This window comes from Enterobacter ludwigii, assembly GCF_001750725.1.
GTDB classification, from domain to species: domain Bacteria; phylum Pseudomonadota; class Gammaproteobacteria; order Enterobacterales; family Enterobacteriaceae; genus Enterobacter; species Enterobacter ludwigii.
This window is the reverse complement of record NZ_CP017279.1, coordinates 3,321,294-3,436,636: the sequence shown is the minus strand read 5'-3', so window position 1 is coordinate 3,436,636 and position 115,343 is coordinate 3,321,294. Positions and strand designations below refer to the sequence as shown.

Sequence of the window (115,343 nt, the reverse complement as noted above, 5' to 3'; positions counted from 1 at the left end):
GCTGGCTCATCCCACCGGAGAGCTGGTGCGGGTAAACGTCCAGACGCGATGCCGGGTCAGGGATACCGACCTGATTTAGCAGATCGATCGCACGCTGACGCCGGGTCTTCTTATTCCCGCCCTGGTGCACCTTGATGGCTTCCATAATCTGGAATCCCACGGTGTAACAAGGGTTCAGACTGGTCATTGGGTCCTGGAAGATCATCGCCACTTCCGCACCGACCAGCTGGCGGCGCTGCTTTTCGGAGATACGCTGCAGGTCCTGACCGTTAAACTCCAGACTTTCGGCCATGACGCGGCCGGGATAATCAATCAGCCCCATGATGGCCAGTGAACTGACCGACTTACCGGAACCCGACTCACCCACAATGCCGACCACTTCGCCCTGATTTACGCTGTAGCTGATGCGGTCCACGGCGCGAAACGGAGTGCCTTCGTCACCGAAGTGCACCGATAATTTATCTACATTTAATAACGCCATCTCGTGCCTCTTACTGCTTCAGTTTGGGATCAAGTGCATCACGCAGGCCATCACCCATCAGGTTAAATGCCAGCACCGTCAGCAGGATTGCCAGACCCGGGAAGGTCACAACCCACCAGGCGCTTTGGGCGAACTGCAACACATCGGAGAGCATGGTGCCCCACTCCGGTGTTGGCGGCTGCGCACCCATGCCCAGGAAGCCAAGAGCGGCCATATCAAGAATGGCGTTAGAGAAACCGAGTGACGCCTGAACAATCAGCGGCGCCAGGCAGTTCGGGAAGATGTTGACGAACATTTGACGCATCGCGCCAGCACCCGCCACGCGGGAGGCCGTTACGTAGTCGCGGTTTACTTCCACCAGCACCGCCGCACGCGTGAGTCGCACATAGTGGGGAAGCGCCACGAAGGTTAATGCCAGCGCGGCGTTACTGATCGACGGACCAAAAATCGCCACCAGTACCAGCGCCAACAGCAAGCTGGGCAGCGCCAGCATGATATCGACGATACGCATGATGATGTTATCGATAATGCCGCCGAAGTAGCCAGCAACCAGACCGAGTACGATCCCCATAACCAGCGACAACACGACCACCAGGCAGCCGACCAGCAGCGACAGACGCGCACCGTACATCAGACGCGACAGCACATCGCGGCCCACGTCATCGGTACCCAGCAGGTGCGACAGGCTACCGCCGTCCTGCCATGCTGGCGGTGCCAGCAACGCATCACGGAACTGATCCGCCGGGTTATACGGTGCAAGCACGTTGGCAAACACCGCAATCAGGATCATGACAGAGACATAAACCAGCCCCACCACCGCGCCTTTGTTGCGCTTGAAGTAGTGCCAGAATTCCTGCAGCGGCGTCATGGGAACCGGTGCAGTAACCACTTTATTTTCAGAAATGTGTGACATGATGGCCCCTTACTTCTTATGACGAATACGCGGGTTCACCACGCCGTAGAGCAAATCGACCAGCAGGTTGACGAGAATAATCATCGTCGCGACCAGCAATACCCCGCCCTGCACTACCGGATAATCACGGCGTTGCAGTGCGTCAATCAGCCAGCGTCCGAGGCCCGGCCATGAGAAGATGGTTTCGGTCAGGATCGCCCCCGCCAGCAACGTCCCCACCTGCAGACCAATAACAGTCACCACCGGCAGCATGGCGTTACGCAGGGCGTGAACGATAATGACGCGCATACGCGTCAGACCTTTGGCGCGTGCGGTGCGAATGTAATCCTCACCCAACACTTCCAGCATTGAAGAACGGGTCATACGCACGATAACCGCCAGAGGAATGGTGCCGAGCACCATCGCAGGCAGGATCATATGTGCCACCGCATCAATGAAGTTACCCTCTTCGCCCCAGATAGCCGTATCGATCAGCATGAAACCGGTCAGAGGATTCGTATCATCCAGGAAGACCATATCGCTGACGCGTCCGGAGACCGGCGTCAGGTTTAGCTGCACCGAGACCAGCATGATCAGCATCATGCCCCACCAGAAGATAGGCATGGAGTAACCCGTCAGCGCCAGGCCAACAGCCGTATGGTCGAAAATAGAGCCACGTTTCACGGCAGCCAGGACCCCAACAGGGATACCCACCGCAGTGGCGAAAATCATGGCGCAGACACCAAGCTCCAGTGTCGCTTTAAAACGCGGCACGAACTCGTCCCACACCGGAAGACGGCTTTTCAGCGAAATCCCTAAATCACCGTGCAACACGCCCCAGATATAGTTGAGGTATTGCTGCCACAGTGGTTTGTTCAGGCCAAGCTCAGCCAGCAGCTGTGCATGGCGTTCAGGTGAAATACCACGCTCGCCCGCCATAATCATTACCGGGTCGCCGGGGATCATATGGACGAAGGCAAAAGTGAGAAGGGTGATACCGATAAACGTGGGGATAACAAGTCCCAGACGTCGGAGGATGAACTGCAACATAACCCGGATTCTCTCTGATGACGTACAACCAGTTGGCGTGACGTCTGTATTGCTCACAAATGTAAATTCCCTCTCTCTTCAGGAGAGGATTAGGGTGAGGGAATGCATGCACGCCCTCACCCCTGCCCTCTCCGTGAAGGAGAGGGAGAACACCCTACTTATTATTCAACAGAGACGTTTTCGAAGTGGTGTTTGCCCAGTGGATCAACCACGTAGCCCTTCACTTCTTTACGCACTGGTTCGTACACGGTGGAGTGAGCCACAATCAGAGCCGGAGCCTGATCGTGCATCACAACCTGAGCCTGTTTGTACAACTCGATACGTTTGTTGTGATCGTCGGTCGCACGCGCCGGCTGGATCAGGTCTTCAAACGGCTTGTAGCACCAGCGAGAGTAGTTAGAACCGTCTTTCGCAGCTGCACAGCTGAACAGGGTAGCGAAGAAGTTGTCCGGATCCCCATTGTCACCGGTCCAGCCCATCATCACCGCCTGATGCTCACCCGCTTTGGCACGCTTCAGATACTCGCCCCACTCGTAGGTCACAATCTTGGCCTGAACGCCCACTTTAGCCCAGTCAGCCTGAACCATTTCAGCCATACGGCGTGCGTTCGGGTTATACGGACGCTGTACTGGCATCGCCCACAGCTCAACGGTAAAGCCTTTCTCCTGGCCTGCTTCTTTCAGCAGCGCTTTCGCTTTCTCAGGATCGTAGGTGTAGTCTTTAACGTCGTCGTTATAGCCCCACATGGTTGGTGGGATCAGGTTCTTGGCGGCAACACCCGCGCCCTGATAGACCGCTTTAATGATCGCTTCTTTATTCACTGCGTAGGTCAGCGCCTGACGGACTTTCACGTCATCAAACGGTTTCTTCTCGGTGTTGAAGGAGAGGTAACCCACGTTCAGACCAGCCTGCTCCAGCAGGTTGATGTTTTTATCCTGCTTCATGCGCGCGATGTCAGCCGGGTTCGGGTATGGCATGACCTGGCATTCGTTTTTCTGCAGTTTTGCGTAACGCACAGAAGCATCAGGCGTGATGGAGAAGACCAGACGGTCGATCTGCGGCTTGGTGCCCCAGAAGCCCGGGAAGGCTTTATACAGAATACGGGAATCTTTCTGGTACTGCAGAAGCTGGAACGGACCGGTACCGATTGGGTTCAGGTCCACTTTCTCCGGGGTGCCGGCTTTCAGCATGTTGTCCGCGTACTCTTTAGACAGAATAGAGGCGAAGTCCATGGCCAGGTCAGCCAGGAATGGTGCTTCCGGACGCGTCAGCACGAACTGAACGGTTTTATCGTCCACTTTTTTCACTTCAGCGATCAGGTCCTGCAGGCCCATCCCTTCGAAGTATTCATAGCTGCCGCCAGACACTTTGTGATACGGGTTCTGAGCATTTTTCTGACGGTCGAAGGAGAACACAACGTCATCGGCATTAAAATCGCGCGTTGGTTTGAATTCTTTATTGTCCTGCCACTTCACGCCCTGGCGCAGGTGGAAGGTATAGGTCTTACCGTCTTCGCTGACGTCCCACTTCTCCGCCAGACCTGGGATCACTTCCGTGGTACCGGTTTTGAATTCAACCAGACGGTTATAGATAGGCACAGAGCTTGCGTCGTAAGTCGTACCAGAGGTAAAGAGCTGTGGGTTAAAGCCTTCCGGCGAGCCTTCAGAACAGTAAACCAGGGTTTTTGCCTGTACGCTTGCTGCCACGGTCATAGCCACCAGGCTCAGACCAAGCTTCAGCATCCCTGACTTCTTCAAGGAAATACTCATTATTCTGCTCCAATGTGATGTTTTGCTTTGTTGTGTTACGCCGCCAGACCTTTATTTATTTTTTACCCGGTCCGGTCGGTGATGCCCGAAGGCGTTTAAGGGATGGAGAATCCTTTCAGAAGAGCGTTTGAGTTGCAGCGCAGATCGTCCCTGAAATGCCCCTCATGCCCTACAATCTGTCAACAGAATGTGAAAACGTCAATACAGGTGACGGGGATTTACGCTGAGTGTGAGAAACCGCAAACAAAGATTAAAAAAACTATGCATGCCAGTTTTCAGCAGGGAAATTTATGCTACTCGCTATGTTGCAGCACAATTATCTTCATATTTCGCAACAATCAGTGATTAACTTTTATTCAGATCGGGTAAATTTTCTTGCAGAACGGTGATTATCTGAGCACTAAATACCGCGAACGTTAAAACGCACAGCGAAAAATGCTGAGGTTATCCATAAGCAACGCGAAAAAAGATCAATCTATATATAAAAAAATACAATGGATTATGTCACAAAATCGTTAACAGACAGGAAGAAGGCGGGATAAGGGGCGTTTTGGTGAATCAGGATGAGTAAGCTGCTAATGCAAAAAGGGCTAACCTTGCGGTTAGCCCTTTTTTAAATGTGGTCGGCGAGAGAGGATTCGAACCTCCGACCCACTGGTCCCAAACCAGTTGCGCTACCAAGCTGCGCTACTCGCCGAATGCGGAGCGCATCTTACTGCTGAGGTGCGCCCCCGTCAATCCCTTAAATTAAAAAAGCCCTTCAACTGGCGATATTCTCGCCAGACGCGTTACTGCGCGGCTTTCGCCTTGCTATCAGGGAGTTTGCACCAGTTGTTATTTTCGTTGATACCGCCGTCAGGAGAGGTATAACCCAGGCAACCCAAAATGGTGTCGTACAGCTCAACATGACGACGCGGCACCTTCATGTCTGCCTCTTTTTTCAGGTGGGCAAACATCTTCGCTTTCTCCGGGTCTTCCAGGTACTTGTCCGACATCCACATGATCATCGGTACACGGAATTGCTCAGGCGGTGCCAGCTTGCGCGGCGTACCGTGCAAATGCTCTTTCTCGTTGATTGACTCTCCGTGGTCAGCAGCATAAATAACAATCGCTTTCTTATCACGAAGCTGGTCAATCACCCGGCTCAGGAACGTATCCACATACAGAACCGAGTTATCATAGGCATTGATCAGTTCCTGCTTGCTGCAGTCTTTATTGATACCTACACACTCCGGCTGCCACTTCGCAAAATCACGCGTGTAACGCTGGTAATAGCTGTAATGGGAGCCTTTAGTATGCAGGATAACCAGATGTTTACCCTGCGGATGGCTCTTCAGGGACTGTGACATCTCCTCAAGGAGCAACATGTCATCCACGTTCTTGCCGCGGTTACGTGGTTCGGCGCCAATCTGCTCGCGATACGAGATGTTGTCCGCCAGCGTGTTGGTGTAGAACCACATCTCACTTTGCATCGCGAATAAATCGGAGCTGAAACCGAGCTGCTTCAGTACCGCAAATACGTTCTGCTCTTTCAGGGTACGCTGTGGGTTATCACTGGCACCGCCTTCACGAACAAACATACAACGCAGCGAGAGCTTGGTTGCGGTATCGCAAGAATACCCCCGGTAAGCCACCAGGTTCTTTTCCTGCGCCAGTTTTGGCGTGGTATCCCGGTCATAACCGAGGATGCCCATATGATCCCAGCGCGTCGTTTCACCAATAACAAAGACAACATAGGTATCATCGAGTTGGTTACCCGGCGCTTCGTAACTGAATTTTTTCATTGGGTTGATGAGCGATTTCACATCACTTGATTCATCCGCCTGCGCCCAGGCATAAAGACCCAGCGCTGAAATCCAGTTGGAGGGCAGGTAGGAGTTTGCTACCACGCCGCCATAGCTTGGCATATCCACGCCCGTCGCTTTTTCGATTCGTTTTTGCTGTTTTTCCATCAAGCGGATGGGTGCCCATACCAGCAAGGCCGCCAGCACAACGACGGCGATATTCCTGATTCGCTGCCCACGGGTGCGGAGCTGGCGCAGCAACGTATAGCGGCAGGTATTACTCCAGATAAAGAAGAGCGGGATCAGGCAGGTTAATACCGTCCAGACGATAAACCCTTTTCCGACCACCTCTTTCGAGAGGTCGATATCCGTTGTCATTACCGACGCGACGATGCCGTAGCCAATAACGACATTCATAAAGGTCATGTAATAACTGGCAGCGGCGGAAATAATTACCACCAGTGAGGCCAAAATTTGCCAGGTGCGTCGGCCGAAGAGTGAGAGCAGGCGTAACAGGAAGAATGTGGCGAGAACGGAACCGAACACTTCAATTGCGGCAAAAATTCCATTTCTTACGGTGAGATGTTCTAAATAACCTTCCACTCTTCTGAACAACACCGCGCCATTCAGAAATAAACCGATATAGACAGCCAGCATCAGACACAATCTTTGCTGGGTAAGAGACCTAATGTATTTCATGCAAACAACCCTGGGGAAAGGGGTATAGAGACCCGCTTAATCTCGATGAGAAAGCAGACAGAGTAAGTAAGTGCGTAAGAAACCGTTATCAGAAACGTCTACAAGCGCGTTAAGTAGACCACAGCGGGAGAGAAAAGTGGCAGCAGAGAATGTGATCGGTGCATTTTTTTACAAAATAACACGAACAGGCATACTTTGGACGACCATAAAAAAGAGGCCGTAAAGGCCTCTTAGCGATAATCAGGCATGTGCTTCGTTAAAGACTTCACGCTGCGGCTGGCGAATGGTGGTCGACAAGGCCAGCGAGATTATCAGCAAAGCAAATATCACGCAGAAGGTCACATAGAACCCACCGAACAGCGAGGCGATTAACGAGCCGCAAATACTGCCGATGCCAAAGCCCAGATAGATAACACCGTAGTTTTTCGCCAGATTGTTCAGGCCAAAGAACTCACTGACCAGCGACGGGAAGACTGTAATCGTGCCGCCGAAATTAAAGGCCACACAGGCAATTGCGGCGAAGAACGTGGCTTCGTTCAGTGGGGCAAACAACAGCGCCGCCATCCCCACCAGCGAGACAACCTGCCCGATGGTAATCACGCGGATACGGGCAATTTTGTCAGACAGAATCCCGAGCACCAGTCGGCCAGAGAGGTTGGCAATGGAGATGACGGTGACCGCATTCGCCGCTGTTGCCGCATCCAGTTTCACCATTCCCTGAGCAATATCTTTCGCCACCCCAATCACATACAGACCGCTCATGCAGGCTGTCAGGAACATGACCGCCAGCATCCAGTACTGTGGTTGACGCATAGACTGCGCGAGGGTGAAATCATTCTCCACCACACCGTTAACGGTTTTCACTTCCTGCTGCGGCGCATCTTTCATCAGCGTGGCGCCGAACAGGATCATGACCAGAACAATAGCGCCCCAGATCATGAACGTTTTTTCAAGTCCCACGGAAGCAAGCAGGTGGGAATCAATAAATTTAAAACCGAGACTCCCCAGGCCATAGGACCCGATGGCAAACGCAGAAATTAAACCTTTACGTTCCGGGAACCACTTGACACAGTTTGACAGGGTCAGCAGATAACCTGCACCGTCGGCAAGTCCCACCAGCACCCCGGCGCTCAGCCACAGCATCATCAGGCTGCTGGAATGCGCCGTCAGGAAAAAGCCCACGCCCAGCAGGATACCGGATGCCATCGTCACCCGCTTCACGCCGAATCGCTCCTGCAATTTTCCCGCGACGGAAGATGAAAGCGCCAGCCCGAGGCTCAGCAAGCCGAAAGAGAACGCCACCTGGCTGACCGGTGCACCAAGCTTATCGGAAAGCGCACTGTTAAACAGGCTCCAGGTATAGACCGACCCCAGCGCAAACTGGGTCACGATGGTGCCAAAAAGCGTTAGCCAGCGCGTACGGTTGTAAGTTGATGTGTTCATGGCAGTTGTCCTGCAAGAGAAAGTAAGGGAATTCGCTGAGGACAACGATAAACAAAACCTTAATATGCCTGGGGTAAAACGGCATGAAATGCAGGAGGAATGGAATGAAATGCCATAAATCGGGAATGAATGACCTTGCCGGGGAATGAAGCGACAGCGTGTTAGTGACTGCTATCGCTACAACCCCCACGGATATTGTATTCAGGATGTTATCGGCACGTTTAAAAAAGTAACAACCTTAAAAATTAGCGCTCACGCCCAGGGTGTACATAAACTCCTCACCGGTAGTGGTGTATTCCCCTTGTGCTAACGACGCATAGGCCGCCATATGCGTGTTAAACGGAATATCCGTTCCGACGGTTACATCCATCCAGTTGCCGCTTTGTGTCGGTGCCGGCGTCTGTGGCATCCCAAACTGGGATTTCCACTGGTTTTCACCAAACTGCTGGTTATAGCTTATCTGCGCCCACGGGCGAAGCTCGCCATACTGTGTATCCACGCGCCAGCCGAGCGTGCTGACGCTGGCATGCCAGAGTGGGTCGGTAAGCCCCTGCGTCGTCGCGCTGTCACCAAATTCGTTGATCATCATCGGTGCCGTGCCGTCATAACGCCACGCCATCACCGGACCGGTCGTGATACGCCCTGACACCGGAATGTTCCAGCCCACGCTCATGGCCCCTGCCGGCGTGGAACCCGACGGTAAACTCAGCGCAAGTCCGGGGGCATTTTGTGAGGACTGAATCCGCTCGGCGAGAATATCCTCATAACGCGGTTGGTGATCCGCATCCCATGTATAGCGTTCCGCCGTATTACTTTGGGCGTCTGAAACGATATATTCCTGTTGCCAGGCAAATGCTGTATTACAAAAAAACAGACAGGCTGAAATCCCCGCCAGGCCAGAAACAGCATGGCGACCACTGATTTTTTTTATCATCATCAAAGCGACTCCAGAGAGAGCCGAATTCGGCGATATTTGTCATTGTTTAGGAAGAGTTTTGCGAGCATATGGCCCTGTATTAACTATTGTCTTTATAGTAGACACGTCAAGCCTGACAGAATGAAAATTTTGCGATAACCGTTTCATTAAGGGAGATAACCGATGCAGCGTTGCGGTTGGGTAAGCCAGGATCAGCTTTATATCGACTATCACGATCGGGAATGGGGCGTACCGGAGACAGAAGGGAAAAAGCTTTTTGAGATGATCTGCCTGGAAGGTCAACAGGCGGGCTTGTCATGGATTACGGTGCTTAAGAAACGGGAAAACTATCGTAATGCTTTCCATCAGTTCGATCCGGTCGCCGTCGCTGCCATGACCGAGGACGATGTGGAACGGCTGGTCCAGGATGCAGGCATCATCCGCCATCGCGGTAAGATCCAGGCCATCATTGGTAACGCGCGCGCTTATCTGGCGATGGAGCAAAACGGAGAACCGTTCTCAGAATTTGTCTGGACGTTTGTGAACAATACGCCGCAAATTACCCAGGCCGCCACGCTCGCGGAAATCCCGGCCTCCACCCCGGCGTCGGATGCGCTCTCTAAGGCACTGAAAAAACGCGGCTTTAAATTTGTCGGCTCCACCATCTGTTACGCCTTTATGCAGGCCTGTGGCCTGGTCAACGACCACGTTACCGGCTGCGTCTGTCATCCAGGGAGGCACCATGATCCGCAAATGGGAAAGTGATAATGCCGGGCCACTCCTGAGTCTGTGGCTTGAAAGCACCACGGAGGCGCACCCGTTTATCAGCGCAAGCTACTGGAAAGAGAACGAAGGTATGGTGCGGGATGTTTACCTGCCCGCCGCCGAAACCTGGGTATGGGAAGAGGATGGAATGCTGCGCGGCTTTATCAGCGTCATGCAGTCCCAGTTTGTAGGCGCGCTGTTTGTCTCAACTGATTTTATTGGTCGGGGGATTGGGCGTGCGCTGCTGAACCATGTTCAACAGCGCTTCCCGTATTTAAGCCTGGAGGTCTACCAGAAAAATGTCCGGGCGGTGAATTTCTATCATGCACAGGGTTTTCGCATTGAAGACAGCGCCTGGCAGGATGACACTCAGCACCCAACGTGGATCATGAGCTGGCAGGCGGATCAAACGCCGTGAGCGTAAGCTCGGGTCCCTGATATTTCTCGACCCAGGCCAGCGCCGTGTTCCCCGCGCAGCCATTCCCCAGCTTCGAGCTGGGGAGATCTTTGGTCAGAACGTTTACTGCACCGTTTTTACAAATACCGCCTTCGCTCGGCTCCAGGTCTGGCCATGCCCCCTGGTGAATGCAGATAACGCCAGGTTTAATCCCGTCGCTCACTACCGCCCCTGCCAGCACCTGGCCACGCTGATTCCAGACGCGAACCACGTCACCGTCAACGATCCCACGCGCGCGCGCATCTGCGCTGTTCAGGGTCACGGGCTCTCGCCCGGCAACCGCATACCGCTCGCGCAGTGATGAATAGTTAAGCTGGCTGTGCAGGCGATGGGCAGGATGGGCCGATAACACCTGCAGCTGTTCCGGCTGGGCATTACCGTGCCACTCGTCCGGCTCAAGCCACGTTGGATGCGCCGGACAGTCGGCATACTTAAATTGGGCGATACGCTCGCTGTAGATCACAATCTTCCCGCTCTCGGTTTTCAGCGGATGGTTCTCCGGGTCGCGGCGGAAATCGGCGAAGCGAACAAACTGCGCATTCTGTTCGCTCTCCGGCATCTCAATAATCTGGTTCGCTTCCCAGAACTGTGCAAATGGCGGCAGCGTCACGCCCTGCGGGGCCCCGCGCTGGCCTGCAATCTGGTAGAACGTCTCCAGCCACTGCAAATCCGTTTTGCCCTCGGTAAAACGCTCGCGCCCCCCCGTTTCCCACAACTCGCTCAGCTCAGCAAACACCTCAAAATCATCACGCGCCTCATCACGCGGCGCTACGACGCGCTTCATCGGTACCATATGCTGATTGCTGTAGTCACCGGTCATGGTGAGGTCGTTACGCTCAAACGAGGTGGTCGCCGGCAGCACAATATCGGCATGTTTGGCTGAGGCGGTCCAGAAGCATTCTGAGATAACCACCAGTTCTGGCTTCTGCCAGGCGCGGATCAGGCGATTCGTGTCCTGGTGATGAGTAAAGTTCGCGCCGCCGGCCCACCAGACAAACCGGATATCCGGGAAGTGGCGATCCAGACCGTTATGCTGATAAAACCCGCCCGGGTTTTCCAGGGCTTCAACAATGCGCGCCACCGGGATTTTATCCACGGCATCCACACCGCCCTGAACCGAGCCCTGCAGAGAAGCCAGCACTGCCGCTTTGCGGGTCGGGTTGCCGCCATTGGCGAAATGATAAGAGAGACCAAACCCACCGCCCGGCGTACCAATTTGCCCGAGCATGGCGGCCAGCGTCACGAGCATCCAGTGTTTCTGCTCACCGAACTGCTGGCGCTGCATCCCCCATCCGGACATTAACATCGTGGTGTTTTGGTGGAATAACGCTGCCAGTTCACGCAGTTTGGTCGCAGGAACCCCACAAATCTCTGCCGCCCACTCTGCCGTTTTGGCAATACCGTCTGTATTGCCCGTCAGATAGTCGGCGAAGTTGTCAAAACCGGTGGTACAGCGTGCGAGGAACCCGGTATCGTGCCAGCCGTTCTCCACCAGCGTATGGGCAATGCCCAGCATCATCGCCACGTCGGTGCCCATATGCGGGGCAATCCACTCGGCGCTGTCGCCGAAGAAGTCCATGGTTTCCGAGCGCATCGGGTCAATGCAGATGATGCGCTTGCCGCTTTTACGCAGCGCATCGAAATACGGGATCCCCTGCTCGTCACTGGCATTCCACGCGATTTTCAGGGTGTTGAGCGGGTTGGCGCTCCACAGCACCACCACATCGGTGTGCTCCAGCACCAGCGGCCAGCTGGTCTGCTGCTGATACACTTCGTTACCGCCCACCACGTAGGGCATGATCGCCTGCGCTGCGCCGGTGGAGTAATCCCCAAGATGGCCGGTATACCCCCCGGCCAGACTCATATAGCGCTGCAGTAACGTCGAAGCCTTATGCAGCACGCCGTTTGAACGCCAGCCGTAAGATCCGGCAAAAATGGACGACGGGCCATACGTGTCGCGAATACGTTTGTGCTGCGCATGGATCAGCGCCAGCGCGTCATCCCAGCTCACCCGGACAAACTCATCCTGACCACGAATCCCCTGCGGCTTGTCTGGCGACGTCAGAAATCCTTTACGCACCATCGGCCAGCGCACGCGCGTTTTGCTGTGCACCTGATCGCGAACGACGGTCTGTAAAGAGTTGGGATGTTGCGTTGGCAATGCCCCGCGAGACGACAGAACATTTTCGCCATCGGTTTCGACCAGCATCGGCCCCCAGTGGGCGGCGGTCAGAATCGTTTTTGTTGAGGTGCTCAAGCGTGCGCTCCTGGTTGCGTGCAGGTTTTACGGCCTTCTTAGTGAGGCAGTTTATGGTTTGTCACAAATTTCAGAGTTATACCCGGAATTTTCTCCGTATCTGGACGTCATAATCAACTGCCACGCGCGTCGTGGCAAAGAATAAAAAGGATTAAGGAAATAAGATGAAAAAACGCGTATTCATTATTGCCGCTCTGGTGAGCGGTGCACTGGCTGTTTCTGGCTGCACAACAAACCCTTACACCGGTGAAAGCGAAGCAGGTAAATCCGGCATCGGCGCGGGTCTCGGCTCGCTGGTAGGGGCCGGTGTGGGCGCACTCTCCTCCTCCAAGAAAGACCGCGGCAAAGGCGCGTTAATTGGCGCAGCGGCAGGTGCAGCCCTGGGCGGCGGCGTGGGTTATTACATGGATGTGCAGGAAGCAAAACTGCGCGACAAAATGAAAGGCACCGGCGTGAGCGTCACGCGCAGCGGCGATAACATCATCCTGAATATGCCAAACAACGTCACCTTCGACAGCAGCAGCGCAACGCTGAAACCTGCTGGGGCGAACACCCTGACCGGCGTGGCAATGGTGCTGAAAGAGTACAACAAGACTGCGGTGAATGTGATCGGTTATACCGACAGCACCGGCAGCCAGGATCTGAATATGCGCCTGTCTCAGCAGCGTGCCGATTCTGTGGCCAGCTCGCTGATCACGCAGGGCGTTGCAGCAAACCGCATCCGTACCAGCGGCATGGGCCCTGCAAACCCTATCGCCAGCAACAGCACGGCGGAAGGCAAAGCGCAGAACCGTCGCGTTGAGATTACCTTAAGCCCAATTCAGTAAGGGCTGCCCCCCTCTTCCAGGGGGAGAGGGGGATAAGGGTGTCATGCCGCCACATCGGCATGAACCGCTTGCCATCGCTAATTTTCCCGCTAAGGTGTTCTCACTCACTTCAGGGAATTCAGCGATGAGCAAACCAACACGGGCCACAATCAGCGACGTGGCGAAAGCCGCAAACACCGGTAAAACCAGCATTTCACGCTACCTCAACGGCGAGAAACACCTGCTGTCCGATGCGCTGCTCGCTCGTATTGAACAAGCCATTGCCGATCTCGACTACCGCCCTAGCCTTATGGCGCGCGGGCTCAAACGGGGTCGTACCCGTCTTATCGGGCTTATCATCGCCGATATCACCAATCCCTACTCCGTTAACGTATTGAGCGGAATTGAAGCCGCCTGTCGCGAAAAGGGCTTTACGCCGCTGGTCTGTAACACCAACAACGAAGTCGATCAGGAGCTGCATTACCTGGATCTGCTGCGCAGCTATCAGGTCGAAGGAATTGTGGTGAATGCCGTGGGCATGCGTGAAGAGGGCTTAAACCGTCTGCAGCAATCCTCCCTGCCGATGGTTCTTATCGACCGCAAAATCCCGGAATTCGCCTGCGATGTCGTCGGGCTGGATAACACTCAGGCGGCGACAACCGCCACTGAGCATCTGATTGAACAGGGCTTTGAAGCCATCCTGTTTCTGAGCGAACCTCTGGGCATGGTCAACACCCGTCGTGAGCGACTGAGCGCGTTTCGTGCCACGCTGGAGCGTTACCCCGGCGTGATTGCCGAGAATGCCGAAACGCCACTTCATGAAGCCGATCAGCTCGACAATACCCTGCGGCAGTTCCACACCCGCCATCGCGGAATGCGTAAAGCCGTTATTTCTGCCAACGGGGCGCTGACCCTGCAGGTCGCACGCTCGCTTAAGCGCATCGGCCTGCACTGGGGAAGCGATATCGGTCTGCTGGGGTTCGATGAACTCGAGTGGGCAGAACTGGCTGGCGTCGGGATCACCACCCTCAAACAACCCACCTGGCAGATTGGCTATGCCGCTGTTGAACAAGTGGTTCGTCGTATTGAAGGCACCAGCGATGCCGTTCGCGAACAGGTATTTTCCGGCGAGTTGATTGTTCGCGGCTCCACCGCCCGTTAATTTTCCCTTGTGATACCGATCATAAATTCAACATCCTGACCTTTTCTTTGGAACCGGTTCCATCTAGCGTAATAGTATTGATGTATTGCGATGGAGTCCGACGATGGGCAGAAAAATCATGGTGGTCACCGCCGCGTATGGCGCGGAACAGGTGCGACAGGCAGGTGGTCAACGGGCAATGCTGCCCGTCATTGCGGGCGCGGGTGCCGACGGCGTCGAGATCCGCCGCGAGCTGTTCAACAGCGAAGAGCTGCTGGCGCTGCCCGCGCTGGGTGAATCCATTGAGCTGCTGGGCCTGCTGGCATGCTACTCCGCCCCTGCGGCCCTGTTTATGCCCGATGGCACCCTCAACCCTGACCTGCCCCGTTATCTCAGCGAAGCCAATACCCTGAATGCGCTGTGGCTCAAGGTCTCGCTGGGTCATTTCAGCGACACCCAGCCGCTTCACGCCCTGCGTGCCCTGCTCGATGAAAGCGGTATGGCCCTGGTGGTGGAAAACGACCAGACCGACTGCGGCCAGCTTGCGCCGATGCAGCGCTTCAAAGCCGCCTGCCGGGACATGGCGCTGCCCGTCACGCTGACGTTCGACATGGGCAACTGGCTGTGGGTGGGCGACTCCCCGGAAGAAGCCGCGCACCATCTGGCCTCCGCAGTGAGCTATATCCACGTTAAAGCCGCCGTGCCGCATAAAGAAAATTTCCGCGCCGTGGCGCCGGATCGGGCCGATGCGCGCTGGCTGGATCTGCTTTGTCAGCTGCCCGCCGATGCCCCGCGTGGTATCGAGTTCCCGCTGGAAGGGGCGGATTTAACCGCCGTCACCCGTCATTACGTAAACCTGCTGCGTGAGGAGTAAACCATGCACAAGACGCTGGATGTGATCACTATCGGCGAAGCCATGGCGATGTTTGTCGCCACCGAAACGGGCGACCTGAGTACGGTGGAGCACTTTATCAAACGCGTGGCGGGGGCTGAGCTGAACGTCGCGACCGGCCTGGCGCGCCTGGGTCTGAACGTCGGCTGGGTCAGCCGCGTGGGTGATGACAGCTTTGGCCATTTCGTTCTCGATTCGCTGAAAAAAGAGGGCATTGATGCTTCCGGCGTCACCCTTGATGGACGCTTCCCGACCGGTTTCCAACTTAAATCGAAAGTCGAAAATGGAACCGATCCCATTGTGGAGTATTTCCGTAAAGGGTCTGCGGCGAGCCACCTCTCAGTCGAGGATTACCACGCCCACTATTTCGCCTCCGCACGCCATCTGCATCTGAGCGGCGTGGCGGCTGCGCTTTCAGCCAGCTCGTATGCATTACTGGATCATGCCGCAACCACCATGAAGGCTCAGGGGAAAACGATCTCATTCGATCCTAACCTGCGCCCGGTACTGTGGAAAAGCGAAGCGGAAATGGTCGAGAAGCTGAACCGTCTGGCGTTTCAGGCTGACTGGGTTCTGCCGGGCGTGAAAGAAGGCATGATCCTGACCGGTAAAAACACCCCTGAAGGGATTGCCGATTTTTACCTCAACAAAGGGGTAAAAGCGGTGGTGCTGAAAACCGGTGCCGATGGCGCCTGGTTTAAAACGGCTAACGGCGAGCAAGGCGCAGTCGCGGCCGTGAAGGTCGATAACGTGGTTGATACCGTCGGCGCTGGCGATGGTTTTGCCGTGGGGGTCATTAGTGCCCTGCTGGAAGGCAAACCGCTGCAGCAGGCCGTCGCCCGCGGCAATAAAATTGGCTCGCTGGCAATCCAGGTGCAGGGCGACAGTGAAGGATTACCAACCCGCGCACAGCTGAACGAATAAATTCCGTTTCCCTCCCCCTCTCCTCAGGTAGGTCAGGGGGAAACAAAACAAACCACCGTGTACCCTACATACAACGGCGGTACAAACCTCAACAACAGAGGCAAGCCTATGAACAGTTCGACCAATGCAGTAAAACGCTGGTGGTACATCATGCCAATCGTGTTTATCACGTACAGCCTGGCGTACCTTGATCGTGCCAACTTCAGTTTCGCGTCCGCGGCAGGGATCACCGAAGACCTGGGGATCACCAAAGGTATCTCTTCGTTGCTGGGTGCCCTTTTCTTCCTGGGCTACTTCTTCTTCCAGATCCCCGGCGCTATCTATGCGGAGCGTCGCAGCGTCCGCAAATTGATTTTCGTTTGCCTGATCCTGTGGGGTGCCTGCGCCTCACTGACCGGCGTGGTGAATAATATTCCAGCGCTGGCAGCCATTCGCTTTATTCTTGGGGTCGTTGAGGCAGCGGTAATGCCCGCGATGCTGATTTATATCAGCAACTGGTTTACCAAATCCGAGCGCTCACGAGCCAATACTTTCCTGATCCTCGGTAATCCGGTCACCGTGCTGTGGATGTCGGTGGTTTCTGGCTACCTGATCCAGTCCTTCGGCTGGCGCGAAATGTTCATTATCGAAGGGGTGCCGGCGGTTATCTGGGCATTCTGCTGGTGGATGCTGGTAAAAGATAAACCTGCGCAGGCGAAATGGCTCTCCGAAGATGAAAAAGCCGCTCTGCAGGCGCAGCTGGATAAAGAACAGCAAGGCCTGAAAGCGGTGCGTAACTACGGCGAAGCATTCCGCTCGCGTAATGTGATTCTGCTCTGCGCCCAGTATTTCACCTGGAGCATTGGCGTGTACGGTTTCGTACTGTGGCTGCCATCGATTCTCCGCAATGCCGGTGAAAACCTTGGCATGGTGGAAGTGGGCTGGCTGTCGTCCGTGCCTTACCTCGCAGCCACAATCGCCATGATCATTGCGTCATGGGCATCGGACAAAATGCAGAACCGTAAGCTGTTTGTCTGGCCGCTGCTGCTGATCGCTGCCTTTGCCTTCATTGGTTCCTGGGCCGTCGGCGCGAACCATTTCTGGGTCTCTTACACCCTGCTGGTGATTGCGGGCGCGGCAATGTACGCCCCTTATGGACCGTTCTTTGCGATCATCCCGGAGATGCTGCCGCGTAACGTGGCAGGCGGCGCGATGGCACTGATTAACAGTATGGGGGCGCTGGGCTCGTTCTGCGGCTCCTGGTTTGTGGGTTACCTGAACGGAGCAACCGGCAGCCCATCCGCATCGTACATATTTATGGGGGTAGCGCTTTTCGCCTCCGTGTGGCTTACTCTGATTGTTAAGCCTGCTAATAATCAACAATTACCTGTCGGCGCACGCCACGCCTGAATCCTTAAAAATCAACGGAGATTAGCATGAAGCCGTCCGTCATTTTGTATAAAGCACTGCCGGAAGATCTGCAGAAACGCCTTGAGGAACACTTCACCGTTACCCAGGTGAAGAACCTCAGCCCGGAAACCGTGGCACAGCACGCCGATGCGTTCGCCAGCGCCGAAGGTTTGCTGGGTTCAAGCGAAAAAGTGGATGTCGCCCTGCTGGAGAAAATGCCGAAGCTTCGTGCTACCTCTACCGTTTCCGTGGGCTATGACAACTTCGACGTGGATGCCCTTAATGCCCGCAAGATCCTGTTGATGCATACGCCACATGCGCTGACGGAGACCGTGGCCGACACGCTGATGGCGCTGGTCCTCAGCACGGCGCGCCGTGTGGTCGAAGTGGCCGATCGCGTCAAAGCTGGCGAATGGACAAAAAGCATTGGTCCGGACTGGTTTGGGGTGGATGTTCATGGCAAAACGCTGGGCATCGTTGGCATGGGCCGTATTGGCCTGGCCCTGGCACAGCGCGCACATTTTGGTTTTAACATGCCGATTCTGTATAACGCGCGTCGTCATCACAGTGAAGCCGAAGAACGTTTTAACGCCCGCTACTGCGAGCTGGATACGCTGCTGCAGGAAGCCGATTTTGTCTGTCTGATCCTGCCGCTGACGGACGAAACCCGTCATCTTATCGGTAAAGAGGCGTTTGAAAAAATGAAGAAAACGGCCATTTTCATCAACGCGGGTCGTGGCCCGGTGGTGGATGAGAAGGCGTTAATTGAGGCTCTGCAACAGGGTGAGATCCACGCTGCCGGTCTTGACGTGTTTGAACAGGAACCGCTGCCGGTGGACTCCCCGTTGCTTTCATTGCCCAACGTGGTGGCCCTGCCCCACATCGGCTCAGCAACCCATGAAACACGCTACAACATGGCCGCGACCGCGGTAGACAACCTGATCGCTGCCCTTAGCGGAAAGGTAGAAATCAACTGCGTTAACCCGCAGGTTCAGCGATAGAAATGAAAAAACCCGCCAGAAGGCGGGTTTTTAAAATTTGTGCTACTGGGTTGGAAGCTTACAGGCTTACAACGTTACCAGCTGCTGGGCCTTTAGCGCCGCTTTCGATGGTGAAGGAAACTTTCTGACCTTCATCCAGAGATTTGTAGCCTTCGTTCTGGATAGCAGAGAAGTGTACGAACACGTCTTTAGAGCCATCGTCAGGAGTGATGAAGCCGAAACCTTTATCAGCGTTGAACCATTTTACCAGACCAGTCATTTTAGCAGACATAGAATTACCTTAATTAACAAATATATTGTGCCTTCCGGCTTGATGGATTGTGTTACAGATTTTTAAGCGATGAAGGAAGGGTCACTACGAAGGGTATCTATGGATAACAATCTGGACTGCTTTACTAAACTGCTTTAGGTCTGTGTAACAAACCGACCTGTATAGTTATACCGATGTGGTAGAAGAATAACAAGCGTTATTTTCGCCCGGAATAAAAAACCCCGCCTGAGGCGGGGTTTTCCGATTTATTCTGTGGCAGCGACCGCTGCACTCCACGCCTGACTAAAGGCCTGGTGCTGGGAGGCCAGTGGCCCAATCAGCGCATTATACTGGCTTGCCTGCTGCGAGGTCGGGAACTGAATACCGTTGGCCACAAAGCTCACCTGAGTGCCCTGCTGGGAGATGAAGTCCCCCACCTGAACCAGCTGCTGCGTGAAAATTTGCGCGGCTGGGATCAGCGGTTGCATCGCTTCAGAAGGTTTCGACACCACTTTCTCATACACTTTGTCGAAGACCGGTTTGAGATCGTCGCCCTGCTTCAGCGCGGAACGTGACGCGTCCGCCTGCATTTTCGCATTCTGCAGCTGTTGGCTCAGCACGCCGAGCGCACCGTTGGACTGGCGCAGCGGTTCACGTTGCGTCATGTAATCCTGCGGGACGCGAATAGCGTTCACGCTATCCACAACCGGACGGATACCGGAATCCATCGCCTGGCTCACCTGCTGTGAATAACCATAAAGAATGGCGTAATCAGACACGAAGGGGCCAAACTGTTTTTTCTGATCCGCAGTCAGCGTCGGCAACCGTTCACCGCTGCGCATCACCGTATTCTGTAGAAAATCGATAAACGCTTTGCGCTGATCGCCTTCTTTATCAAAACACCCACTCAGGCTAACAACCATCAACAACGCCGCAATAGGCGCAAACCAGCGAGAGCAGGACTTTCCTGTCGCCATTTCATTACTCCTTTCACCCAAAAAAGCGCACACCGGCACATGCGTGCCCGACGCTGACAAGGATAGTCCAGGTCAGCCCTGCAAGATACTCTTTTCATGCAAAACGGCTATTGCCGTTTTATTTCTTACTATTTACAAAAAAATACCTGGCGAAGCCGACATAAGCGTAATCAGGTAATTAGTCTCACCGTGGCAACGGCTGAAACGCATAAAGCGATCGTTACCGCACGATTAATCACATCCGTGACGATCCGTCGTTTGTATTAGGGACTATTCTTAACAGGCTCTCTGATGTTCTTGATCCCGGTATGTGATTTAAGAGGAGTCCTCAATGGAATATAAAGATCCTGAGCTTGAGCTGCTGAGCAGCCTGGAACAGATTATTTTTAAAGATGTACCGCAGACGTTAGCCCTGCAACAAAGATCCAATCCCTTTAAAGAATATGAGCAATTGCGCAAGGGGACTGGATTAAAAACTGAAGAATTCGCCAGAGCGATGGGTGTCAGCGTGGCTATGGTGCAGGAGTGGGAGTCAAAACGCGAAAAACCCACCCCAACCGAGCTAAAGCTGATGCGCCTGATTCAGGCCAACCCTGCACTCAGCAAGCATATAGCATGATGCAGTAAAGTAAGTTACCGCCCCCGCCTTTGCGGGGGCTTGTGTTTTAAAGGGGGGCACACCGCCAACCCGCCTCTTCCCAGACCAGTTCATGCGTCAATGCTAACCCCCGCAAAAAAGCCTCATCGTGAGAAACCACCAGCAATGCCCCGGGGAAACCGGCCAGTGCGGCTTCAATCGCCTCGACCGAGGCCAGATCCAGATGGTTGGTCGGTTCATCCAGCAGTAAAAGCTGCGTAGCGTCTTCACGCCACAAGACACAGGCCAGAGCAGCCTTGAGACGTTCCCCGCCGCTCAGCTCAGCCAGCGGAAGCGCCACTTTGTCAGCGCCCAACTGAAGCTGCGCTAAACGGGTTCGCAGCACACCCTCTTCCAGAGGTGTGTGACTCAGATTGAGATGCGCCATCACCGACTGCGAAAGATCGAGCTGCGACAGATGTTGATCGAGATAAGCGCAGTTTACCGATACCTTACACGTTCCTGAGAGCGGAGCCACTTCGCCGAGAATGGCTTTTAAAAGCGTCGATTTACCGCAGCCGTTTGGCCCTTTTAGCGCCACGCGCATCGGTCCGTCCATCCGCCAGTTGGTCGGCGGGAGAGTGACGTGCGGCAGCACCAGCCCCTCCATCACCAGCACCTGTTTCCCCTCAGCAATCTGGCTTCCAGGCAACGTGAACATCACCGGATTCTCCTCTTCAACTCGCTCCCGGGCCTTGTTCACCGCAGCATTCAGCGCTTCATGTTGATCGCCATGCTGTTTTTTCCAGGTGCCAATGCGCTCTTTGGCGGCCATTTTGTATCTGACCCGCTCGAACGAGGCGATATTAAGGTTATCGACCGTACGTAACGTCTTCGCCGAACGCCGCTGGCTTTCGTCATGCTCTTTTTGCATTCGCGCGCGGGTGCGTTTGCGTTCTGTTGCCGCATGTTCCAGTGCCGCACGGGCTGCCTGCTGTTCGGCGTCCCGCTGATGCGTATAGTCGTCATAACTGCCACCGTAGTGGCGAAGACCCGAGGCGCTCAGTTCAAGAATACGCGGTACCTTCGCCAGCAGTTCACGGTCGTGGGAGGCCACCAGCACGCCCCCCTGATAACGGGCGAGCTGGTCGTAGAACCACTCACGTCCCTGCCGGTCAAGATGGTTGGTGGGTTCGTCCAGCAGCAGATAATCCGCATCAGACGTAAACGCGCCACAGAGCAACGCGCGAATGCGCTCGCCGCCACTGAGTTCCATGGCTGATTTATCCGGGTCAAATGGTGGAAGTTTTGCGTGGAAAAACGCCTCGCTCAGACGTTCTGCTACATCCCAGTGTCCGTCGAGTAACGCCAAATCATCGGGCTGGTAGTCACCGCTGTCGATGCGCTTACGCGCCGCAAAAATCGCCTCATACCCCAGCAGCTCAGCAAGCGTGGTTCGCGGGGAGATATCGGGCTGTTGTGCCACATAAGCGTGCGTTGCAAAACGTTCGATATGACCGCTGGCAGGTTCATCACACCCTGCCAGCAAACGTAGCAGACGTGTTTTACCGCTGCCGTTGCGGCCAACCAGCGCGCACAGTGACGGCGCCAGAGAAAGATTCAGCGGACCAAAAAGGGTATCGCCCGTCGCAAACTGACAGGTCACCTGATGCAAAATAAAAGAAGGGGATTGCGCAAAATGAGCCATAAGCACTCCTGAATGAAATCAAAACATCCCCTGCCGACGCGGTCGCGTTTAGCAAGGATCGAAATTCATCAGTCGTGTTTGTTCATTTTCGGGATGCGCTCCTGAGGGAGAAATATAACGAGAAACAGGATAACGGTAATTTGCTGACCATTTCAAGGTGAATTTTTAGGCGATTGCACTGCGCTTATCCGGCCCACGAAAAAAACGAGACATAAAAAAACCCGCCGAAGCGGGTTTTTCTCATCTGCTGGCCCGTCACCGGGCACATGCACGTTACTGCAGCAGCGAAATATCCGCCACGCGCAGGAACAGCTCACGCAGTTTTTCGAGCATAGAGAGACGGTTGATACGCAGCTCTTTATCTTCCACGTTCACCATCACTTTCTCGAAGAAGGCATCGATGACATCACGCAGTTCCGCCAGCTCCACCAGGGCTTCCTGGTAGCGGCCTTCGGCGAAATACGGCTCCAGCTTGTCACGCAGTACCACAACCTGCATCGCCAGGGCGATCTCTTCTGGCTCTTTCAGCGTCGCAGCGTTCACACGCTCGTTCAGCGTTTCGTCGGATTTCGCCAGAATGTTAGAGACACGCTTGTTAGCCGCGGCCAGTGCAGATGCCGCTTCCAGCGTACGGAAGTGGGAAACCGCCTTCATACGCGCATCGAAATCTGCCGGACGGGTTGGACGACGTGCCAGTACCGCCTGAATGGTATCGACGGTGTAACCTTCGTCCTGATACCACGCACGGAAGCGACCAAGCATAAAGTCGATCACATCGTCGACCACGTTGGCGTTGGTCAGCTTATCACCGTACAGACGTACCGCTTCTTCAGTCAGGGTCTGCAGATCCAGGTTCAGGTTCTTTTCAACGATGATACGCAGCACGCCCAGGGCAGCACGACGCAGCGCAAACGGGTCTTTGTCGCCTTTTGGATGCTGGCCGATGCCAAAGATACCTGCAAGGGTGTCCATCTTATCGGCAATCGCGACCGCACAGGCCACCGGATTAGACGGCAGCGCGTCACCCGCGAAGCGCGGCTGATACTGCTCGTTCAGGGCCACGGCCACATCTTCCGCTTCACCGTCGTGACGCGCGTAGTGCATCCCCATCACACCCTGGGTGTCGGTAAATTCGAACACCATATTGGTCATCAGGTCGCACTTGGACAGTAAACCCGCGCGCGTTGCGTGGTTCACATCCGCACCGATTTCACGTGCGATCCAGCCAGACAGCTCCGCAATACGGTCAGTCTTGTCGCGCAGCGTACCCAGCTGTTGCTGGAACAGCACGGTCTGCAGACGTGGCAGGTGATCTTCAAGACGCTTTTTACGGTCGGTGTTGAAGAAGAACTCGGCATCCGCCAAACGTGGACGCACCACTTTCTCGTTACCGGAGATAATCTGGATCGGATCTTTTGATTCAATGTTCGCCACGAAGATGAAGTTTGGCAGCAGCTTGCCGTCGTTGGCGTAAACCGGGAAGTACTTCTGGTCACCCTTCATGGTGTACACCAGCGCTTCAGCCGGCACGGCCAGGAATTTCTCTTCGAACTTCGCGGTCAGTACCACTGGCCATTCAACCAGAGAGGTTACTTCTTCCAGCAGGCTGTCGCTCAGATCCGCTTTACCGCCAATCTTACGCGCCGCGTCTTCCGCATCCGCCTTGATTTTGGCTTTACGCTGTTCGTAGTCAGCAATAACTTTACCGCGCTCCAGCAGGATCTGCGGATACTGGTCAGCATTGTCGATGGTGAACTCAGGCTCGCCCATGAAGCGGTGCCCACGGATCACGCGATCGGACGCCACACCCAGGATGGTGGCCGGAATAACGGTATCGCCCAGCAGCAGCGTCACGGTGTGCACAGGACGCACGAAGTGCACGTCGCTTGCGCCCCAGCGCATCAGTTTTGGAATCGGCAGCCTGGCCAGCGACGTGGCGATCATGTCAGGCAGCAGCGCTTGCGCACTTTCACCTTTCACATGTGCACGGTACAGCAGCCACTCGCCTTTATCGGTGGTCAGACGCTCAGCCTGATCGACGGTGATACCACAACCACGCGCCCAGCCTTCAGCTGCTTTGCTTGGCTTGCCTTCAGCATCAAACGCCTGAGCAATCGCCGGGCCACGTTTTTCAACTTCACGATCCGGCTGAGACGCCGCCAGGTTCGCCACTTTCAGCGCCAGACGACGCGGAGCAGCAAACCATTCAATTTTACCGTGTGCCAGGCCAGCGTTATCCAGCTCAGCAGTCACGTTCGCAGCAAAAGATTCAGCCAGGCTGCGCAGGGCTTTTGGTGGCAGCTCTTCGGTGCCAATTTCCACCAGGAAAGTTTTCTCAGACATGGCCGCCTCTTATTTGTTTCGGTTGCACATCGGGAAGCCAAGGGCTTCACGGGACGCATAGTACGCTTCTGCAACGGCTTTGGTCAGGGTACGAATACGCAGAATGTAGCGCTGACGTTCAGTCACGGAGATGGCTTTGCGGGCGTCCAGCAGGTTGAAGCTGTGGGCGGCCTTCAGAATACGCTCGTAAGCAGGCAGCGGCAGCGGAGACTCCAGCGCCAACAACTGCTGCGCTTCTTTCTCGTACTGCTCGAAGCAGGTGAACAGGAAGTCCACATCCGCGTATTCGAAGTTATAAGTGGATTGCTCCACTTCGTTCTGATGGAACACGTCGCCGTAGGTGGTTTTACCCAGCGGGCCGTCGCTCCAGACCAAGTCGTAAACGCTGTCTACGCCCTGAATATACATGGCCAGACGTTCCAGACCGTAGGTGATTTCGCCGGTAATCGGTTTACATTCCAGACCGCCAACCTGCTGGAAGTAAGTGAACTGCGTCACTTCCATACCGTTCAGCCACACTTCCCAACCCAGACCCCAGGCACCCAGCGTTGGGTTCTCCCAGTTATCTTCCACGAAACGGATATCGTGAATGGTTGGATCCATACCCAGCTCTTTCAGTGACCCGAGGTACAGTTCCTGAATGTTGTCTGGCGATGGCTTAATCACCACCTGGAACTGATAGTAATGCTGCAGACGGTTCGGGTTTTCGCCGTAACGGCCATCGGTCGGACGACGTGAAGGTTGCACATAAGCAGTCGCCATTGGCTCCGGCCCCAACGCGCGTAAGCTGGTCATTGGGTGTGAAGTGCCTGCGCCTACTTCCATGTCCAAAGGTTGAACAATGGTACAGCCCTGACGAGCCCAGTAATCCTGTAAGGTCAGGATCAGGCCCTGGAAGGTCTTGGTATCAAACTTTTGCATAGTATGTCGTGCTGGATACGTGTGGTTTTAAATGGAAGGGACCAGTATACCCGCTGCCTGCAAGATATACAGTACGAAACGGGTTTGTTTAGGGAAAATTGGGGAAATAAGCCACCACGCCAGGCAGTCGCTGGCGTCTGGCTGTTGATTATGCGAGCGGCTTAGCGCATGGAGAGATGTAAAAACTGACCGTCTGCGTCAAACGAACAGACAAAGCCCTCTTTACGGGACGTATGGCCTTTCAGCTCATAACTCCCCTGGAATCGCTCAAATCCGGTGACATCAATGTTCTGCGCATCCGAGTTATAGCGGCGCGCAGCCTGATCCTTACAGAACTGCTCCATATTCAGGGAGCGTTCCGGGCTGATTTTTCCCTGCTGTGCTTTTTGCACGGGTGCAGAGGGTGGCGTACTGCATCCTGCCAGGATAAACAGCAGAAAGAGTGACGCCGCACGCTTCATCATCATTTTTATTACCGCCCTGTTCAGTGGCTGTTATTTTTAGTAGCAAAGCTTTTATAGATTATGCCCTGGCATTCTGCGAACCTCGCGGCTTTCAAACAAGGCTGCTCAATAAAACTCAGAATTTTCCAGAGAGAGGCTTCAATACAATCGCAGTCACACTGAATTTACAAGGGATGATGAGGAACTGATGTCGTCAAAAATTAGCTGGATTGATAATCTGCGAGGAATAGCGTGTCTGATGGTGGTCATGATCCACACGACGACCTGGTATGTCACCAATGCGCACAGTATCAGCCCTGTTAACTGGGATATAGCCAATATTCTTAACTCCGCGTCGCGGGTCAGTGTGCCGTTGTTCTTTATGATTTCCGGCTTTCTCTTTTTTGGCGAGCGTAGCGCGCAACCGCGTCATTTTATCCGCATCGCCGCCTGCCTGGGCTTCTACAGCGCCGTGGCCTTGCTCTATATCACCCTGTTCACCTCGATTAACGCCGGGCTATCTCTCAAACACCTTCTGCAAAAACCCGTCTTCTACCATCTGTGGTTTTTCTTCGCCATTATCGTTATCTATCTGGTTTCCCCACTGATTCAGGTGAAAACCGTGAGCGGGAAAATGCTGCTGGCGCTGATGGTGGTCATTGGCATCATAGCCAACCCGAATACGGTCTCGCAGAAAATTGATGGTTTTGAATGGTTACCGGTCAATCTCTACATCAACGGCGATACCTTTTACTACGTGCTCTACGGCATGCTGGGGCGAGCTATCGGGATGATGGACACCCAAAAACGCGGCATGAACGGGCTATGTGCAGCGCTGTTTATCATCGGCGTGATCGTGATTTCGCGTGGAACGCTGCATGAACTGCAATGGCGCGGCAATTTTGCCGATACCTGGTACCTGTATTGCGGCCCGATGGTCTTCATCTGTGCCGTATCCCTGCTTACGCTCGCCAAAAACACCCTGAACGCACGCCCTCTTCCGGTGTTGAGCGTTATCTCCCGGCACTCGCTCGGTATATACGGTTTTCACGCGCTGGTGATCCACGCCCTGAGAACGAGAGGGGTCGAGTTCAAAAGCTGGCCGGTACTGGATATTCTCTGGATTTTCACCGTCACGCTGATGACGAGCCTGCTGCTGTCAATGCTGCTGCAGAAGTTCGACACCCGCCGCTTCGTCAGTTAACGCTGCGCTGTCGGGCACGATGATACTGGCGCGGGGAGGAAAACCCCGCGGCCAGTGAGGCCTGTTCCACGCCACGCCCTTGCAACAGCCACTGTTCAGCCACCGCCAGACGCAACTGCTCCAGATAGTCGCGAACGCTTATCCCTAAATGCGTCTGAAAAAGCCGCGTTAAATGGCGCGGGCTGACATGCGCCAGAGCGGCAATCTCGGGTAAAGCCCAGGCTTTGTGCGGCTCGGTGGTAAGCGCATCCTGCGCGCGATGAATGGCCGGGTGAAGATGATTGCGGTAGCGTAACCATGGCGACAGCTGGGGATCGTCCCCGGAGCGACGAAACCAGACCACCATTTCGCGCGCCACGGCCAGCGCTTTTTCTGCGCCACACAGACGGTTAATCATATGCAGCGCCAGGTCGATGCCCGAGGTGATGCCGGCGCTGGTCCAGATATTCTCATCCTGCACGAAGATCCGGTTTTCTTTGATGATTGCCGTCGGAGCCGCCGTACGCAAACGGCTTATAACGTCATGATGCGTTGTGCACTGCCGGTGATTCAGCAAGCCCGATTTTGCCGCCAGCAACGCCCCTGAACAGACGCACATGACGGTGATATCCTGACGATGAATGTGCGGCTGCAGGCGCATTAACCAGTGCTGAATCAACTGCGCCTGCGGCGTTGAAAACTGAAAGCGGGAGTCGCTTACCCCCGGCAGCACCAGCAAACTGCCCTCAGGCAGGCTTTCCGGCAGCGGCTGAATACCGCCCATCATCAGACCAATCGACGTCGGAACCTCTGCCTGCGGACCAATGTAATGCAGGCGAAACGCGTCCCCTGCCAGCACAAAGGTCTCTGCCGGGCCCGTCATGTCTAATGACAGCACCCCGGGCAACATCACAAACCAGACGTCGATGCTCATTACAGTGACTCCAGCGTCTCCGCAACCGTTTTAATGTCGGCAAACCGCCCGGCCAGTACCGTCTCGGTACGATGACGCAGTTCCTCTGCGCTCAGGGTTATCCCCTTGTGCGTCATTGGAAACGTGAGCGTTGCCTCGCTAACAAAGGTCACAGCATAGCCCAGATCGGATGCCACCCGCGCAGTGGTTTCACAGCATTGTTCCGTGCGAATGCCGCACACGATGAGCTGATTAATGTCTCGCTCACGCAGCCAGCGGTCAAGCCCGGTATCCGTGAACGCATTATGGACGTGTTTCTGGAAGACCACGTCCGGCTGATGACGTAAAAAGGCCATCGGTTTGACATAGCCGCTTTGCAGTGTGAACGGACCGTCTTCATCTACATGGAAAATATCAACGACAGGAATGCCACGCGCCTGGCAGCCCTCAATCAGCCCCAGCATCGCCTGCTGAAAGGCAGGAATCTCGTCCTCCTGCCAGTAATGACGATGATGAAAAGACTGCTGAGTATCGATGTTGATTAATGCAGTACGTGACATGTTGAATCTCCTCGCCAGTGGGTATGACACCATACTGGCAAGGAAATAAAGGCCCGCACAGACCAAAAAAGGACAACCTCGTGCCTCTGACAGACAACCGTATTTACGACATCAGCGGCAGCAGCTGTTGGTAGATTTTGCGAAAGACCTCGCGTCTTTGCGCATAACGCGCATGACGTGCCGCATCAGGCAGATGCGCCTGTTCCAGTTGAAGCTGCGGTAACAGCTGAGAAAGCGGCGTTTCCGGGTTCATGGCAATCTGTGCCAGTCGCGCTGCACCGAGCGCAGGCCCCACATCACCACCGGTACGAAAATCGAGCTGCAGTCCGCTGATATCAGACAGCATCTGGCGCCAGTAGCTGCTACGCGCACCGCCGCCAATCAGGGTGATACTCGCCGGCGTCACACCGCAGTCATGCACCACGTCCATTCCGTCCGCCAGGGCATATCCCACGCCTTCCAGAACGGCACGAGCCAGTTCCGCCGGGCCATGCTGATGGGTTAACCCAAAGAACACCCCTTTCGCTTCCGGATTGTTATGCGGCGTGCGCTCGCCGGAAAGATAAGGTAAAAACCAGACGGTACCCGCACTTTCATCCGCCAGCTGTGCAGCAGCAATCAGTGCCGGAACATCAGCCATCCCGGTCAGTTTCGCGGCCCAGTCAAGGCAAGAGGCGGCGCTCAACATAACCGACATCAGATGCCATTTTCCCGGCAGCGCATGGCAGAAACTGTGAACGGCACTTTCAGGATTACTGCGATAACCATCGCTGACCGCAAAATAGACGCCAGACGTTCCCAGCGAAAGCATCGCCTGCCCGGCTTCCACCATCCCGACCCCCACGGCACCCGCCGCGTTGTCACCGCCACCGGCCACCACCGGGACAGCGGGCATATTCCAGCGTTCTGCGACGGCAGGCTGTAAGGTACCCGTTATCTCACTGCCCTCATAGAGCGCTGGCATATGTTCGCGAGTCAGGTGGCAGGCATCGAGCATGGCCTCGCTCCAGTCACGTTTGGCCACGTCGAGCCACATCGTGCCGGCAGCGTCGGACATGTCGCTGGCGAAATCACCCGTCATGCGAAAACGCAGATAATCTTTTGGCAGTAAAACTTTCGCCACCTGACGGAAAATTTCCGGTTCATGGCGGTGTACCCACAGTAACTTTGGTGCGGTAAAACCGGGCATCATCAGGTTGCCGGTGATACTGCGGGAGGTGGGTACTCGCTCTTCAAGGAGTGCGCACTCTTCTGCACAGCGACCATCGTTCCAGAGAATGGCCGGTCGCAGAACGTGATGCTGACTGTCCAGTAACGTCGCGCCGTGCATTTGCCCGGCAATGCCGAGGGCTTTGACGTCACGCAGACTGTGCTGTTCACCTAGCGCTTTGATTGCACGATCCGTTGCCAGCCACCACTGCTCCGGATCCTGTTCCGACCATAGCGGATGCGGACGTGAGACCTGCAGCTTTTCTGTCTGCGTTGCTAACACGTCGCCCTGCTCGCTTAACAGGATGGCTTTCACACCCGATGTGCCAAGATCAATCCCGATATACATTCGGTGACTCCTTTAACAGAAATGCCCGGTGGCGCGACGCTTACCGGGCTTACGTTATTATCTACTCGCTGTTATTTATCGAACAGGTAGTGATTAACCAGGTTTTCCAGCAGCTCCTGATGCCCGCTCTGATGCTGCGGTGCCAGTTGATGTTGTTCAGCGTACTTCGCGACGTCCGCAAGCGATAACTGGCCTTTCAAAATTTGCTGACCCAGCTCACTGTTCCAGCCGCTATAACGCTTCGCGACACGTTTATCCAGTTCACCGTCTTCAATCATGCGGGCGGCGACTTTCAGCGCCAACGCCATGGTATCCATTGCGCCAATATGGCCATAGAACAGGTCGTATTTGTCGGTGCTCTGACGGCGCACTTTGGCATCGAAGTTCAGCCCGCCGGTGGTGAACCCCCCCGCTTTGATAATTTCATACATCACCAGCGCATTCTCTTCCACGCTGTTCGGGAACTGGTCGGTATCCCAACCCAGTTGCGCATCGCCGCGGTTAGCATCAACAGAACCGAAGATACCCAGCGCGATAGCAGACGCGATCTCGTGATGGAAAGAGTGGCCGGCCAGCGTGGCATGGTTGGCTTCAATGTTAACTTTGATCTCTTTTTCCAGGCCGAACTGTTTCAGGAAGCCGTACACGGTAGCAACGTCGTAGTCGTACTGGTGCTTAGTAGGTTCCTGAGGCTTCGGTTCGATCAGCAGCGTACCGCGGAAACCGATTTTGTGTTTATGGTCGACCACCATCTGCATAAAGCGGCCAATCTGCTCGCGCTCCTGACGCAGGTCGGTGTTGAGCAGGGTTTCATAGCCTTCACGACCGCCCCACAGCACATAGTTTTCGCCGCCCAGCTGATGCGTGGCGTTCATTGCGGTAACCACCTGCGTTGCCGCCCAGCTAAACACTTCCGGATCAGGATTGGTTGCCGCACCCGCGCCATAGCGTGGGTTGGTAAAGCAGTTGGCCGTGCCCCACAGCAGCTTCACGCCGCTTTGCTGCTGTTTAGCCGCCAGCACATCCACCATCTGCGCGAAATTGTTCAGATACTCTTTCAGTGAGGCGCCTTCCGGCGACACATCCACGTCATGGAAGCAGTAGTACGGCACGTTCAGTTTGTGGAAGAATTCAAAGGCGACATCGGCTTTACGCTTCGCCAGCTCGATGGCCTCACCCGGCTGCTGCCATGGACGGTCAAAGGAACCCACGCCGAACATATCGGCTCCGTTCCAGCAGAAGGTATGCCAGTAACAGGCGGCAAAGCGCAAATGATCTTCCATGCGCTTACCCAGCACCAGCTCATCCGGGTTGTAGTGACGAAATGCTAAAGGATTGGTTGTTTTCGGGCCTTCGTAACGAACACGATCGAGTTGGTCGAAATAAGCTTGCATATTGAGCTCCATAATCAGGGTATGCGGCGAGTCGTTGATACAGGAGTAATAGTGAATAGACATTTTGGCTTGCTCAATTACGTTATTTCACACTGCTATTGAGAGAATGCACAACTGTGCGCTGGCTCGCAAAATAATGCGCAGGCAAACTATTTTTCGGTCCCGCTTCCATAATCAAATGTAATTAAGACGTTACGTATTTTAAAATTCGATCGCGGTCATAAATTCAGAAATAAACCAAATATCATAATGCGAAGATAAAAATCTGTAATTGCCAGCCCGCCTTTCCCCGTTAAAAATTTGCTGCGTCCCAGCAGTGAATGTTTCTTTTATCTCAGCAACACATACCCCTACAAAAAGGCCCTATAATTATGAAGATAAAGAACCTGTCCCTTACTCTCTGCACTACGCTCCTCCTTGCAAGCTTTGCCGGACATGCCAAGGAAGTCAAAATTGGCATGGCGATTGACGATCTGCGCCTTGAACGCTGGCAGAAAGATCGCGATATTTTTGTGAAAAAAGCGGAATCACTTGGCGCGAATGTGTTTGTGCAATCCGCGAACGGCAACGAAGAAACGCAAATGTCGCAAATTGAGAATATGATCAACCGCGGCGTCGATGTGCTGGTCATTATCCCTTATAACGGCCAGGTATTAAGTAACGTCGTTAAAGAAGCCAAACAAGAAGGCATAAAAGTCTTAGCCTATGACCGTATGATTAATAATGCGGATATCGATTATTATATTTCGTTCGACAATGAAAAAGTGGGTGAATTACAGGCTAAAAGCCTGATCGACAAAGTACCTCAGGGCAATTATTTCCTGATGGGCGGCTCGCCGGTTGATAACAACGCCAAGCTGTTCCGCGAAGGGCAAATGAAAGTCCTGAAGCCGTATATCGACAGCGGTAAGATTAAAGTGGTCGGCGATCAGTGGGCGGATGGCTGGCTGCCAGAAAACGCGCTGAAAATCATGGAAAACGCCTTAACCGCCAACAACAACAAAATCGATGCTGTCGTCGCATCCAACGATGCCACCGCAGGGGGCGCAATCCAGGCACTCAGCGCCCAGGGCCTGGCAGGAAAAGTGGCTATTTCGGGTCAGGATGCCGACCTCGCGGGCGTCAAACGCATCATGGCAGGCACACAAACCATGACCGTCTACAAACCGATTACCCAGCTTGCGAATACAGCGGCGGAAATTGCCGTGGAGCTGGGAAATGGTAAGCAACCTAAGGCAGACGCGACGCTGAATAACGGGCTTAAAGATGTTCCGGCTCGTCTGCTCACCCCCATTGAAGTCAATAAAGAGAACATTGACGCCACCGTCATTAAAGACGGTTTCCACAAGAAGAGTGAACTGTAATCCAGCGCGCCCCTGCTCTGCGGGGGCGCATCGAGTTGTACTGTTCTTCCCTCGGGTCATGTGGAGCAGTTATGCCTTATTTACTTGAAATGAAAAGCATCACCAAGCGCTTTGGCGCGGTGAAAGCGGTCGACAACGTCAGTCTGCGGCTCAATCCCGGCGAAGTGGTCTCGCTGTGTGGCGAAAACGGATCGGGCAAATCGACGTTGATGAAAGTGTTGTGTGGGATCTACCCGCACGGCAGTTACGAAGGCGAAATTGTCTTTGCCGGTGAAGTGATTCAGGCGACACACATTCGCGATACCGAACGCAAAGGCATCGCTATCATCCACCAGGAGCTGGCGCTGGTGAAGCACCTCACCGTGCTGGAGAACATTTTTCTGGGGGCCGAAATTTCACGTCATGGCGTACTGGATTACGACACCATGACGCTACGCTGTGAAAAACTGCTGGCCCAGGTAAGTCTCGCGATTTCCCCGGATACGCGCGTCGGTGATCTTGGCCTCGGGCAACAACAGCTGGTTGAAATCGCCAAGGCGCTGAACAAACAGGTAAGGCTGCTGATCCTCGATGAGCCAACGGCCTCCCTCACCGAGCAGGAAACGGCCGTCCTGCTCAATATCATTCGCGATCTGCAAAACCACGGCATTGCGTGCATCTACATTTCGCACAAGCTCAATGAGGTAAAAGCCATTTCGGACACCATCTGTGTGATCCGCGACGGTCAGCACATCGGCACACGTGAAGCTGCCGGCATGAGTGAAGATGACATCATCACCATGATGGTGGGGCGCGAGCTCACGGCGCTCTATCCAAACGAACCGCACACCACGGGTGACGAAGTGTTACGCGTGGAAAACCTCACCGCGTGGCATCCCGTTAACCGCCACATCAAGCGCGTGAATAACGTCTCATTTTCCCTTCACAGCGGCGAAATCCTCGGTATTGCGGGGTTAGTCGGGGCCGGGCGCACTGAAGCCGTCCAGTGCCTGTTTGGCGTATGGCCGGGTCGCTGGGAAGGCCGTATTTTTATCGACAGACAGCCGGTAAAAATCGAGAACTGCCAGCAGGCGATTGCCCACGGTATCGCCATGGTGCCGGAAGATCGCAAGAAAGATGGCATCGTCCCGGTCATGGCGGTGGGTAAAAACATCACGCTTGCCGCGCTCGATAGGTTCTCCGGTACGCTGAGCAGCCTCGATGATGCTGCTGAGCAGCAGTGCATTCTCCAGTCGCTCGCCAGACTCAAGGTCAAAACATCCTCCCCGGAACTGGCCATTGGACGCCTGAGCGGGGGCAACCAGCAGAAGGCAATCCTGGCGCGCTGCCTGCTCCTCAACCCACGCATATTGATCCTGGACGAGCCGACGCGTGGGATCGATATCGGCGCCAAGTACGAAATCTACAAACTGATTAATCAGCTTGTACAGCAAGGGATTGCCGTCATTGTCATCTCGTCTGAGTTACCCGAAGTGCTCGGCCTGAGCGATCGCGTGCTGGTCATGCACGAGGGAAAACTGAAAGCCAATCTGATTAACCAGAACCTGACGCAGGAGCAGGTGATGGAAGCCGCTTTAAGGAGCGAACGTCATGTCGAAAAGCAATCCGTCTGATATTAAAGTCGCTGTTCCGACGCCCGGCGCGTTTGCCGGGCTAAAAGCGTTGAACCTGCAGGTTTTCGTGATGATCGCGGCGATTATTGCCATCATGTTGTTCTTTACCTGGATGACCGATGGCTCGTACTTAAGCGCGCGTAACGTCTCTAACCTGCTGCGTCAGACTGCCATTACCGGCATCCTCGCGGTGGGCATGGTATTCGTGATTATCTCGGCGGAAATCGACCTGTCGGTGGGGTCGATGATGGGTCTGCTTGGTGGCGTGGCGGCCATTTTTGACGTCTGGCTTGGCTGGCCACTGCCGCTGACCATTGCGGTTACGCTGGTGCTGGGCCTGCTGCTGGGCGCCTGGAACGGCTGGTGGGTTGCCTACCGTAAAGTCCCGTCGTTCATTGTCACGCTGGCGGGGATGCTGGCCTTCCGCGGGATCTTAATTGGCATTACCAACGGCACCACCGTCTCCCCTACCAGCGCAGCCATGTCACAAATTGGTCAGAGCTACCTCGCCGATAGCGTCGGCTTTACGTTCGGTGTGATTGGGTTGCTGGCGTTTGTGGCCTGGCAGTGGCGTGGACGAATGCGCCGTCAGGCGTTGGGTCTGGCATCGCCAGCGTCAACGTCCACAGTCGGTCGTCAGGCACTCACTGCGGTCATTGTACTGGGCGCAATCTGGCTTCTGAACGACTATCGCGGTGTCCCGACGCCGGTATTGCTGCTGGCACTGTTGCTGCTGGCCGGGATGTTTATGGCCACGCGTACCGCGTTTGGTCGCCGTATTTATGCCATCGGCGGCAACCTTGAGGCTGCTCGCCTTTCAGGGATCAACGTCGAGCGCACCAAACTCGCCGTCTTCGCCATTAACGGCCTGATGGTTGCTATCGCCGGGTTGATCCTCAGCTCGCGTCTGGGGGCGGGTTCTCCCTCGGCCGGGAACATCGCCGAGCTGGATGCTATCGCCGCCTGTGTCATTGGCGGCACCAGCCTCGCAGGCGGTGTCGGCAGCGTGGCAGGCGCGGTGATGGGGGCATTTATCATGGCTTCGTTGGATAACGGGATGAGTATGATGGACGTCCCGACGTTTTGGCAGTATATCGTCAAGGGGGCCATTCTTTTGCTGGCAGTCTGGATGGACTCTGCAACCAAGCGACGAGCCTGATAACAATATTGTGACTTATTTGGGAAGTTAGCCATGTTTGAAAAGCGTCACCGCATCACGTTGTTATTCAATGCCAACAAAGCCTACGACCGTCAGGTGGTGGAGGGCGTTGGTGAATATTTGCAGGCGTCGCAATCCGAGTGGGATATTTTTATCGAAGAAGATTTCCGAACCCGTCTCGAAAACATCAAAGAGTGGCTGGGCGATGGGGTCATCGCTGACTACGACGACCCCGTCATTGAGCAATTGCTGACTGACGTCGACGTTCCGATTGTCGGCGTCGGCGGCTCTTACCATGCGCCCGAGCACTATCCGCCGGTCCACTATATCGCCACCGATAACCATGCGCTGGTTGAGACCGCCTTCCTGCATTTGAAAGAGAAAGGCGTCCATCGCTTCGCGTTTTATGGTTTACCGTCAACCAGCGGCAAGCGCTGGGCAGTTGAGCGTGAACATGCTTTCTGCCAGCTTGTCGCGCAGGAGAAGTACCGCGGCGTGGTTTATCAGGGGCTGGAGACCGCGCCGGAAAACTGGCAGCACGCGCAAAACCGACTGGCGGACTGGCTGCAAACTCTGCCGCCGCAAACCGGCATCATTGCCGTTACGGATGCTCGTGCCCGCCACGTCTTGCAGGTCTGCGAACATTTACACATTCCGGTGCCGGAAAAACTGTGCGTCATTGGCATCGATAACGAGGAGCTGACGCGTTACCTCTCTCGCGTGGCGCTCTCGTCCGTGGCACAGGGTACGCGGCAGATGGGCTATCAGGCGGCGAAGTTACTGCATCGTCTGCTGGATAAAGAAGCGTTGCCGCTTCAGCGCTTACTGGTTCCCCCAGTTCGCGTAGTCGAACGCCGTTCAACGGATTACCGCTCCTTAAGCGACCCGGCAGTTATTCAGGCCATGCACTACATTCGCAACAACGCCTGCAAAGGGATTAAGGTCGATCAGGTGCTGGACTCGGTGGGTATTTCCCGTTCGAATCTGGAGAAGCGGTTTAAAGAGGAAGTGGGCGAAACCATTCATGCGGTCATCCACGCCGAGAAACTGGAGAAAGCACGCAGCCTGCTGATCTCCACCTCATTGTCGATCAACGAAATCTCACAGATGTGCGGTTACCCGTCGCTGCAATATTTTTATTCCGTGTTCCGAAAGGAGTATGAAAGTACGCCAAAAGAGTACCGGGAGCGTCACAGCGAAGTGATGATGTAGAAAAAAGAGAAAAGAAAACGCCTTCCGATGGAAGGCGTTTTTTTGAATTACATATGTGCGGCGATTAAGCGCTGGTTATCCTGGTACATCGCGAACAGATAGTTGTTATAGCTCTGTCCCTTGGTCGAATAACCTTTCAGCTTGTGGATCATCGTGCTGGCCGTCACTTCCTGATCCGCTTTACGCAGCTGAGCGCGCGATTTACGGAACGATGAGTAGGCCGGATGCGTGTTCAGATTCACCACGTAGGCATTCACAGAATCTTTCACTGATTCAAACTGAGAATAACCTTTCACCTTACCTGGTGCATTGTTACAACGACCCTTGATACATTTCATACCAAACAGGTTGTTGTTATTACGCGCCAGTTTCGAGGTACCCCAGCCACTTTCGGCTGCAGCCATGGTCGCAACCATGCTCCCCGGGATAATGTCGACACGCTCTAAGAGAGAGTTCCACGGCACACGGCGCGTGTTACCGTTCCAGCTCACCTTGTAGCGTTTGGTGATATCTTTCAGGCGCGCGCGTTCTGATGGCGACCAACGGCTGTCGTACTGTTTGGCAATCAACCAGTTACGATCCGCAGTAATCGCGGCGTTTTGACTTGTGATGTAAGGCATTACCGTCCGGAGAAACGCTTTTTTCCTTGGTGTTCCGGAAGGGTATTTTCGCAAATCAGGAAGTGAACTACTCTTTGCACTATTGCGAGAATACTCTTGTTTACTGCTAACCTTACTACTTGTCGTCTTTATTACGTGGGCTTTCTTACTCGTTGTATCCGTGTGCGTCTTCGCAAGCACCTCACCCGAAAATGCCATGGTGAGTAACATGAGTATCGCGGCCCCATATCGTCGAATGGGAGTCGATATCATTAGGTCTCCTGGTCGGATATAAACATTCCAACACCTTATTTTTTTCACAAATTTGAGAGCGGAATCTCAAATCATAACAAAAATAGACTGCAAGAGCACGTATAGAAATAGTCCAATTCCGAAACTATGTCACCTGAAACCTGCTCACATAAGCATCAATTCTGAAAAATTGTGCGCGAACTCGCAGATAACTTCCTAATTTTGCGCGGGATCACTCATCCTCACGCGTCATCCTTGCAGAAAGCCCCGGGGGATGAGTTTTTACCCCACACCTGATGGCACACTGGTCAAAAATGCCGCGACAGGAAAATGGAATGAAACGCACCGCATTAGCTTTTCTGATGTTACCCGCACTGGCTCATGCTGACTGGTCATCACCGGGTTTCAACACCTTTAGCGCCGAAGGTACCGGGATATTCACCAGCCAGGCAAAGCTTGCGAAGGGTACTCGCCCTCTTACGCTGAGTTTTGACAACACGTGCTGGCAGCCAACGGATGCAATAAAACTCAATGAGATGCTGTCGCTTAAAAAATGTGACGGCACGCCGCCGCAGTGGCGACTGTTCCGCGACGGCGAGTATCAGATGCGTGTCGATACCCGCTCCGGTACGCCTACACTGATGCTGACTATTCAGAGCACAGCGGAACCGTCGGTTGCAAACGTTACCCGCCAGTGTCCGAAGTGGGACGGTAAGCCCCTGACGCTTGAAGTTGGCAACGATTTCCCGGAAGGATCGGTGGTCCGTGATTTCTACAGCAAAAAGACTGCAACAGTGCAGAATGGAAAAATCACCCTGCAACCCGCCGCCAACAGCAACGGTCTGCTGCTGCTTGAACGCGCTGAGACCGACAAACCCGCGCCCTTTAGCTGGCAAAACGCCACCGTCTATTTCGTGCTGACTGACCGCTTTGTCAACGGCGATCCCTCTAACGATAACAGCTATGGACGCCACAAAGATGGCATGCAGGAGATCGGCACCTTCCACGGTGGCGATCTCAAGGGGCTTACAACCCGGCTCGATTATTTACAGCAGCTGGGCGTGAATGCGCTCTGGATAAGCTCCCCGCTGGAGCAGATCCACGGCTGGGTTGGCGGTGGCACCAAAGGTGACTTCCCCCACTACGCCTATCATGGCTACTACACCCAGGACTGGACCACGCTTGATGCCAACATGGGCACCGAAGATGATTTACGCCACCTTGTCGATGAAGCGCATAAACGCGGGATCCGCATCTTGTTTGATATCGTCATGAACCACACGGGTTACGCGACGCTCGCAGACATGCAGGCGTTCCAGTTCGGGGCCCTTTATCTGCAGGGTGAAGAACTGAAAAAAACGCTGGGCGAGCACTGGACGGACTGGAAGCCGGGAGCAGGCCAAAGCTGGCACAGCTTCAACGATTACATCAACTTCAGCGACAAAGCCGCCTGGGAAAAATGGTGGGGTAAAAAGTGGATCCGCACCGACATTGGTGATTATGACAATCCCGGCTTCGACGATTTAACCCTGTCGCTGGCATTCCTGCCGGACCTGAAAACGGAGTCGACGACCCCTTCCGGTTTACCCAACTTCTACCAACATAAACCTGATACCCACGCGAAGGCCATTTCGGGCTACACCCCGCGTGATTACCTGACCCACTGGCTCAGCCAGTGGGTACGTGACTATGGCATTGACGGTTTCCGGGTGGATACGGCAAAACACGTGGAACTCGAGGCCTGGCAGCAGTTGAAAGATCAGGCCAGCCAGGCGCTGGCAGCCTGGAAAGGCGCGAACCCCGACAAAAAACTCGACAATACCCCGTTCTGGATGACCGGCGAGTCATGGGGCCACGGCGTGATGCAAAGCGATTATTACCGCCACGGGTTTGACGCGATGATCAACTTTGATTATCAGGAGCAGGCAGCAAAAGCGGTCGGTTGTCTGGCGGACATCGACCTGACCTGGCAGCAGATGGCGGAAAAACTGCAAAGCTTCAATGTCCTGAGCTATCTCTCGTCGCATGACACACGCCTTTTCCGTGAAGGCGGCCAGCGTGCCGCAGAGCTGCTCCTGCTCGCACCGGGCAGCGTACAAATTTACTACGGCGATGAATCCGAGCGGCCATTCGGACCGACAGGGTCTGATCCATTACAGGGCACCCGCTCGGATATGAACTGGCAGGACGTGACGGGCAAGCAGGCCTTAACCGTCGCCCACTGGCAGGTTCTGGGCCAGTTCCGCGCCCGTCATCCCGCAATAGGTGAAGGCAAACAAACCACGCTGTCGCTGAAAGAAGGCTACGGCTTCGTTCGCGAGCACAATGGCGATAAGGTCATGGTGGTGTGGGCGGGTAATCAATAACGACGCCAACCGGTTCCCTCTCCCCCTCCGGGAGAGGGATATTTCACCAGAACAATCCACTACCTAAATACCTTCCCGCCACATAAAACAACAATCCCGACCGCATCTCTCGATTTGCACCAGCACGGTGCTAGCGTTATGGTTACCCACTTTCAAAATAAGCTCGACAGATCACCTGCTATGACGTTTTCACTTTTCGGCGACAAATTCACCCGCCATTCAGGCATTACTCGCCTGATGGAGGACCTCAACGACGGGCTGCGCACACCAGGCGCCATCATGCTCGGCGGCGGAAACCCGGCTCAAATCCCGGAGATGAACACCTATTTTCAGACGCTGCTGGCTCAGATGCTGGAAAGCGGGAAAGCAACCGATGCGCTTTGCAACTACGACGGCCCGCAGGGTAAAACCGAACTGCTGACGCTGCTCGCTGAAATGCTGCGCAAAGAGCTGGGTTGGGATATCGAACCACAGAATATTGCACTGACAAACGGCAGTCAGAGCGCATTTTTCTACTTGTTTAATCTTTTCGCAGGCCGTCGCGCCGACGGCACCACCAAAAAAGTGCTGTTCCCGCTGGCGCCAGAGTACATCGGCTATGCCGATTCCGGCCTCGAAGAGGATCTGTTCGTCTCGGCGCGCCCGAATATTGAGCTGCTGCCAGAAGGCCAGTTCAAATATCATGTCGACTTTGAACATCTGCATATTGGTGAAGAGACGGGCATGATCTGCGTATCACGTCCAACCAACCCAACGGGCAACGTCATCACCGACGACGAACTGATGAAGCTGGATGCGCTGGCGAATCAGCACGACATCCCGCTGGTGATTGATAATGCTTATGGCGTGCCGTTCCCGGGGATCATCTTCAGCGAAGCACGTCCGCTGTGGAACCCGAACATCGTCCTGTGTATGAGCCTTTCCAAGCTGGGTCTGCCGGGCAGCCGTTGCGGGATCATCATCGCCAATGAAAAAATCATCACCGCCATTACCAACATGAACGGCATTATCAGCCTTTCCCCGGGGGGAATCGGCCCGGCGATGATGTGTGAAATGATCAAACGTAATGACCTGCTGCGCCTGTCGAACGAGGTTATCAAGCCGTTCTATTACCAGCGGGTACAGGAAACGATCGCCATTCTTCGCCGCTACTTACCGGAAGAACGCTGCCTGATCCACAAACCTGAAGGGGCAATTTTCCTGTGGCTGTGGTTTAAGGATCTGCCGATCACCACCGAGCTTCTCTACCAGCGCCTGAAAAAGCGCGGCGTGTTGATGGTACCGGGTGATTACTTCTTCCCGGGTCTGGATAAGCCGTGGCCGCATACGCATCAGTGCATGCGCATGAACTACGTGCCCGATCCGGAGAAAATCGAAGCGGGCGTGAAAATTCTCGCCGAAGAGATTGAGTACGCCTGGCGCGAAGATAGCCAGTAACGCGTTACGCCAGATTATGCAGCCGTTCGGTGCGTAATCTGGCGGGGTCAACGCAGCGCAGCGCGTGGGTTGGGCACGCCTCCACACAGGCGGGTCCAGCCTCGCGATCTGCGCACATATCACATTTCACCGCCTGAACGCGGTTCCCCACTCGCTGAACCTGCATCGCCCCAAACGGGCACGCTACCACACAACTTTTACAGCCAATACAGCGCGCCGGCTCCACCCGCCAGGCACCCGCGGTGTGGCGAATAGCCTGTGTCGGACAAACAGTGGCACAAGGGGCATCTTCACACTGATGGCAGCCCACAGCCGTAGTGAATGCGCCGCCTTTGACCACCCGAATGCGGGGCGCAAACGCGCCTGCAGAAAGCATTCCCTGATGCGACACCACGCAGGCCACTTCGCAGGTACGGCAGCCAATGCATTTTTCCGTATCAGCCAGGATAAATCGGTTCATCTGTCACGCTCCGCGCACGTTAAAACCCAACTCTTTTGAGATAGCCTCTGCCGTTTCCCGCAGCGGTTTCAGCAGGTTTTTTTCACCAATTTGCTTCATGCGGGACGTCGAGAGCGAAATGGAGATCGCGTACGGCACGCGGCCATGAATATCAAACACCGGTACGGCAAGACAGGAGACGCCCAGCTCGTTCTCTTCTTTATCCATCGCCATGCTGTGCTCGCGGATTTCCGCCAGCTCGTCATACATCGCGCTCAGTTCGGTAATCGTGTTGCGGGTGAGCGGCTGGATCTGCTCCTGATGGCTCTGCCAGTAGCTCGCCACATAGTCCTGATGACCAAACGCCATGTAGATTTTGCCCATCGCCGAACAATAGAGCGGCATATGCTGACCGATGTAAGCACGCGTGCGCAGCATACCGGTTGTGGGCTCCAGCTTATAAATCAGAATGGCGTGATCGTCCTCGCGGCTTGAGAAGTTCACCGTCTCACCGGTGGCGATATTCAGCGTCTCAAGGTGCGGGGCCGCCACGTGAATGATATTCAGCGACGACAGCGCCTTTTGCCCGACGGCGATAAATTTGGTGGTCAGGCGGTAGCTGCCCGCCGCAGGCGCCGGGGTAACGTACCCGCACGACTGTAATCCCTGCAGTAAGCGGTGCACGGTGCTTTTATTCAGCCCTGCCAGTTCCGATAAATGGGCCAACGGACACCCGTTCGGGTAGTTGCTGAGGATCTCAATCAGCATCAGGCCGCGAAACAAGCTCTGGCTACCTGCTGGCCTCTCTTTTTCTTGCGTCATTTCGCTCTCTTTCGTGCTCATCCAATGGCTCCTTTTTATCGCGTCCTGATGGTAGCGCAAAGTGTGGTTCAGTTCACGATCTCAACAGAAAAAACACAACCAGTTGATTTTAATCGATTTTGAAAATCATGAATGTCGTTGATCTGGCAAAATTTGATCGCTATATTTGAAATCATATTTCGCATAGTGAAATTTAGCGATAAAAAAGCACTCGCACTTGCCCCGACAAAAACAGGAGAACAGGGATGAAAGTGACCTTTGAAGAGTTAAAAGCGGCGTTCAGGCGGGTCCTGGTCGATCGCGGCGTAAAAGCGGACACCGCCGACGCCTGCGCGGAGATGTTTGCCCGCACCACGGAATCGGGCGTCTATTCACACGGGGTTAACCGCTTCCCTCGTTTCATTCAGCAGCTTGATGCCGGCGACATCATTCCTGATGCCCAGCCAACACGGGTGACCTCGCTGGGTGCCATCGAACAGTGGGATGCCCGACGTTCCATTGGCAACCTGACGGCGAAAAAGATGATGGATCGCGCCACCGAACTGGCCGCCGACCACGGTATCGGCCTGGTGGCACTGCGAAACGCCAACCACTGGATGCGCGGCGGCAGCTACGGCTGGCAGGCCGCAGAGAAGGGGTACATCGGGATCTGCTGGACTAACTCCATTGCCGTCATGCCAGCCTGGGGCTCAAAAGCGTGCTGCATCGGCACTAACCCTCTGATCGTGGCGATTCCGTCTACGCCGATCACAATGGTCGATATGTCGATGTCAATGTTCTCCTACGGCATGCTGGAAGTGAATCGCCTGGCCGGACGCACGTTGCCGGTGGATGGGGGCTTTGATGATGAAGGGCACCTCACCAGAGAACCTGGTGTGATCGAGAAAAACCGCCGCATTCTGCCGATGGGCTACTGGAAAGGATCGGGCTTATCCATCGTCCTCGACATGATCGCAACCCTGCTCTCCAACGGATCCTCCGTTGCGGAAGTGACCCAGGACAACAGCGACGAATATGGCGTGTCACAAATCTTTATCGCCATCGAGGTCGATCGTTTGATCGACGGACCCACCCGCGATGCCAAACTGCAGCGCATCATGGACTTTATCATCAACGCCGAGCGGGCTGATGAAAACGTCGCGGTTCGACTGCCGGGTCATGAATTCACACGTCTGCTCGAAGAGAACCGCCGCAACGGCATCACCATTGACGACAGCGTGTGGGCGAAAATCCAGTCTCTGTAAGGAGTGGGTCATGATTTTAGGACATATTTCGCAGCCAAATCCGTGTCGCCTGCCGCGGGCGATAGAGAAAGCACTCGATTTTCTGCGCACCACGGATTTCACGGCGCTGGCACCTGGCGTGGTGGACATTGACGGACGTAACATTTTTGCTCAGGTGCTCGACCTCACCACCCGGACGTGGGATGAGAACCGTCCCGAAGTGCACCGTCGCTATCTGGACATACAGTTTCTGGCATGGGGTGAAGAGAAAATCGGTGTCGCCATTGATACCGGCAATAACGAAATAAGCGAATCACTGCTGGAACAGCGGGATATTATTTTTTATCACGGCAGCGAAAATGAATCATTTATAGAAATGACGCCCGGCACGTACGCCATATTTTTTCCGCAGGATGTTCACCGTCCTGCCTGTATTAAAAATAAGGTATCGGCAATTCGTAAAATTGTGGTGAAAGTAGCAATCAGCGAAATAGATTAATTTTCTGAACTCTATTGGGAATGCGAAATGACTAACACCGGTTTTATAATTGGTGCGTATCCCTGCGCACCCTCGTTTCATCAGCAAGGGGAACAAGAAGAGCAGGACTTCTGGCGAGCGCTTTCCGACACGCCAGACATTCGCGGGCTGGAGCAACCGTGTCTTGAGGATCTCCATCCGTTGGGTGACGAATGGCTGTTCCGCCATACGCCGGGGGACTGGCAAATGGTGGTTACCGCGGTGATGGAAACCATGCGCCGCCGCGGCACAAATGGCGCGTTTGGCCTGGCCTCTGCCGATGAAGAACAGCGCAAAGCCTGCGTTGACTATTACCGCCATCTGCTGCGAAAGATTGATGCCATCAATACTCGCTTTCCAGGCAAAATTATCGCTCTGGAGATGCAAGCCGCGCCGCAGGCGGGAAACCCGTCTGTTGAACAAGCTACCGCTGCGTTTTCCCGTTCTGTACGCGAAATCACCTCATGGGACTGGTCATGCGACCTGGTGCTTGAACACTGCGATGCAATGACCGGCCCCGCGCCACGCAAGGGGTTTTTGCCCTTAGCGCAGGTGCTTGAGGTGGTGAAAGAAACGGATATCAGCGTATGCATCAACTGGGCGCGGTCGGCTATCGAAGGACGCAATACCGCGCTGCCGCCTGAACATGTTAAAGCCGCACTTGAGGCCGGGAAGCTGGGCGCACTGATGTTCTCCGGGACCTCCGCTCGCGGAGCGTACGGCGAATGGCAGGATCTGCATGCGCCATTTTCCCCGTTCTGTACCGACAGTTTAATGACCACCGAACAGGTAAAAGCACTTTTTACTGCGGCGAGCGCCGCAACATTGAAATTCTCCGGTATTAAATTACTGGAAATAAATGCTAATGCTAACGTCAGCCATCGTATCGCTATTTTGCGCGACGGCATTAGTGAAATGAAAAAAGCAACGCAATAACAATAAAAATCTTATTCCGGTTACATTCACTGAGATATTAAATATGAATATTTCTACTCATGCTCTACAAGCGGATATTCCGCGCCAGCGCTGGTTAAGAATCATTCCGCCTATTCTTATCGCCTGTATTATTTCATATATGGACCGCGTGAATATTGCATTTGCGATGCCAGGCGGTATGGATGAAGAGTTAGGTATCTCTGCCACCATGGCAGGCCTGGCGGGTGGGATCTTCTTTATCGGTTATCTGTTCCTGCAGGTGCCCGGCGGCAAGATCGCCGTGCATGGCAGCGGTAAGAAGTTTATTGGCTGGTCACTGGTTGCCTGGGCGGTGATTTCGGTCCTGACCGGCGTTGTGACCAATCAGTATCAACTGCTGGCACTGCGCTTCTTACTCGGTGTGGCAGAAGGCGGGATGCTGCCTGTGGTGCTCACGATGATCAGTAACTGGTTCCCGGACGCCGAACGCGGCCGCGCCAATGCGATTGTCATCATGTTTGTTCCCATTGCGGGGATCATCACCGCGCCCCTGTCGGGCTGGATTATCACCGCACTCGACTGGCGCTGGCTGTTCATCATTGAAGGGCTGATGTCCATTGTGGTGCTGGTGCTCTGGGTGTTCACCGTCTACGACCGCCCGCAGGAGGCTCGCTGGATCTCCGAGGCCGAGAAAAATTATCTGATACAAACGCTGGCCGCAGAACAGCAGGCTATTGCCGGAAAAGCGGTGAAAAATGCCTCGCTGAGTGCTGTTCTGTCCGACAAAACCATGTGGCAGCTGATTGCCCTGAACTTCTTCTACCAGACCGGGATTTACGGTTACACCCTCTGGCTACCGACCATTCTCAAAGAGCTGACGCATACCAGCATCGGCCAGGTGGGAATGCTCGCCATCCTGCCTTATGTCGGCGCCATTGCGGGCATGTTCCTGTTCTCCTCACTGTCTGACCGTACCGGCAAGCGCAAGCTGTTCGTCTCCCTGCCGCTGATTGGCTTCGCGCTCTGCATGTTCCTCTCCGTGGCGTTGAAAGAGAACATCTGGCTGGCCTATGCCGCGCTGGTGGGCTGTGGCTTCTTCCTGCAGTCCGCTGCGGGTGTGTTCTGGACGATCCCGGCGCGCCTGTTCAGCGCAGAGATGGCCGGTGGCGCTCGCGGCGTGATTAACGCCCTGGGTAACCTCGGTGGGTTCTGCGGCCCTTACGCGGTGGGCGTGCTGATCACCCTCTACAGCAAAGATGCCGGGGTGTACTGCCTCGCGGTTTCGCTGGCGCTGGCCTCGCTGCTCGCCCTGATGCTACCGGCGAAATGCGATGCCGGAGCGGAACCCAACCCCGGCGTGAATCCGCATAAGCACGCAGCCTGATCCCCCCCGCCCTCTCCTGAAGAGAGGGCGTAAGACAAGAGAGTCAACGATGAGTGAAAAAGAGCCCTTCTGGCTGGGTATCGATTGTGGCGGAACGTATCTAAAAGCCGGTCTGTACACCCGCCAGGGCCAGGAAGTCTGTATTGAGCGCCGCTCGGTTGCCACACTCAGCCCACACGCAGGCCACGCTGAGCGGGATATGCACCAACTCTGGCAGCAGTGCCACGCCACCGTCGCCCTGCTGCTTAAAAATGCCGACATTGGCGGCGCACAAATCAAAGGCGTCGGGATATCGGCTCAGGGTAAAGGACTGTTTTTACTGGACAAGTATGACCAGCCGCTCGGCAACGCCATGCTCTCCTCTGACCGCCGGGCGCTGGAGATTGTACAGCGCTGGCAGCAGGACGGTATTCCTGAAAAGCTTTATCCGCATACGCGCCAGACGCTATGGACGGGGCATCCCGCCTCCCTCCTGCGCTGGGTGAAAGAGAATGAACCGCACCGTTATCAGCAGATTGGCTGTGTGATGATGGCGCACGACTACCTGCGCTGGTGCCTCACCGGCGTTAAAGGGTGTGAAGAGAGCAACATCTCTGAATCCAATCTCTACAACATGAACACCGGGCAGTACGATCCGCAGCTCACACGCTGGCTCGGCATCGATGAAATTGACGGCGCACTGCCGCCGATCGTCGGTTCAGCAGAAATTTGCGGGGAAATCACCGCTCAGGCCGCCGCCCTGACCGGTCTCGCAGCGGGTACACCCGTTGTGGGGGGGCTGTTTGATGTGGTTTCCACCGCGATCTGCGCCGGGTTACATGACGACAGCACGCTCAACGCCGTGATGGGCACCTGGGCTGTCACCAGCGGGATCGCCAACGGTATAGGCCATAACGAGCCGTATCCCTATGTGTATGGGCGCTACGTTCATCCGCAGCACTACATCGTTCACGAAGCCAGCCCCACCTCGTCCGGTAACCTCGAATGGCTGACCACACAGTGGGGCAACATGTCATTCGATGCGATCAACCAGGCCGTGGCCAGCCTGCCGAAAGCCGGAAGCGATCTGCTCTTCCTGCCGTTCCTCTATGGCAGCAACGCCGGGCTGGAGATGACCTGCGGGTTTTACGGCATGCAGGCCCTGCACACCCGCGCGCATCTGTTGCAGGCGGTCTATGAAGGTGTGGTCTTCAGCCACATGACCCATCTTAACCGCATGCTAGCGCGCTTCACGCACGTGCAGGCATTGCGCGTAACCGGCGGCCCTGCCCATTCGGATGTGTGGATGCAAATGCTCGCGGACGTCAGCGGTCTGGCAATAGAACTGCCGCAGGTCGAAGAGACCGGCTGTTCCGGCGCGGCGCTGGCCGCGCTGGTGGGTACCGGCGTTTATCCCGATTTCCGCACCGCGCAGCAGGCTGTCAGACATCACATTCGCGTCATCACACCCGACAAGCATGCCCATGCGGCCTACCAGCGCAAGTATCAGCGCTACCAGCTACTGATTTCAGCACTACAGGGCTATCACGCCCATGTTAAGGAGCACGACCTATGAGCCGACCATTACTGCAGCTGGCGCTCGACCATACCTCACTTCAGGCCGCACAGCGCGACGTCGAGCGGCTTGCGGATCACGTCGATATTATCGAAGCAGGCACCATTTTGTGTCTCACCGAAGGGCTTAATGCCGTGCGCGCACTGCGCCAGCAGTGTCCGAAAAAAACGATCGTGGCTGACTGGAAAGTGGCCGATGCCGGAGAAACGCTGGCTGAACAGGCGTTTGGCGCAGGCGCGAACTGGATGACCATCATCTGCGCCGCGCCGCTGGCAACCGTCGAGAAGGGTCACGAGGTGGCTCTGCGCTGCGGCGGGGAAATTCAGATGGAGCTGTTTGGTCACTGGACGCTGGATGATGCGCGTGAATGGCACCGTATCGGGGTCACACAGGCCATTTATCACCGTGGGCGCGACGCACAGGCCAGCGGCCAGCAGTGGGGCGAGGCGGATCTCGCCAGCATGAAAGCCCTCTCGGATATCGGCCTGCAGCTCTCGATCACCGGCGGCATTACCCCCGCCGACCTGCCGCTGTTTAAGCAGATCAATGTGAAAGCGTTTATTGCCGGACGGGCACTGACAGGCACTGCTAACCCACCGCAGGTGGCCCATGCATTCCATTCACACATCCGCGACATCTGGGGGGAGTCACCATGCGTCAGCATCCGTTAGGTATCTACGAAAAAGCGCTGCCGAAAACGCTCACCTGGCCAGAGCGCCTGGTGCTGGCAAAAAGCTGCGGATTTGATTTTGTCGAGATGTCGATCGATGAAACTGATGAGCGTTTGTCCCGCCTTGAATGGAACACCGCGCAGCGCGCCTCTCTGGTTGAGGCGATGCTGGAAACCGGGGTCGCGATCCCGTCGATGTGTCTGTCTGCCCACCGCCGCTTCCCGTTTGGTAGCCGGGACGAGACCGTCCGCGAGCGCGCACGCGCCATCATGACCAAAGCCATCCGTCTGGCGCGCGATCTCGGTATTCGCACCATCCAGCTTGCCGGGTATGACGTCTATTACGAAGAACATGACGAAGGTACCCGGCAACGCTTTGCCGAAGGGCTGGCATGGGCCGTGGAGCAGGCCGCCGCCGCGCAGGTCATGCTGGCAGTGGAGATCATGGATACCGCGTTTATGAACTCCATCAGCAAATGGAAAAAGTGGGACGAAATGCTCGCTTCACCATGGTTCAGCGTTTATCCGGACGTCGGCAACCTGAGCGCGTGGGGTAACGATGTGGCCGCCGAGCTGACGCTGGGCATCGATCGCATCGCCGCCATCCACCTGAAAGATACCCAGCCCGTGACTGAACAAAGCCCCGGACAGTTTCGTGACGTACCGTTCGGTGAGGGGTGCGTCGATTTCGTGGGCATATTTAACACGCTGAATCAGCTCAATTATCGCGGCGCATTTCTGATTGAAATGTGGACTGAAAAAGCCAAAGAGCCGGTACTGGAAATCATCCAGGCACGCCGCTGGATTGAAGCCCGGATGCAGGAAGGAGGGATGACATGTTAGAACAACTCAAAGCCGAGGTCCTGGCGGCAAACCTGGCGCTGCCCGCCCACCAGCTGGTGACTTTCACCTGGGGCAACGTCAGTGCGGTGGATCGTGAACGCGGCCTGATGGTGATTAAACCCTCCGGCGTGGAGTATGACGTAATGTCCGCAGAGGATATGGTGGTGGTGGACATTGCCACGGGCCAGGTGGTCGAGGGGGTTAAAAAACCCTCTTCCGACACGCCAACCCACCTGGCGCTGTATCGCCGTTACCCTGAAATTGGCGGCATTGTGCATACCCATTCCCGCCACGCCACTGTCTGGGCGCAGGCAGGGCAGGATTTACCGGCATGGGGTACCACGCACGCTGACTATTTTTATGGTGCGATCCCCTGCACGCGGTTGATGACCCCGGCTGAAATTGCGGGTGAATACGAATACCAGACCGGTGAAGTGATCATCAAAACCTTTGAGGAGCGCGACGTAAACCCGATGCAGATCCCGGCGGTGCTGGTCCATTCTCACGGCCCGTTCACCTGGGGAAAAAATGCGGCCGATGCGGTACATAACGCTGTGGTGCTGGAAGAGTGCGCCTTTATGGGGCTGTTTTCACGCCAGCTTGCGCCACAGCTACCGACGATGCAGCAGGAATTGCTCGATAAACATTACCTGCGCAAGCATGGAGCAAATGCCTACTACGGGCAGTGATCACCCGGAATTAATATGCTCCTTACAGTACCGCCGTTTCCAGACGGCGGGCGTTAAGCCGGTATGCTTTGAAAATATCTGCCGGAAATACCCGACATCATTAAAACCGCAGCGGGTTGCCACTTCGGTCAGGGACGCGGAGTCGTTCAGCAACAGCTTTTCTGCCGCCCTGACGCGCTGGCGATGGATCGCTTCCGTCAGGGTTAAGTGAAAGGTCCGGCGAAATACGCGTCCCAGATAATCGGCATTGCAGTGCAAGGCTTTTGCCAGTTGCGATGTGGAAAGCGGCAGATGAAACTGCGTGCGAATAAGCTGTTTTGCCTTCCATGCCATGGCCGCGCCGGCTTCATCGGCTCTGTCTTCATAACCTGAGGAGATCGACACTTGCTGTAAAATCAGCAGCAAAATCATTTCCAGCGCCACGCTTCGCTGTAATTTTTCCTGCTCACTCAGGAATTGCCGGAATAGCGCAATCACATATTGAGCATCGCGCACGCAGCAATGTTGTTCAATGGCCACCGGAAAAGCATGTGGCAAAGGCGACGATTGTGCTTCGACCTCAAAATGCAGCCAGTAGAACCGCAGGTCCGCCGGGAAATCTTCTGTCCCCACGTGTCGACGCGCCGGCCAGAGCAGTAAGCTCTCTCCCGCTTTCACCTCAAAGAGCGTGTTTTCTTCCTGGATCGTTAATGTCCCTTTTTCAACGAAGATAATCTCCCACGAGGTTAATTTGCGCGCCGGATGCCGGCCCACGCCCCGGGAAATAAAGAGCCCACCATTTTGCACTTTAATCGGAAGCGCTATGGATAATTCAAGCATGGATATTCACCATTCCGCTCTGATTGCCATTAATATTCATCTTATGCTTTGATTATTAATGAATATCTTCCTGCCTTCCCGATCGAAATCACAAATTTATCATCAGGTCGGAATCGTCACCTTTTTATACTTTTCCCTTCCCTTGTTGGCCTGAGCGTTCGGTGCAGAATGAATAGGGTACCTTGCATAAATACGATAAAAATCGATTACCGAGGAGTTACCTCATGACTTCCACACCGATTACAGAATCACAGGTCGTACAAGGGGCAATGGATGACCGCCTGTCAGTCCGCGAAAAAATTGGCTACGGCCTGGGTGACGCGGGTGGCACGGTCATTACCTGCCTGATCATGAATTTTCTTACCTTCTTCTACACCGACGTTTTTGGTCTGACGCCTGCGCTCGTTGGCACGCTGTTTATTGCCCTGCGCGTGTTTGACGCCATTTCCGATCCGGTGATGGGGGTGATTGCCGACCGAACACAAAGCCGTTGGGGGCGTTTTCGCCCGTGGCAGCTGTGGGTGGCGCTTCCTGTCGGGGTTATCGGTGTACTGACCTTCACCGTGCCTGACGCCAGCATGGGGGTGAAAATCGCCTGGGCGTTTGGTACCTATCTGCTGTTGTCAGTGGGCTATACCGCCATCAACGTGCCCTACTGCGCGCTGATCAACACCATGACCACCCGCCACAGCGAGGTCATCTCCTGTCAGTCATGGCGCTTTGTGCTGTGCGGTGTGGCGGGCTTTTTGGTCTCTGTTGGCCTGCCGTGGCTGGTCGCAGCGCTGGGCGAGGGCAACGCCGCGCGAGGCTATCAGCTCGGCGTTGGGGTGTTGTGCGCCATCGCCGTGGTGATGTTCCTCTGCTGCTTCTTCTGGGTGCGTGAGCGCGTCCCGCTGGCGCTGATGGGCAAATTCACCTTACGCGAGCATCTGGCCGGCCTGCGCAACAACGATCAGCTCCTGCTGATGCTGGTGATGTCATTCCTGCTGATCAACGTCTTCAACATCCGTGGCGGCGGCTACATGTACTTCATCACCTACGTGCTCCAGGGCAGTACCGCTTATACCTCGCTGTTCTTCACGATGGTGACCTTTGCCGCCATTCTCGGCGCGGTGATCGTGAATCCCCTTTCTCGCCGGATTGATACCGTCAAACTCTATTACTACACCAACCTCGTGCTGGCCGCGCTCGCGGCGGGAATGTGGTTTCTGCCAGGCGGTCCGGCTCATCAGATGCTCTGGCTGATCGTTATTCTGAGTAACGGTGTCATTCTCGGTTTTACCCTGCCCCTGCACTTCTCGCTGATGGCATTTGCAGATGACTATGGTGAGTGGAAAAACGGGGTACGTTCATCTGGCATGAACTTCGCTTTCAATCTGTTTTTCATCAAGCTCGCCTGGGCGTCCAGCGCCGGGATCATCAGCCTGGTGTTTATCGCCGTCGCCTACCAGCCGGGCGCGGGCAACCAGACGCCAGCCTCGTTACAGGGAATTACTGCGATGGAGACACTGCTCCCCGCCCTTTTCCACCTGCTGCTGGCGGTCTCAATCCGCTGGTGCAGACTCAACAATCCCATGATGTCGCGCATTGCCACCGATCTGCGCCAGCGTCACGTATCGTCCTGAGGAGAATGACATGTCCATAATGGAAGCCGACCTGCACACACTGAACATCAACGACCCGTTTCTCGGCCAGTATCAGCGGCTGGTGCGTGATGTGGTGATCCCCTACCAGTGGGATGCGCTAAACGATCGCGTTACCGAAGCCGAACCGAGTCACGCCATCACCAACTTCCGCATTGCGGCTGGGCTGGAACAGGGGGAGTTCTATGGAATGGTGTTTCAGGACAGCGACGTGGCGAAATGGCTGGAAGCCGTCGCGTGGTCGTTGTGCCAGAAGCCCGACTCGAAACGTGAAAAAACCGCCGATGAGGTGATTGAGCTGATTGCGGCGGCGCAGTGTGACGATGGCTATCTCAACACCTACTTCACGGTGAAAGCACCCGGTGAGCGCTGGACGAATCTCGCCGAATGCCACGAATTGTATTGCGCCGGACATATGATTGAAGCTGGCGTGGCCTATTTTCAGGGGACCGGAAAACGCCGTCTGCTGGAGGTGGTATGCAAACTGGCGGACCATATCGACCGGGTCTTTGGCCCCGGCGAGGAGCAGCTTCACGGTTATCCGGGCCATCCGGAAATTGAGCTCGCGCTTATGCGGCTTTACGACGTCACTCAGGAACCGCGTTACCTGGCCCTTGTGAAATATTTTATCGACACGCGCGGCACACAGCCTCATTTCTACGATATCGAATATGAGAAACGGGGCCGGACATCGTACTGGAACACGTACGGCCCGGCGTGGATGGTCAAGGACAAAGCCTATAGCCAGGCGCATCAACCGCTTGCCGAACAACACACCGCCATCGGCCACGCGGTTCGATTTGTCTATCTGATGGCGGGCATGGCGCATCTTGCTCGCCTGAGTCATGACGAGGATAGACGCCAGGACTGCCTGCGGCTGTGGAATAACATGGCCCAGCGACAGCTCTATATTACCGGCGGGATCGGCTCGCAAAGCAGTGGCGAAGCCTTCAGCAGCGATTACGATTTGCCTAACGATACGGTATATGCCGAAAGCTGCGCCTCCATTGGCCTGATGATGTTTGCCCGCCGGATGCTGGAGATGGAAGCGGACAGCCAGTACGCCGACGTGATGGAGCGTGCCTTATACAACACGGTACTGGGCGGCATGGCGCTGGACGGTAAACATTTCTTCTATGTGAACCCGCTGGAGGTACACCCTAAAACACTGGCATTTAATCATGTCTACGACCACGTTAAGCCGGTTCGCCAGCGCTGGTTCGGCTGCGCCTGTTGCCCGCCCAATATCGCCCGCGTGCTCACTTCGCTGGGCCACTATCTCTATACCGTTCGTCAGGACGCGCTCTTTATCAACCTCTATGTGGGGAACGACGTCGCCATACCGGTAGATGAGGGCACCTTACAGCTACGGATTAGCGGTAATTATCCGTGGCAGGAAGAGGTCAACATCGAGATCACCTCACCTGTCCCGGTGACACACACGCTGGCACTACGTTTACCAGACTGGTGCACAAGCCCGGCCGTGTCACTGAACGGCGAAAGGATCACGGGTGATGTCTCCCGGGGGTATCTGTACCTCACCCGCCGCTGGCAGGAGGGAGATACCCTTACGCTGACCTTACCCATGCCGGTCCGCCGCGTGTACGGTAACCCGCTGGTACGCCAGCAGGCCGGCAAAGTCGCGCTGCAGCGTGGCCCGCTGGTCTACTGCCTGGAAGAGGCCGACAATGGCGCGAACCTGCATAACCTCTCCCTGCCTGAGCAGAGCGAATTTCGGGTCTTTGAAGGAAAAGGGATCTTTGCGCACAAGATACTGATTCAGGCGGAGGGCATCGCGCGTCACGCTGATGAGAAAGGCACGCAGGCACTGTGGCAGTACGATCGCGCCCCGGTGCAGCGCCAGCCCCGGACGTTGACCTTTATTCCGTGGTTCAGCTGGGCAAACCGGGGAGAAGGGGAAATGCGGATTTGGGTGGATGAGGCCTGAAGGCATCTGTCCTGTCAGCCTCACCCCAACCCACTCCCACAGGCGCGGGAGATAAAAACCGAGGCCGGGTAAGGCAATCGCCACCCGGCTTTAGATCAGAAACGCCAGGACATGCCGGTCATCAGCGCGAAACTGTCTTCGCGGTCGATCATCGGACTGTTCTTCACGTCGTCAGGTAACACGGTATAGACCGCGCTGGCGTTGATAAACAGATTCTGGGTTAACTGATATTTAGCCGCGAGACCCACATACGGCGTCCAGCTATCACCTGCGGTGTATTCATTGAGGCCTGAGCGGCGAGACTCATTGCCGGATACACCGTAGTAGTAATCGTTATAGCTTTCGTCGCTGTAGAAAATACCTACCGATGGCGTCAGCGTCAGACGTTCCATCCGAACCGGACGGAAGTATGAGATTTCACCGATCACGCCGCCGCTCTCATCCATCGCATCACCCGAGACCGCCACTTTCAGCGAGCCCCAGTGTTCATGGCGGTAGTACGCCCCGCCGAGAAACGCTGATGCTTTACGCTCATCGAGGTGTTTCATCTGAGCGTCGTCGTTATCTTCAGGATCAAATCGCAGTGGCATCCACGATGCGGTCATGCTGAATTCATTTTTTTCGTCTTTCCACAGGATCCATCCGCCGGTGGTCTGGCGAATATAAAACCGGTCGCCTTCATAGCTAATTAACGGTACCGCCGTGGTATTTTCGTTATATCCTTTATAAGGCGACTCATTAAATACAGCCCCCGCCCCAAGTGAAAAGTCACCAGCCATTGCAGATGATGTTGTAAATAACGTGGCTGCGATGAGTAAATTGTATTTAATAGTCATTACATGTAATCCATTTAGACGCCAAACAAGCGAGGCGAATAATAATGGTTACAAATTTGCCAATGCAACGCTGCAGTTTATATAATATTATATATAAAAACATATAGATGGGTGCGCATGATGAATAAGTTCCAGCTAAAACCACGCGAGTTAAAAATTATTTCCGTCATCGCAGCCACCCACAGTATTGGCGATGCCGCAGCCCTGCTGGGCATGGCACAGGCTAACGTCAGTAAATACCTTTCTGACTTTGAAACGCGTGTCGGTCTTAAGGTATTTGAGCGCACGACCCGTCAGCTGGCGCTAACCCAGTTTGGCGAAGCGTTACTCCCCTACATTGACGCCACGCTGGATAAAAATAGCCAGCTCATTAATTTCATTGCTGATTATAAGCATGAGAAGCGCGGAAAAGTGACCATTTACGCCCCAACGGGTATCGTGATGTATCTGGCGCGACACGTGATCCATCAGATTGAGGACATCGGTGATATCCGCATCTCGTTAAAAACGTACAACCTGGATCGTAATGAATATTCCGAAGGGGTCTCGTTCCCCGATGATTGCGATATTCTCATTACCTATGCTCAACCGAAAGATGAAAGTCTGGTCGCCAGTGTGTTAACGAAATATTCCGTCACGGCATTTGCCACAGAAGAATATTTGAAAAACCACCCCTTAACCGGACCTGAAGATTTAATGAATCACTCCTGTATTTTAATAGACTCGATGCTGGTGGATGAGGCGAACATCTGGCGTTTTCGCGTCCACGGCAGCGAGACCGTATATGATTACAGAGTGACCGGAAATTATATTTGCGACAATACGCAGACGGCACTGGAACTGGCACGAAATAATCTCGGTATTGTTTTTGCGCCGAAAGAAAGCCTGAAAAAAGAGCTTAAGAGTGGTTCTCTGGTTCCCTGCTTCCCCCATCAGGAAGAGTGGTGGCTCGACCTGACGGCGATATTCCGCAAACGTGAATACCAGCCCTGGCGCGTGCAGTACATTCTGGACGGCGTACTGAACTGCCTGCGTCAGCAAATTGCTCAGGCTGCCCAGGGGCAGCCTGAGCTGGAGGGTTAGAACAGCCCCAGTGGTTTATCGGAATAACTCACCAGCAGGCATTTCGTCTGCTGATAATGCTCCAGCATCATCTTGTGGGTTTCACGCCCGATGCCCGATTGCTTATAGCCCCCAAAGGCCGCGTGCGCCGGATAAGCGTGGTAGCAGTTGGTCCACACACGCCCGGCCTGAATGCCCCGCCCCATTTTGTAAGCCAGATTACCGTTGCGGCTCCAGACGCCAGCCCCGAGGCCATACGGCGTATCGTTAGCAATCTCCAGCGCCTCTTCCATCGTTTTGAAGGTGGTGACGGCCAGCACCGGTCCGAAAATTTCCTCCTGGAAGACGCGCATGTTGTTTTTGCCGAACAGGATCGTCGGCTCCAGGTAATACCCGTCCTGCAGATCGCCGCCCAGCATTTTACGCCGACCGCCGGTCAGGACATCCGCCCCTTCTTTCTTGCCGATATCAATGTAGTTGAGGATAGTGTCCATCTGCCCGTGCGAGACCTGCGCGCCCATCTGGGTCACGTTATCAAGCGGGTTACCGCTGCGGATAGACTCGACGCGGCGAATGGCTCGCTCCATAAAGCGCTCATAGATAGACTCCTGCACCAGCGCGCGGCTTGGGCAGGTACAGACTTCACCCTGGTTAAAAGCAAACAGCGCAAAGCCTTCCAGGGCTTTATCGAAGAAGGCATCCTCTTCCTCCATGACGTCGGCGAAGAAAATGTTCGGCGATTTACCGCCCAGCTCCAGGGTCACTGGAATGATGTTCTGGGTCGCGTACTGCATGATCTGCTGACCCACTTCCGTCGACCCGGTAAACGCGACTTTGGCGATCCGTTTTGAGGTCGCCAGATATTCCCCTATCTCACCCCCCGCCCCGTTCACCACGTTAATCACGCCTGGCGGGAGAAGGTCGCCAATGACTTCCATCAGCAGCAGAACTGACAGCGGGGTCAGGCGGGCCGGTTTGAGCACAATGCAGTTACCCGCCGCCAGCGCGGGCGCCATTTTCCAGCTCGCCATCAGCAACGGGAAGTTCCACGGAATGATCTGCCCCACCACCCCCAGCGGTTCGTGGAAGTGGTACGCCACGGTGTCGCTGTCTACCTCGCTAATTCCGCCCTCCTGAGCGCGAATACAGGAGGCAAAATAGCGGAAGTGGTCAATGGCCAGCGGCACGTCTGCCGCCATCGTTTCACGGATTGGCTTGCCGTTATCCCAGGTTTCCGCCGTTGCCAGTAGCTCCAGATTCTGTTCCATCCGGTCAGCGATTTTGAACAATATTGCCGCTCTGTCCTGAACAGAGGTATGCCCCCATTTGTCTTTGGCTTTTTGCGCGGCGTCCAGCGCCAGGTCGATATCCCCCTTGCCGGAGCTGGCTATCTCACACAGCGGCTGGCCGGTAACGGGCGTCAGATTGGAATAGTATTCGCCGTCGACGGGTGCAACCCAGTCGCCGCCGATAAAGTTTTCATAACGGGGCTTCAGCTTGAGGGGAAAACCATACTCGCCAGGCTGGATACGCGATGAGGGAGGATTGTTTGTCATGACCGTCTCCTTGCTGTTGGTGTACAACAAGGGTAGTTCCGGCTGGCGATTTTCTCGCCAGCCGGTAACGGTGTTTACGACGGGGGTCACGGAGTTTCAGGAAATAATAACGAATCCCGCAATAAATGATCGTTGCCACGACGACGGGTAAAACCGATGCGGTTGAAATATTCCAGGATCTGAATCGCCAGCTTGCGCCCGACGTTCAGCCGATCACGGAAATCTGCTGCGCAGGTCGTGCCTCGCGCCTGATCCAGCTCGCGGATCAGGTTAGCAAACGCCACAATGCGATCGTTACGGTAATAACGATCTTTCACGATCGCGACGATTAATCCCTGCTGCGCCGCATGGCGCAACACCTGGCGCATCACCTGTTCGTCGGTATTCGTTTCACGTGAGAGATCGCGAACCCACCACGGCTCGTCGCCAAACAGCGGGGCCACTTTCTGCCATATCGCCTCTTGCCCGGCGTTGAACCCGGCTTTGTGATCCGGCAGATGCAGCCAGCCGTGGTGGCTTTTTATCAGCCCACTTTCGCGCATGTTTTCAATCAGCAGCAGCACCAGCGCATCGTATTCCATCGGCAACGCCATGCGTCGCAGGCGTTCACGTCCCGGGCCGGGTTCATCCTGATGCTGTTCATGGTAAGTGGCGAGCGTGGTCAGTACCTTGCGCTGCCAGCATGCTGCGACCGGGGCATTCAGTAAATTGTTACCCGCCTGAATAAAACCGGGCTCCTGGGTCAGCAGGCGTAATCCTTCCGCGCTGAGCTGACGAGCCCATGCGAAATCGCTCAGATTGACGGCACCGCGCTCAAGATGAACAAGCAACGCGGCTTTATCATCCGCGGCCTGCGCCAGCGCTCCCAGCCATTGCAGATACTCCGGCTTGCGCTTGCCGCGACGCGGCGGGTTGAGCGCTACTACCCGCGCCCCGGCCAGCGTCTCCCGGGCCGAAATGTCACGCAGTACCAGACGGTCATTATCCGCGAGCCACAGTGGCGAATCGAAAACCAGTTCGGCAAGGTCGTTTTCCAGCAGTGACACGCGCCCGGTGATATGGCTGGCCGCTTGGTGGATATGCAGCGGCTGCCATTGGGTCAGCGGCACATGCGTCTGCAGGGCGACGATCGCCCGCTCAGAAGGCTCTGGCGGTACACCGGCCAGCAGCCAGTCGCCACGGTTAAGCTTCTCTTTTTCCGCATCGCCCGCAATATTGAGCGCGATCCGCTGCCCGGCATGGGCATGCTCTACGGGCTGGTTCTGCGCATGCAAACCGCGCACACGCATCGGGGCGTTGGCTCCCGTGAGCCATAAGGTATCGCCCACGTTCACTTCACCGCTCAGCGCGGTACCGGTGACCACCAGCCCCGCGCCTTTAACGGTAAAGGCCCGGTCGATCGCCAGACGGAAACGATGATGGCTGGCATGCTCGCGTGAAGTAAGCCGCTGCAAATGGTGGCGAAGTTCGTCAATACCGCGCCCTTCTGTCGCCACGGTGACGAACAATGGCGCATCGGCAAATCCATACTCCCGCAAGGTCGCCTGCACGGTTTCACGCACCGCGTTGAGTCGCGCCTCATCGACGCGGTCAGCTTTGGTCAGCGCAACGGTCAGCTGCGGGTTGCCCGTCAGCTGTAAAATTGCCAGATGTTCACGCGTTTGCGCCATCACGCCGTCATCACAGGCCACCACCAGCAGAGCATGATCGATGCCACCGACGCCCGCCAGCATGTTAGAAAGAAACTTCTCGTGTCCCGGTACATCAATAAAACCCAGCACCCGGCCATCAGGCTGAGGCCAGTAGGCATAGCCCAGATCGATGGTCATGCCGCGTTTTTTCTCTTCCGGCAGACGATCGGCATTCACCCCGGTCAGGGCCTGTAATAAGGTGGTTTTTCCGTGGTCGACGTGACCGGCGGTGGCAATAATCATTTCAACAGCATCTCCAGAAATCGCGCTTCATCTTCAAGACAGCGTAGATCCAGCCACATTCGGCCATCGTAAATGCGCCCGATAATCGGTGCTGGCAAGGCACGCCAGCGCGCCGACAAAGCGTCAAGCTGGCTGCCGCGCCCGTCACGGGGTGTAAACGTGAGCGCCGCGCTGGGCAGCCTGTCCACCGGCAGTGAACCGCTGCCGATCTGCGACTGACAAACTTCAAGGCGCACGTCAAAATCGGGGTAGTGCGGCGCAACGTGTGGCAAGAGCAGCTCACCCTGGGCGCGAATTGAGGCGGCATCACGGGCCAGCAGGCGCAGCGTGGGCAGACGTTCAGCCAGTTTTTCCGGGTGGAGATAAAGGCGCAGCGTCGCTTCCAGCGCAGCAAGCGTCATTTTATCGGCTCGCAGTGCACGTTTGAGCGGGTGCTGCTGCAGCTTCGCAATAAGCGCACGTTTACCCACGATAATCCCCGCCTGCGGGCCGCCAAGCAGTTTGTCGCCGGAGAAACTCACGAGACTGACGCCCGCCGCAATCATCTCCTGCGGCATGGGCTCTTTTGGCAGACCGTACTGGCTCAGATCGACCAGCGAACCGCTACCGAGGTCGGCCACCACCGGCACACCCAGCTCACGGCCCAGCTCCGCCAGCTCCGCCTCTTCAACGGTTTTGGTGAATCCGGCTATCTGATAATTACTGGTGTGGACCTTCATCAGCAGCCCGGTATTTTCATTCACTGCCGCGCGATAATCTTTTGCATGCGTGCGGTTGGTGGTGCCCACTTCATGCAGGGTACAACCCGCCTGGCGCATAACATCCGGAATGCGAAACGCACCGCCAATCTCGACCAGCTCGCCACGGGAAACCACCACCTCTTTACCGCTGGCGGTCGCTGCCAGCATTAACAGTACCGCCGCCGCGTTGTTATTCACGATGCAGGCATCTTCCGCGCCGGTCAGCTCGCAGAGCAGGTCCGCCAGCGCCCGATCGCGATGTCCGCGCCCTGCGCCGTCCAGATCGTACTCAAGCGTCACGGGGGAACGCATGGCCTGCACGACCGCAGCGACGGCCTCTTCTGCCTGTTGAGCGCGACCAAGGTTGGTGTGCAGCACGGTTCCCGTCAGGTTGATGACCGGGCGTAACGCGCTTTGTGCTTTCTCCTCGAGCCTCAGCTCCACTTCCTGCCCCCACGCCGCACACCAGTCCGGCAATGCATTTTCTGTCTGAATATGGCTGCGGGCTTCGTCCTGAAGCAGACGTAATATTTCAACCGTCGCGGTATGGCCGAACCGCGCAACGGCAGCATGCACGCGCGGCTCGCGAAGAAGACGGTCGGTTGCAGGGATCTGGCTGTACAGGGAGTGATGAGTTGTCATGAAAGCGCCTGGCGAGTAAATATCATCCCCCCTCCCGACGGGAGAGGGAGTCAACATAAGAAGGGATTGTACCGCCTCCTGCTGCGAAGTGTTATAACCCGCATCAAGCCTTTGGCGGTTCGGTACGGGCAAAGCTCTCGCGCTGAAAGAGCGTTTCTGCAAGCTTCACCAGCAACGGACGGTCAACGCACCAGCCGGGAGAAACGCGGCGGAAATTGAGATAACCGATGGCACAGGCAATGGCTATCGTTGCCAGGTTCAGGCTATCGGGTTGAATTTTTCCCTCCCGGATAAGCTGTTCGCACCAGTCCAGGCTGCGGCTGATTTTTTCACGCTGGCGTAACAGTTCCGTTTCAGACTGCTGGGCGGCGGGTCTTGCCTGCTCGCGCACGGACGTTAACGCCGCATCCATAACACCGTCGGCCAGCGCTTCAATTTGCTTCATTGCCAGCGCCGCGTTTGGATCGGCCGGTAACATCGCCGGGGCTACGCCGAGCAGCTCGATGTACTCCGCAATAATGGGGGAATCAAACCAGTACTGGCCTTCGTCTGTTACCAGCGCCGGCACTTTTCCCAGCGGGTTGTACTGTGCCACACCGTTTTCAGCGTGATAAGGCTGTTCATTGACGAACTCGAATTCAATCCCTTTCTCCAGCAGGAGAATCGAGATTTTTCGCACGAAGGGACTGGTGTAGCTGCCGATAAGTTTCATTGCCTGATCCTTGATGCCGAAAAAAGTCAGTATGGATCAAGCGATGAAAAAAGGGCAGGTATGCGTGTCGCATTCCTGCCCTGAAGGGGTTAGTGATCGAGATAGAGGTAGTGCATCCAGCTGGTCATACGCAGCAGCACCTTACGCATTACCGAGACGTGAGCAAAGTGATCCGAATAGACCGCCACCTGAGCATAAATGCCGTCGGGCAGTGCATCGACATCAGCATTCGGTTCCAGCTCGATAGTGCCTAATACGCCATCGGTGCCAGGGATCACGGTCAGCGACTGCAGCGCACCCTGCGCCTGGTATGACCCCCCCGGCACCACCGGCAGAATGCTGGTGAGCTTGCCGGAGAAGACCTGGCCCGGCAGCGCGTTGAAGACCACTTCCGCTTCGTCGCCCGGCTTCAGACGCAGCAGCGAGTTCTGACGGAACTGGGCCACAATCTGGCGTTTCTGTTCAGGAATAAAGACCATGACCGGGCGCAGCGGCAGCGCGGCAGCATAGGTCCCCGGACGAATCAGCACCTGCGTGATATAGCCATTGCTCGGCGCACGCACTACGGTCTGATCCAGGTTGTATTTCGCTTCAGCAAGCTGAGCACGCAGGGAAGCAACCTGGGATTGCTCACCGTTGACCATACTGTCTAACTGACTTTGTATTTGCGTCTGTTCAGCCACCGAGCCTTTTACCAGCGCATCCTGCGCCAGATAGTTTTGCCGTGCGTTGTCGATATCGCTTTCAGAGAACGGGTTAACCTTTGCGCGGCTGCCTTTCAGGTAGCGCTGGTAATCTTTATACAGGCGATCACGTTCAGCGGACACGCGCGTGGTATTGGCGACCGCTTCCGCAAGCTGCGCTTTGAGATTGTCGATATTGTGAGTGGCGGTGACCAGGTCGGCCTGCAGTCTGTCGACGCGCGCCTGATAGCGGCCCGGATCAAGTTTAAATAACACTTCGCCTTTTTTAATTAGCTGGTTATTTTTATCGGTAACTTCACTCACTACCCCAGTAACCTGCGGCGTAATCGGAATGGAAATAACCGCTTTTTGCGCCGTAAAGGTATAGGGATGGTTATAGTTCATCAACAGGATAAGCCCGGCGACAATAAACACCCCACCTAATGTTGCGGTCGCGAGGGTCCACTGGTTTACCGGAATACGGAATATTTTAAAAATGGCCCAGGCAAAGGCCACATAGGTCAAAATAATCAGCAGATCCATGATTAGTGCTCCAGCGTATTCTTGTCAGCCGTGGGAGGTACCGCTGCCAGTTTTTGTTCTAATTCGGCCACACGTTTAGTCAGAGCATCCATACCCGGTACCTCATCAGGTTTTGAGATGTGGTTCTGCATCCCCCAGCCGCGATCTTCGCGGTACAACGTGGCCCAAATCCACAGGAACGGCCAAATCGCATGGAGCGTAAACAGGCTAATCCATCCCGCCGTATGAATGGCATCCGCATGGGGATGATTCCGTTTTTTGGCCATATTATAAGGAATATCATGGATGGCGATGATTCCGTAAAAAAGAACCAGAAATACAAAAATCAATACGCCCAGCGCAAAATAGTTGAGAAACATATTCTCCTCACTTAAACAACGTCAACTCATTAAATTAATAAAACGGTACGCAACCTAATTAATTTTTTATAAATACGAGGTGTACTTATATTTCAGAGCCGGGGAGTATCGTTTTTTATAATATCTCCATGCAAGTTTATAAGCGTGTCAAAATATATCCTGAATAATAATAGACTTAACCTTACAATATGAGCGTAACGTACCTTATTGCTTTTCGCCATACCACACATGAAAAGTCATTTTTTAGCTTTATGTGTGACTTCATGACATCCTGGCGTTGAATCGCCAGGCAGAATTTGTCGCCGATCACATCCGGAGAATTCTGCATAAAAATTTTTTGTGAAATTAGTCACAATCCAGAAACAAACTCACGACAATCAAATGTGATTTACATCACAGAAGTGGGTGGTTTTTGCTTTATTTATCGCCATCGTATTTTTTTTATCCACCATTTTTGTGACGAAGATCACTTCATTCATGTCTGCACCCCCTACATTTACGTGATTCATATCACACAAATTTCCGTCGTCTGGACAGTTGAACGATTCAGTGCCAGATTTCACAGCATCAGAACAGGGCCCGGCTACCTCTGCCGCCTCATTAACAATAAACCTCGGGCCGCAAGCCTAAGCGTAAACAGAAGAAGGGGTGTTTTATGTCATCCGATTTCAAGATCAAAGTTCAAAGCTTTGGTCGTTTCCTCAGCAATATGGTGATGCCAAATATCGGCGCGTTTATCGCGTGGGGTATCATCACTGCGTTGTTCATTCCGACAGGGTGGTTGCCTAACGAAACGCTGGCGAAACTTGTTGGCCCAATGATTACCTACCTGCTGCCGCTGCTTATCGGGTTTACCGGTGGTCGTCTGGTGGGTGGAGACCGTGGTGGCGTTGTGGGTGCCATCACGACGATGGGGGTTATCGTCGGTGCGGATATGCCGATGTTCCTCGGTGCAATGATTGCGGGCCCTCTGGGCGGCTGGGCAATTAAGAAATTCGACGTCTGGGTTGATGGCAAGATCAAATCCGGCTTCGAAATGCTGGTGAACAACTTCTCTGCGGGCATCATCGGTATGATCCTCGCGATTCTGGCGTTCCTCGGCATTGGCCCTGCGGTTGAAGTGCTGTCCAAAGTTCTGGCGGCAGGCGTTAACTTCATGGTTGCGCACGACATGCTGCCGCTGGCGTCTATCTTTGTTGAACCGGCGAAAATCCTGTTCCTCAACAACGCCATTAACCACGGTATCTTCTCACCGCTGGGTATTCAGCAGTCTCATGACCTCGGCAAGTCCATCTTCTTCCTGATTGAAGCCAACCCGGGCCCGGGCATGGGTGTTCTGCTGGCGTACATGTTCTTTGGTCGCGGCAGTGCGAAACAGTCTGCGGGCGGCGCGGCTATCATCCACTTCCTGGGCGGTATCCACGAAATTTACTTCCCTTACGTGCTGATGAACCCACGTCTGATCCTGGCCGTTATCCTCGGCGGTATGACGGGCGTGTTCACCCTGAGCGTGCTGGGCGGTGGTCTGGTTTCTCCGGCCTCTCCAGGCTCCATCCTGGCGGTCCTGGCGATGACCCCGAAAGGTGCCTATTTCGCTAACATCGCAGCCATCTGTGCGGCAATGGCCGTCTCCTTCGTGGTCTCTTCTATCCTGCTGAAAACCAGCAAAGTGAAAGAAGATGACGATATCGAAGCGGCAACCCGTCGTATGCATGACATGAAAGCCGAATCAAAAGGCGCAACGCCGCTGGCGGCGGGCGATGTCTCTAACGACCTGAGCCACGTACGTAAAATCATCGTGGCCTGTGATGCAGGTATGGGTTCCAGCGCCATGGGTGCCGGCGTGCTGCGTAAGAAAGTGCAGGATGCGGGTCTGACCAACATCTCCGTCACCAACAGCGCCATCAACAGCCTGCCTGCAGATGTTGACCTGGTGATTACGCACCGCGATCTGACCGAACGTGCGATGCGTCAGGTTCCTCAGGCACAGCACATTTCGCTGACCAACTTCCTGGACAGCGGCCTGTACACCAACCTGACCGAACGTCTGGTGGCCGCGCAGCGTCATGAAGATAACGAAGTCAAAGTCCGCGACAGCCTGAAAGACAGCTTTGACGCGAACGACAGCCACCTGTTCCGCCTGGGCGCAGAAAACATCTTCCTGGGCCGCACGGCGTCCCACAAGGAAGAGGCGATTCGCTTTGCCGGTGAACAGCTGGTGAAAGGCGGCTACGTGCAGCCTGAATACGTTGACGCGATGCTGGAGCGTGAAAAGCTGACCCCAACCTATCTGGGTGAATCCATTGCGGTTCCACACGGTACGGTTGAAGCGAAAGACCGCGTACTGAAAACCGGCGTGGTGTTCTGCCAGTATCCGGATGGTGTACGCTTCGGTGAAGAAGAAGACGACATCGCCCGCCTGGTGATTGGTATCGCCGCTCGCAACAACGAGCACATCCAGGTGATTACCAGCCTGACCAACGCGCTGGATGACGACTCTGTCATTGAACGTCTGGCCAACACCACCAGCGTGGAAGAAGTGCTGGCGCTGTTGAACAAGTAACGGAACCTCTTCCCTCTCCCCCTGTGGGGAGAGGGTTAGGGTGAGGGCAAAGCCTCACCCCAGCCCTCTCGGGTAAAAACATTGATTAAGGTTAATACTATGAAAGCATTACATTTTGGCGCAGGTAATATCGGTCGTGGCTTTATCGGTAAACTGCTGGCAGACGCAGGGATTACGCTGACATTCGCCGATGTGAATCAGGTAGTCCTGGATGCCCTGAATGCCCGTCATAGCTATCAGGTACACGTGGTAGGCGAAAACGAGCAGGTTGAGACGGTGTCTGGCGTTAATGCGGTAAGCAGCATTGGCGAAGACGTTATCGACCTCATCGCCAGTGTCGATCTGGTGACCACGGCCGTTGGCCCGGTGGTGCTTGAGCGCATTGCCCCTGCGGTGGCGAAAGGCCTGGCAAAACGTAAAGCGCAGGGCATCGACACACCGCTGAACATCATCGCCTGTGAAAACATGGTGCGCGGCACCACGCAGCTGAAAGGCCATGTGCTCGCCGCCGTCGCGGACGAAGATAAAGCCTGGGTGGAAGCGCACGTCGGCTTTGTGGATTCCGCCGTTGACCGTATCGTTCCGCCATCAGAATCCGCCACCCACGATCCGCTGGAAGTGACCGTGGAAACCTTCAGCGAGTGGATCGTCGATAAAACCCAGTTTAAAGGCGCACTGCCAACCATTCCGGGGATGGAATTAACCGATAACCTGATGGCCTTTGTCGAACGTAAACTCTTCACGCTGAACACCGGGCATGCTATAACCGCGTACCTCGGAAAATTGGCCGGTCATCAGACCATTCGTGACGCGATCCTCGATGAGAGCATCCGTGCGGTGGTTAAAGGGGCAATGGAAGAGAGCGGCGCGGTGCTGATCAAACGCTACGGTTTTGATGCTGAGAAACATGCAGCATACATCCAGAAAATCCTCGGTCGTTTTGAAAACCCGTATCTGAAAGATGACGTTGAGCGCGTAGGCCGTCAGCCACTGCGTAAACTGAGCGCGGGCGATCGCCTGATTAAACCGCTGCTGGGCACGCTGGAGTATGGTCTTGCGCACGCCAACCTGGTGAAAGGGATTGCCGCCGCGATGCATTACCGCAGCGAGCAGGATCCACAGGCGCAGGAGCTGGCTCAGCTGATTAACGATAAAGGCCCGCAGGGTGCGCTGGCGCAGATCTCTGGTCTGGATGCCAACAGCGACGTGGTTGTGGAGGCGGTGAACGCTTACAACGCAATCAAATGATGCAGAGTGCGGCGCAGGATAGCCTGCGCCCAAATAACAGATTGTCAGATATGCAGGCAATAATGGAACAAACCCAGGCCTTTGAAAATCGTGTGCTTGAGCGTCTGAATGCTGGCAAAACCGTACGAAGTTTCCTGATTGCCGCCGTCGAGTTGCTAACCGAGGCGGTGAATATTCTGGTACTTCAGGTGTTTCGCAAAGACGACTACGCGGTAAAATATGCTGTAGAACCGTTACTGGACGGAGACGGACCGCTGGGCGATTTATCGGTACGTCTGAAGCTGATTTATGGTCTTGGCGTGTTGAACCGACAAGAGTATGAAGATGCCGAGCTGCTGATGGCGCTGCGCGAAGAGTTAAATCATGACGGTAATGAGTACACCTTTACCGATGATGAGATCCTTGGCCCCTTCGGCGAGCTACACTGCGTCTCCGCGCTTCCCCCTGCTCCCCATTTTGATAACAGTGACCCTGAGCTGTACGCGATGCAAAAGCTGCGTTATCAACAGGTTGTCCGTTCCACAATGGTCCTTTCCCTGACTGAGCTGATTTCCCGAATCAGCTTAAAAAAAGCGTTTCAGAAGTAAGCCTGCTCACATTGGTGTATCCTTCCCTGTAAATTCCCCGTTTTCAGAGTTATTTGTCATGAAAGAAGTCGAAAAGAACGAAATTAAACGCCTGAGCGACCGCCTGGATCTGATCCGCCACCAGATGGCTGGTCTCTCACTGGTTGAGTCCGCCGAGAAGTATGCCGAGCTGGAGAAAGAGAGTGAGAAGCTTGAAGCGGAAATCGAGCGTCTGCGCGAAGTCAAAGGCCAGAAGCTGAGCAACGAAGCCCAAAAGCTGTTGAGCATGCCGCACCGTCGCGCCATCACTAAAAAAGAGCAGGCCGACATGGGCAAGCTGAAGAAAAGCGTCCGTGGCCTGGTGGTGGTTCATCCCATGACCGAGCTTGGTCGCGAAATGGGTCTGAAAGAGATGACGGGTTTTTGTAAGACCGCGTTTTGATCGTCCCCCGCCCTCTCTCCCAGGCGAGAGGGCGAAAACCACACCGCATCGCCCCCCTCACCGCTTAAAATTGGCCCAACCAATCTCCCGTTAATCACTTTCCTGGTTCACAATTCCACTAATTTCCCTCACAAAATCATTGCCGACTCATAACAACTGGTTAACCATTTATTGTCATTCACCCTACAACACAATATTGGCAGGACCACTTTTACACAGTTTGTGACGCAGAGATGAGCGGAGACTCACCCGCTACGCAGACTGTCTGGTCCTCAGGAGACCTGCATGAGCCTCTGGCAACAAAACTACGATCCGGCTGGCAATATCTGGCTGTCGAGCCTGATCGCATCGCTTCCGATCCTGTTCTTCTTCTTTGCGCTGATTAAGCTCAAGCTGAAGGGATACCTGGCCGCGACGTACACCGTTGCCATCGCGCTGATGGTGGCACTGTTCTTCTATAAAATGCCGGTCGATCGCGCGCTGGCCTCCGTCGTCTATGGTTTCTTCTACGGCCTGTGGCCGATTGCGTGGATCATCATCGCGGCGGTCTTTGTCTACAAAATCTCGGTGAAAACCGGGCAGTTCGACATTATCCGCTCATCGATACTTTCCATTACCCCGGACCAGCGTCTGCAGATGCTGATTGTCGGTTTCTCCTTCGGGGCTTTTCTGGAAGGGGCGGCCGGGTTTGGCGCACCGGTTGCCATCACCGCGGCGCTGTTAGTCGGGCTGGGGTTCAACCCGCTTTACGCCGCAGGTCTTTGTCTGATCGTTAACACCGCGCCGGTGGCGTTTGGTGCGATGGGGATCCCGATTCTGGTCGCCGGGCAGGTCACCGGTCTGGACAGCTTTGAAATTGGCCAGATGGTTGGCCGTCAGCTGCCGTTCCTGACCATCATCGTGCTGTTCTGGATCATGGCGATTATGGATGGCTGGCGCGGCGTGAAAGAGACATGGCCTGCGGTGGTCGTCGCTGGCGGCTCGTTTGCCATTGCCCAGTATCTCAGCTCGAATTTCCTCGGCCCCGAATTGCCGGACATTATCTCTTCACTGGTGTCGCTGGTCTGCCTGACGCTGTTCCTGAAACGCTGGCAGCCAGTACGCATCTTCCGTTTCGCCGATATGGGTGCTTCACACGTCGATCAAACCCTGGCACGTACCGGTTATACCGCGGGACAAATCATTCGCGCATGGTCTCCGTTCCTGTTCCTGACCGCCACGGTTACGCTCTGGAGTATTCCACCGTTTAAGGCCCTGTTCGCACCGGGCGGCGCACTGTATGAGATGGTCATTAACATCTCCGTGCCGTTCCTCGACAAGATGGTCGCCCGTATGCCGCCCGTGGTGCACGCCGCCACGCCGTATGCCGCGGTGTATAAATTTGACTGGTTCTCGGCAACCGGCACCGCAATCCTGTTTGCCGCTATCCTGTCTGTGGTGTGGTTACGCATGAAGCCAGCGGCTGCAGTACAGACTTTTGCGGCTACCATTAAGGAACTGATGCTGCCGATCTACTCCATCGGCATGGTGCTGGCGTTCGCGTTTATCTCGAACTATTCCGGCCTGTCATCGACACTGGCGCTTGCGCTGGCGCATACCGGCCACGCCTTCACGTTCTTCTCGCCGTTCCTCGGCTGGCTGGGGGTGTTCCTGACCGGTTCAGATACCTCATCTAACGCCCTGTTTGCGGCCCTGCAGGCGACGGCAGCCCAGCAGATTGGCGTGTCGGACATCCTTCTGGTGGCCGCCAATACTACCGGCGGCGTGACCGGCAAGATGATCTCACCGCAATCCATCGCCATTGCCTGTGCGGCGGTGGGACTGGTCGGTAAAGAGTCGGACCTGTTCCGCTTTACCGTGAAACACAGCCTGATATTCACCTGTATGGTCGGGGTGATCACGACCCTGCAGGCCTATGTCTTAACCTGGATGATCCCATGATAGTCATGCCCAGACGCCTGTCCGACGAGATTGCCTCTCGCGTACGGGCGCTGATTGAAGAACAACAGCTGGAAGCGGGCATGAAATTGCCCGCCGAGCGCCAGCTCGCCGCCCAACTGGGTGTATCTCGTAATTCACTGCGTGAGGCGCTGGCGACGCTGGTCAGCGAAAGGGTACTGGTAAGCCGTCGGGGCGGCGGCACCTTTGTCCGCTGGCAGCACGATGACTGGTCTGAGCAAAACATCGTGCAGCCGCTTAAAACACTGATGGAAAACGACCCGGACTACAGCTTCGACATCATTGAAGCGCGGCACGCCATCGAAACCAGTACCGCCTGGCATGCGGCCATGCGGGCCACTGAAGCCGACAAAGAGAAGCTCAAAGCCTGCTTTGACGCCACCCAAAGCAGCGACCCGGACATCGCCTCGCAGGCGGACGTGCGGTTTCATCTGGCGATTGCCGAAGCATCGCACAACGTCGTTCTGCTCCAGACCATGCGCGGTTTCTTCGACCTGTTGCAATCCTCCGTGAAGCAGAGCCGCCAGCGTATGTATCTGGTCCCGCCGGTATTTGCCCAACTGACCGAACAGCACGAGGCGGTACTCAACGCCATTCTGGCCGGGGATGCAGAGGCCGCGCGCAAAGCGATGATGGCGCATCTGGGGTTCGTGCACACCACCATTAAACGATTCGATGAAGATCAGGCCCGACAGGCGCGTATTACTCGTCTGCCTGGCGACAGTGATATTTCCAGGGAGAACAAAGCATGATTATTTCAGCAGCCAGTGACTATCGCGCCGCAGCGCAGCGCATTTTGCCGCCGTTCCTGTTCCACTATATCGACGGTGGGGCATATGCCGAATACACCCTGCGCCGCAACGTGGAAGATCTGTCGGAAGTGGCGCTGCGCCAGCGCGTGCTGAAAGATATGTCTGAGCTGAGTCTTGAGACAACGCTGTTTAACGAAACGCTTTCCATGCCGGTGGCCCTTGCGCCAGTCGGTTTGTGCGGCATGTACGCCCGCCGGGGTGAAGTCCAGGCGGCAGCGGCGGCGGATGCCAAAGGTATTCCGTTTACCCTCTCCACCGTCTCCGTCTGCCCGATTGAAGAAGTGGCCCCGACCCTCCAGCGTCCGATGTGGTTCCAGCTGTACGTCCTGCGCGATCGCGGCTTTATGCGCAACGCGCTGGAGCGTGCCAAAGCCGCGGGCTGTTCAACGCTGGTCTTTACCGTTGATATGCCGACGCCTGGCGCCCGTTACCGTGATGCCCACTCCGGGATGAGCGGCCCAAATGCTGCCCTGCGTCGCTACTGGCAGGCAGTAACGCACCCGCAATGGGCCTGGGATGTCGGTGTGAATGGTCGCCCGCACGATCTGGGGAATATCTCGGCCTATCTCGGTAAACCCACCGGGCTGGAAGATTACATCGGCTGGCTGGCGAATAATTTCGATCCGTCCATCTCGTGGAAAGACCTGGAGTGGATCCGCGAATTCTGGGACGGCCCGATGGTGATCAAAGGGATCCTCGACCCGGAAGATGCCCGCGATGCCGTGCGTTTTGGCGCTGACGGTATTGTGGTCTCTAACCACGGCGGACGTCAGCTTGACGGGGTACTCTCTTCCGCACGCGCACTGCCAGCGATTGCCGATGCGGTGAAAGGTGATATCGCTATCCTCGCCGACAGCGGTATCCGCAACGGGCTTGACGTGGTGCGTATGATTGCCCTTGGCGCAGACAGCGTATTGCTCGGACGCGCATATCTTTATGCACTGGCTACGGCTGGTCAGGCAGGGGTGGCGAATCTGCTCAATCTGATCGAAAAAGAGATGAAAGTGGCGATGACGTTGACCGGTGCAAAAACGATTCGCGAAATCAGCAAGGACTCCCTGGTGCAGGAGTTGGGTAAATTACCCGCCGCACTGGCACCGCTTGCCCAGGGTGACGCAGCCTGACGCCCGTCTGATTCCCCTTCCCCTCTCCACGCGTCCGAACTCCCCTCGGGCGCTTTTTTTTGTCAAAAATAACATCTAGGTAACATATTGGATAAGAAAATTTGACATACCTGTGCCGCACGCAATTGTATAGACAAGCAAATACAAGAACACAAAAACATCATCACATCAAAGGGGAGCGTATGAGATATTCAGGTCAGGTGGATATTCAGCAGGTGATCGACGACAGTCCCTTTTCTGGGTTTCACTGGGTGCTCATCGTGCTGGGCTTTTTGGTGCTGGCGATCGATGGTTTCGATACCGCAGCAATGGGCTACATTGCGCCCACGCTGTCGGCGGAATGGGGCATACACAAACAGGATCTGGGACCGGTACTGAGCGCAGCACTGCTCGGGCTGTCGCTGGGAGCGCTGGTCGCAGGCCCGGTATCGGACCGGATAGGCCGCAAGCGCGTACTGGTCTTTTCTTGTCTGTTCTTCGGCCTTTCAAGCCTGGGGACGGCCTGGGCACAAAGCCTTAACACCCTGACGCTATGGCGGTTTCTGACGGGCCTGGGGCTGGGTGCCGCCATGCCGAACGCCATCACCCTCATCTCAGAGTTTGCCCCTCAGCGCTGTCGCGCCATGGCGATTAATACCATGTACTGCGGCTTCCCGCTGGGCGCGGCCGGCGGTGGGGCGATATCATCCTGGCTTATCCCGCATCATGGCTGGCGAAGCGTACTGCTGACCGGCGCGATAGCACCGCTGATATTAACGCTGCTGCTGATGCTGTTTTTACCGGAATCGGTGAAATACCTGGTGCAGCGCGGGAAAGACATGATGCAGATCCGCCATATCACCAGCCGTTTCGCCCGCACGACCCTCGATGGCGTCACCGGTTTCTTCCTCGCAGAGGATCGGGTCGCCGCCAAAAAAGGGAGCGTAGCACAGCTGTTTTCACAGCCCTGGCTGCCCGGCACCCTGATGCTATGGGTAACCTATTTTATGGGGCTGGTGATTTATTACGTCCTGCTTAGCTGGATGCCGACACTGATGCTGGGGATGGGCTATCCCCTCGCGGAATCCGCATGGCTCACCTCGCTGTTCACCTTCGGCGGTACCGCAGGCATCCTTCTCGCGGGCTGGATGATGGATCGCTGGGAGGCACACAAAGTGGTCGCAGGTGGCTTTGTCCTGACCATGCTGCTCATTCTGGCGCTCGGCATTGAACATAACCATATCGCCCTGTTTGGCGGCTTGATTTTCCTGATGGGGATCGCGATGAACGGCGCACAATCGGGAATGCAGACGCTGGCAGCCACCTTTTATCCTACCGAGTGTCGCGCAACGGGCATTGCCTGGATGCAGGGCATTGGCCGCTTTGGTGGCGTGGCGGGCACCATGACCAGCGCGCAGCTTCTCTCCATGCAGTGGCAGGCAGACAGCATTTTGATGATCCTTAGCCTGCCCGCCCTGCTGGCGGCCGCGGCAACCTTCTACAAAATGCTGCGTTGCCGCTCGCAGGATCTCGGCGTCGCATAAGCGGCCCGGTTTCTGCTATTCTGCCCCCGCAATTAAGGGGGCAGCATGCTTAACATCGTTTTATTCGAACCAGAAATTCCGCCGAATACCGGCAATATTATCCGCCTGTGCGCCAACACCGGTTTTCGTCTGCATATCATCGAGCCGATGGGTTTTACGTGGGACGACAAACGTCTGCGCCGCGCGGGGCTGGATTATCATGAATTTACGGCCGTGGTTCGCCATCATGATTACGCCGCGTTTCTGGAAAGCGAAAACCCACAGCGCATGTTCGCCCTGACCACCAAAGGTACGCCGGCACATAGCGCCGTGCGCTATCAGGACGGTGATTATCTGATGTTTGGCCCGGAAACGCGCGGCCTGCCGGCCACCATTCTTGATGCCCTGCCCGCTGAGCAGAAGATTCGTATTCCGATGATGCCGGACAGCCGCAGCATGAATCTGTCAAATGCGGTGTCGGTGGTGGTGTATGAAGCATGGCGCCAGCTGGGATACCCGGGCGCCATTCTCAGAAGTTAAATACCGTCACCATACTCAAACGTATGGTGAATACCGTTGAAGTGCTGATCCATATCCATCGACGGTTTGTCGCTGTCTGGTTTACCGACAATACGTGCCGGTACGCCAGCGGCAGTCGTGTGCGGCGGAACAGGCTGCAGAACAACCGAACCGGCGCCAATCTTCGCACCACGACCCACTTCGATGTTGCCGAGGATCTTGGCGCCCGCGCCAATCATCACCCCTTCACGGATTTTCGGATGGCGATCGCCGCTGGTTTTACCGGTACCGCCTAACGTGACCGACTGCAGAATCGAAACGTCATCTTCAATCACCGCGGTTTCACCGACGACAATGCCGGTGGCGTGGTCAAGCATGATCCCGCGGCCAATTTTCGCGGCCGGGTGAATATCCACCTGGAAGGTTACGGAAACCTGGTTTTGCAGGAAGATAGCCAGCGCGCGGCGGCCTTCATTCCACAGCCAGTGGCCGATGCGATACGCCTGCAAGGCATGAAAGCCCTTCAGATACAGCAACGGCGTAGAGTATTTGTCCACCGCCGGGTCACGCGTGCGCACGGCCTGGATATCACAGGCAGCAGAAGCGATCATTTCAGGGTCAGCGGCATAGGCCTCTTCCACCACTTCACGAATGGCGATGGCGGGCATAATCGAGGAAGCCAGTTTATTGGCGAGCATATAGCTCAGGGCGCTGCCGAGGTTTTCGTGCTTGAGTAGCGTCGCATGATAGAAACTGGCCAGCATTGGCTCGCAGTCAGCCAAAGCCCGGGCTTCAGCTTTAATATTGTTCCAGACGATATCCAGTTCTTCACACGGCATTGCTTACTCCAGACGACATGTTAATGACCGGCCAGTTCTGTGCTGGCCGGGTCATAGTGCTAACAAGAATCCCTGCGACTAGTTACTGCTGCGCTCATCCTTGCGCGAACGACCTAATAAGGTCAATGCTGCCTCGCGCGCATTTTTTCCGCAATACAATACCTGATAAATTTCCTCGGTTATTGGCATTTCGACACCAAAACGGTGCGCCAATTCGCGAACTTCTTTGGTATTGCGATAGCCTTCAACCACTTGACCAATCTTCTCCTGCGCGCCTTTCACATCCATGCCCTCACCGAGCATCATGCCAAAGCGGCGGTTACGGGACTGGTTGTCGGTACAGGTCAGCACCAGATCGCCCAGGCCCGCCATGCCCATGAAGGTGGTCGGATCGGCACCCAGTGCTGCGCCAAGGCGGGACATCTCGGTTAAGCCGCGCGTAATCAGTGCGGTACGTGCGTTGGCACCAAAGCCAATCCCATCGGACATTCCGGCGCCGATCGCAATCACGTTCTTCACCGCACCGCCCAGCTGTACGCCGATAAAATCGGGGTTGCTGTAAACGCGGAAACTTTTGCCGCAGTGCAGCAAATGCTGAAGATCGTCGGAGAAGGCCTGATCGGTTGATGCCAGCGAGATCGCCGTCGGCAGGCCAGCGGCCAGCTCTTTAGCAAACGTCGGCCCCGAGATAACCGCCAGCGGGATGTCATCACCCAGTGCTTCGCGGGCGACATCCTGCAACAGGCGTCCGGTTTCGGCTTCCAGCCCTTTGGTGGCCCATACAATGCGCGCATCAGGGCGCATCAGCGGCTTGATCTGACGCAGCACTTCGCCAAACACATGGCTCGGCACCACAATCAGAATGTTGCGGCTGGCCGCCAGCGCGGTCGCAAGGTCACTTTCAAGGTGCAGGGAGTCTGGGAACGGAACGTCCGGGAGGAACGCCACGTTGCAACGGTCGCGTTGCAGCGTCGCGATATGTTTTGGGTCGTGGCCCCAGAGAACCACTTCGTGACCATTTCTTGCCAGCGTGATGGCAAGAGCGGTGCCGTATGAGCCGGCACCGATCACAGTCATTGACGCATTAAGAGTGCTCATCAGGCATCCTGATGTTGTTCAGTACCTTCGCCAGCTTGCTGCTGCAGATAGTTCATGAACAGCGCATCAAAGTTAACTGGCGCAAGGTTCAGTTGCGGGAATGTACCGCGAGAAACCAGGCTGGTGATGCATTCGCGAGCATACGGGAACAGAATGTTCGGGCAGTATGCACCCAGGCAGTGCGCCATCTGGTTGCCTTCGATGCCGCCGATGGAGAAGATGCCGCCCTGCTGAACTTCACACAGGAATGCAGTCTCTTCGCCCAGAGAGGCAGTAACAGTCACACGCAGTACGACTTCATACACGTCATCCGCCAGTTGGGTAGATGCGGTATCGAGATCAAGTTTAACCTCTGGCTGCCAATCTTTCTGGAAAACGTGTGGCGCATTTGGCGCTTCGAAAGAGACATCCTTGGTGTAGATACGCTGGATCTGGAAAGTCATTTCGGTGTTGTTTTGTTCTGACATGGAAAAACCCTTTTTAATTGTCCTAAAGTCTCTTAGCTCAGCAGCGGATCGAGTCCACCACGGGCATCGAGCGCATACAAGTCATCACAGCCGCCAATGTGCTGCGCATCAATAAAAATCTGCGGAACCGTCGTACGACCACTACGTTGGATCATCTCTTCGCGTTTAATCGCGTCACCGTCAATCGGCAGTTCTTTGAACGCTACGCCTTTGCTGTTCAGAAGCGCTTTTGCACGGTGGCAGAACGGGCACGTTGCTTTGGTGTAGATCTCGATATTGGCCATTACTGAACTCCTTATTTACCGCGAACCAAAGGAAGATTTTCCCCGCTCCAGCCGGAAATACCTTCTTTCAGAACCGTTACGTTTTCGAAGCCTGCTTTATGCAGCGCGCTGGCAGATTCCTGCGCCTGCATACCGGTCGCGTCAACAACGATAATCGGCTGGGCTTTATGTTTCTCAAGCTCGCCAACGTTGTTCGCTTTGATTTCAGCAGGTAACAGGTTGATAGCACCAGCAATGTGACCTTTACGGAAATCGTCACGCTGACGCAGATCGACCACGACGGCATCTTCTTTGTTAATCAGACGCGTCGCTTCACCACGGGTGATAACCTTAATCTTAGACGTCAGGCCTTTAAATGTGGTGAACAGCACAGCAGCCAGCAGGCCAATCCACGCGATGCTCAGAACCGGATGGCGGCTAACGAATTGCATAATTTCTTGCATGGAGGGTAACTACTCCGACTTAGTGATTAAAAAAACCAGGACAGGAGTATACCTGTGCGTTGTGGCAAATACAGCCAGCGACCATAACCTAATCCATTTTCTGAGGCCTGCCACCTAAAAAATTGCCTCAAAAGCGTCCGCTAAGCACCTTGCCCCTGCGCTTTCTTTGATCTTCTGCGGCTATTTGATCGATTCAGCTGTAGTAAAATTACGCAAATTTTGACTCTTGAGCATGAGGTTGTCGCAATGTCGGTTTCTAAAAAACCTATGGTACTGGTGATTCTGGATGGCTATGGCTACCGTGAAGATCAACAGGATAACGCCATTTTCAACGCCAAAACGCCGGTGATGGACGCGTTGTGGGCAAAACGTCCCCACACCCTGATTGATGCGTCCGGGCTGGAAGTGGGTCTGCCAGATCGTCAGATGGGCAACTCCGAAGTTGGTCACGTAAACCTGGGTGCAGGTCGTATCGTGTATCAGGACCTGACGCGTCTGGACGTTGAAATCAAAGAACGTACCTTCTTCAACAATCCAGTACTTTGCGGCGCGGTGGACAGAGCCGTGGCGGCCGGTAAAGCAGTTCATATCATGGGTCTGCTCTCCGCCGGTGGCGTACACAGCCACGAAGATCACATCATGGCGATGGTTGAACTGGCGGCTGAGCGCGGCGCAGAAAAAATCTATCTGCACGCTTTCCTGGACGGTCGTGATACGCCACCACGCAGCGCAAAAGGTTCACTGGCCTCCTTCGAAAACAAATTCGCCGCGCTTGGCAAAGGACGTGTGGCCTCTATCATCGGGCGCTACTACGCAATGGACCGCGACAACCGTTGGGATCGCGTTGAACAGGCCTATGACCTGATGACGCTGGCAAAAGGTGAATTCCAGTTCGCGACCGCGGTGGAAGGTCTGGAAGCCGCTTACGCGCGTGATGAAAACGATGAATTCGTGAAAGCAACCGTCATTCGTGCTGAAGGCCAGGCTGATGCCGCCATGGAAGACGGCGACGCGCTGATCTTCATGAACTTCCGTGCTGACCGCGCGCGTGAAATCACCCGTGCGTTCGTGAACAGTGATTTCGACGGTTTCACCCGTAAGAAAGTGGTGAAGATCGACTTTATTCAGCTGACCGAATACGCCGCTGACATCAATGCCCCATGCGCTTATCCACCCGCTTCACTGGCCAATACCTTCGGCGAGTGGATGGCGAAGAACGGCAAGACACAGCTGCGTATCTCCGAAACCGAGAAATATGCCCACGTCACCTTCTTCTTTAACGGCGGTGTTGAAGAGCCGTTCAAAGGCGAAGATCGCATTCTGATTAACTCACCCAAAGTGGCCACCTACGATCTGCAGCCAGAAATGAGCTCTGCCGAGCTGACTGAAAAACTGGTTGCGGCAATCGAAAGCGGCAAATACGACACCATCATCTGTAACTACCCGAACGGCGACATGGTGGGTCATACCGGCGTGATGGAAGCCGCCGTAAAAGCGGTTGAAGCGCTGGATCACTGTGTTGAGCAGGTCGCGAAAGCGGTTGAATCCGTTGGCGGCCAGCTGCTCATCACCGCTGACCACGGTAACGCAGAACAGATGCGCGACCCGGCAACCGGCCAGGCGCACACGGCTCACACCAACCTGCCTGTTCCGCTGATTTATGTGGGTGATAAATCACTGAAAGCAGTGGAAGGCGGCAAGCTTTCCGACATCGCGCCAACCATGTTGTCGCTGATGGGCATGGAGATCCCTGAAGAGATGACTGGTAAGCCGCTGTTCATCGTGGAATAATCGCTCCCCATGAGGGGAAAGGCGATTTTTTCAATCACATGGGTCGTGAAGCCGCTTAGGTTATCAGTCAGACCTCTGCTTTGCGCCAGCGCACTCAGCGCTGGCGTATTGCTGTGCGCCGCATCCGCCCACGCGGATGACCGTGACCAGCTGAAATCCATTCAGGCCGATATCGCCGCGAAAGAGCGTGCGGTACGCCAGCAACAGCAGCAACGCTCTGCTCTGCTCGCTCAGCTTAAGCAGCAGGAAGAAGCCATCTCCGCTGCCGCACGTAAATTACGTGAAACGCAAAACACCCTCGCCCAGTTGAATAAACAGATCGACGAAATGAACGCGTCGATTGCCAAACTGGAACGCCAGCGTGATGCCCAGGAACGCAACCTTGCCGCACAGCTTGATGCTGCTTTCCGCCAGGGTGAGCACACGGGCCTTCAGTTGATCCTCAGCGGTGAAGAGAGCCAGCGCGGTCAGCGTCTGCAGGCCTACTTTGGTTATCTGAACCAGGCGCGTCAGGAGACTATCGCGCAGCTGAAACAGACGCGCGAAGAGGTCACCACGCAAAAAGCCGAGCTCGAAGAGAAGCAGAGCCAGCAACAGACGCTGCTCTACGAACAGCAGGCGCAACAAGCGAAGCTCGAGCAGGCCCGCAACGAGCGCAAGAAAACCCTTTCCGGTCTCGAGTCCTCTATTCAGCAAGGCCAAAGCCAGCTGAGCGAAATGCGCGCCAACGAATCGAAACTGCGTAACAGTATCGCCCGCGCGGAAGCGGCGGCGAAAGCGCGCGCCGAAAAAGAGGCCCGCGAAGCGCAGGCCGTACGCGACAAGCAGCAGGAAGCCTCACGCAAAGGTACGACCTACAAGCCAAGCGAAAGCGAACGCTCCCTGATGTCACGTACCGGCGGTTTAGGCTCCCCTCGTGGTCAGGCTTACTGGCCCGTACGCGGTACAATTCTGCATCGCTATGGCGAACAGCTGCAGGGTGAACTACGTTGGAAAGGGATAGTTATCGGTGCGTCAGAAGGTAGCGAAGTAAAAGCCATCGCCGATGGCCGTGTGATTCTGGCCGACTGGCTGCAGGGTTACGGGCTTGTGGTAGTGGTGGAACACGGTAAAGGCGATATGAGCCTTTACGGCTACAACCAGAGCGCACTGGTCAGCGTTGGTACTCAAGTGCGCGCCGGCCAACCCATCGCCCTCGTGGGCAGCAGTGGCGGTCAGGGCCGCCCGTCACTCTATTTCGAAATTCGTCGCCAGGGTCAGGCGGTCAATCCACAGCCGTGGTTGGGAAGATAAGTTTTGCTTCAATTTCGTCGAATTGTTCTCTCCTTCGCCAGTGCACTGGCGCTGGCAGCACCGGTCTACGCTGGCAAACTCGCGATAGTGATTGATGACTTCGGTTATCGTCCGCACACCGAGAATCAGGTGCTGGCGATGCCGGCCGCCATCTCTGTCGCCGTCCTCCCGAATGCGCCGCACGCGCGTGAAATGGCGATCAAAGCGCATAACAGCGGCCATCAGGTTCTCATCCATCTGCCGATGGCACCGCTCAGCAAGCAGCCGCTGGAAAAAGATACTTTGCGTCCTGATATGAGCAGCGATGAGATCGATCGCATCATTCGCGATGCTTACAATAAAGTGCCGTACGCCGTCGGGCTGAACAACCACATGGGCAGCGCGATGACCTCCAGCCTGTACGGGATGCTCAAAGTGATGCAGTCGCTGGAGCGCTATAACCTCTATTTCCTCGACAGCATGACCATCGGCAACAGCCAGGCGATGCGTGCCGCGCAGGGTACAGGCGTGAAGGTAATAAAGCGCAAGGTGTTCCTCGATGACACCCAGAACGACGCGGATATCCGCGGGCAGTTCAATCGCGCCGTACAGCTAGCACGACGCAATGGCTCGGCTATTGCTATCGGCCACCCGCACCCGTCTACCGTTCGCGTTCTGCAGCAGATGCTGCCGACATTGCCCTCTGATATTACGCTGGTTCGTCCTGGCGATCTGCTGAATGAGCCACAGGTTGATACGTCGCGTCCTGGCAATGCACAGCCACCGGTAACGCAGCCGCGCAATCCATTCAGGGGTGTGACGCTGTGTAAAACGAAACGCCCGCCGGAACCCGTCTACGCGACGCGGTTCTTTGCCGTGCTTAGTGAGAGCGTGAGCCAGAGTACACTGGTGCAATATTTCCAGCACCAGTGGCAGGGCTGGAATATTACCCGGCAACAGACTGTGAGAGGCGATTAAGGTAGAACGATGCTGCAACGACACAAAATACTGCTCCTCGATACCGGCAAAGAGTGGGGCGGTGGCACCAACAGCATGCTCGAACTTCTGAAGCGGATTGACCGCGAGAAGTTTGATATCACCTGCTGTTTTTACAGTGATTACAGCCGTGCCGAAGGGCAAACGATCGGCCAAGTGCTGGACAGTATCGGCATTCCCTTAATTGTGATCCCTCAGCCACGGCAGCCCGTATGGGCGAAACTTGCGAAAGAGCTGGGCCGCAGTCTCCTTTTCTTCTCGCGCCGGGGGCGTAAGGCCTTTACGCGTCATATCGATACGCTCTGGCGTATTCGGCCCAATGTTCGCAGAATTGCAACGCTGCTCAGTGAAGGCGGATTCGATACGCTGTATATGAACAATCAGCCTGGCTCAAATGAAGAAGGGTATTTAGCCGGTGCAAAACAGCATGTGCGGTTAATTCAGCACTGCCGCATCGAACCTGTCATGACGCCGCCGCTGGTCAGGCTGGTTAATGACCATGCCACAAAAATCATCGCGGTCTCCCACGGCGTTGAGCGTGTTTTACTTCAGAATGGGGTTCGCCCTGAGCTCTGCACAACTGTAAACAATGCAATCGACATCCACCAGCCCCTGCCAGACCGACGTGCAATGCGCCAGCGGCTGAACATTGATGACGATACTTTCGTTTTCGGTAGCGTGGGGTCACTGATCCCCCGCAAAGCAAACCATCATACTCTGGAGGCGCTGGCGCAGTTCAGTCAGAAGAACCCTGACGCAAAATGGAAGATGGTGTTAGTCGGTGAAGGTGGCGAACGCGACGCATTAATTGCTCAGGCCACCGCATTGGGTATTGAGAAGCAGGTCATCTTCACGGGATTCCAGAATACCCCCTTTGATTACCTTGCGACATTTGACGCTTTTATTTTAGCCTCACAGAGCGAAGGATTACCTCGCGTCGTGCTGGAAGCCATGTTGCTTAATATCCCTGTCATTGGCTCGCAGGTGACCGGGACAGCGGAATTAATTGACCCAGGGTCGACGGGACTCTTGTTCCCCTGGGGCGACGTTTTACAGCTTGCCGCGCATCTTGAGAGCATCTGGAAAGATGCCGATCTGCGCGCACGCCTGGCTTTGGCTGCCCGTCAGAATGTCTGTGGAACCTATGCCATTGAACAGTATGTTAGCGGCGTCGAAGCGGTACTTGGCGCAAAATAATCACACGAGATGAACATGTTTAAATTCCTTAACGCTCGCTATCGTCATATTACCGGACGACATAACATTCCGTACCGTTCCCTGCCGGTAACGGGCAATCTTGTTGCCGTTGACTCCATCGTCATTCCTTGCACCGGCGCTGATTTTGTTGAAGAGGCGTTACTGTCGGCAACTTTTGCTGAGCGTTATGCCACCGGCGTCAGCGAGATCGTGATTGTCAGCGATCAGCCAGAATCTGCTTTCGGGGTGCTTCCCCCTAAAACTCGCGTAGTGACACTCACGCTTCCTAAACGAGAAGAGAGTTACCGCTACAAGCAGATCTATCTTAGCCGTCTGGTGAAGCTCAATGCGCCGCTACAGGCCCGGGGTGAAGGCGTTTTGATGATCGACTCCGATCTCAATCTGCTCAAAATGCCTGAGATCAACATGGCCGATATGCACATCTACTCCAGCTTCCGTCAGGGTAAGATGATCGCCAAACTCGATGGCGCTCCCGCGGAGAAAGTGCCCGCCTATTACAAAGAGACGGTGCGCCCTTATCTTGTCGATCACGTTAACGGCGCTTTCCTCGCAGCAACCCAAAAGACGTGGCGACGCATTTGCCCGCTGTGGTTGACCCTGTTCCAGGATACCTGGGAGCTAATGGAAGATAATCAGCCCCCAACCGATCAGCTTCCGCTCGCCGCACTTCTGGATATGCTGGATGTGAAAACGGTCAATCTGGGTGACTGGATGAACTGGCCGGTCTCTAAGAAAATTGGCGGACAAGAGGCTGTGGTACCGAAAGAGGTCATTGGCGCACACGGCGGTTTCCCGCTGTCCGAATGGCAGAAGTATCTTGAGTCACCAGACAATAAGCTGCAGTTCAAAGGTCAGGATTACACGCGAAAGGTGCGTTACCTGACAGACGAAGAGAAGAAGAACCAGTAAAAAAGGGGCCTGAGGCCCCTTTTTTTATGACTAATCCCAGCTCAGGATAACCTTCCCGGACTGGCCAGAGCGCATCGCGTCAAAGCCTTCCTGGAACTCATCGATGGAGAAGCGATGGGTGATAATCGGAGACAGGTCCAGACCAGACTGGATCAGTGCCGCCATCTTGTACCAGGTTTCGAACATCTCGCGGCCGTAGATACCTTTGATGAACAGCCCCTTGAAGATAACCTTGTTCCAGTCGATAGACATATCAGACGGTGGAATGCCCAGCATCGCAATACGTCCGCCGTGGTTCATGGTGTCCAGCATGGTGCGAAACGCCGGTGGTGCGCCGGACATCTCAAGACCCACGTCAAAACCTTCGGTCATGCCCAGCTCTTCCATCACGTCGCTCAGGCTCTCTTTAGAGACATCCACCGCGCGGGTCACACCCATTTTGCGCGCCAGAGACAGGCGATACTCGTTCACATCGGTAATCACCACATTGCGGGCACCAACGTGCTTCGCCACCGCGGCAGCCATAATCCCGATGGGACCCGCGCCGGAAACCAGCACATCTTCGCCGACCAGGTCGAAAGAGAGCGCCGTGTGTACCGCGTTGCCGAAGGGATCAAAGATAGAGGCCAGATCGTCAGAAATGTTATCCGGGATTTTGAACGCGTTAAACGCCGGGATCACCAGGTATTCTGCGAAGCAGCCCGGACGGTTCACGCCCACGCCGATTGTGTTGCGGCACAGGTGCGTGCGTCCACCGCGGCAGTTACGGCAGTGACCACAGGTAATATGACCTTCACCCGAGACGCGGTCGCCAATGTTGAAGCCTTTTACTTCCTGACCCATGCCCACCACTTCGCCGACATATTCGTGGCCCACGACCATCGGTACCGGAATGGTTTTCTGCGACCACTGGTCCCAGTTGTAGATATGAACGTCAGTGCCGCAAATGGCGGTTTTACGAATTTTGATCAGCAGATCGTTATGACCGACTTCCGGCTCCGGCACGTCGGTCATCCAAATCCCTTCTTCCGCTTTCAGTTTGGATAACGCTTTCATCACACGTCCTCAGGCAATTACGCCCAGCTGTTTGCCGATGCGGGTAAAGGCTTCCACCGCACGTTCAATTTGTTCAGGCGAATGTGCCGCAGACATCTGGGTGCGGATACGCGCCTGGCCTTTTGGTACCACCGGGAAGAAGAACCCGGTAACGTAAATTCCTTCTTTCTGCAGCTCGCGGGCAAAATTCTGCGCCACAACCGCATCGCCCAGCATCACCGGGATAATGGCGTGATCGGCACCGGCGAGCGTAAACCCTGCGGCACCCATTTTTTCACGGAACAGGCGGGCGTTTGACCACAGACGGTCGCGCAGCTCAGCGCCAGACTCCACCATTTCCAGGACTTTAATGGATGCGGCAACGATCGCCGGCGCCAGCGAGTTGGAGAACAGGTACGGACGGGAACGCTGGCGCAGCCACTCAACCACCTCTTTACGCGCAGCAGTATAACCCCCTGACGCGCCGCCGAGCGCTTTACCCAGCGTACCGGTGATAATGTCCACGCGACCCATTACGTCACAGTATTCGTGAGATCCACGGCCGTTCTCACCAACAAAACCGACGGCGTGTGAATCATCAACCATCACCAGCGCATCGTATTTGTCTGCCAGGTCGCACACGCCCTTCAGGTTGGCAATCACGCCATCCATAGAGAACACGCCGTCGGTGGCGATCAGCACATGGCGGGCGCCTGCTTCACGCGCTTCTTTCAGGCGCGCTTCCAGTTCAACCATGTCGTTGTTGGCGTAGCGGAAGCGCTTCGCTTTACACAGGCGCACACCGTCAATGATAGAAGCGTGGTTCAGGGCGTCGGAGATAATGGCATCTTCTGCGCCGAGCAGCGTCTCAAACAGACCACCGTTGGCGTCGAAGCACGAGGAGTACAGGATCGCATCTTCCATCCCCAGGAAGTCCGCCAGCTTTTTCTCAAGCTGCTTATGGCTGTCCTGCGTACCGCAGATAAAGCGTACGGAGGCCATACCGAAACCGTGGGTGTCCATGCCTTGTTTTGCCGCGGCAATCAGCTCAGGGTGATTCGCAAGACCTAAGTAGTTGTTCGCACAAAAGTTGATCACATGGCTGCCATCGGCAACGGTGATGTCCGCCTGCTGAGCAGACGTGATAATACGCTCTTCTTTGAACAACCCTTCCGCACGTGCGGTGTCGAGGTCGCTGTTTAACTGTTTGTAAAAATCACCACGCATTGCAATTCTCCAGACTCGGCAAATTTTGGCACATATTACCCAACCCTGGCCGCCATGACGAGATGACACATTATCTCTTCTCGTTTTTGCAGCATAAATCACGTGTACCCTTGCGCTATGTCGGTGAATGGCTGAAGGGCAGCCATACTAATGATATGATAAGAACATTAGCGTCCGGGATTGTCCCCGGACTCCACACTTCAAAGGTTACAGTTATGATCATCGTTACCGGCGGCGCGGGCTTTATCGGCAGCAACATTGTTAAGGCCCTCAATGACAAAGGCATCACCGACATTCTGGTGGTGGACAACCTGAAAGACGGCACCAAGTTTGTAAACCTGGTGGATCTGAACATCGCTGACTATATGGATAAAGAAGACTTCCTTATCCAGATTATGGCAGGTGAAGAGTTCGGCGAGATCGAAGCCATCTTCCACGAAGGTGCATGCTCTTCCACCACCGAGTGGGACGGCAAGTACATGATGGACAATAACTATCAGTACTCTAAAGAGATCCTGCATTACTGCCTGGAGCGTGAAATTCCGTTCCTGTACGCCTCTTCTGCAGCAACCTACGGTGGCCGTACGTCAGACTTCATCGAATCCCGCGAATATGAGCAGCCGCTGAACGTCTATGGCTACTCCAAATTCCTGTTCGATGAATACGTGCGTCAGGTTCTGCCTGAAGCCAATTCCCAGATTGTGGGTTTCCGTTACTTCAACGTGTACGGACCGCGCGAAGGCCACAAAGGGAGCATGGCGAGCGTCGCGTTCCACCTGAACACGCAGCTGAACAATGGCGAAAGCCCGAAACTGTTTGAAGGCAGTGACGGCTTCAAGCGTGACTTCGTCTACGTAGGCGACGTGGCGGCAGTGAACCTGTGGTTCTGGGAAAACGGCGTCTCCGGTATCTTTAACCTGGGGACAGGCCGTGCGGAATCCTTCCAGGCCGTGGCGGACGCCACCCTGGCGTACCACAAAAAAGGCAGCATTGAATACATTCCGTTCCCGGACAAACTGAAAGGTCGTTACCAGGCCTTCACGCAGGCGGATTTGACCAACCTGCGTGCAGCGGGTTACGACAAACCGTTCAAGACCGTTGCCGAAGGCGTAACGGAATATATGGCCTGGCTGAACCGCGACGCGTAAGTATGAAAATTCTGGTGATCGGCCCGTCATGGGTGGGCGACATGATGATGTCGCAAAGTCTCTATCGCACGCTCAAGGCGCGTTATCCCCAGGCGATAATTGACGTGATGGCACCTGCCTGGTGCCGTCCGTTGTTATCGCGTATGCCGGAAGTTAACGAGGCGATCCCAATGCCGCTCGGCCACGGCGCGCTGGAAATTGGTGAACGTCGCAAGCTCGGCCATAGCCTGCGCGAAAAGCGCTATGACCGCGCCTATGTCCTGCCTAACTCCTTTAAATCAGCCCTTGTACCCTTCTTTGCGGGCGTCCCCCATCGCACCGGCTGGCGTGGAGAAATGCGCTACGGTCTGCTGAACGACGCGCGCGTGCTCGATAAAGACGCCTGGCCACTTATGGTCGAGCGCTACGTCGCGCTGGCCTATGACAAAGGCGTGATGCGCAGCGCAAAAGATCTGCCGCAACCGCTGCTCTGGCCCCAGCTCCAGGTCAACGACGGTGAGAAATCCCACACCTGCAACGCGTTTGGAATTTCATCAGAACGCCCTATGATCGGTTTCTGCCCGGGAGCAGAGTTCGGCCCGGCAAAACGCTGGCCGCATTATCATTACGCTGAGCTGGCAAAACAGCTGATCGATGAAGGTAATCAGGTCGTGTTGTTTGGCTCGGCGAAAGACCACGAGGCGGGTAACGAAATTCTGGCTTCGCTGAATACAGAACAGCAGGCATGGTGCCGTAATCTGGCAGGGGAAACCCAGCTGGAACAGGCAGTAGTTTTACTTGCCGCCTGTAAAGCCGTCGTCACCAACGACTCAGGCCTGATGCACGTCGCCGCTGCGCTCAACCGGCCGCTGGTTGCTCTGTATGGCCCCAGCAGCCCTGACTTTACGCCACCGCTTTCTCATAAAGCGCGCGTCATACGTCTGATCAGCGGTTATCACAAGGTGCGAAAAGGCGATGCGGCTGAAGGCTATCACCAGAGCCTGATCGACATCACGCCCGAGTGTGTCCTTGAAGAGCTCAACGAGCTGCTGTTGAGTGAAGAAGGATAACGGATGCGGGTATTGATCGTTAAAACCTCTTCCATGGGCGATGTCCTGCATACTCTGCCGTCGCTCACCGACGCCATGCAGGCCATTCCCGGCATTCGTTTTGACTGGGTGGTGGAGGAGGGCTTCGCACAGATCCCCACCTGGCATGAAGCAGTAGACCGCGTGATCCCGGTTGCTATCCGCCGCTGGCGTAAAGCGTGGTTCTCAGCACCGATTAAGGTTGAACGTCAAGCCTTCCGTGATGCGGTGCAAGCGCAGCGTTACGATGCCATCATTGACGCACAGGGTCTGGTCAAAAGCGCCGCGCTGGTCACGCGTCTGGCACATGGCGTAAAGCACGGTATGGACTGGCAAACCGCCCGCGAGCCGCTGGCGAGCCTGTTCTATAATCGCCGCCACCATATCGCGAAACAGCAGCACGCCGTGGAGCGCACCCGCGAGCTGTTTGCGAAAAGCCTCGGCTATGCAAAACCGGACACGCAGGGTGATTACGCTATTGCGCAACATTTTTTGCGCGATGCGAAGACGCACACACCGCCCTATCTGGTCTTTCTGCATGCCACAACGCGCGATGATAAGCACTGGCCGGAATCACACTGGCGAAGACTCATTGAGCTAATGCAACCGACCGGCATCCATATTAAACTCCCGTGGGGCGCAGAACACGAAAGGCAACGCGCAGAGCGTTTGGCCGCGGGTTTTTCAAATGTGGAAGTGTTACCTAAACTCACGCTGGCTCAGGTTGCCGCGCAACTGGCAGGCGCCAACGCCGTCGTATCCGTGGATACCGGATTAAGCCATTTAACCGCAGCGCTGGACCGCCCCAATATCACCCTCTTCGGTCCGACCGACCCGGGACTGATTGGGGGGTACGGTAAAAACCAGCATCAAATGGTCAGTCCGACGCAGCAGATGAGAGACATTACCGCAGATGCGATTTTTTCGTTTTTACAGGGCAGCCATCGGCTTTCTAACAGGGATATTTAACCCATGAGTTATGTATTTCTGCTGATTTTACTTTTTCCGGTGAAACTCATCCGGAAGCTGTTTCGCAAAGACACGGGCAGAAACCTTGTCATTCAGACAGCCAAAATCGGTGACTTTATCAATGCAACGCCTCTACTGGCGTATCTGCAAAAAAGCGATGTGCTGATCAGCCGCAGCGTTAACGCATTGGCTCAGCATGACGACAGTATCGAAGAGATCTTTTTTGTGGAGCAGCAAAAGCGCAACCTGTGGCGTAAGCTCTGCTTCGCCTGCCGGATCATGAATCGCTACGACAATGTCTATCTGCTGCAGCCCAACAGTGTGAATCTCTTTTTCGCTTCAGCCTGTAATGCAAAAAACAAACAATTTTTAAGCACTTATACACGCAGGTGGTATCACGGAATTTTTTATGCCACGGCTGATGGTACCGTTGAGCATGGCAAAAAGACGCTGTCCGTCACTAACTATCTCAAGCTCGCCGATCGCGCGCTCACCTGGCAGGACGCACCCAAGCACGCCACAAAGCCCCTGTTCAAGCCTGCGGTTTACCCACAAATTCTCGATAAACCCGGGGTTATCCGAATTGGTATCAGCATTTCTGCCGGTAACAAAGCAAAGACGGTTCCCCCGGCAATCTGGAAACGTATTGTCGATCATCTTGCCGACCTGCCCTGCGAGTTTTATGTTTTTGGCGCACCGAACGAACAGCCATGGATGGATGACATCACCCGCGCTTACGGTGAAATTCCCAATTTTATCAACCTCATTGGCAAAATATCGCTTGAAGAGCTACCGTGGGCGATATCCAAAATGGATTGTTATATTGCGTCAGATTCAGGGAATATCTACATTGCCGATGCGGTGGGCGTCCCGGTGGTGTTGCTGTTTGGCCCTTGCTGCCATTATGAACAACGTCCGCTTGGCAAAGTATTGCTGATTGGGAATGATGCGCATGTTTGCTCGTATGTATTTGAAACACGCTACTATTTCTCACAAGATCGGGAAGAACTTTTCGCTGTGACAGACGAATCACTACGTGAGCTTAAAGATTTTATTCGCGAATTACCAAAAGCTAACACAATCACATCTCTCACTGATGCCCAGGGAAACTAATTTGTATGGCTTTTCTAAGCATCATTATTGCCGCGCATAATGCCGAAGATACCCTTCATGCCACTTTAGAAAGCCTGCAGAATGCGATTGGTAGTGCAGGCGATGCTGTTGAGATCATCATCTTTAATGACAGCTCAGATGATGGCACACAGGATATTATTGAAGCGTGGTTACCACAATTACCTCATGCAACAACGCGATGTGTAGATTACCGTAACGTGGGTCAGGTCCGAAACAGTGCTGTTGCGCTGGCATCAGGGGACTATATTACGATGCTGGACAGCGATGACCGGCTAAAACCGGGCAGCATTCGGGATGCCGTGGATTTTCTGCAAGCACAGCGTCCAGATATGCTACTGACGCGCTTATGTGAAATTCGTGATATTCAAAAGATCACCTCAACCTGGCAGGGTTTCGACCCTGTGGCAATCTCGCAACAAGACGCGATCTCCCGTTTTTTGCGACATAAAGACTTCCAGGCACATCTGATCGGCCAATTTATTCACAAAGACCTGTATAAAGCTAACCCTATACCTTCGATGGTCTGTTACGAAGATTTCGCTGTGTTCCCCGGAATGATTATGCAAGCGCATAAAATATTTTATCAGCGTCAGGGGCATTATTATTACATCAAACGTCATGGAAGCTTATCCAGCGATCTTGACGTCAGCAAAATCACCTCACTTGTTGATTGCACGCTTCGCATGGAAGAAACCTTCCCGCGCAGTTTTAAACATCTCATCAATTGTCACTGGTTTGATATATACAGTAACCATAAAAAGTATCTCTCGACACCGCACTTACATTTAGTAAAAACTCGGGTAAGCCAGCTTTATTCGCTTTCGTTCTTTATGGACACTCATATTCGGTTTAGTTATAAGAAAAGGGTTATTAAGGCATTATGGAAAAAATAAAACTTCGACTTTATCAACTGACACTTTTTCTGAGTTTCATCTCTTTGATGCTTGCATTAGTCAATTCAGGGAAGCAACGTGAGTTTTTCTATATTGCAATTTATATCGCTATCCTCGGTTTAGCGTTTGAGTACAAAAAAATTACGCTAAAACCATTCTCAATAGCACTTCCCATACTTCTTATCGGATTACTAAACTTTGCCTGGTATATGGTCTACGAGTACCATAACGAAGGCTTAAACATGTACAGCGATTATCTCGGTGCAAGTAAAAAATTACTTTTGGCGAGTATTCTCGTTTTCTATATTGACCGTTTTAAAGCTTATATCGACAGAGAAAGCTTTAAGAAATATTTTCTTTTAGCAACTGCGACAGGATTTGCTCTCGCAACCGGTTATGGATTGTGGCAGGCATCACAAGGTATGGCTCGTGTTGAAATGGCAATCAATCGAGCCACGGTCTCTGCCTATGTTTACTCCGTGCTGTCACTTGCCTTTGTGTACAGTCTTTACCTCCAGAAAAATGTAAAGTTCTATATCATTGCCAGTTTTACCATTTTGATCTCGTTCTTTATTATTCTTTTAACCGGAACGCGTGTTGCTATGGGGCTCTATTTACTTCTTGCCATCGTAATGACACTACTTCATTTCGGAAAAATTCATCTGAAATCAACCCTGATTTTTTTATGCATTGTGGCGGGTATTGTCGTCGTTAGCTACAAGCCTCTGATTTCACCGAAGATAACGCAAACTCAAATTGAACTTGAGAACTATCAGAAAGGATACGATGGCACTTCTTTGGGCGCACGTTTTTCCATGTGGACCGTTGGAATTCAAAATGGCTTTGCACATCCATTGGGGCAGTCAGTTGAAAATCGGGAAGCATGGACAACGCGCTATGTCAACGACGGGCACCAGCATCTCTCTGCAGCACTCGGGTATATTAGAATTCATCTACACAATGAGTTTATTGAAAAGTATTCATTACAAGGAATACCTGGCCTGGCAATACTGCTCTTTTTCTTCATGTCGATGATTGGCTACGCCATCAGAAACAAAAATGCACTGCTATTAACTGCCATGCTTCTATTATTGCTCTATGGCCTGACAGACGTCATATTGTTGAGTTCGGAGGCATTGATATTCTTTATGATCCTGTTTGCTCTGAGTACACCTTTCTCTCAGACAAAACAACGATGATAAATAATGCCCGCCTGGCGGGCATTATTATTTCTGGTGTTGATAAAACTCCGCCAGCGTCATCCCCACCGTCTTGTCCGACAGCCATGTAAACAACTGGTCCAAATCCTGGTACAACCCTTCAATGGCCGCATCATCTTTGAACGTAGGACTTCCGCCGGGCATAAATTCTGAAGAATGGAGCATAAACTCCACATAATCATTGCCCTGCGACAAGCACTGTTGTGCGACCTTAATCATCTCAGACGCATTTCCACCTGACGGACGCAGCCAGTTAACTGACGGGGAACGGTATTTCCCACGCAGCCGATCGTAGCCCTGTTTAACGGTGTTCAGCCAGGCCGGGTGTTTATACTGAATACTCATCGGCACTTCGAGCAAAGGGCTCTTTCCCGGGCGGGAAATATCCTCTGTATCGATAAAGTAGGCATGGTCGGGGAAATGCTGATAATTCGTTCCTCCGTGACCCTGCGGCGCCCCTTTGGCATTTCGCCAGTTCACCCGTGGGGTGACGGAACAGTCAACCTGATAACCCAGCTCTATCAGCAAGTTTGCGTAGCGACGATCAAACGCCCAACGCCCGGCACGGTGGCTCAGCATTTTGGTCTGGAAGGTCTCTTCCAGTAAGTGCGTCATAAAAAGCACTTTCTCGCTCATAATTTCATCTGAAAACTCAATCAGATAAGGTTGCCAGCGCCAGTCATCACCGGTGAGGTCATGTTCAGGTGGGCTGTTCCACGCATGAAGATGCATGCCAACCTCGCCCTGGCGGCGGGCAATCACATCTTTTGCGAACTCAATGAAAACCGGTTCGATCGCCATCTCATAGTTGGTCAGCCAGACCGGCTTAAAACCAAAACGCTCGCATAGCGCCTGAAATCGTGCCAGGTAGCGTGCGTTTTCCGTTTTGATAACACGGTGGTTTTGCCAGAGATTATCGCCTTCTGTATCAATGGTGATGATAAACGCTGGTTTTTTCATAATGAGTCCGTAAGACGTAAGAGTGAGGGCTATGTTACGCACTCTGCGAAGCAGGAGTAAACCCTTCCAGGGAAATTCCTGACATTATGGAGAAAGAGTGCAAGTCGCCATCAGGTCTATTAGAATTGCTGACAGTATACCGCTGATAAGATGATGATGATTAACCTACTCGACACGCCTGATTTACGTATTTTACTTATCAAACTTCGACATCATGGCGACATGTTACTCACAACTCCGGTCATTAATTCGTTACGTCAAAAATGGCCCACGGCGCAAATCGATGTTCTTCTTTATGAAGAGACACGCGATATGCTCGCCGCGCATCCGGCGATCGGCACCATCTACGGTATAGATCGTAAATGGAAGCAGCTCGGCACCCTGAAACATTTGCAAAAAGAGTGGCAGTTACTCTGTGCCTTAAGAGCGCAGCGTTATCATCTGGTGATTAACCTTGCCGATCAGTGGCGTAGCGCCATTGTCACCCGTTTCACCGGCGCGCCAGTACGCCTCGGGTTCGCGTTTAACAAGCGAAAAAACGCGTTCTGGCGTTTTTGTCATACCGATTTGGTTTCCGTCGCCAATCACCCGTCGCTCCATACCGTTGAGCAAAATCTTTCTATTCTTTCACCGTTGCCCGTCCCGGCTCAGCCAGACGTCACTATGGCCTACCGCGCAGAGGACTGGGATCGTGCGCGCCAGCTACTGACGCAACAGGGTGTGGCTGATAACTACGTGGTGATCCAGCCAACGTCACGCTGGTTCTTTAAGTGCTGGGACGAAGGCAAGATGGCGCAAACCATCACGGCACTCCAGCAGGATGGCCACACAGTGGTTCTCACCGCAGGCCCGGATAAAAAAGAGCTGGCGATGATAGACCGCATTCTCGCCGCGGCGCCAAAAACGGGCGTAGTCTCACTGGCCGGTCAACTCACGTTGCGCCAGCTGGCATCACTTATCGATCATGCACGCCTCTTTATTGGCGTCGATTCCGTTCCGATGCACATGGCCGCCGCGCTTCAGACGCCGTGCATTGCTCTCTTCGGCCCGTCAAAACGGGTGTTCTGGTCGCCATGGCAGGTCAACGGTGAAGTCATCTGGGCTGGCGATTTTGGCCCACTTCCCGACCCGGACGCCATTGATACCAAAACAACTGAACGCTATCTCGACGCCATTCCCGTTGATGTCGTGGTCTCCGCCGCCAGGAGATACCTGTAATGAAACACCATCGTTTAGCGATTGTTCGCCAAAAATACCGTCCTGATGGCGGGGCGGAACGCTTCGTTTCCCGCGCACTTACCGCACTGAGCAACCAAAACCTGGAGCTCAACGTCATCACGCGTGAGTGGCAGGGGGAGAAGCAGGACGACTGGCATATCCATATTTGCGACCCGCGTAAATGGGGCCGAATCAGTCGCGAACGCGGGTTTGCACATGCCGCGCGTGCGCTGTGGGAACAGCAGCAGTTTGACATTGTGCAGAGCCACGAGCGTATTCCTGGCTGCGATATTTACCGCGCAGGGGATGGCGTGCACCGGCGTTGGCTGCTGCAGCGTGCGCGCATTCTGCCTGCCTGGCGTGCACAACTTCTGATGCACGATCGCTACCATCGCTACGTCATGCACGTCGAACGTGAAATGTATCAGGCTCCTGAATTGAAAGCCGTTATCTGCAACGCGGAGATGATCAAACGCGAAATCATCGAAGACTTTGATATTGACGCAAAAAAGATACATGTGATTTATAATTCAATTGATTCCAGCCGCTTCGTTCCGGCAACCGAAGGACAGCGCGCTGCACTGCGTCGGCAGCTCGGATTGCCTGTCGATGCCGTGGTGTTGTGTTTCGTCGGGTCAGGTTTTGAACGTAAGGGACTGGCCAGCGCTATCCGCGCTATCGCGGGCACACCCGCGTGGCTGATTGTGGTTGGACAGGATAAAGCAGAAAGTCGTTACCGTGCCCTCGCCCGTTCATTGGGCTGTGAGGGGCAAATTCGCTTCCTGGGGATGCAAAAAGAGACACTGCCATTTTACCAGGTATCCGATGGATTACTGCTGCCAACGCTGTATGATCCTTTTCCAAACGTCATTCTTGAAGCGATGGCCTGCGGTTTGCCCGTCATTACTTCAGTGAGTTGCGGTGGTGCAGAGTTTATTGAGCAAGGTCAGAATGGCTTTTACTGTGATGCACTTGATATCAGCAGATTGAAGGAGGCAGTCATGACCCTTCCATCTTTGGATAAGAATAACGATATGGGGCGGGCAGCGCGTGAGCGCGTAAAAGAAGCGACCCCAGAAAAATTATCAAGTCAGCTTATTTCGCTTTATCAAAAATTACTGGATTAAAAATGCGCATCCTAATGATTATTGATGGTTTGCCCGGTGGAGGAGCCGAAAAAACGGTTCTCACCCTCTCCAGCGGATTGATAGAAATGGGGCATCAGGTCTCCCTTTTCTCCCTGCGAAAGGTGTGCGACTACGCCATCCCGGCAGGCATTGATTATCAGGTCATTCAGGATACGAGTAAAAAGCCCTGGAGAAAGCTCACCGAGATCCCGCGCCGGGCGCAACTGCTGGACAATGCCATTGAGCAGGCTGAGCGCAGCGGGAAGTTCGACGTCATATTCTCGCACCTGCATAAAACCGATCGTATTGTGGCGCACAGTCGTGCGCTGGATCGCGATAAGGTCTGGTTCTGCGTGCATGGCATGTTCTCATTCTCCTACCTGCGTCATCGCCACGGCCTTTCACGCTGGTTTAAGCATTACAAAATTCGTCATACCTACGAAAACCGAAACGTTGTCGCCGTCTCCGCCGCCGTGCTGAAAGATCTCTCAGAGACGCTGTCCATCGACCTTCGTCGCAAAGCGGTTATCCATAATCCCTTTGATATTCCTGAAATCCAGCGTCTGGCGGATGCGCCTTTTGAGATGCAGGGGCAGGATTACATTATTCACGTGGGTCGTTTTCATGAACATAAACGCCACGACCGCCTTCTGCGTGCCTATGCGCAGAGCAAAATAGACGCATCGCTGGTGATGATGGGCAACGGTTCTGACACCAAAATTCAACAGCTTAAACAGTTAGCGAAAGAACTCGGGATCGAAGACGAGGTTATTTTCCGCCCCTTCGAGTCCAACCCTTATCCGTGGATTAAAGGCGCACGGCTTTTAGTGTTAAGTTCTGACTGTGAAGGTTTTGGTAACGTACTGGTAGAATCCATCATCTGCCAGACGCCACCTGTCAGTACGAACTGTCCTGGCGGGCCCGCTGAAATCCTCACGGGTACGCTGGCGCGCGGGCTGTCGGAGATGAATGACGAATCACTGGCGAAAACACTGGCCGATCTCTATACCTCCCCGCCTGTCGTTGATAGCGCAACGATCGCGTCGTTCGGGATAAATGCCATTTGCCAGCAATATGTTGCGTTGGTAGACAATCAATAATAATCAGGTTTCTTATGCAAAATTCAGCGCCATTATTAAGCGTGGTGGTTGCCGTTTATAACGGCGAAGCTTTCCTGGATCAGTTCTTTACCTGCCTTGCGAATCAACAGATCGACAGTATGGAAGTCATCATCGTCAATGATGGCTCCACGGACAGTTCGATGCAGATAGTCGAAACCTGGCGTGAAAAACTGCCGCAAATGCAGGTTATCGAACAGGAAAATCAGGGTGTATCCATTGCGCGCAATACCGGTCTGGCCGTCGCTACCGGCCAATATCTCTCTTTCCCGGATATTGATGATGTCTTTAAGCCCGGCATGTATCAGCGCTTGCTTGATATGGCCGTCACGCAGAATCTGGATGTCGCCACCTGCAACGGAAACTACGTCTGGGAAAACAATAAGAAGCCTTCACGGCCGATTTTCCCGGAAGACAAGCTGGCCTCGACAGGTGTCATGACCGGTGCGGCCTGGTTAAAAAAAGCGCTCGACTCACGCAAGTTTCTGCATGTGACCTGGCTGAATATCTATCGCCACGACTTTATTCGTCAGAACGGTTTTCGTTTTGAGCCCGGCCTGCGTCATCAGGATATCCCGTGGACTACCGAAGTCTTGCTCGCAGCTGACCGCGTGCAATACACCAGTGAACGTTTTTACGACTATTACATTCACTCCGCATCGGTTTCTCATATGCCGGACAATGATGACACGCTGATTCGCTCGGCGCGCCATTACATGAAAATTCTGCAGATGCTGGATGCCATCAACCAGCGTTACCCGGAAAAAGTGAAAGATATCCCCGCCTGCCACTGGCAAATCGCCAAAGAGGGGCTTGGGATCATTCATACCTTCGACAATATGAAGGATGTACAGAAGAAGTCGATGATAATAAAAGAGTTCTTCGACACGGGTATCTGGAGGCTTATCTGGAAAAGTGCCAAAAGCCCCCGTTTGCGCTGGCGCCTGGGCCGACGCTACTTCCGTTTAAAACGGTATCTGGCATAAGAGATAGCTTTACCCGGCTTAAATGCTTAGAATTTCCCCGCCGAAACTAAAAAACGGATAATCGCTTGGAATTGTTGTATACCGCCCTGCTCTACATCATCCAGCCACTGGTGTGGCTGCGACTGTTGCTTCGTAGCCGTAAAGCGCCTGCGTATCGTAAACGCTGGGCTGAACGCTATGGTTACTGCCGCAATAAAGTCGTGCCGGACGGTATTTTGCTGCATTCCGTTTCTGTGGGCGAAACGCTGGCGGCGATCCCGCTGGTTCGCGCCCTTCGTCACCGCTATCCGTCACTGCCGATCACGGTCACGACCATGACGCCGACGGGGTCTGAACGCGCATTATCGGCGTTCGGTAAAGACGTTCAACACGTCTATTTGCCTTACGACCTGCCTTGCGCCATGAACCGCTTCCTGAATACCGTTCGCCCGAAACTGGTGATCGTCATGGAAACCGAGCTGTGGCCAAATATGATTTCCGCCCTGCATGCCCGTAAAATTCCGCTGGTGATTGCCAACGCGCGCCTTTCAGAGCGCTCGGCGAAAGGTTACGGCAAGTTAGGTAAATTTATGCGCCGCCTGCTCAGCCGAATTACGCTGATTGCCGCGCAGAATGAAGAAGACGCGGCGCGCTTTCTCGCTCTGGGCCTGAAACGCAACCAGCTTGCGGTGACGGGTAGCCTGAAGTTCGATATCTCCGTCACGCCTGAACTCGCCGCCCGTGCGATTACGCTACGTCGCCAGTGGGCACCGCGTCGCCAGGTGTGGATTGCAACCAGCACTCATGACGGCGAAGAAGCCATTATCCTGCAGACCCATCGTAAGCTGCTGGAAAAATTCCCCGATTTGCTGCTGATTCTGGTCCCCCGTCACCCCGAACGTTTTAAAGATGCGCGTGAGATGGTGCAGAAAGGCGGCTTCAGCTTTACCCTGCGCAGCAGCGGTGAGATCCCCTCCGGCAGCACTCAGGTGGTGATTGGCGATACAATGGGCGAGCTGATGCTGCTTTACGGCATTGCCGATCTGGCTTTTGTTGGCGGCAGCCTTGTGGAGCGCGGCGGCCATAATCCGCTTGAGCCGGCCGCACACGCCATTCCGGTGCTGATGGGCCCACACACGTTTAACTTCAAAGATATCTGCGCTAAATTGCAGCAAGCCGACGGGTTAATTACCGTGACCGACGCGGACTCGGTGGTCAAAGAGGTCTCAACCCTTCTGACCGACGAAGACTACCGCCTCTGGTATGGTCGCCATGCTGTCGAAGTGCTGCATCAGAACCAGGGCGCACTCACTCGTCTGCTGCAACTTCTGCAACCTTATCTGCCTCAGCGGAGCCACTAATGTCAACGCGTCTGTCGGTCGTGATGATCGCCAAAAACGCCGCCGACCTGCTTCCGGACTGCCTGGCCTCCGTCGCCTGGGCTGACGAAATTGTCCTTCTCGACTCCGGCAGCGAGGACAACACGGTGGATGTCGCCCGTGCCGCGGGTGCAAAGGTCTTTATCGATACCGACTGGCAAGGCTACGGCATCCAGCGACAGCGCGCGCAGCGCTATGCTACTGGCAATTACGTGCTGATGCTGGACACTGACGAGCGCATCACACCTGAGCTCCGCCAGGCCATTCAGGCGGTGCTGGCAGCACCTCAGCCTGGCGCGGTATACAGCATTGCACGTCGCAACTATTTTCTTGGCCGCTTTATGCGCCACAGCGGCTGGTATCCAGATCGCGTAATGCGCCTCTACGAGCGTGAGCGATATCAGTACAACGATAATCTGGTCCATGAATCCCTGGCATGCGACAGCGCCCCCGTCATTCCTCTGACGGGCGATCTGCTGCATCTGACCTGCCGGGATTTCGCCAGCTTCCAGCGCAAACAGCTTAACTATGCCACCGCATGGGCGCATGAGCGCCACCTGCGCGGCAAGAAGGCCACGCTGACCGGTATTTTCACCCACACGCTGGGGGCATTTCTGAAAACGCTGCTGCTGCGAGGCGGCGTGCTGGACGGTAAACAGGGGTGGTTACTGGCGGTGGTGAATGCCCAGTATACTTTCAACAAATACACCGAGCTGTGGGCGCTTTGCCGCGGCTACTCAGAGAAAACGTGAGCCATGAGCACAAAAGCGATTTATCCGGGTACCTTTGATCCCATCACCAACGGTCATCTTGACATCATCACCCGTGCGGCATGCATGTTTGATAAGGTGATTCTGGCGATCGCCGCCAGCCCCAGTAAGAAACCCATGTTCGACCTCAATGAGCGCGTTGCACTTGCCACTGACGCTATCTCACATCTGCCAAACGTTGAGGTGGTGGGCTTCAGCGATCTGATGGCCAACTTCGCCCGTGCCCGGCAGGCTAACATTTTGATCCGTGGGTTACGCGCGGTGGCTGACTTCGAATACGAAATGCAGCTGGCGCACATGAACCGCCACCTGATGCCAGAGCTGGAGAGCGTGTTCCTGATGCCCTCCAAAGAGTGGTCGTTTATCTCTTCTTCGCTGGTCAAAGAGGTGGCGCGTCATCACGGTGACGTGACCCATTTCCTGCCGGCTAACGTCCATCAGGCGTTGATGGAAAAATTAAAGTAGCCCTATTTCTGGCACTGACGGCAATAGAACGTGGCGCGCTGAGCGTGCTTCGTTGCAATAATCGGTGTCCCACAGACTCTGCACGGCTCACCCTTACGGCCATATACCTGCAGCTCCTGGGCAAAATAGCCGGGTTTACCGTCGCTCTGCAGGAAGTCCTTCAGGGTGGTCCCCCCTTGCTCAATAGAACGCAACAGCACCGCTTTAATCACCCGGACCAGCAGTTCACACTCCTGAGATGACAGCGATGAGGCCAGCCGATCGGGATGGATCCCGGCGGCAAACAGCGATTCGCTGGCATAAATATTCCCTACTCCCACCACCAGCTTATTGTCCATCAGCCACGGTTTGATCGGGGTTTTCTTCTTTGCACACTTCGCTTTCAGGTATTCCGCGTTAAATGCCTCTGAGAGCGGCTCTGGCCCCAGATGCGCCAGAACGCTGTGTCCTTCAAGCTCTTTGGTCCACAGCCATGCGCCAAAGCGTCGTGGGTCGGTGTAACGCAGCACTTTACCGTTGCTCATCACCAGATCGACATGGTCATGCTTTTCCGCGGGCAGTTCTTCGGTAAGGATGCGCAGACTACCAGACATACCGAGATGGATGATAATCCAGCCGTCGGGCAGCTCCAGCAGCAGATATTTGGCGCGACGCTGGACGCTGAGAATCGGTTTATCGCTTAAGGCATGAATTTCATCGGACACCGGCCAACGCAGGCGACCGTTGCGAACGATAGCATGAAGAATAGTCGCGCCGACCAGATGCGGCTCAATACCGCGGCGGCTGGTCTCTACCTCAGGTAATTCAGGCATGGTTCCTCCGGAGTAAGATGCAGAATGCAAAAAACCCCGCAGTTGCGGGGTTTTTCAATACAAGGAGGCTAAAATTATTTGATTTTAGCTTCTTTGTACAGTACGTGCTGGCGTACAACTGGATCGAATTTTTTCAGTTCCAGTTTTTCCGGCTTAGTACGTTTGTTCTTCGTGGTGGTGTAGAAGTGACCTGTACCAGCAGAAGAAACCAGCTTGATTTTCTCGCGAATACCTTTAGCCATGATTTATTTCCTCTTTAAGTACTTAGTACTTTTCGCCACGGGCACGCAGTTCGGACAGAACTGTATCAATGCCTTTCTTATCGATTACACGCATACCTTTAGCAGATACGCGCAGGGTGACAAAACGCTTCTCGCTCTCAACCCAGAAACGGTGAGAGTGCAGGTTCGGCAGGAAACGGCGTTTAGTCGCGTTCAGTGCGTGGGAACGGTTGTTACCGGTCACCGGACGCTTGCCAGTAACTTGGCAGACTCGGGACATGTCTATTCTCCAAAAATCAAATTAGCTCGAGCTTCGTATGGGGTATCGGCGCCTCGTCAGGCTTTACAGCCCGGTCATCGCATAGTTCTATTGAACTCTCGATTGCCAGGCCCAAATGCCAAACCCGAGATTCTCAAAGGTGGCGTAGTATACGCTGACTCGGCGGTGTGCTCAAGTCCCGAACAGACAAAGATCCCGATGGATCGCGAGAAATAGCCTAAATCCAGCCATGTTCTGCAAAAGAAATGTACTCGCCGCGACCAATTATCAGATGGTCGAGCACACGAATGTCCATGAATTGACAGCATTTGATAATGCGTTCGGTCATCTCTTTGTCAGCTCTGCTTGGTTCAGCACAGCCAGAAGGGTGATTATGCGCGAGTATCACGCCGGCTGCATTCACTTTTATCGCTTCCCGCACAATTTCTCGCGGATGAACCTCAACGTGGCTCAGTGTTCCGGAAAAAAGACGGCTATGTTTTAGTACCCGGTTCCTGTTATCAAGAAAGATCACCATAAAGATCTCGCGCTCCAAATCTGATAGCTGGCTCTGGAGAAATACGCGTGTCATATCCGGGGTGAGTATGGGATCTTCCTCTTCCATACGGACGTCGTAAAAACGGCGGGCCAGTTCAGCAATCCCCCTCAGTTGGGCGAACTTCGCCACGCCAATTCCTTCGACGTGCCTGAATTCCGTCAGATCCGCCGTCAATAAGCCATACAGCGAACCAAAATGGTCGATGAGCTCTTTTGCCAGCGTAAATACCGTTTTGCCGGGCGTTCCGGTGCGTAAAAAGAGTGCCAGCAACTCGTCGTCCTTTAACAACGTGACGCCATAGCGCAGCATTTTTTCACGCGGTAGCAGCAGTTCAGTCTCTTCCATGCCTGTCTCCTTCGGTTTGCCATCATGCTGCCACAGCCGCCCCCGGCGCTCGACGCCCACTTTTCATTCCTGCGTAACGCCTCGCAAACTGGCCGAAGGACAAAATCACCCCCTTTTTGGGATTGTGATAAAATGCCCGCTCTCTGGTGAAACCCAACAGGAAAGAATCATGATGAGCCTGGCCGGTAAAAAAATCGTTCTTGGCGTGAGCGGCGGTATCGCTGCCTATAAAGCGCCGGAGCTGGTGCGTCGTTTGCGCGAGCGCGGGGCGGATGTGCGGGTCGCGATAACGGAAGGCGGCAAAGCCTTTATCACGCCTCTGAGCCTGCAGGCCGTTTCAGGGTACCCCGTCTCTGACAGCCTCCTTGATCCGGCCGCCGAAGCCGCGATGGGCCATATTGAGCTGGGAAAATGGGCAGACCTGGTTATCCTTGCCCCCGCCACAGCAGATTTAATTGCCCGCGTAGCAGCCGGCATGGCAAACGATCTGGTCTCGACCATTTGCCTGGCCACGCCCGCACCTGTTGCCGTCGTCCCCGCGATGAACCAGCAGATGTACCGCAACGCCGCCACCCAACATAATCTGACGACGCTGGCCTCACGCGGCCTGCTCATCTGGGGGCCGGACAGCGGTAGCCAGGCATGTGGTGATGTGGGTCCTGGTCGTATGCTTGACCCGCTGACCATCGTTGAGCTGGCCGCCGGCCATTTTTCGCCTGTCAACGATCTGCAACATCTCAACATCATGATTACCGCGGGCCCAACGCGCGAGCCGCTGGACCCGGTGCGTTACATTACCAACCATAGCTCCGGTAAAATGGGCTTTGCGATTGCTGCCGCGGCGGCAAAACGCGGTGCAAAGGTCACGCTGGTGAGCGGCCCGGTCTCGTTACCGACACCACCGTTCGTGCAGCGTATTGATGTCACCACCGCCCTGGAGATGGACGCCGCCGTACAGGCGCATGCGCAGAACCAGCAGATTTTTATCGGCTGTGCGGCTGTTGCAGATTACCGTGCCGAAACCATTTCCGGGTCAAAAATTAAAAAGCAAGGCGATGAATTAACACTAAAAATGGTGAAAAATCCGGACATTGTTGCGGGTGTCGCCGCACTGAAAAGCCATCGTCCTTACGTTGTTGGGTTTGCCGCAGAAACAAATAATGTGGAAGAATATGCCCGGCAAAAACGTACCCGCAAAAACCTCGATTTGATTTGCGCGAACGACGTATCGCTGGCCACGCAAGGATTTAACAGCGACAGCAACGCACTGCACCTTTTCTGGCAGGATGGAGATAAAGTCTTACCGCTTGAGCGCAAGGAACTCCTGGGCCAACAATTACTGGACGAGATCGTTACCCGTTATGATGAAAAAAATCGACGTTAAGATTCTGGACCCGCGTGTTGGTAAGCAATTTGCGCTGCCAACCTATGCCACCTCCGGCTCTGCCGGTCTTGACCTGCGCGCCTGTCTCGATGACGCCGTAGAGCTGGCTCCGGGTGCAACCACCCTGATCCCAACCGGCCTGGCAATCCACATTGCTGACCCGTCGCTGGCAGCGGTGATCCTGCCGCGTTCTGGTCTGGGTCATAAGCATGGAGTGGTACTGGGTAACCTGGTCGGCCTGATCGACTCTGACTACCAGGGTCAACTGATGGTTTCCGTCTGGAACCGTGGTCAGGACAGCTTCACCATTGAACCGGGCGAGCGTATCGCACAGATGGTCTTTGTACCGGTGGTTCAGGCAGAATTTAACCTGGTGGAAGACTTTGACGCCACCGACCGTGGCGAAGGCGGCTTCGGCCATTCCGGGCGCAAATAACCGCCCGACCGACACGTATCTCACAGCGCCATAATGCAATAACAAACCGCAAACGTCAGTTTGCGGTCGCTGTGTGGATGCCAGCCTGGCAAGTGCTTATTTTCAGGGGTATTTTGTAACATGGCAGAAAAACAAACCGCGAAAAGGAACCGTCGCGAAGAAATACTTCAATCTCTGGCGCTGATGCTTGAATCCAGCGATGGTAGTCAACGCATCACCACCGCAAAACTGGCCGCCTCCGTGGGCGTGTCTGAAGCGGCGTTGTATCGTCATTTTCCGAGCAAAACCCGGATGTTTGACAGTCTGATCGAATTTATCGAAGACAGTCTGATCACTCGCATCAACCTGATTCTGAAAGACGAAAAAGACACGACTGCGCGTTTGCGTCTGATTGTGCAGCTCATTCTGGGCTTTGGTGAACGCAATCCGGGCTTAACCCGTATCCTGACTGGCCACGCGCTGATGTTCGAGCAGGACCGATTGCAGGGCCGTATTAACCAGCTCTTCGAACGTATTGAAGCACAACTGCGCCAGGTACTGCGCGAGAAAAAAATGCGTGAGGGTGAAGGTTACAGCACCGATGAAACGCTGCTGGCAAGTCAGATCCTGTCGTTTTGCGAAGGCATGCTCTCCCGCTTTGTACGCAGCGAGTTTAAATACCGTCCAACGGACGATTTTGACGCCCGTTGGCCGTTAGTGGCGGCACAGCTGCAATAATCTTCAGGCCCGGTAAGCAGAACGCCACCGGGCTTGATATTACACGCCGAAAGCTTCGCGATACCCACGTACCGCAGCCAGATGATCCGCCATCTCAGGCTTCTCTTCCAGATACGCAATCAGGTCTTTCAGGGTGATGATCGACGTCACTTTACAGCCGTAATCGCGCTCAACTTCCTGGATAGCAGAGATTTCGCCACGCCCGCGTTCCTGACGATCCAAAGAGATCAGCACGCCAGCAAGCGTAGCGCCGTTAGCCTGAATAATCTCCATCGATTCGCGAATAGCGGTACCGGCAGTGATCACATCGTCCACCAGCATAACGCGACCCTGCAGCGCGCTGCCTACCAGATTACCGCCTTCACCGTGGGTTTTAGCCTCTTTACGGTTAAAGCAGTACGGTACGTCGCGGTCGTGGTGTTCCGCCAGCGCAACCGCAGTGGTAGTGGCAATCGGAATGCCTTTATAGGCCGGGCCAAACAGCAGGTCAAAATCAATGCCGGAGTCCACCAGCGCTTCGGCATAGAAACGGCCTAACAATGCCAGATCGCGCCCGGTATTAAACAGTCCGGCGTTGAAGAAATAGGGGCTCTTACGCCCGGATTTCAGCGTAAACTCGCCAAATTTCAGGACCTGCTTGTTAAGCGCAAACTCAATAAACTCACGCTGCCAGGATTTCATGGGCTTACTCCTCCGACTTTTGCTTTTGTACGAACAAAAAAAAGGCGACTCATCAGTCGCCTTTAAAATCAATTTTCTAACGCCGCCTTCTGCGTCGTTACGATAGATTCAATTCCCCCTCGGGCCAAAGCCAGCAAGGTAAGAAGCTCTTCATGGGTGAACGGCTCATCTTCTGCCGTGCCCTGCACCTCAATGATGCGACCGTCTTCAGTCATCACCACGTTCATGTCAGTCTCGGCAGCGGAATCTTCGACGTATTCCAGATCGCAAAGCGCTTCACCGTTAACGATACCCACGGAAACAGCCGCGACCATCCCTTTCATCGGATTCGTTTTCAGCTTACCGGCTGCAACCAGCTTATTCAGGGCATCAGCCAGCGCCACACATGCACCGGTAATCGACGCCGTACGCGTACCACCGTCTGCCTGAATGACGTCGCAGTCCAGAGTAATGGTAAATTCACCCAGTGTTTTCAGATCAACGGCGGCGCGCAGCGCACGTGCGATCAGACGCTGGATTTCCATGGTACGGCCGCCCTGCTTGCCTTTTGCCGCTTCGCGGGCGTTACGGGTATGGGTTGCACGCGGCAACATGCCATATTCCGCAGTGATCCAGCCCTGGCCCTGACCTTTCAGGAAGCGTGGAACGCCCTCTTCGATGGACGCGGTGCACAGCACTTTGGTGTCACCAAACTCAACCAGCACGGAGCCTTCTGCGTGTTTTGTATAGTTACGGGTCAGAGTGACGGGACGCACCTGATTGGCGCTACGACCTGCTGGACGCATGATGAAATCTCCGGCTTGAAACGAATGTGGCTGCGCATTATACGGATAAAGGACGCTTATTCCTATCCTGAGAAGCCCCCGAAAGCTATAATCCCCCATCTCTCCTTTAAAAACGGGAATGTCTATGATCCGCAGTATGACCGCCTACGCCCGGCGTGAAATCAAGGGTAGCTGGGGTAGCGCTACATGGGAAATGCGCTCGGTAAACCAGCGCTACCTGGAAACGTATTTCCGTATGCCGGAGCAGTTCCGCAGCCTTGAACCTGTTGTACGCGAGCGTATCCGTGCTCGTCTGACGCGCGGTAAAGTGGAATGTAACCTGCGTTTTGAGCCTGATGCCAGCGCCCAGGGTGAGCTGATCCTCAACGAAAAACTGGCGAAACAGCTCGTCACTGCAGCGAACTGGGTCAAGATGCAAAGCGATGAAGGGGAAATTAACCCGGTCGATATTCTGCGCTGGCCTGGCGTCATGGCCGCCGGTGAGCAGGATCTGGACACGATTGCCGCTGAAATTCTCAGTGCCCTCGACAGCACGCTGGATGACTTTATCATTGCCCGCGAAACTGAAGGCCAGGCCCTCAAAGCGATGATTGAGCAGCGTCTGGAAGGCGTGACCACCGAAGTGGCTAAAGTCCGTACCCATATGCCTGCGGTCCTGCAATGGCAGCGTGAGCGCCTGGTGGCCAAACTGGAAGAAGCGGAAGTTCAGCTGGAAAATACCCGTCTGGAACAAGAGCTGGTGCTGATGGCACAGCGCATTGACGTTGCCGAAGAGCTGGATCGTCTGGAAGCGCACGTTAAAGAGACTTACAACATCCTGAAGAAGAAAGAAGCCGTAGGGCGTCGTCTCGACTTTATGATGCAGGAGTTCAACCGCGAGTCTAACACCCTGGCCTCGAAATCGATCAATGCTGAAGTGACCAACTCCGCCATTGAACTGAAAGTGCTGATTGAGCAGATGCGCGAGCAGATCCAGAATATCGAGTAACGCTTTATTCAAGCCGCTTTCTCATCATGGCCCCGTTCAGGGGCCATTTTTTTATCGGAACAGGCTATCGGCGGCAAACGCCTATAACATGAATAATTGTAATGTGAAAGTTACCGTTTAACGCCATCACACCCAGCCAAACAACGTTTAGTCATTACGAAAAATAAGGCTAACATCCTCACACAAGAAAAACTAAATCGTGACAGACCGCACAAAACGCTACCCTGTTGCCCTCAATATCGGGGGAACACATGCTGCTACATATCCTTTATCTCGTCGGGATCACTGCCGAAGCCATGACCGGTGCACTCGCTGCCGGACGCCGTCGTATGGATACGTTTGGGGTCATCATTATTGCTACCGCCACCGCGCTGGGAGGCGGATCGGTACGTGATATCCTGCTGGGGCATTACCCTCTCGGCTGGGTTAAGCACCCCGAGTACATCATCATTGTGGCTGTCGCCGCAGTGCTGACCACTATCCTTGCTCCTGTAATGCCCCATCTTCGACGTCTGTTTTTAGTACTTGATGCTCTGGGCCTGGTCGTGTTCTCCATCATCGGGGCACAAATTGCGCTGGATATGGGCGAAAGCCCGGTGATTGCCACTATTGCCGCAGTCGTGACGGGCGTATTTGGCGGCGTACTGCGCGATATGTTCTGCAAACGCATTCCCCTGGTCTTTCAAAAAGAGCTCTACGCCGGGATATCCTTTGCATCAGCCGTTCTGTATATCGCTTTACAGCATTATGTTTCCAGCCATGACGTCGTGGTCATCGCCACCTTGTTATTTGGCTTCACGGCTCGCTTGCTTGCGCTGCGCTTGAAACTGGGACTGCCCGTGTTTCATTACACTCAGGACACCCACTGACTGGCCGCTATCTATTCTCCCCAATAAGATAGCGGCGTTTATCAGCCATAAGCGACAGCAAGCTCACGTCAGAATCCTTGCACTCCCTGCTTGCCGAGCCAGGCAACCAGGCCGGCAATGCCAGGATCATGAATAAACGCAACGAGCTGCCGGGCTTTCTCCTTTCCTGTGCCGGGAAGTGCCTGCCAGTCTGCTGCGTTACGCTCACGCATTTTCTGCCACGTCAGGTCTCCCATAGCGTTTAGCGAGGCCTGCGTCAGCGGAACACCCAATGCCATGATCCAACGAATAAAGGGTCGCTCCCGTACCAGATTAAAGCGATGCCAGAGCGCCTGCCCGCGTGCTGCGGAAAACCCCGGGGTAGACTGCAGCTGCGCCTGCGTTAATGTCAGCCATGAGAAGATATGTTCAAAATGATGCGCCTGATGCAGCGCCCGCCAGCCTGACTCACCGACTCCTTCAATATTCAGCACGTGCTTTGAACTAAGCCACGTCAGGCGGGCAAAGAACTGCTCCATACACGCCGGCGAGGCGTAAAAACAGCTCTGCGCATGATAATGCGAGGCCGGGGGTGTGGGCTTTTGTCTCTCTTCCCCCCGCCAGACCACCTTATCGAACCGCGGGATACCCTGCCCGGCCAGACTGACCTGTATCTGATCACCCGTCGCAATATCCAGCCTTTGCCAGCGTTCAACGGACCCAAGACTGACCCGTTGTACCTGCTTATCATCCAGCAGGACAGGGACCAGCGCCGCCACGACTGAGATTTTTCCCGTGCGCCCCACGGCAAAATGAATATCTCTTACTTCGGCGATCTGTGCGACCGGGGGATATTTCCATGCGACGACCCAGCTGCCTTCTCCGGGCAACCAGTTTTCGCCGGGAGGGGCATCCGCGGACCGCACCACAATGCCGTCCGTGGCAAAGGGTAATGCCGTGTTGTGCCACGTCGAGCGCTGTTTCTCGACAGCATCAACAGTCTGTACAGGCAGGGTATAACGCGCCGTCAGGGAAAAGCCGGCTTTAGATAACTCAGACAGCGCACTCGACATCACTTTCGGACCATCCGGCCAGGCCCAGATAAATATCCCTGTCTGGCTCAGAAGCGGATTGTCCTTTTGCCGCATCATCGCGCCCGCCACTTTTGCCCGTGCGTTCATTCCCCCCATCTGTCGCTGAAGATGGTTGTCACGTAACCAAAAAAGCTCCCCCTGTAAGACGCTGTTGGCCAGCGCACCGGTCACTTTTTTGGGCACTGCGGGAATTAAATACACTTGTGCAGTCCAGTCCTCACCTTTTAGCCCATCACCACGACTGATAGCCTGGGTTAACTTTCCGTCGCGATACACCAGCGTCACTGCCACCCCGTCGACTTTTGGCTGCATCCAGAGAGTGTCACGACCACGCATCCACTGGCGTAGCTCTTCTTTACTGGCCGCTTTATGCACTCCCGTATGGGCAACAGGATGTCTTACGCTCCCCGTTAGAACCGGTAAGGCCTCCTCAGAAGGTATATCGCCGAAGCAGCGCTGCCACTGCTTTAAACGGCCATTAAGCTGGTCATAGACGTCGTCATTCACCTCGCTCACGCCCTGCTTCCAGTAGGCATCATCCCAGCGTTTGACTTGCGCACTCAATGTCGCAATCTCTTTCTCTGCTTTTGCCTGAGACCACACGGGACACACCGCCGCACCGTAGCCGCACCACAACAGCATTAATCCGCTCATCCATCGCCACATCGCCACCCCTCCTTTACTTTGGTGGAGGTATAACCCGACACGGAAAACCGTGCTAATGGCCATCTTTCACTCTGCGAGGCGTTGTCAGACGTTTATTTTTATTGCTGCAAAACAGCTGTAAAACCTGAAAACGGCGCGCAAAATTCAATAATGCAGGGGAAAAAGTGTGACAAAGGCTACGTCACACAGCGGCGACGTGTATAATAAGCCCGTATGTAGGACTTCTTCGTTAACACATACAAAAGACTCTCATGGCTCAAGGCACGCTTTATATTGTTTCTGCCCCTAGTGGCGCGGGTAAATCCAGCCTTATTCAGGCACTGTTAAAAACCCAACCGTTGTACGACACACAGGTTTCTGTTTCTCACACCACGCGTAAACCGCGTCCGGGTGAAGTGCACGGTGAACACTATTTCTTTGTTGATCACGATGAATTCAGAGCGATGATTGGCAGAGACGCGTTTCTTGAACACGCAGAAGTTTTCGGTAACTACTACGGCACTTCGCGTGAAACCATTGAGCAGGTTCTGGCCACGGGCGTAAATGTGTTCCTGGATATCGACTGGCAGGGCGCACAGCAGATTCGCAAGAAAATGCCTGATTCACGCAGTATCTTTATTTTACCGCCATCGAAAGATGAGCTGGATCGCCGACTGCGTGGCCGCGGTCAGGACAGCGAGGAAGTGATCGCCCGGCGTATGGAGCAGGCAGTTGCAGAAATGAGCCATTACGCGGAATATGATTACCTTATTGTGAATGATGATTTTGATGCCGCGCTGAGCGATCTCAAAACCATTCTTCGCGCAGAACGCTTGCGTATGAGCCGCCAGAAGCAGCGACATGACGCATTAATCACCAAACTGTTGGCAGACTGAACCCACTTTCAGTATCATGCCCAGTCATTTCTTCACCTGTGGAGCATTTTAAGTATGGCACGCGTAACTGTTCAGGACGCTGTAGAGAAAATTGGTAACCGTTTTGACCTGGTGCTGGTCGCCGCGCGTCGCGCTCGTCAGATGCAGGTAGGCGGTAAAGATCCGCTGGTACCGGAAGAAAACGATAAAACTACCGTTATTGCACTTCGCGAAATCGAAGAAGGTCTGATCAACAATCAGATCCTCGACGTACGTGAGCGCCAGGAGCAGCAAGAGCAGGAAGCCGCAGAACTGCAGGCCGTAACCGCCATTGCTGAAGGTCGTCGTTAATTAAACCTGCGGGTCGCCCTTGTATCTGTTTGAAAGCCTGAATCAACTGATTCAAACTTACCTGCCTGAAGACCAGATTAAGCGTCTTCAGCAGGCGTATCTCGTTGCACGTGACGCTCACGAGGGCCAGGCACGTTCAAGCGGTGAACCCTATATCACGCACCCGGTAGCGGTGGCCTGTATTCTGGCCGAGATGAAACTCGACTACGAAACGCTGATGGCTGCCCTGCTGCATGATGTGATCGAAGATACCCCTGCCACCTACCAGGATATGGAACAGCTGTTTGGCAAAAGCGTTGCCGAGCTGGTGGAAGGGGTCTCTAAGCTTGATAAGCTGAAATTCCGCGACAAGAAAGAGGCGCAAGCCGAAAACTTTCGCAAGATGATTATGGCGATGGTGCAGGATATCCGCGTCATTCTTATCAAACTTGCTGACCGTACCCACAATATGCGCACGCTGGGCTCACTTCGCCCGGACAAACGTCGCCGCATTGCCCGTGAAACCCTCGAAATCTACAGTCCGCTGGCGCACCGTTTAGGTATCCACCACATTAAAACCGAGCTGGAAGAGCTGGGTTTTGAAGCGTTATACCCGAACCGCTATCGCGTGATTAAAGAGGTGGTGAAAGCCGCACGCGGCAACCGTAAAGAGATGATTCAAAAGATCCTCTCTGAAATTGAAGGACGTTTACAGGAAGCGGGAATTCCGTGCCGCGTCAGCGGTCGCGAAAAACATCTGTACTCCATCTACTGCAAAATGGTGCTCAAAGAGCAGCGTTTTCATTCGATCATGGATATCTACGCGTTCCGCGTGATCGTCCACGACTCTGATACCTGCTACCGCGTGCTGGGCCAGATGCACAGCCTGTACAAACCGCGTCCAGGACGCATGAAAGATTACATCGCCATTCCAAAAGCGAACGGCTATCAATCTTTGCACACCTCGATGATCGGTCCACACGGCGTGCCTGTTGAAGTGCAGATCCGCACCGAAGACATGGACCAGATGGCGGAGATGGGTGTGGCTGCACACTGGGCTTATAAAGAGCACGGTGGCGAAAGCAGTACGACCGCACAAATCCGCGCCCAGCGCTGGATGCAAAGCCTGCTGGAACTGCAGCAGAGTGCGGGTAGCTCGTTTGAATTTATCGAGAGCGTTAAATCCGATCTCTTCCCGGATGAGATTTACGTTTTCACCCCAGAAGGCCGCATTGTCGAACTACCTGCAGGCGCTACGCCGGTCGACTTTGCTTACGCCGTGCATACCGATATCGGCCACGCCTGCGTGGGCGCGCGTGTCGACAGGCAGCCTTATCCGCTCTCTCAGCCGCTTTCCAGCGGCCAGACGGTGGAAATTATTACCGCACCGGGCGCACGTCCGAACGCGGCCTGGTTGAACTTTGTCGTGAGTTCCAAAGCACGCGCCAAAATCCGCCAGTTGCTGAAAAACCTCAAGCGCGATGATTCTGTCAGCCTGGGGCGTCGTCTGCTCAACCATGCGTTGGGTGGTAGCCGTAAGCTGGCTGAGATCCCGAAAGAGAACATTCAGCGTGAGCTGGAGCGCATGAAGCTCGCCTCGCTTGATGACCTGCTGGCAGAAATCGGCCTCGGCAACGCCATGAGCGTGGTCGTGGCGAAGAACCTGCAGCAGGGTGATACCACGGCGATCCCGACGACGACGCAAAGCCACGGTCATCTGCCGATCAAAGGCGCGGACGGCGTACTTATCACCTTCGCGAAATGTTGCCGTCCTATCCCGGGTGACCCGATTATTGCGCACGTCAGTCCGGGTAAAGGGCTGGTTATCCACCACGAATCCTGTCGTAACATCCGCGGCTATCAAAAAGAGGCGGAGAAGTTCATGGCAGTCGAGTGGGATAAAGAGACGGCACAGGAATTTATCACCGAAATTAAGGTGGATATGTTCAACCACCAGGGTGCCCTGGCGAACCTGACGGCAGCAATCAATACGGCCTCTTCCAACATTCAGAGCCTGAACACGGAAGAGAAAGATGGCCGCGTCTACAGCGCCTTTATTCGTCTGACCGCCCGTGACCGCGTGCATCTGGCGAACATTATGCGCAAGATCCGCGTGATGCCGGACGTGATTAAAGTCACCCGTAACCGAAACTAGACTTATGAATTCAAAACGTTACGAGCGTATCTGCGAAATGCTCGCCAGGCGTCAGCCTGACCTGACGGTCTGCATGGAGCAGGTCCACAAACCTCATAACGTCTCTGCAATTGTCCGTACCGCAGACGCCGTAGGCGTGCATGAAGTGCACGCCGTCTGGCCGGGTGCCCGCATGCGAACCATGGCTTCAACTGCCGCAGGCAGTAACAGCTGGGTGTCCGTCAAAACCCACCAGACTATTGGCGAAGCCGTATCGCACCTGAAAGGTCGCGGTATGCAGGTCCTGGCCACTAACCTGTCCGCAAAAGCCGTCGATTTTCGTGAGATCGACTACACCCGCCCGACCTGTATTTTGATGGGTCAGGAGAAAACCGGGATCACCCAGGAAGCGCTGGATCTGGCGGATCAGGATATCATCATCCCTATGATCGGCATGGTGCAGTCTCTCAATGTCTCCGTGGCCTCTGCGCTCATTCTCTATGAAGCGCAGCGCCAGCGTCAGAACGCGGGTATGTACAAGCGCAGCAACAGCATGCTGCCGGAAGAGGAGCAGCAGCGCCTGCTGTTCGAAGGTGGTTACCCGGTGCTGGCTCGCGTCGCGAAACAGAAAAAACTGCCGTACCCCCACGTCAACGCGCAGGGCGAAATTGAAGCCGATGCCGAGTGGTGGGCCACCATGCAGTACGCAGGATAACCGATGAAAGGCCGTCTGCTGGATGCCATACCGCTCAATAGCCTGACGGGCGTAGGTGCGGCGCAAAGCAGTAAACTGGCAAAAATTGGCCTGCATACCGTGCAGGATCTCCTGCTCCATCTCCCCCTGCGTTATGAAGACCGCACCCAACTCTATAAGATTGGCGATCTGCTGCCTGCCATTTACGCCACCGTTGAAGGCGAAGTACTGAACTGCAATATCACCTTTGGCGGACGCCGGATGATGACCTGTCAGATCAGCGACGGCACCGGCATTCTCACCATGCGCTTTTTCAACTTCAATGCGGCCATGAAAAACAGCCTTGCGACCGGTCGCAGGGTGCTGGCCTATGGTGAAGCCAAACGCGGGAAATACGGCGCAGAGATGATCCACCCGGAGTATCGCGTTCAGGGAGATCTGAGCACGCCGGAGCTGCAGGAGACTCTGACCCCGGTTTATCCGACGACCGAAGGCATCAAGCAGGCAACGCTGCGTAAACTCACCGACCAGGCGCTGGAACTGCTGGATACCTGCGCCATTACCGAGCTACTGCCGCCTGAGCTGGCTCAGGGCATGATGAGTCTGCCCGAGGCGCTGCGCACCCTGCACCGCCCGCCGCCAACCCTGCAGCTTAGTGACCTGGAAAGCGGCAAACACCCCGCTCAACGGCGTCTTATCCTTGAGGAATTACTGGCTCATAACCTGAGCATGCTGGCGGTACGGGCGGGCGCGCAGCGTT

At 54.7% G+C, this 115,343-nt stretch carries 108 protein-coding genes and 1 tRNA gene (2 of these 109 cut by a window edge); 64 read left to right on the top strand and 45 right to left on the bottom strand.

Annotated elements, in window-relative coordinates:
- The 8 genes from dppD to BH714_RS16115 all read right to left on the bottom strand — a co-directional run.
- Positions 1–481: the beginning of a dipeptide ABC transporter ATP-binding protein gene (gene dppD, locus BH714_RS16150; protein WP_014168148.1), read on the bottom strand. Its footprint begins 503 nt before the window's first position; the window shows 481 of its 984 coding nt (coding positions 1–481); its start codon is at positions 479–481; the stop codon falls past the left edge of the window.
- A gap of 10 nt (positions 482–491) precedes the next feature.
- The gene (dppC, locus tag BH714_RS16145; protein WP_040018429.1) at positions 492–1,394 is read right to left on the bottom strand and encodes a dipeptide ABC transporter permease DppC; all 903 of its coding nucleotides are present in this window, start codon (positions 1,392–1,394) and stop codon (positions 492–494) included.
- Between the two features lie 9 nt (positions 1,395–1,403).
- On the bottom strand, positions 1,404–2,423 hold the full coding sequence (gene dppB, locus BH714_RS16140) for a dipeptide ABC transporter permease DppB (protein WP_020882632.1): 1,020 nt from the start codon (positions 2,421–2,423) through the stop codon (positions 1,404–1,406).
- Between the two features lie 161 nt (positions 2,424–2,584).
- Positions 2,585–4,192, bottom strand: a complete 1,608-nt coding sequence (gene dppA / locus BH714_RS16135; RefSeq protein ID WP_014168145.1) for a dipeptide ABC transporter periplasmic-binding protein DppA — start codon at positions 4,190–4,192, stop codon at positions 2,585–2,587.
- A gap of 620 nt (positions 4,193–4,812) precedes the next feature.
- Positions 4,813–4,889: transfer RNA gene (locus BH714_RS16130), tRNA-Pro, on the bottom strand.
- A 91-nt stretch (positions 4,890–4,980) separates the two neighbouring features.
- The gene (gene eptB / locus BH714_RS16125) at positions 4,981–6,675 is read right to left on the bottom strand and encodes a kdo(2)-lipid A phosphoethanolamine 7''-transferase (RefSeq protein ID WP_020882633.1); all 1,695 of its coding nucleotides are present in this window, start codon (positions 6,673–6,675) and stop codon (positions 4,981–4,983) included.
- 240 nt (positions 6,676–6,915) lie between these two features.
- Complete coding sequence (locus BH714_RS16120) at positions 6,916–8,118, bottom strand: L-lactate MFS transporter (protein ID WP_040018427.1); 1,203 nt, start codon at positions 8,116–8,118, stop codon at positions 6,916–6,918.
- A gap of 238 nt (positions 8,119–8,356) precedes the next feature.
- A complete protein-coding gene (locus BH714_RS16115) occupies positions 8,357–9,055 on the bottom strand; it encodes an autotransporter domain-containing protein (RefSeq protein WP_020882635.1) in 699 nt (232 codons plus the stop codon).
- Positions 9,056–9,217: 162 nt separating this feature from the next.
- Between BH714_RS16115 and tag the strand changes: the two genes are divergently transcribed.
- Entirely contained in the window at positions 9,218–9,799 is a 582-nt protein-coding gene (tag, locus tag BH714_RS16110; RefSeq protein WP_014168140.1) for a DNA-3-methyladenine glycosylase I, read from the top strand.
- Positions 9,777–10,217 carry an N-acetyltransferase gene (locus BH714_RS16105; protein WP_032679358.1) on the top strand — a complete coding sequence of 147 codons (441 nt, stop codon included), beginning with the start codon at positions 9,777–9,779 and terminating at the stop codon, positions 10,215–10,217. Before tag ends, BH714_RS16105 begins: the two co-directional genes overlap by 23 nt.
- Here BH714_RS16105 and BH714_RS16100 read toward each other — a convergent pair.
- The gene (locus tag BH714_RS16100; protein ID WP_052445472.1) at positions 10,186–12,465 is read right to left on the bottom strand and encodes a molybdopterin guanine dinucleotide-containing S/N-oxide reductase; all 2,280 of its coding nucleotides are present in this window, start codon (positions 12,463–12,465) and stop codon (positions 10,186–10,188) included. The two genes, BH714_RS16105 and BH714_RS16100, sit on opposite strands and share 32 nt — an antisense overlap.
- A gap of 212 nt (positions 12,466–12,677) precedes the next feature.
- On the opposite strand from BH714_RS16100, the gene BH714_RS16095 reads away from it, so the two are divergent.
- The 6 genes from BH714_RS16095 to ghrB all read left to right on the top strand — a co-directional run bounded on the left by BH714_RS16095 (position 12,678) and on the right by ghrB (position 18,666).
- Positions 12,678–13,340: an OmpA family lipoprotein gene (locus BH714_RS16095; RefSeq protein ID WP_040018420.1), complete on the top strand. Its 663-nt coding sequence runs from the start codon at positions 12,678–12,680 to the stop codon at positions 13,338–13,340.
- Between the two features lie 124 nt (positions 13,341–13,464).
- Positions 13,465–14,481 (top strand): LacI family DNA-binding transcriptional regulator, encoded by a 1,017-nt coding sequence (locus BH714_RS16090; RefSeq protein ID WP_014168136.1) that lies wholly within the window; start codon positions 13,465–13,467, stop codon positions 14,479–14,481.
- A 103-nt stretch (positions 14,482–14,584) separates the two neighbouring features.
- Entirely contained in the window at positions 14,585–15,334 is a 750-nt protein-coding gene (locus tag BH714_RS16085) for a sugar phosphate isomerase/epimerase family protein (protein ID WP_040018419.1), read from the top strand.
- 3 nt (positions 15,335–15,337) lie between these two features.
- Positions 15,338–16,276, top strand: a complete 939-nt coding sequence (locus BH714_RS16080; RefSeq protein WP_014168134.1) for a sugar kinase — start codon at positions 15,338–15,340, stop codon at positions 16,274–16,276.
- A 108-nt stretch (positions 16,277–16,384) separates the two neighbouring features.
- On the top strand, positions 16,385–17,665 hold the full coding sequence (locus BH714_RS16075; protein WP_020882640.1) for an MFS transporter: 1,281 nt from the start codon (positions 16,385–16,387) through the stop codon (positions 17,663–17,665).
- Between the two features lie 26 nt (positions 17,666–17,691).
- Positions 17,692–18,666, top strand: a complete 975-nt coding sequence (ghrB, locus tag BH714_RS16070; RefSeq protein ID WP_014168132.1) for a glyoxylate/hydroxypyruvate reductase GhrB — start codon at positions 17,692–17,694, stop codon at positions 18,664–18,666.
- A gap of 58 nt (positions 18,667–18,724) precedes the next feature.
- Here the strand turns inward: ghrB and cspE are convergent, their stop codons facing one another.
- Both cspE and BH714_RS16060 read right to left on the bottom strand, forming a co-directional pair.
- Positions 18,725–18,937 (bottom strand): transcription antiterminator/RNA stability regulator CspE, encoded by a 213-nt coding sequence (gene cspE / locus BH714_RS16065; RefSeq protein WP_014168131.1) that lies wholly within the window; start codon positions 18,935–18,937, stop codon positions 18,725–18,727.
- Positions 18,938–19,182: 245 nt separating this feature from the next.
- Complete coding sequence (locus tag BH714_RS16060; RefSeq protein WP_020882641.1) at positions 19,183–19,893, bottom strand: DUF3053 domain-containing protein; 711 nt, start codon at positions 19,891–19,893, stop codon at positions 19,183–19,185.
- Between the two features lie 331 nt (positions 19,894–20,224).
- Here BH714_RS16060 and BH714_RS16050 point away from each other — a divergent pair, with 331 nt between their 5' ends.
- The gene (locus BH714_RS16050) at positions 20,225–20,512 is read left to right on the top strand and encodes an HTH-type transcriptional regulator (RefSeq protein ID WP_025206425.1); all 288 of its coding nucleotides are present in this window, start codon (positions 20,225–20,227) and stop codon (positions 20,510–20,512) included.
- A 46-nt stretch (positions 20,513–20,558) separates the two neighbouring features.
- Here the strand turns inward: BH714_RS16050 and BH714_RS16045 are convergent, their stop codons facing one another.
- From BH714_RS16045 to BH714_RS16030, 4 genes are all read right to left on the bottom strand, one after another.
- A complete protein-coding gene (locus tag BH714_RS16045; protein WP_025206426.1) occupies positions 20,559–22,178 on the bottom strand; it encodes an ABC-F family ATP-binding cassette domain-containing protein in 1,620 nt (539 codons plus the stop codon).
- Between the two features lie 273 nt (positions 22,179–22,451).
- Positions 22,452–24,521, bottom strand: a complete 2,070-nt coding sequence (gene glyS / locus BH714_RS16040; RefSeq protein ID WP_014168126.1) for a glycine--tRNA ligase subunit beta — start codon at positions 24,519–24,521, stop codon at positions 22,452–22,454.
- 9 nt (positions 24,522–24,530) lie between these two features.
- Entirely contained in the window at positions 24,531–25,442 is a 912-nt protein-coding gene (gene glyQ, locus BH714_RS16035; RefSeq protein WP_014168125.1) for a glycine--tRNA ligase subunit alpha, read from the bottom strand.
- Positions 25,443–25,603: 161 nt separating this feature from the next.
- A complete protein-coding gene (locus BH714_RS16030) occupies positions 25,604–25,909 on the bottom strand; it encodes a YsaB family lipoprotein (protein WP_014168124.1) in 306 nt (101 codons plus the stop codon).
- Between the two features lie 184 nt (positions 25,910–26,093).
- Here BH714_RS16030 and BH714_RS16025 point away from each other — a divergent pair, with 184 nt between their 5' ends.
- Positions 26,094–27,089 carry an acyltransferase gene (locus BH714_RS16025; protein ID WP_040018418.1) on the top strand — a complete coding sequence of 332 codons (996 nt, stop codon included), beginning with the start codon at positions 26,094–26,096 and terminating at the stop codon, positions 27,087–27,089.
- Here BH714_RS16025 and BH714_RS16020 read toward each other — a convergent pair.
- From BH714_RS16020 to xylA, 4 genes are all read right to left on the bottom strand, one after another.
- Positions 27,082–28,002 carry a GlxA family transcriptional regulator gene (locus tag BH714_RS16020; RefSeq protein ID WP_014168122.1) on the bottom strand — a complete coding sequence of 307 codons (921 nt, stop codon included), beginning with the start codon at positions 28,000–28,002 and terminating at the stop codon, positions 27,082–27,084. The genes BH714_RS16025 and BH714_RS16020 overlap by 8 nt on opposite strands.
- Positions 28,002–28,541: an isochorismatase family protein gene (locus BH714_RS16015; RefSeq protein ID WP_020882645.1), complete on the bottom strand. Its 540-nt coding sequence runs from the start codon at positions 28,539–28,541 to the stop codon at positions 28,002–28,004. Before BH714_RS16015 ends, BH714_RS16020 begins: the two co-directional genes overlap by 1 nt.
- Before the next feature lie 103 nt (positions 28,542–28,644).
- Entirely contained in the window at positions 28,645–30,099 is a 1,455-nt protein-coding gene (xylB, locus tag BH714_RS16010) for a xylulokinase (protein ID WP_040018417.1), read from the bottom strand.
- Positions 30,100–30,170: 71 nt separating this feature from the next.
- Positions 30,171–31,493: a xylose isomerase gene (xylA, locus tag BH714_RS16005; protein WP_086462926.1), complete on the bottom strand. Its 1,323-nt coding sequence runs from the start codon at positions 31,491–31,493 to the stop codon at positions 30,171–30,173.
- 371 nt (positions 31,494–31,864) lie between these two features.
- Between xylA and xylF the strand changes: the two genes are divergently transcribed.
- From xylF to xylR, 4 genes are all read left to right on the top strand, one after another.
- Entirely contained in the window at positions 31,865–32,857 is a 993-nt protein-coding gene (gene xylF / locus BH714_RS16000; protein WP_020882647.1) for a D-xylose ABC transporter substrate-binding protein, read from the top strand.
- A gap of 71 nt (positions 32,858–32,928) precedes the next feature.
- Positions 32,929–34,470, top strand: coding sequence for a xylose ABC transporter ATP-binding protein (locus BH714_RS15995; protein ID WP_040018416.1), 1,542 nt, complete (start codon positions 32,929–32,931; stop codon positions 34,468–34,470).
- The gene (gene xylH, locus BH714_RS15990) at positions 34,448–35,629 is read left to right on the top strand and encodes a xylose ABC transporter permease XylH (RefSeq protein WP_014168116.1); all 1,182 of its coding nucleotides are present in this window, start codon (positions 34,448–34,450) and stop codon (positions 35,627–35,629) included. The genes BH714_RS15995 and xylH overlap by 23 nt, the downstream gene beginning before the upstream one ends.
- 33 nt (positions 35,630–35,662) lie before the next feature.
- The gene (gene xylR, locus BH714_RS15985; protein ID WP_020882649.1) at positions 35,663–36,841 is read left to right on the top strand and encodes a D-xylose utilization transcriptional activator XylR; all 1,179 of its coding nucleotides are present in this window, start codon (positions 35,663–35,665) and stop codon (positions 36,839–36,841) included.
- A 47-nt stretch (positions 36,842–36,888) separates the two neighbouring features.
- Here the strand turns inward: xylR and BH714_RS15980 are convergent, their stop codons facing one another.
- Positions 36,889–37,713 (bottom strand): protein bax, encoded by an 825-nt coding sequence (locus BH714_RS15980; RefSeq protein ID WP_020882650.1) that lies wholly within the window; start codon positions 37,711–37,713, stop codon positions 36,889–36,891.
- Positions 37,714–38,027: 314 nt separating this feature from the next.
- Here BH714_RS15980 and BH714_RS15975 point away from each other — a divergent pair, with 314 nt between their 5' ends.
- Together BH714_RS15975 and avtA are read left to right on the top strand one after the other, a co-directional pair.
- Positions 38,028–40,058 carry an alpha-amylase gene (locus BH714_RS15975; protein ID WP_040018415.1) on the top strand — a complete coding sequence of 677 codons (2,031 nt, stop codon included), beginning with the start codon at positions 38,028–38,030 and terminating at the stop codon, positions 40,056–40,058.
- Positions 40,059–40,238: 180 nt separating this feature from the next.
- Positions 40,239–41,495, top strand: a complete 1,257-nt coding sequence (gene avtA / locus BH714_RS15970) for a valine--pyruvate transaminase (RefSeq protein WP_020882652.1) — start codon at positions 40,239–40,241, stop codon at positions 41,493–41,495.
- A 4-nt stretch (positions 41,496–41,499) separates the two neighbouring features.
- Here the strand turns inward: avtA and BH714_RS15965 are convergent, their stop codons facing one another.
- Positions 41,500–41,955, bottom strand: coding sequence for a 4Fe-4S binding protein (locus BH714_RS15965; protein ID WP_020882653.1), 456 nt, complete (start codon positions 41,953–41,955; stop codon positions 41,500–41,502).
- Between the two features lie 3 nt (positions 41,956–41,958).
- Positions 41,959–42,777: an IclR family transcriptional regulator YiaJ gene (yiaJ, locus tag BH714_RS15960; protein ID WP_020882654.1), complete on the bottom strand. Its 819-nt coding sequence runs from the start codon at positions 42,775–42,777 to the stop codon at positions 41,959–41,961.
- A 224-nt stretch (positions 42,778–43,001) separates the two neighbouring features.
- Here yiaJ and yiaK point away from each other — a divergent pair, with 224 nt between their 5' ends.
- From yiaK to araD, 8 genes are read left to right on the top strand one after another with little or no spacing between them, the layout of a single operon-like run.
- Positions 43,002–44,000, top strand: a complete 999-nt coding sequence (yiaK, locus tag BH714_RS15955; RefSeq protein ID WP_040018414.1) for a 3-dehydro-L-gulonate 2-dehydrogenase — start codon at positions 43,002–43,004, stop codon at positions 43,998–44,000.
- A 10-nt stretch (positions 44,001–44,010) separates the two neighbouring features.
- Positions 44,011–44,478 (top strand): YhcH/YjgK/YiaL family protein, encoded by a 468-nt coding sequence (locus BH714_RS15950; RefSeq protein ID WP_020882655.1) that lies wholly within the window; start codon positions 44,011–44,013, stop codon positions 44,476–44,478.
- A gap of 27 nt (positions 44,479–44,505) precedes the next feature.
- Entirely contained in the window at positions 44,506–45,432 is a 927-nt protein-coding gene (locus BH714_RS15945) for a DUF4862 family protein (protein WP_040018413.1), read from the top strand.
- Between the two features lie 43 nt (positions 45,433–45,475).
- The gene (locus BH714_RS15940; protein ID WP_014168105.1) at positions 45,476–46,795 is read left to right on the top strand and encodes an MFS transporter; all 1,320 of its coding nucleotides are present in this window, start codon (positions 45,476–45,478) and stop codon (positions 46,793–46,795) included.
- Positions 46,796–46,844: 49 nt separating this feature from the next.
- Positions 46,845–48,350, top strand: a complete 1,506-nt coding sequence (locus tag BH714_RS15935; RefSeq protein ID WP_040018412.1) for an FGGY-family carbohydrate kinase — start codon at positions 46,845–46,847, stop codon at positions 48,348–48,350.
- On the top strand, positions 48,347–49,021 hold the full coding sequence (gene ulaD, locus BH714_RS15930; protein WP_040018411.1) for a 3-keto-L-gulonate-6-phosphate decarboxylase UlaD: 675 nt from the start codon (positions 48,347–48,349) through the stop codon (positions 49,019–49,021). The genes BH714_RS15935 and ulaD overlap by 4 nt, the downstream gene beginning before the upstream one ends.
- Positions 49,003–49,863, top strand: coding sequence for an L-ribulose-5-phosphate 3-epimerase (locus BH714_RS15925; RefSeq protein WP_040018410.1), 861 nt, complete (start codon positions 49,003–49,005; stop codon positions 49,861–49,863). Before ulaD ends, BH714_RS15925 begins: the two co-directional genes overlap by 19 nt.
- On the top strand, positions 49,857–50,552 hold the full coding sequence (gene araD / locus BH714_RS15920; RefSeq protein ID WP_014168101.1) for an L-ribulose-5-phosphate 4-epimerase: 696 nt from the start codon (positions 49,857–49,859) through the stop codon (positions 50,550–50,552). Before BH714_RS15925 ends, araD begins: the two co-directional genes overlap by 7 nt.
- On the opposite strand, the gene BH714_RS15915 is transcribed toward araD, so the two are convergent.
- Positions 50,553–51,371 carry a helix-turn-helix domain-containing protein gene (locus BH714_RS15915; protein ID WP_025206441.1) on the bottom strand — a complete coding sequence of 273 codons (819 nt, stop codon included), beginning with the start codon at positions 51,369–51,371 and terminating at the stop codon, positions 50,553–50,555.
- Positions 51,372–51,595: 224 nt separating this feature from the next.
- Here BH714_RS15915 and BH714_RS15910 point away from each other — a divergent pair, with 224 nt between their 5' ends.
- The gene (locus BH714_RS15910) at positions 51,596–52,996 is read left to right on the top strand and encodes an MFS transporter (RefSeq protein WP_020882660.1); all 1,401 of its coding nucleotides are present in this window, start codon (positions 51,596–51,598) and stop codon (positions 52,994–52,996) included.
- A 10-nt stretch (positions 52,997–53,006) separates the two neighbouring features.
- A complete protein-coding gene (locus tag BH714_RS15905) occupies positions 53,007–54,962 on the top strand; it encodes a glycoside hydrolase family 127 protein (RefSeq protein WP_025206442.1) in 1,956 nt (651 codons plus the stop codon).
- 95 nt (positions 54,963–55,057) lie between these two features.
- Here BH714_RS15905 and BH714_RS15900 read toward each other — a convergent pair whose 3' ends face one another.
- Entirely contained in the window at positions 55,058–55,798 is a 741-nt protein-coding gene (locus BH714_RS15900; RefSeq protein ID WP_040018407.1) for a MipA/OmpV family protein, read from the bottom strand.
- 117 nt (positions 55,799–55,915) lie between these two features.
- On the opposite strand from BH714_RS15900, the gene BH714_RS15895 reads away from it, so the two are divergent.
- On the top strand, positions 55,916–56,881 hold the full coding sequence (locus BH714_RS15895; RefSeq protein WP_059305611.1) for a LysR family transcriptional regulator: 966 nt from the start codon (positions 55,916–55,918) through the stop codon (positions 56,879–56,881).
- Here the strand turns inward: BH714_RS15895 and exaC are convergent.
- From exaC to BH714_RS15865, 6 genes are all read right to left on the bottom strand, one after another.
- Positions 56,878–58,416, bottom strand: a complete 1,539-nt coding sequence (exaC, locus tag BH714_RS15890) for an acetaldehyde dehydrogenase ExaC (RefSeq protein WP_040018405.1) — start codon at positions 58,414–58,416, stop codon at positions 56,878–56,880. The genes BH714_RS15895 and exaC overlap by 4 nt on opposite strands.
- Before the next feature lie 86 nt (positions 58,417–58,502).
- Positions 58,503–60,350: a selenocysteine-specific translation elongation factor gene (gene selB / locus BH714_RS15885; protein ID WP_040018404.1), complete on the bottom strand. Its 1,848-nt coding sequence runs from the start codon at positions 60,348–60,350 to the stop codon at positions 58,503–58,505.
- On the bottom strand, positions 60,347–61,732 hold the full coding sequence (gene selA / locus BH714_RS15880; RefSeq protein ID WP_040018402.1) for an L-seryl-tRNA(Sec) selenium transferase: 1,386 nt from the start codon (positions 61,730–61,732) through the stop codon (positions 60,347–60,349). Before selA ends, selB begins: the two co-directional genes overlap by 4 nt.
- 103 nt (positions 61,733–61,835) lie before the next feature.
- A complete protein-coding gene (locus BH714_RS15875; RefSeq protein WP_040018401.1) occupies positions 61,836–62,444 on the bottom strand; it encodes a glutathione S-transferase in 609 nt (202 codons plus the stop codon).
- 89 nt (positions 62,445–62,533) lie between these two features.
- The gene (locus BH714_RS15870; RefSeq protein WP_014168091.1) at positions 62,534–63,670 is read right to left on the bottom strand and encodes an HlyD family secretion protein; all 1,137 of its coding nucleotides are present in this window, start codon (positions 63,668–63,670) and stop codon (positions 62,534–62,536) included.
- A gap of 2 nt (positions 63,671–63,672) precedes the next feature.
- The gene (locus tag BH714_RS15865) at positions 63,673–64,029 is read right to left on the bottom strand and encodes a DUF3302 domain-containing protein (RefSeq protein WP_014168090.1); all 357 of its coding nucleotides are present in this window, start codon (positions 64,027–64,029) and stop codon (positions 63,673–63,675) included.
- A 655-nt stretch (positions 64,030–64,684) separates the two neighbouring features.
- Here BH714_RS15865 and BH714_RS15860 point away from each other — a divergent pair.
- The 9 genes from BH714_RS15860 to trmL all read left to right on the top strand — a co-directional run bounded on the left by BH714_RS15860 (position 64,685) and on the right by trmL (position 74,785).
- Positions 64,685–66,592 (top strand): PTS mannitol transporter subunit IICBA, encoded by a 1,908-nt coding sequence (locus BH714_RS15860; protein WP_014168089.1) that lies wholly within the window; start codon positions 64,685–64,687, stop codon positions 66,590–66,592.
- Between the two features lie 99 nt (positions 66,593–66,691).
- Positions 66,692–67,840: a mannitol-1-phosphate 5-dehydrogenase gene (gene mtlD, locus BH714_RS15855; RefSeq protein WP_020882667.1), complete on the top strand. Its 1,149-nt coding sequence runs from the start codon at positions 66,692–66,694 to the stop codon at positions 67,838–67,840.
- On the top strand, positions 67,840–68,427 hold the full coding sequence (mtlR, locus tag BH714_RS15850; protein ID WP_192879999.1) for a mannitol operon repressor MtlR: 588 nt from the start codon (positions 67,840–67,842) through the stop codon (positions 68,425–68,427). The genes mtlD and mtlR overlap by 1 nt, the downstream gene beginning before the upstream one ends.
- Before the next feature lie 58 nt (positions 68,428–68,485).
- Positions 68,486–68,848 carry a YibL family ribosome-associated protein gene (locus BH714_RS15845; RefSeq protein ID WP_014168086.1) on the top strand — a complete coding sequence of 121 codons (363 nt, stop codon included), beginning with the start codon at positions 68,486–68,488 and terminating at the stop codon, positions 68,846–68,848.
- Between the two features lie 285 nt (positions 68,849–69,133).
- Positions 69,134–70,789, top strand: coding sequence for an L-lactate permease (gene lldP / locus BH714_RS15840; RefSeq protein ID WP_032680001.1), 1,656 nt, complete (start codon positions 69,134–69,136; stop codon positions 70,787–70,789).
- Entirely contained in the window at positions 70,786–71,559 is a 774-nt protein-coding gene (gene lldR, locus BH714_RS15835; protein ID WP_040018400.1) for a transcriptional regulator LldR, read from the top strand. The genes lldP and lldR overlap by 4 nt, the downstream gene beginning before the upstream one ends.
- Positions 71,556–72,743, top strand: coding sequence for an FMN-dependent L-lactate dehydrogenase LldD (gene lldD, locus BH714_RS15830; RefSeq protein WP_025206447.1), 1,188 nt, complete (start codon positions 71,556–71,558; stop codon positions 72,741–72,743). The genes lldR and lldD overlap by 4 nt, the downstream gene beginning before the upstream one ends.
- Before the next feature lie 182 nt (positions 72,744–72,925).
- On the top strand, positions 72,926–74,266 hold the full coding sequence (locus BH714_RS15825; RefSeq protein ID WP_040018398.1) for an MFS transporter: 1,341 nt from the start codon (positions 72,926–72,928) through the stop codon (positions 74,264–74,266).
- A 45-nt stretch (positions 74,267–74,311) separates the two neighbouring features.
- Complete coding sequence (trmL, locus tag BH714_RS15820; RefSeq protein ID WP_014168081.1) at positions 74,312–74,785, top strand: tRNA (uridine(34)/cytosine(34)/5-carboxymethylaminomethyluridine(34)-2'-O)-methyltransferase TrmL; 474 nt, start codon at positions 74,312–74,314, stop codon at positions 74,783–74,785.
- Here the strand turns inward: trmL and cysE are convergent.
- The 5 genes from cysE to BH714_RS15795 all read right to left on the bottom strand — a co-directional run bounded on the left by cysE (position 74,782) and on the right by BH714_RS15795 (position 77,895).
- On the bottom strand, positions 74,782–75,603 hold the full coding sequence (cysE, locus tag BH714_RS15815; RefSeq protein ID WP_008502718.1) for a serine O-acetyltransferase: 822 nt from the start codon (positions 75,601–75,603) through the stop codon (positions 74,782–74,784). The genes trmL and cysE overlap by 4 nt on opposite strands.
- A gap of 78 nt (positions 75,604–75,681) precedes the next feature.
- The gene (gene gpsA, locus BH714_RS15810; protein WP_014168080.1) at positions 75,682–76,701 is read right to left on the bottom strand and encodes an NAD(P)H-dependent glycerol-3-phosphate dehydrogenase; all 1,020 of its coding nucleotides are present in this window, start codon (positions 76,699–76,701) and stop codon (positions 75,682–75,684) included.
- Complete coding sequence (secB, locus tag BH714_RS15805) at positions 76,701–77,168, bottom strand: protein-export chaperone SecB (protein ID WP_014168079.1); 468 nt, start codon at positions 77,166–77,168, stop codon at positions 76,701–76,703. The genes gpsA and secB overlap by 1 nt, the downstream gene beginning before the upstream one ends.
- Positions 77,169–77,200: 32 nt before the next feature.
- Positions 77,201–77,452, bottom strand: coding sequence for a glutaredoxin 3 (gene grxC, locus BH714_RS15800; protein WP_014168078.1), 252 nt, complete (start codon positions 77,450–77,452; stop codon positions 77,201–77,203).
- Between the two features lie 11 nt (positions 77,453–77,463).
- Positions 77,464–77,895 carry a rhodanese-like domain-containing protein gene (locus tag BH714_RS15795; protein WP_014168077.1) on the bottom strand — a complete coding sequence of 144 codons (432 nt, stop codon included), beginning with the start codon at positions 77,893–77,895 and terminating at the stop codon, positions 77,464–77,466.
- Between the two features lie 246 nt (positions 77,896–78,141).
- Here BH714_RS15795 and gpmM point away from each other — a divergent pair, with 246 nt between their 5' ends.
- From gpmM to BH714_RS15770, 5 genes are read left to right on the top strand one after another with little or no spacing between them, the layout of a single operon-like run.
- Positions 78,142–79,686 carry a 2,3-bisphosphoglycerate-independent phosphoglycerate mutase gene (gene gpmM, locus BH714_RS15790; RefSeq protein ID WP_040018397.1) on the top strand — a complete coding sequence of 515 codons (1,545 nt, stop codon included), beginning with the start codon at positions 78,142–78,144 and terminating at the stop codon, positions 79,684–79,686.
- Positions 79,687–79,719: 33 nt separating this feature from the next.
- On the top strand, positions 79,720–80,979 hold the full coding sequence (gene envC / locus BH714_RS15785) for a murein hydrolase activator EnvC (RefSeq protein ID WP_025206449.1): 1,260 nt from the start codon (positions 79,720–79,722) through the stop codon (positions 80,977–80,979).
- 3 nt (positions 80,980–80,982) lie between these two features.
- On the top strand, positions 80,983–81,936 hold the full coding sequence (locus tag BH714_RS15780) for a divergent polysaccharide deacetylase family protein (RefSeq protein WP_014168074.1): 954 nt from the start codon (positions 80,983–80,985) through the stop codon (positions 81,934–81,936).
- 9 nt (positions 81,937–81,945) lie between these two features.
- Entirely contained in the window at positions 81,946–83,151 is a 1,206-nt protein-coding gene (locus BH714_RS15775) for a glycosyltransferase (RefSeq protein WP_040018395.1), read from the top strand.
- Positions 83,152–83,166: 15 nt separating this feature from the next.
- Positions 83,167–84,081: a hypothetical protein gene (locus BH714_RS15770; RefSeq protein WP_020882674.1), complete on the top strand. Its 915-nt coding sequence runs from the start codon at positions 83,167–83,169 to the stop codon at positions 84,079–84,081.
- A 30-nt stretch (positions 84,082–84,111) separates the two neighbouring features.
- Here the strand turns inward: BH714_RS15770 and tdh are convergent, their stop codons facing one another.
- Together tdh and kbl are read right to left on the bottom strand one after the other, a co-directional pair.
- Positions 84,112–85,137: an L-threonine 3-dehydrogenase gene (tdh, locus tag BH714_RS15765; RefSeq protein ID WP_020882675.1), complete on the bottom strand. Its 1,026-nt coding sequence runs from the start codon at positions 85,135–85,137 to the stop codon at positions 84,112–84,114.
- A gap of 9 nt (positions 85,138–85,146) precedes the next feature.
- A complete protein-coding gene (gene kbl / locus BH714_RS15760; protein WP_020882676.1) occupies positions 85,147–86,343 on the bottom strand; it encodes a glycine C-acetyltransferase in 1,197 nt (398 codons plus the stop codon).
- Positions 86,344–86,558: 215 nt separating this feature from the next.
- On the opposite strand from kbl, the gene rfaD reads away from it, so the two are divergent.
- The 6 genes from rfaD to BH714_RS15730 are packed head-to-tail and all read left to right on the top strand — an operon-like array spanning position 86,559 to position 92,753.
- Positions 86,559–87,491 (top strand): ADP-glyceromanno-heptose 6-epimerase, encoded by a 933-nt coding sequence (rfaD, locus tag BH714_RS15755; RefSeq protein WP_008502707.1) that lies wholly within the window; start codon positions 86,559–86,561, stop codon positions 87,489–87,491.
- 2 nt (positions 87,492–87,493) lie between these two features.
- Entirely contained in the window at positions 87,494–88,540 is a 1,047-nt protein-coding gene (gene rfaF, locus BH714_RS15750; RefSeq protein WP_014168068.1) for an ADP-heptose--LPS heptosyltransferase RfaF, read from the top strand.
- 3 nt (positions 88,541–88,543) lie between these two features.
- The gene (gene rfaC, locus BH714_RS15745; RefSeq protein ID WP_040018394.1) at positions 88,544–89,527 is read left to right on the top strand and encodes a lipopolysaccharide heptosyltransferase RfaC; all 984 of its coding nucleotides are present in this window, start codon (positions 88,544–88,546) and stop codon (positions 89,525–89,527) included.
- Between the two features lie 3 nt (positions 89,528–89,530).
- Positions 89,531–90,640, top strand: coding sequence for a glycosyltransferase family 9 protein (locus BH714_RS15740; protein ID WP_040018393.1), 1,110 nt, complete (start codon positions 89,531–89,533; stop codon positions 90,638–90,640).
- A gap of 5 nt (positions 90,641–90,645) precedes the next feature.
- A complete protein-coding gene (locus tag BH714_RS15735) occupies positions 90,646–91,554 on the top strand; it encodes a glycosyltransferase family 2 protein (RefSeq protein ID WP_040018392.1) in 909 nt (302 codons plus the stop codon).
- The gene (locus tag BH714_RS15730) at positions 91,542–92,753 is read left to right on the top strand and encodes an O-antigen ligase family protein (protein ID WP_032679325.1); all 1,212 of its coding nucleotides are present in this window, start codon (positions 91,542–91,544) and stop codon (positions 92,751–92,753) included. The genes BH714_RS15735 and BH714_RS15730 overlap by 13 nt, the downstream gene beginning before the upstream one ends.
- 27 nt (positions 92,754–92,780) lie before the next feature.
- On the opposite strand, the gene BH714_RS15725 is transcribed toward BH714_RS15730, so the two are convergent.
- The gene (locus tag BH714_RS15725) at positions 92,781–93,734 is read right to left on the bottom strand and encodes a polysaccharide deacetylase family protein (protein ID WP_040018390.1); all 954 of its coding nucleotides are present in this window, start codon (positions 93,732–93,734) and stop codon (positions 92,781–92,783) included.
- A gap of 150 nt (positions 93,735–93,884) precedes the next feature.
- Here BH714_RS15725 and rfaQ point away from each other — a divergent pair, with 150 nt between their 5' ends.
- The 7 genes from rfaQ to coaD all read left to right on the top strand — a co-directional run bounded on the left by rfaQ (position 93,885) and on the right by coaD (position 100,776).
- Positions 93,885–94,952 (top strand): putative lipopolysaccharide heptosyltransferase III, encoded by a 1,068-nt coding sequence (gene rfaQ / locus BH714_RS15720; RefSeq protein ID WP_014168062.1) that lies wholly within the window; start codon positions 93,885–93,887, stop codon positions 94,950–94,952.
- A complete protein-coding gene (locus BH714_RS15715) occupies positions 94,952–96,079 on the top strand; it encodes a glycosyltransferase family 4 protein (protein WP_040018388.1) in 1,128 nt (375 codons plus the stop codon). The genes rfaQ and BH714_RS15715 overlap by 1 nt, the downstream gene beginning before the upstream one ends.
- A gap of 2 nt (positions 96,080–96,081) precedes the next feature.
- Complete coding sequence (locus tag BH714_RS15710) at positions 96,082–97,179, top strand: glycosyltransferase (RefSeq protein ID WP_040018387.1); 1,098 nt, start codon at positions 96,082–96,084, stop codon at positions 97,177–97,179.
- A 14-nt stretch (positions 97,180–97,193) separates the two neighbouring features.
- Positions 97,194–98,183, top strand: coding sequence for a glycosyltransferase (locus tag BH714_RS15705; protein WP_020882686.1), 990 nt, complete (start codon positions 97,194–97,196; stop codon positions 98,181–98,183).
- A 65-nt stretch (positions 98,184–98,248) separates the two neighbouring features.
- Positions 98,249–99,523 (top strand): lipid IV(A) 3-deoxy-D-manno-octulosonic acid transferase, encoded by a 1,275-nt coding sequence (gene waaA, locus BH714_RS15700; protein ID WP_040018385.1) that lies wholly within the window; start codon positions 98,249–98,251, stop codon positions 99,521–99,523.
- Positions 99,523–100,293: a glycosyltransferase family 2 protein gene (locus BH714_RS15695; RefSeq protein ID WP_040018384.1), complete on the top strand. Its 771-nt coding sequence runs from the start codon at positions 99,523–99,525 to the stop codon at positions 100,291–100,293. The genes waaA and BH714_RS15695 overlap by 1 nt, the downstream gene beginning before the upstream one ends.
- A 3-nt stretch (positions 100,294–100,296) precedes the next feature.
- Positions 100,297–100,776: a pantetheine-phosphate adenylyltransferase gene (coaD, locus tag BH714_RS15690; RefSeq protein WP_014168056.1), complete on the top strand. Its 480-nt coding sequence runs from the start codon at positions 100,297–100,299 to the stop codon at positions 100,774–100,776.
- 2 nt (positions 100,777–100,778) lie between these two features.
- On the opposite strand, the gene mutM is transcribed toward coaD, so the two are convergent.
- From mutM to radC, 4 genes are all read right to left on the bottom strand, one after another.
- Positions 100,779–101,588, bottom strand: a complete 810-nt coding sequence (mutM, locus tag BH714_RS15685) for a bifunctional DNA-formamidopyrimidine glycosylase/DNA-(apurinic or apyrimidinic site) lyase (RefSeq protein ID WP_032679319.1) — start codon at positions 101,586–101,588, stop codon at positions 100,779–100,781.
- 74 nt (positions 101,589–101,662) lie between these two features.
- Positions 101,663–101,830: a 50S ribosomal protein L33 gene (gene rpmG / locus BH714_RS15680; RefSeq protein WP_003024094.1), complete on the bottom strand. Its 168-nt coding sequence runs from the start codon at positions 101,828–101,830 to the stop codon at positions 101,663–101,665.
- 22 nt (positions 101,831–101,852) lie between these two features.
- A complete protein-coding gene (gene rpmB, locus BH714_RS15675) occupies positions 101,853–102,089 on the bottom strand; it encodes a 50S ribosomal protein L28 (protein ID WP_002436699.1) in 237 nt (78 codons plus the stop codon).
- 217 nt (positions 102,090–102,306) lie between these two features.
- Positions 102,307–102,972 carry a RadC family protein gene (radC, locus tag BH714_RS15670; protein ID WP_020882690.1) on the bottom strand — a complete coding sequence of 222 codons (666 nt, stop codon included), beginning with the start codon at positions 102,970–102,972 and terminating at the stop codon, positions 102,307–102,309.
- A gap of 172 nt (positions 102,973–103,144) precedes the next feature.
- Here radC and coaBC point away from each other — a divergent pair, with 172 nt between their 5' ends.
- The 3 genes from coaBC (at position 103,145) to slmA (ending at position 105,509) form a co-directional block, all read left to right on the top strand.
- Entirely contained in the window at positions 103,145–104,356 is a 1,212-nt protein-coding gene (gene coaBC / locus BH714_RS15665; protein ID WP_025206464.1) for a bifunctional phosphopantothenoylcysteine decarboxylase/phosphopantothenate--cysteine ligase CoaBC, read from the top strand.
- Positions 104,334–104,792 carry a dUTP diphosphatase gene (gene dut / locus BH714_RS15660; protein WP_014168052.1) on the top strand — a complete coding sequence of 153 codons (459 nt, stop codon included), beginning with the start codon at positions 104,334–104,336 and terminating at the stop codon, positions 104,790–104,792. Before coaBC ends, dut begins: the two co-directional genes overlap by 23 nt.
- A 120-nt stretch (positions 104,793–104,912) precedes the next feature.
- Positions 104,913–105,509, top strand: a complete 597-nt coding sequence (gene slmA / locus BH714_RS15655; protein ID WP_020882692.1) for a nucleoid occlusion factor SlmA — start codon at positions 104,913–104,915, stop codon at positions 105,507–105,509.
- Between the two features lie 39 nt (positions 105,510–105,548).
- On the opposite strand, the gene pyrE is transcribed toward slmA, so the two are convergent.
- Entirely contained in the window at positions 105,549–106,190 is a 642-nt protein-coding gene (gene pyrE / locus BH714_RS15650) for an orotate phosphoribosyltransferase (RefSeq protein ID WP_014168048.1), read from the bottom strand.
- Positions 106,191–106,258: 68 nt separating this feature from the next.
- Entirely contained in the window at positions 106,259–106,975 is a 717-nt protein-coding gene (gene rph / locus BH714_RS15645; RefSeq protein WP_040018383.1) for a ribonuclease PH, read from the bottom strand.
- A 124-nt stretch (positions 106,976–107,099) separates the two neighbouring features.
- Here rph and BH714_RS15640 point away from each other — a divergent pair, with 124 nt between their 5' ends.
- Together BH714_RS15640 and BH714_RS15635 are read left to right on the top strand one after the other, a co-directional pair.
- Entirely contained in the window at positions 107,100–107,963 is an 864-nt protein-coding gene (locus BH714_RS15640) for a YicC/YloC family endoribonuclease (protein ID WP_020882693.1), read from the top strand.
- 251 nt (positions 107,964–108,214) lie between these two features.
- Positions 108,215–108,832: a trimeric intracellular cation channel family protein gene (locus BH714_RS15635; RefSeq protein ID WP_020882694.1), complete on the top strand. Its 618-nt coding sequence runs from the start codon at positions 108,215–108,217 to the stop codon at positions 108,830–108,832.
- A gap of 68 nt (positions 108,833–108,900) precedes the next feature.
- On the opposite strand, the gene ligB is transcribed toward BH714_RS15635, so the two are convergent.
- Complete coding sequence (ligB, locus tag BH714_RS15630) at positions 108,901–110,571, bottom strand: NAD-dependent DNA ligase LigB (RefSeq protein ID WP_040018381.1); 1,671 nt, start codon at positions 110,569–110,571, stop codon at positions 108,901–108,903.
- Between the two features lie 251 nt (positions 110,572–110,822).
- Here ligB and gmk point away from each other — a divergent pair, with 251 nt between their 5' ends.
- The 5 genes in view from gmk to recG are tightly spaced (at most 54 nt apart) and all read left to right on the top strand, a layout consistent with a single transcriptional unit that may run on beyond the window.
- Entirely contained in the window at positions 110,823–111,446 is a 624-nt protein-coding gene (gmk, locus tag BH714_RS15625) for a guanylate kinase (RefSeq protein WP_014168044.1), read from the top strand.
- 54 nt (positions 111,447–111,500) lie between these two features.
- Complete coding sequence (gene rpoZ, locus BH714_RS15620; RefSeq protein WP_000135058.1) at positions 111,501–111,776, top strand: DNA-directed RNA polymerase subunit omega; 276 nt, start codon at positions 111,501–111,503, stop codon at positions 111,774–111,776.
- A 19-nt stretch (positions 111,777–111,795) separates the two neighbouring features.
- Entirely contained in the window at positions 111,796–113,910 is a 2,115-nt protein-coding gene (spoT, locus tag BH714_RS15615) for a bifunctional GTP diphosphokinase/guanosine-3',5'-bis pyrophosphate 3'-pyrophosphohydrolase (RefSeq protein WP_014168043.1), read from the top strand.
- Between the two features lie 4 nt (positions 113,911–113,914).
- The gene (gene trmH / locus BH714_RS15610) at positions 113,915–114,604 is read left to right on the top strand and encodes a tRNA (guanosine(18)-2'-O)-methyltransferase TrmH (protein WP_014168042.1); all 690 of its coding nucleotides are present in this window, start codon (positions 113,915–113,917) and stop codon (positions 114,602–114,604) included.
- A 3-nt stretch (positions 114,605–114,607) separates the two neighbouring features.
- On the top strand, positions 114,608–115,343 hold the start of the coding sequence (gene recG / locus BH714_RS15605) for an ATP-dependent DNA helicase RecG (protein ID WP_040018377.1). The gene runs 1,346 nt beyond the window's last position; only the first 736 of its 2,082 coding nucleotides appear in the window; its start codon is at positions 114,608–114,610; the stop codon falls past the right edge of the window.

Excerpts from the sequence above, each read along its gene's own strand:
- dppC (WP_040018429.1), bottom strand. The coding sequence starts at position 1,394 with ATGTCACACATTTCTGAAAATAAAGTGGTTACTGCACCGGTTCCCATG.
- dppB (WP_020882632.1), bottom strand. The coding sequence starts at position 2,423 with ATGTTGCAGTTCATCCTCCGACGTCTGGGACTTGTTATCCCCACGTTT.
- dppA (WP_014168145.1), bottom strand. The coding sequence starts at position 4,192 with ATGAGTATTTCCTTGAAGAAGTCAGGGATGCTGAAGCTTGGTCTGAGC.
- eptB (WP_020882633.1), bottom strand. The coding sequence starts at position 6,675 with ATGAAATACATTAGGTCTCTTACCCAGCAAAGATTGTGTCTGATGCTG.
- BH714_RS16120 (WP_040018427.1), bottom strand. The coding sequence starts at position 8,118 with ATGAACACATCAACTTACAACCGTACGCGCTGGCTAACGCTTTTTGGC.
- BH714_RS16115 (WP_020882635.1), bottom strand. The coding sequence starts at position 9,055 with ATGATGATAAAAAAAATCAGTGGTCGCCATGCTGTTTCTGGCCTGGCG.
- tag (WP_014168140.1), top strand. The coding sequence starts at position 9,218 with ATGCAGCGTTGCGGTTGGGTAAGCCAGGATCAGCTTTATATCGACTAT.
- BH714_RS16105 (WP_032679358.1), top strand. The coding sequence starts at position 9,777 with ATGATCCGCAAATGGGAAAGTGATAATGCCGGGCCACTCCTGAGTCTG.
- BH714_RS16100 (WP_052445472.1), bottom strand. The coding sequence starts at position 12,465 with ATGCTGGTCGAAACCGATGGCGAAAATGTTCTGTCGTCTCGCGGGGCA.
- BH714_RS16095 (WP_040018420.1), top strand. The coding sequence starts at position 12,678 with ATGAAAAAACGCGTATTCATTATTGCCGCTCTGGTGAGCGGTGCACTG.
- BH714_RS16090 (WP_014168136.1), top strand. The coding sequence starts at position 13,465 with ATGAGCAAACCAACACGGGCCACAATCAGCGACGTGGCGAAAGCCGCA.
- BH714_RS16085 (WP_040018419.1), top strand. The coding sequence starts at position 14,585 with ATGGGCAGAAAAATCATGGTGGTCACCGCCGCGTATGGCGCGGAACAG.
- BH714_RS16080 (WP_014168134.1), top strand. The coding sequence starts at position 15,338 with ATGCACAAGACGCTGGATGTGATCACTATCGGCGAAGCCATGGCGATG.
- BH714_RS16075 (WP_020882640.1), top strand. The coding sequence starts at position 16,385 with ATGAACAGTTCGACCAATGCAGTAAAACGCTGGTGGTACATCATGCCA.
- ghrB (WP_014168132.1), top strand. The coding sequence starts at position 17,692 with ATGAAGCCGTCCGTCATTTTGTATAAAGCACTGCCGGAAGATCTGCAG.
- cspE (WP_014168131.1), bottom strand. The coding sequence starts at position 18,937 with ATGTCTGCTAAAATGACTGGTCTGGTAAAATGGTTCAACGCTGATAAA.
- BH714_RS16060 (WP_020882641.1), bottom strand. The coding sequence starts at position 19,893 with ATGGCGACAGGAAAGTCCTGCTCTCGCTGGTTTGCGCCTATTGCGGCG.
- BH714_RS16050 (WP_025206425.1), top strand. The coding sequence starts at position 20,225 with ATGGAATATAAAGATCCTGAGCTTGAGCTGCTGAGCAGCCTGGAACAG.
- BH714_RS16045 (WP_025206426.1), bottom strand. The coding sequence starts at position 22,178 with ATGGCTCATTTTGCGCAATCCCCTTCTTTTATTTTGCATCAGGTGACC.
- glyS (WP_014168126.1), bottom strand. The coding sequence starts at position 24,521 with ATGTCTGAGAAAACTTTCCTGGTGGAAATTGGCACCGAAGAGCTGCCA.
- glyQ (WP_014168125.1), bottom strand. The coding sequence starts at position 25,442 with ATGCAAAAGTTTGATACCAAGACCTTCCAGGGCCTGATCCTGACCTTA.
- BH714_RS16030 (WP_014168124.1), bottom strand. The coding sequence starts at position 25,909 with ATGATGATGAAGCGTGCGGCGTCACTCTTTCTGCTGTTTATCCTGGCA.
- BH714_RS16025 (WP_040018418.1), top strand. The coding sequence starts at position 26,094 with ATGTCGTCAAAAATTAGCTGGATTGATAATCTGCGAGGAATAGCGTGT.
- BH714_RS16020 (WP_014168122.1), bottom strand. The coding sequence starts at position 28,002 with ATGAGCATCGACGTCTGGTTTGTGATGTTGCCCGGGGTGCTGTCATTA.
- BH714_RS16015 (WP_020882645.1), bottom strand. The coding sequence starts at position 28,541 with ATGTCACGTACTGCATTAATCAACATCGATACTCAGCAGTCTTTTCAT.
- xylB (WP_040018417.1), bottom strand. The coding sequence starts at position 30,099 with ATGTATATCGGGATTGATCTTGGCACATCGGGTGTGAAAGCCATCCTG.
- xylA (WP_086462926.1), bottom strand. The coding sequence starts at position 31,493 with ATGCAAGCTTATTTCGACCAACTCGATCGTGTTCGTTACGAAGGCCCG.
- xylF (WP_020882647.1), top strand. The coding sequence starts at position 31,865 with ATGAAGATAAAGAACCTGTCCCTTACTCTCTGCACTACGCTCCTCCTT.
- BH714_RS15995 (WP_040018416.1), top strand. The coding sequence starts at position 32,929 with ATGCCTTATTTACTTGAAATGAAAAGCATCACCAAGCGCTTTGGCGCG.
- xylH (WP_014168116.1), top strand. The coding sequence starts at position 34,448 with ATGTCGAAAAGCAATCCGTCTGATATTAAAGTCGCTGTTCCGACGCCC.
- xylR (WP_020882649.1), top strand. The coding sequence starts at position 35,663 with ATGTTTGAAAAGCGTCACCGCATCACGTTGTTATTCAATGCCAACAAA.
- BH714_RS15980 (WP_020882650.1), bottom strand. The coding sequence starts at position 37,713 with ATGATATCGACTCCCATTCGACGATATGGGGCCGCGATACTCATGTTA.
- BH714_RS15975 (WP_040018415.1), top strand. The coding sequence starts at position 38,028 with ATGAAACGCACCGCATTAGCTTTTCTGATGTTACCCGCACTGGCTCAT.
- avtA (WP_020882652.1), top strand. The coding sequence starts at position 40,239 with ATGACGTTTTCACTTTTCGGCGACAAATTCACCCGCCATTCAGGCATT.
- BH714_RS15965 (WP_020882653.1), bottom strand. The coding sequence starts at position 41,955 with ATGAACCGATTTATCCTGGCTGATACGGAAAAATGCATTGGCTGCCGT.
- yiaJ (WP_020882654.1), bottom strand. The coding sequence starts at position 42,777 with ATGAGCACGAAAGAGAGCGAAATGACGCAAGAAAAAGAGAGGCCAGCA.
- yiaK (WP_040018414.1), top strand. The coding sequence starts at position 43,002 with ATGAAAGTGACCTTTGAAGAGTTAAAAGCGGCGTTCAGGCGGGTCCTG.
- BH714_RS15950 (WP_020882655.1), top strand. The coding sequence starts at position 44,011 with ATGATTTTAGGACATATTTCGCAGCCAAATCCGTGTCGCCTGCCGCGG.
- BH714_RS15945 (WP_040018413.1), top strand. The coding sequence starts at position 44,506 with ATGACTAACACCGGTTTTATAATTGGTGCGTATCCCTGCGCACCCTCG.
- BH714_RS15940 (WP_014168105.1), top strand. The coding sequence starts at position 45,476 with ATGAATATTTCTACTCATGCTCTACAAGCGGATATTCCGCGCCAGCGC.
- BH714_RS15935 (WP_040018412.1), top strand. The coding sequence starts at position 46,845 with ATGAGTGAAAAAGAGCCCTTCTGGCTGGGTATCGATTGTGGCGGAACG.
- ulaD (WP_040018411.1), top strand. The coding sequence starts at position 48,347 with ATGAGCCGACCATTACTGCAGCTGGCGCTCGACCATACCTCACTTCAG.
- BH714_RS15925 (WP_040018410.1), top strand. The coding sequence starts at position 49,003 with ATGCGTCAGCATCCGTTAGGTATCTACGAAAAAGCGCTGCCGAAAACG.
- araD (WP_014168101.1), top strand. The coding sequence starts at position 49,857 with ATGTTAGAACAACTCAAAGCCGAGGTCCTGGCGGCAAACCTGGCGCTG.
- BH714_RS15915 (WP_025206441.1), bottom strand. The coding sequence starts at position 51,371 with ATGCTTGAATTATCCATAGCGCTTCCGATTAAAGTGCAAAATGGTGGG.
- BH714_RS15910 (WP_020882660.1), top strand. The coding sequence starts at position 51,596 with ATGACTTCCACACCGATTACAGAATCACAGGTCGTACAAGGGGCAATG.
- BH714_RS15905 (WP_025206442.1), top strand. The coding sequence starts at position 53,007 with ATGTCCATAATGGAAGCCGACCTGCACACACTGAACATCAACGACCCG.
- BH714_RS15900 (WP_040018407.1), bottom strand. The coding sequence starts at position 55,798 with ATGACTATTAAATACAATTTACTCATCGCAGCCACGTTATTTACAACA.
- BH714_RS15895 (WP_059305611.1), top strand. The coding sequence starts at position 55,916 with ATGATGAATAAGTTCCAGCTAAAACCACGCGAGTTAAAAATTATTTCC.
- exaC (WP_040018405.1), bottom strand. The coding sequence starts at position 58,416 with ATGACAAACAATCCTCCCTCATCGCGTATCCAGCCTGGCGAGTATGGT.
- selB (WP_040018404.1), bottom strand. The coding sequence starts at position 60,350 with ATGATTATTGCCACCGCCGGTCACGTCGACCACGGAAAAACCACCTTA.
- selA (WP_040018402.1), bottom strand. The coding sequence starts at position 61,732 with ATGACAACTCATCACTCCCTGTACAGCCAGATCCCTGCAACCGACCGT.
- BH714_RS15875 (WP_040018401.1), bottom strand. The coding sequence starts at position 62,444 with ATGAAACTTATCGGCAGCTACACCAGTCCCTTCGTGCGAAAAATCTCG.
- BH714_RS15870 (WP_014168091.1), bottom strand. The coding sequence starts at position 63,670 with ATGGATCTGCTGATTATTTTGACCTATGTGGCCTTTGCCTGGGCCATT.
- BH714_RS15865 (WP_014168090.1), bottom strand. The coding sequence starts at position 64,029 with ATGTTTCTCAACTATTTTGCGCTGGGCGTATTGATTTTTGTATTTCTG.
- BH714_RS15860 (WP_014168089.1), top strand. The coding sequence starts at position 64,685 with ATGTCATCCGATTTCAAGATCAAAGTTCAAAGCTTTGGTCGTTTCCTC.
- mtlD (WP_020882667.1), top strand. The coding sequence starts at position 66,692 with ATGAAAGCATTACATTTTGGCGCAGGTAATATCGGTCGTGGCTTTATC.
- mtlR (WP_192879999.1), top strand. The coding sequence starts at position 67,840 with ATGCAGAGTGCGGCGCAGGATAGCCTGCGCCCAAATAACAGATTGTCA.
- BH714_RS15845 (WP_014168086.1), top strand. The coding sequence starts at position 68,486 with ATGAAAGAAGTCGAAAAGAACGAAATTAAACGCCTGAGCGACCGCCTG.
- lldP (WP_032680001.1), top strand. The coding sequence starts at position 69,134 with ATGAGCCTCTGGCAACAAAACTACGATCCGGCTGGCAATATCTGGCTG.
- lldR (WP_040018400.1), top strand. The coding sequence starts at position 70,786 with ATGATAGTCATGCCCAGACGCCTGTCCGACGAGATTGCCTCTCGCGTA.
- lldD (WP_025206447.1), top strand. The coding sequence starts at position 71,556 with ATGATTATTTCAGCAGCCAGTGACTATCGCGCCGCAGCGCAGCGCATT.
- BH714_RS15825 (WP_040018398.1), top strand. The coding sequence starts at position 72,926 with ATGAGATATTCAGGTCAGGTGGATATTCAGCAGGTGATCGACGACAGT.
- trmL (WP_014168081.1), top strand. The coding sequence starts at position 74,312 with ATGCTTAACATCGTTTTATTCGAACCAGAAATTCCGCCGAATACCGGC.
- cysE (WP_008502718.1), bottom strand. The coding sequence starts at position 75,603 with ATGCCGTGTGAAGAACTGGATATCGTCTGGAACAATATTAAAGCTGAA.
- gpsA (WP_014168080.1), bottom strand. The coding sequence starts at position 76,701 with ATGAGCACTCTTAATGCGTCAATGACTGTGATCGGTGCCGGCTCATAC.
- secB (WP_014168079.1), bottom strand. The coding sequence starts at position 77,168 with ATGTCAGAACAAAACAACACCGAAATGACTTTCCAGATCCAGCGTATC.
- grxC (WP_014168078.1), bottom strand. The coding sequence starts at position 77,452 with ATGGCCAATATCGAGATCTACACCAAAGCAACGTGCCCGTTCTGCCAC.
- BH714_RS15795 (WP_014168077.1), bottom strand. The coding sequence starts at position 77,895 with ATGCAAGAAATTATGCAATTCGTTAGCCGCCATCCGGTTCTGAGCATC.
- gpmM (WP_040018397.1), top strand. The coding sequence starts at position 78,142 with ATGTCGGTTTCTAAAAAACCTATGGTACTGGTGATTCTGGATGGCTAT.
- BH714_RS15775 (WP_040018395.1), top strand. The coding sequence starts at position 81,946 with ATGCTGCAACGACACAAAATACTGCTCCTCGATACCGGCAAAGAGTGG.
- BH714_RS15770 (WP_020882674.1), top strand. The coding sequence starts at position 83,167 with ATGTTTAAATTCCTTAACGCTCGCTATCGTCATATTACCGGACGACAT.
- tdh (WP_020882675.1), bottom strand. The coding sequence starts at position 85,137 with ATGAAAGCGTTATCCAAACTGAAAGCGGAAGAAGGGATTTGGATGACC.
- kbl (WP_020882676.1), bottom strand. The coding sequence starts at position 86,343 with ATGCGTGGTGATTTTTACAAACAGTTAAACAGCGACCTCGACACCGCA.
- rfaD (WP_008502707.1), top strand. The coding sequence starts at position 86,559 with ATGATCATCGTTACCGGCGGCGCGGGCTTTATCGGCAGCAACATTGTT.
- rfaF (WP_014168068.1), top strand. The coding sequence starts at position 87,494 with ATGAAAATTCTGGTGATCGGCCCGTCATGGGTGGGCGACATGATGATG.
- rfaC (WP_040018394.1), top strand. The coding sequence starts at position 88,544 with ATGCGGGTATTGATCGTTAAAACCTCTTCCATGGGCGATGTCCTGCAT.
- BH714_RS15740 (WP_040018393.1), top strand. The coding sequence starts at position 89,531 with ATGAGTTATGTATTTCTGCTGATTTTACTTTTTCCGGTGAAACTCATC.
- BH714_RS15735 (WP_040018392.1), top strand. The coding sequence starts at position 90,646 with ATGGCTTTTCTAAGCATCATTATTGCCGCGCATAATGCCGAAGATACC.
- BH714_RS15730 (WP_032679325.1), top strand. The coding sequence starts at position 91,542 with ATGGAAAAAATAAAACTTCGACTTTATCAACTGACACTTTTTCTGAGT.
- BH714_RS15725 (WP_040018390.1), bottom strand. The coding sequence starts at position 93,734 with ATGAAAAAACCAGCGTTTATCATCACCATTGATACAGAAGGCGATAAT.
- rfaQ (WP_014168062.1), top strand. The coding sequence starts at position 93,885 with ATGATGATGATTAACCTACTCGACACGCCTGATTTACGTATTTTACTT.
- BH714_RS15715 (WP_040018388.1), top strand. The coding sequence starts at position 94,952 with ATGAAACACCATCGTTTAGCGATTGTTCGCCAAAAATACCGTCCTGAT.
- BH714_RS15710 (WP_040018387.1), top strand. The coding sequence starts at position 96,082 with ATGCGCATCCTAATGATTATTGATGGTTTGCCCGGTGGAGGAGCCGAA.
- BH714_RS15705 (WP_020882686.1), top strand. The coding sequence starts at position 97,194 with ATGCAAAATTCAGCGCCATTATTAAGCGTGGTGGTTGCCGTTTATAAC.
- BH714_RS15695 (WP_040018384.1), top strand. The coding sequence starts at position 99,523 with ATGTCAACGCGTCTGTCGGTCGTGATGATCGCCAAAAACGCCGCCGAC.
- coaD (WP_014168056.1), top strand. The coding sequence starts at position 100,297 with ATGAGCACAAAAGCGATTTATCCGGGTACCTTTGATCCCATCACCAAC.
- mutM (WP_032679319.1), bottom strand. The coding sequence starts at position 101,588 with ATGCCTGAATTACCTGAGGTAGAGACCAGCCGCCGCGGTATTGAGCCG.
- rpmG (WP_003024094.1), bottom strand. The coding sequence starts at position 101,830 with ATGGCTAAAGGTATTCGCGAGAAAATCAAGCTGGTTTCTTCTGCTGGT.
- rpmB (WP_002436699.1), bottom strand. The coding sequence starts at position 102,089 with ATGTCCCGAGTCTGCCAAGTTACTGGCAAGCGTCCGGTGACCGGTAAC.
- radC (WP_020882690.1), bottom strand. The coding sequence starts at position 102,972 with ATGGAAGAGACTGAACTGCTGCTACCGCGTGAAAAAATGCTGCGCTAT.
- coaBC (WP_025206464.1), top strand. The coding sequence starts at position 103,145 with ATGAGCCTGGCCGGTAAAAAAATCGTTCTTGGCGTGAGCGGCGGTATC.
- dut (WP_014168052.1), top strand. The coding sequence starts at position 104,334 with ATGATGAAAAAAATCGACGTTAAGATTCTGGACCCGCGTGTTGGTAAG.
- slmA (WP_020882692.1), top strand. The coding sequence starts at position 104,913 with ATGGCAGAAAAACAAACCGCGAAAAGGAACCGTCGCGAAGAAATACTT.
- pyrE (WP_014168048.1), bottom strand. The coding sequence starts at position 106,190 with ATGAAATCCTGGCAGCGTGAGTTTATTGAGTTTGCGCTTAACAAGCAG.
- rph (WP_040018383.1), bottom strand. The coding sequence starts at position 106,975 with ATGCGTCCAGCAGGTCGTAGCGCCAATCAGGTGCGTCCCGTCACTCTG.
- BH714_RS15640 (WP_020882693.1), top strand. The coding sequence starts at position 107,100 with ATGATCCGCAGTATGACCGCCTACGCCCGGCGTGAAATCAAGGGTAGC.
- BH714_RS15635 (WP_020882694.1), top strand. The coding sequence starts at position 108,215 with ATGCTGCTACATATCCTTTATCTCGTCGGGATCACTGCCGAAGCCATG.
- ligB (WP_040018381.1), bottom strand. The coding sequence starts at position 110,571 with ATGTGGCGATGGATGAGCGGATTAATGCTGTTGTGGTGCGGCTACGGT.
- gmk (WP_014168044.1), top strand. The coding sequence starts at position 110,823 with ATGGCTCAAGGCACGCTTTATATTGTTTCTGCCCCTAGTGGCGCGGGT.
- rpoZ (WP_000135058.1), top strand. The coding sequence starts at position 111,501 with ATGGCACGCGTAACTGTTCAGGACGCTGTAGAGAAAATTGGTAACCGT.
- trmH (WP_014168042.1), top strand. The coding sequence starts at position 113,915 with ATGAATTCAAAACGTTACGAGCGTATCTGCGAAATGCTCGCCAGGCGT.